General features: G+C 44.5%; 83 protein-coding genes and 2 pseudogenes (1 of these 85 running past the window's edge). 57 read left to right on the top strand and 28 right to left on the bottom strand.

What is annotated here, in order from left to right; all coding sequences use genetic code 11:
* Positions 1–351, top strand: the 3' portion of a protein-coding gene (locus HC752_RS14385) for an ATP-binding cassette domain-containing protein (RefSeq protein ID WP_190335865.1). It extends 582 nt beyond the left edge of the window; the window shows 351 of its 933 coding nt (coding positions 583–933); its start codon lies beyond the left edge, outside the window; the stop codon is at positions 349–351.
* Complete coding sequence (locus tag HC752_RS14380) at positions 348–803, top strand: transcriptional regulator (RefSeq protein WP_190335864.1); 456 nt, start codon at positions 348–350, stop codon at positions 801–803. Before HC752_RS14385 ends, HC752_RS14380 begins: the two co-directional genes overlap by 4 nt.
* Positions 804–1240: 437 nt before the next feature.
* Here HC752_RS14380 and HC752_RS14375 read toward each other — a convergent pair whose 3' ends face one another.
* The gene (locus HC752_RS14375) at positions 1241–3217 is read right to left on the bottom strand and encodes a replication initiator protein RctB domain-containing protein (RefSeq protein ID WP_190335863.1); all 1977 of its coding nucleotides are present in this window, start codon (positions 3215–3217) and stop codon (positions 1241–1243) included.
* Between the two features lie 398 nt (positions 3218–3615).
* On the bottom strand, positions 3616–3765 hold the full coding sequence (locus tag HC752_RS14370) for a hypothetical protein (RefSeq protein ID WP_190335862.1): 150 nt from the start codon (positions 3763–3765) through the stop codon (positions 3616–3618).
* Between the two features lie 955 nt (positions 3766–4720).
* Here HC752_RS14370 and HC752_RS14365 point away from each other — a divergent pair.
* The 16 genes from HC752_RS14365 to HC752_RS14290 all read left to right on the top strand — a co-directional run bounded on the left by HC752_RS14365 (position 4721) and on the right by HC752_RS14290 (position 23922).
* Positions 4721–5941, top strand: a complete 1221-nt coding sequence (locus tag HC752_RS14365) for a ParA family protein (protein WP_190335861.1) — start codon at positions 4721–4723, stop codon at positions 5939–5941.
* Between the two features lie 3 nt (positions 5942–5944).
* A complete protein-coding gene (locus tag HC752_RS14360; protein ID WP_190335860.1) occupies positions 5945–6919 on the top strand; it encodes a ParB/RepB/Spo0J family partition protein in 975 nt (324 codons plus the stop codon).
* A 155-nt stretch (positions 6920–7074) separates the two neighbouring features.
* A complete protein-coding gene (locus tag HC752_RS14355) occupies positions 7075–9123 on the top strand; it encodes a GNAT family N-acetyltransferase (protein ID WP_190335859.1) in 2049 nt (682 codons plus the stop codon).
* A gap of 536 nt (positions 9124–9659) precedes the next feature.
* Positions 9660–9923, top strand: coding sequence for an STAS domain-containing protein (locus HC752_RS14350; protein ID WP_190335858.1), 264 nt, complete (start codon positions 9660–9662; stop codon positions 9921–9923).
* A 19-nt stretch (positions 9924–9942) separates the two neighbouring features.
* Positions 9943–10302, top strand: a complete 360-nt coding sequence (locus HC752_RS14345) for a response regulator (RefSeq protein ID WP_190335857.1) — start codon at positions 9943–9945, stop codon at positions 10300–10302.
* A 50-nt stretch (positions 10303–10352) separates the two neighbouring features.
* Entirely contained in the window at positions 10353–12443 is a 2091-nt protein-coding gene (locus HC752_RS14340; protein ID WP_190335856.1) for a chemotaxis protein CheA, read from the top strand.
* 9 nt (positions 12444–12452) lie between these two features.
* Complete coding sequence (locus tag HC752_RS14335) at positions 12453–12956, top strand: chemotaxis protein CheW (RefSeq protein WP_190335855.1); 504 nt, start codon at positions 12453–12455, stop codon at positions 12954–12956.
* 3 nt (positions 12957–12959) lie between these two features.
* Positions 12960–13424: a chemotaxis protein CheW gene (locus tag HC752_RS14330; protein WP_190335854.1), complete on the top strand. Its 465-nt coding sequence runs from the start codon at positions 12960–12962 to the stop codon at positions 13422–13424.
* Between the two features lie 11 nt (positions 13425–13435).
* Positions 13436–16231, top strand: a complete 2796-nt coding sequence (gene aer2, locus HC752_RS14325) for an aerotaxis transducer Aer2 (protein ID WP_190335853.1) — start codon at positions 13436–13438, stop codon at positions 16229–16231.
* Positions 16216–17076, top strand: coding sequence for a CheR family methyltransferase (locus HC752_RS14320; RefSeq protein ID WP_190335852.1), 861 nt, complete (start codon positions 16216–16218; stop codon positions 17074–17076). Before aer2 ends, HC752_RS14320 begins: the two co-directional genes overlap by 16 nt.
* Before the next feature lie 7 nt (positions 17077–17083).
* Positions 17084–17734, top strand: a complete 651-nt coding sequence (locus tag HC752_RS14315) for a chemotaxis protein CheD (protein ID WP_190335851.1) — start codon at positions 17084–17086, stop codon at positions 17732–17734.
* Positions 17727–18770: a protein-glutamate methylesterase/protein-glutamine glutaminase gene (locus HC752_RS14310; RefSeq protein ID WP_190335850.1), complete on the top strand. Its 1044-nt coding sequence runs from the start codon at positions 17727–17729 to the stop codon at positions 18768–18770. The genes HC752_RS14315 and HC752_RS14310 overlap by 8 nt, the downstream gene beginning before the upstream one ends.
* 29 nt (positions 18771–18799) lie before the next feature.
* Positions 18800–19966, top strand: a complete 1167-nt coding sequence (locus HC752_RS14305) for a methyl-accepting chemotaxis protein (RefSeq protein ID WP_190335849.1) — start codon at positions 18800–18802, stop codon at positions 19964–19966.
* Between the two features lie 11 nt (positions 19967–19977).
* A complete protein-coding gene (locus HC752_RS14300; RefSeq protein ID WP_190335848.1) occupies positions 19978–20277 on the top strand; it encodes an STAS domain-containing protein in 300 nt (99 codons plus the stop codon).
* Positions 20278–20298: 21 nt separating this feature from the next.
* Entirely contained in the window at positions 20299–21969 is a 1671-nt protein-coding gene (locus HC752_RS14295; RefSeq protein WP_190335847.1) for an ATP-binding SpoIIE family protein phosphatase, read from the top strand.
* 288 nt (positions 21970–22257) lie between these two features.
* Positions 22258–23922 (top strand): DUF342 domain-containing protein, encoded by a 1665-nt coding sequence (locus HC752_RS14290; RefSeq protein WP_190335846.1) that lies wholly within the window; start codon positions 22258–22260, stop codon positions 23920–23922.
* Positions 23923–23959: 37 nt separating this feature from the next.
* Here the strand turns inward: HC752_RS14290 and HC752_RS14285 are convergent, their stop codons facing one another.
* Positions 23960–24319 carry a GFA family protein gene (locus tag HC752_RS14285; protein ID WP_190335845.1) on the bottom strand — a complete coding sequence of 120 codons (360 nt, stop codon included), beginning with the start codon at positions 24317–24319 and terminating at the stop codon, positions 23960–23962.
* Between the two features lie 31 nt (positions 24320–24350).
* On the opposite strand from HC752_RS14285, the gene HC752_RS14280 reads away from it, so the two are divergent.
* Positions 24351–24725 (top strand): DUF1294 domain-containing protein, encoded by a 375-nt coding sequence (locus HC752_RS14280; protein WP_342029482.1) that lies wholly within the window; start codon positions 24351–24353, stop codon positions 24723–24725.
* On the opposite strand, the gene HC752_RS14275 is transcribed toward HC752_RS14280, so the two are convergent.
* On the bottom strand, positions 24630–25565 hold the full coding sequence (locus tag HC752_RS14275) for a helix-turn-helix domain-containing protein (RefSeq protein ID WP_190335844.1): 936 nt from the start codon (positions 25563–25565) through the stop codon (positions 24630–24632). The genes HC752_RS14280 and HC752_RS14275 overlap by 96 nt on opposite strands.
* Positions 25566–25732: 167 nt before the next feature.
* On the opposite strand from HC752_RS14275, the gene HC752_RS14270 reads away from it, so the two are divergent.
* A complete protein-coding gene (locus HC752_RS14270; protein WP_190335843.1) occupies positions 25733–26689 on the top strand; it encodes an NAD(P)-dependent alcohol dehydrogenase in 957 nt (318 codons plus the stop codon).
* Positions 26690–26803: 114 nt separating this feature from the next.
* Here HC752_RS14270 and HC752_RS14265 read toward each other — a convergent pair whose 3' ends face one another.
* From HC752_RS14265 to HC752_RS14250, 4 genes are all read right to left on the bottom strand, one after another.
* On the bottom strand, positions 26804–28915 hold the full coding sequence (locus tag HC752_RS14265; RefSeq protein ID WP_190335842.1) for a type I secretion system permease/ATPase: 2112 nt from the start codon (positions 28913–28915) through the stop codon (positions 26804–26806).
* Positions 28916–28934: 19 nt separating this feature from the next.
* Entirely contained in the window at positions 28935–30845 is a 1911-nt protein-coding gene (locus HC752_RS14260) for a bifunctional diguanylate cyclase/phosphodiesterase (protein ID WP_190335841.1), read from the bottom strand.
* A 5-nt stretch (positions 30846–30850) separates the two neighbouring features.
* Positions 30851–31531 (bottom strand): transglutaminase-like cysteine peptidase, encoded by a 681-nt coding sequence (locus HC752_RS14255; RefSeq protein WP_190335840.1) that lies wholly within the window; start codon positions 31529–31531, stop codon positions 30851–30853.
* Between the two features lie 105 nt (positions 31532–31636).
* Positions 31637–33028 carry an HlyD family type I secretion periplasmic adaptor subunit gene (locus tag HC752_RS14250; RefSeq protein ID WP_190335839.1) on the bottom strand — a complete coding sequence of 464 codons (1392 nt, stop codon included), beginning with the start codon at positions 33026–33028 and terminating at the stop codon, positions 31637–31639.
* A 293-nt stretch (positions 33029–33321) separates the two neighbouring features.
* On the opposite strand from HC752_RS14250, the gene pdxH reads away from it, so the two are divergent.
* Positions 33322–33957 carry a pyridoxamine 5'-phosphate oxidase gene (gene pdxH, locus HC752_RS14245; RefSeq protein ID WP_190335838.1) on the top strand — a complete coding sequence of 212 codons (636 nt, stop codon included), beginning with the start codon at positions 33322–33324 and terminating at the stop codon, positions 33955–33957.
* 92 nt (positions 33958–34049) lie between these two features.
* Here pdxH and HC752_RS14240 read toward each other — a convergent pair whose 3' ends face one another.
* On the bottom strand, positions 34050–34811 hold the full coding sequence (locus HC752_RS14240; RefSeq protein WP_190335837.1) for a heparin lyase I family protein: 762 nt from the start codon (positions 34809–34811) through the stop codon (positions 34050–34052).
* A gap of 1068 nt (positions 34812–35879) precedes the next feature.
* Entirely contained in the window at positions 35880–36584 is a 705-nt protein-coding gene (locus HC752_RS14235; RefSeq protein ID WP_342029481.1) for a helix-turn-helix transcriptional regulator, read from the bottom strand.
* Between the two features lie 459 nt (positions 36585–37043).
* Here HC752_RS14235 and HC752_RS14230 point away from each other — a divergent pair, with 459 nt between their 5' ends.
* The 4 genes from HC752_RS14230 to HC752_RS14215 are packed head-to-tail and all read left to right on the top strand — an operon-like array spanning position 37044 to position 40568.
* On the top strand, positions 37044–37925 hold the full coding sequence (locus HC752_RS14230) for a metal ABC transporter substrate-binding protein (protein WP_190335836.1): 882 nt from the start codon (positions 37044–37046) through the stop codon (positions 37923–37925).
* Positions 37922–38821 carry a metal ABC transporter ATP-binding protein gene (locus HC752_RS14225; RefSeq protein WP_190335835.1) on the top strand — a complete coding sequence of 300 codons (900 nt, stop codon included), beginning with the start codon at positions 37922–37924 and terminating at the stop codon, positions 38819–38821. Before HC752_RS14230 ends, HC752_RS14225 begins: the two co-directional genes overlap by 4 nt.
* On the top strand, positions 38821–39699 hold the full coding sequence (locus tag HC752_RS14220; RefSeq protein WP_190335834.1) for a metal ABC transporter permease: 879 nt from the start codon (positions 38821–38823) through the stop codon (positions 39697–39699). Before HC752_RS14225 ends, HC752_RS14220 begins: the two co-directional genes overlap by 1 nt.
* Positions 39699–40568, top strand: coding sequence for a metal ABC transporter permease (locus HC752_RS14215; protein ID WP_190335833.1), 870 nt, complete (start codon positions 39699–39701; stop codon positions 40566–40568). Before HC752_RS14220 ends, HC752_RS14215 begins: the two co-directional genes overlap by 1 nt.
* A 101-nt stretch (positions 40569–40669) precedes the next feature.
* On the opposite strand, the gene HC752_RS14210 is transcribed toward HC752_RS14215, so the two are convergent.
* On the bottom strand, positions 40670–42493 hold the full coding sequence (locus HC752_RS14210; protein WP_190335832.1) for an SUMF1/EgtB/PvdO family nonheme iron enzyme: 1824 nt from the start codon (positions 42491–42493) through the stop codon (positions 40670–40672).
* 130 nt (positions 42494–42623) lie between these two features.
* Positions 42624–43727 carry a PEGA domain-containing protein gene (locus tag HC752_RS14205; protein ID WP_190335831.1) on the bottom strand — a complete coding sequence of 368 codons (1104 nt, stop codon included), beginning with the start codon at positions 43725–43727 and terminating at the stop codon, positions 42624–42626.
* A gap of 417 nt (positions 43728–44144) precedes the next feature.
* Here HC752_RS14205 and HC752_RS14200 point away from each other — a divergent pair, with 417 nt between their 5' ends.
* From HC752_RS14200 to HC752_RS14180, 5 genes are all read left to right on the top strand, one after another.
* Entirely contained in the window at positions 44145–44939 is a 795-nt protein-coding gene (locus HC752_RS14200; protein ID WP_190335830.1) for an AraC family transcriptional regulator, read from the top strand.
* A gap of 346 nt (positions 44940–45285) precedes the next feature.
* A complete protein-coding gene (gene putA / locus HC752_RS14195) occupies positions 45286–48405 on the top strand; it encodes a bifunctional proline dehydrogenase/L-glutamate gamma-semialdehyde dehydrogenase PutA (RefSeq protein ID WP_190335829.1) in 3120 nt (1039 codons plus the stop codon).
* Between the two features lie 11 nt (positions 48406–48416).
* Positions 48417–49115, top strand: coding sequence for a 1-pyrroline-5-carboxylate dehydrogenase (locus HC752_RS14190; protein WP_190335828.1), 699 nt, complete (start codon positions 48417–48419; stop codon positions 49113–49115).
* A gap of 88 nt (positions 49116–49203) precedes the next feature.
* Positions 49204–50694: a sodium/proline symporter PutP gene (putP, locus tag HC752_RS14185; protein ID WP_190335827.1), complete on the top strand. Its 1491-nt coding sequence runs from the start codon at positions 49204–49206 to the stop codon at positions 50692–50694.
* A 488-nt stretch (positions 50695–51182) separates the two neighbouring features.
* Complete coding sequence (locus HC752_RS14180) at positions 51183–51422, top strand: hypothetical protein (RefSeq protein ID WP_190335826.1); 240 nt, start codon at positions 51183–51185, stop codon at positions 51420–51422.
* Positions 51423–51500: 78 nt separating this feature from the next.
* Here HC752_RS14180 and HC752_RS14175 read toward each other — a convergent pair whose 3' ends face one another.
* A complete protein-coding gene (locus HC752_RS14175; RefSeq protein ID WP_190335825.1) occupies positions 51501–53141 on the bottom strand; it encodes a GGDEF domain-containing protein in 1641 nt (546 codons plus the stop codon).
* A 679-nt stretch (positions 53142–53820) separates the two neighbouring features.
* Here HC752_RS14175 and HC752_RS14170 point away from each other — a divergent pair.
* Positions 53821–54306, top strand: a complete 486-nt coding sequence (locus HC752_RS14170) for an Lrp/AsnC family transcriptional regulator (RefSeq protein WP_190335824.1) — start codon at positions 53821–53823, stop codon at positions 54304–54306.
* A gap of 115 nt (positions 54307–54421) precedes the next feature.
* On the opposite strand, the gene HC752_RS14165 is transcribed toward HC752_RS14170, so the two are convergent.
* Positions 54422–55129: a DUF445 family protein gene (locus HC752_RS14165; protein WP_190335950.1), complete on the bottom strand. Its 708-nt coding sequence runs from the start codon at positions 55127–55129 to the stop codon at positions 54422–54424.
* A 396-nt stretch (positions 55130–55525) separates the two neighbouring features.
* Here HC752_RS14165 and HC752_RS14160 point away from each other — a divergent pair, with 396 nt between their 5' ends.
* The 6 genes and pseudogenes from HC752_RS14160 (at position 55526) to HC752_RS14135 (ending at position 66190) form a co-directional block, all read left to right on the top strand.
* Positions 55526–60982 (top strand): glutamate synthase-related protein, encoded by a 5457-nt coding sequence (locus HC752_RS14160; protein ID WP_190335823.1) that lies wholly within the window; start codon positions 55526–55528, stop codon positions 60980–60982.
* Positions 60983–61027: 45 nt separating this feature from the next.
* Positions 61028–62788, top strand: coding sequence for a diflavin oxidoreductase (locus HC752_RS14155; protein WP_190335822.1), 1761 nt, complete (start codon positions 61028–61030; stop codon positions 62786–62788).
* 156 nt (positions 62789–62944) lie between these two features.
* A pseudogene (locus tag HC752_RS14150) lies at positions 62945–63126 on the top strand (IS4 family transposase); the annotation flags it as partial.
* Positions 63127–63138: 12 nt separating this feature from the next.
* Positions 63139–63993, top strand: a complete 855-nt coding sequence (locus HC752_RS14145) for a hypothetical protein (RefSeq protein WP_190335821.1) — start codon at positions 63139–63141, stop codon at positions 63991–63993.
* A 308-nt stretch (positions 63994–64301) separates the two neighbouring features.
* Positions 64302–65171 carry an aspartyl protease family protein gene (locus HC752_RS14140; protein WP_190335820.1) on the top strand — a complete coding sequence of 290 codons (870 nt, stop codon included), beginning with the start codon at positions 64302–64304 and terminating at the stop codon, positions 65169–65171.
* Positions 65172–65554: 383 nt separating this feature from the next.
* Positions 65555–66190 carry an alternative oxidase gene (locus HC752_RS14135; RefSeq protein WP_190335819.1) on the top strand — a complete coding sequence of 212 codons (636 nt, stop codon included), beginning with the start codon at positions 65555–65557 and terminating at the stop codon, positions 66188–66190.
* Between the two features lie 62 nt (positions 66191–66252).
* On the opposite strand, the gene HC752_RS14130 is transcribed toward HC752_RS14135, so the two are convergent.
* Positions 66253–67158: a LysR family transcriptional regulator gene (locus HC752_RS14130; RefSeq protein WP_190335818.1), complete on the bottom strand. Its 906-nt coding sequence runs from the start codon at positions 67156–67158 to the stop codon at positions 66253–66255.
* 110 nt (positions 67159–67268) lie between these two features.
* Between HC752_RS14130 and HC752_RS14125 the strand changes: the two genes are divergently transcribed.
* Together HC752_RS14125 and yghU are read left to right on the top strand one after the other, a co-directional pair.
* Entirely contained in the window at positions 67269–68162 is an 894-nt protein-coding gene (locus HC752_RS14125; protein ID WP_190335817.1) for an alpha/beta hydrolase, read from the top strand.
* A gap of 581 nt (positions 68163–68743) precedes the next feature.
* Complete coding sequence (gene yghU / locus HC752_RS14120) at positions 68744–69604, top strand: glutathione-dependent disulfide-bond oxidoreductase (RefSeq protein ID WP_190335816.1); 861 nt, start codon at positions 68744–68746, stop codon at positions 69602–69604.
* Positions 69605–69753: 149 nt separating this feature from the next.
* Here yghU and HC752_RS14115 read toward each other — a convergent pair whose 3' ends face one another.
* Together HC752_RS14115 and HC752_RS14110 are read right to left on the bottom strand one after the other, a co-directional pair.
* Positions 69754–70098 carry an XRE family transcriptional regulator gene (locus HC752_RS14115; protein ID WP_190335815.1) on the bottom strand — a complete coding sequence of 115 codons (345 nt, stop codon included), beginning with the start codon at positions 70096–70098 and terminating at the stop codon, positions 69754–69756.
* 159 nt (positions 70099–70257) lie between these two features.
* Positions 70258–71451 carry an MFS transporter gene (locus HC752_RS14110; RefSeq protein WP_190335814.1) on the bottom strand — a complete coding sequence of 398 codons (1194 nt, stop codon included), beginning with the start codon at positions 71449–71451 and terminating at the stop codon, positions 70258–70260.
* Between the two features lie 97 nt (positions 71452–71548).
* On the opposite strand from HC752_RS14110, the gene soxR reads away from it, so the two are divergent.
* Entirely contained in the window at positions 71549–71986 is a 438-nt protein-coding gene (gene soxR / locus HC752_RS14105; protein ID WP_190335813.1) for a redox-sensitive transcriptional activator SoxR, read from the top strand.
* Between the two features lie 172 nt (positions 71987–72158).
* Here soxR and HC752_RS14100 read toward each other — a convergent pair whose 3' ends face one another.
* Complete coding sequence (locus HC752_RS14100) at positions 72159–72815, bottom strand: alpha/beta hydrolase (RefSeq protein WP_190335812.1); 657 nt, start codon at positions 72813–72815, stop codon at positions 72159–72161.
* 280 nt (positions 72816–73095) lie between these two features.
* On the opposite strand from HC752_RS14100, the gene HC752_RS14095 reads away from it, so the two are divergent.
* Positions 73096–74691 (top strand): MFS transporter, encoded by a 1596-nt coding sequence (locus HC752_RS14095; RefSeq protein WP_238930524.1) that lies wholly within the window; start codon positions 73096–73098, stop codon positions 74689–74691.
* A gap of 103 nt (positions 74692–74794) precedes the next feature.
* Positions 74795–75517, top strand: a complete 723-nt coding sequence (gene nfsA, locus HC752_RS14090) for an oxygen-insensitive NADPH nitroreductase (protein WP_190335810.1) — start codon at positions 74795–74797, stop codon at positions 75515–75517.
* A 130-nt stretch (positions 75518–75647) separates the two neighbouring features.
* Here the strand turns inward: nfsA and HC752_RS14085 are convergent, their stop codons facing one another.
* The 3 genes from HC752_RS14085 to HC752_RS14075 all read right to left on the bottom strand — a co-directional run bounded on the left by HC752_RS14085 (position 75648) and on the right by HC752_RS14075 (position 78340).
* Complete coding sequence (locus HC752_RS14085; RefSeq protein WP_190335809.1) at positions 75648–76367, bottom strand: hypothetical protein; 720 nt, start codon at positions 76365–76367, stop codon at positions 75648–75650.
* A gap of 262 nt (positions 76368–76629) precedes the next feature.
* Positions 76630–77253 (bottom strand): esterase/lipase family protein, encoded by a 624-nt coding sequence (locus HC752_RS14080; protein ID WP_190335808.1) that lies wholly within the window; start codon positions 77251–77253, stop codon positions 76630–76632.
* Between the two features lie 244 nt (positions 77254–77497).
* The gene (locus HC752_RS14075; RefSeq protein ID WP_190335807.1) at positions 77498–78340 is read right to left on the bottom strand and encodes a mechanosensitive ion channel family protein; all 843 of its coding nucleotides are present in this window, start codon (positions 78338–78340) and stop codon (positions 77498–77500) included.
* Between the two features lie 429 nt (positions 78341–78769).
* Here HC752_RS14075 and HC752_RS14070 point away from each other — a divergent pair, with 429 nt between their 5' ends.
* Positions 78770–79297: an outer membrane beta-barrel protein gene (locus HC752_RS14070; RefSeq protein WP_190335806.1), complete on the top strand. Its 528-nt coding sequence runs from the start codon at positions 78770–78772 to the stop codon at positions 79295–79297.
* A gap of 224 nt (positions 79298–79521) precedes the next feature.
* On the opposite strand, the gene HC752_RS14065 is transcribed toward HC752_RS14070, so the two are convergent.
* The 3 genes from HC752_RS14065 to HC752_RS14055 all read right to left on the bottom strand — a co-directional run bounded on the left by HC752_RS14065 (position 79522) and on the right by HC752_RS14055 (position 85666).
* A complete protein-coding gene (locus HC752_RS14065; protein WP_190335805.1) occupies positions 79522–80964 on the bottom strand; it encodes a catalase in 1443 nt (480 codons plus the stop codon).
* Positions 80965–81266: 302 nt separating this feature from the next.
* Positions 81267–83474, bottom strand: coding sequence for a M4 family metallopeptidase (locus tag HC752_RS14060; protein ID WP_190335804.1), 2208 nt, complete (start codon positions 83472–83474; stop codon positions 81267–81269).
* Between the two features lie 287 nt (positions 83475–83761).
* Positions 83762–85666, bottom strand: a complete 1905-nt coding sequence (locus HC752_RS14055; protein WP_190335803.1) for a M20/M25/M40 family metallo-hydrolase — start codon at positions 85664–85666, stop codon at positions 83762–83764.
* A 1700-nt stretch (positions 85667–87366) separates the two neighbouring features.
* Between HC752_RS14055 and HC752_RS14050 the strand changes: the two genes are divergently transcribed.
* The 7 genes from HC752_RS14050 (at position 87367) to HC752_RS14020 (ending at position 93509) form a co-directional block, all read left to right on the top strand.
* The gene (locus tag HC752_RS14050; RefSeq protein ID WP_190335802.1) at positions 87367–87771 is read left to right on the top strand and encodes a DUF1801 domain-containing protein; all 405 of its coding nucleotides are present in this window, start codon (positions 87367–87369) and stop codon (positions 87769–87771) included.
* Between the two features lie 7 nt (positions 87772–87778).
* Complete coding sequence (locus HC752_RS14045; RefSeq protein WP_190335801.1) at positions 87779–88219, top strand: hypothetical protein; 441 nt, start codon at positions 87779–87781, stop codon at positions 88217–88219.
* 145 nt (positions 88220–88364) lie between these two features.
* Positions 88365–88760 carry a DUF3224 domain-containing protein gene (locus HC752_RS14040; RefSeq protein WP_190335800.1) on the top strand — a complete coding sequence of 132 codons (396 nt, stop codon included), beginning with the start codon at positions 88365–88367 and terminating at the stop codon, positions 88758–88760.
* A gap of 215 nt (positions 88761–88975) precedes the next feature.
* The gene (locus HC752_RS14035) at positions 88976–89998 is read left to right on the top strand and encodes a GGDEF domain-containing protein (RefSeq protein ID WP_190335799.1); all 1023 of its coding nucleotides are present in this window, start codon (positions 88976–88978) and stop codon (positions 89996–89998) included.
* A gap of 313 nt (positions 89999–90311) precedes the next feature.
* The gene (gene aroG / locus HC752_RS14030; RefSeq protein WP_190335798.1) at positions 90312–91364 is read left to right on the top strand and encodes a 3-deoxy-7-phosphoheptulonate synthase AroG; all 1053 of its coding nucleotides are present in this window, start codon (positions 90312–90314) and stop codon (positions 91362–91364) included.
* 425 nt (positions 91365–91789) lie between these two features.
* A complete protein-coding gene (locus HC752_RS14025; protein WP_190335797.1) occupies positions 91790–92728 on the top strand; it encodes a sugar kinase in 939 nt (312 codons plus the stop codon).
* 151 nt (positions 92729–92879) lie between these two features.
* The gene (locus tag HC752_RS14020) at positions 92880–93509 is read left to right on the top strand and encodes a bifunctional 4-hydroxy-2-oxoglutarate aldolase/2-dehydro-3-deoxy-phosphogluconate aldolase (RefSeq protein WP_190335796.1); all 630 of its coding nucleotides are present in this window, start codon (positions 92880–92882) and stop codon (positions 93507–93509) included.
* 141 nt (positions 93510–93650) lie between these two features.
* Here HC752_RS14020 and HC752_RS14015 read toward each other — a convergent pair whose 3' ends face one another.
* Entirely contained in the window at positions 93651–94109 is a 459-nt protein-coding gene (locus HC752_RS14015; protein WP_342029480.1) for a MarR family winged helix-turn-helix transcriptional regulator, read from the bottom strand.
* A gap of 546 nt (positions 94110–94655) precedes the next feature.
* Here HC752_RS14015 and HC752_RS14010 point away from each other — a divergent pair.
* Positions 94656–94964 (top strand): isoamylase early set domain-containing protein, encoded by a 309-nt coding sequence (locus HC752_RS14010; RefSeq protein ID WP_190335795.1) that lies wholly within the window; start codon positions 94656–94658, stop codon positions 94962–94964.
* A gap of 37 nt (positions 94965–95001) precedes the next feature.
* On the opposite strand, the gene HC752_RS14005 is transcribed toward HC752_RS14010, so the two are convergent.
* Together HC752_RS14005 and HC752_RS14000 are read right to left on the bottom strand one after the other, a co-directional pair.
* Complete coding sequence (locus HC752_RS14005) at positions 95002–96822, bottom strand: putative bifunctional diguanylate cyclase/phosphodiesterase (protein ID WP_190335794.1); 1821 nt, start codon at positions 96820–96822, stop codon at positions 95002–95004.
* Positions 96823–97082: 260 nt separating this feature from the next.
* Positions 97083–97970, bottom strand: coding sequence for a LysR family transcriptional regulator (locus HC752_RS14000; protein WP_190335793.1), 888 nt, complete (start codon positions 97968–97970; stop codon positions 97083–97085).
* Between the two features lie 250 nt (positions 97971–98220).
* Between HC752_RS14000 and HC752_RS13995 the strand changes: the two are divergent.
* Together HC752_RS13995 and HC752_RS13990 are read left to right on the top strand one after the other, a co-directional pair.
* A pseudogene (locus HC752_RS13995) lies at positions 98221–99465 on the top strand (multidrug effflux MFS transporter); the annotation flags it as partial.
* Positions 99466–99776: 311 nt separating this feature from the next.
* Positions 99777–101900 (top strand): sensor domain-containing diguanylate cyclase, encoded by a 2124-nt coding sequence (locus HC752_RS13990; protein WP_190335791.1) that lies wholly within the window; start codon positions 99777–99779, stop codon positions 101898–101900.
* Between the two features lie 227 nt (positions 101901–102127).
* Here the strand turns inward: HC752_RS13990 and HC752_RS13985 are convergent, their stop codons facing one another.
* A complete protein-coding gene (locus HC752_RS13985; protein ID WP_190335790.1) occupies positions 102128–105169 on the bottom strand; it encodes a M6 family metalloprotease domain-containing protein in 3042 nt (1013 codons plus the stop codon).
* 393 nt (positions 105170–105562) lie between these two features.
* On the opposite strand from HC752_RS13985, the gene HC752_RS13980 reads away from it, so the two are divergent.
* From HC752_RS13980 to HC752_RS13965, 4 genes are all read left to right on the top strand, one after another.
* A complete protein-coding gene (locus tag HC752_RS13980; protein WP_190335789.1) occupies positions 105563–105964 on the top strand; it encodes a hypothetical protein in 402 nt (133 codons plus the stop codon).
* A gap of 83 nt (positions 105965–106047) precedes the next feature.
* Positions 106048–113277, top strand: a complete 7230-nt coding sequence (locus HC752_RS13975; protein ID WP_190335788.1) for an RHS repeat-associated core domain-containing protein — start codon at positions 106048–106050, stop codon at positions 113275–113277.
* A gap of 11 nt (positions 113278–113288) precedes the next feature.
* The gene (locus tag HC752_RS13970; RefSeq protein ID WP_190335787.1) at positions 113289–113735 is read left to right on the top strand and encodes a hypothetical protein; all 447 of its coding nucleotides are present in this window, start codon (positions 113289–113291) and stop codon (positions 113733–113735) included.
* A gap of 761 nt (positions 113736–114496) precedes the next feature.
* On the top strand, positions 114497–114961 hold the full coding sequence (locus tag HC752_RS13965) for an Imm26 family immunity protein (protein WP_190335786.1): 465 nt from the start codon (positions 114497–114499) through the stop codon (positions 114959–114961).
* The last annotated feature ends 382 nt before the right edge of the window (positions 114962–115343 follow it).

The following is a 115343-nucleotide window of genomic DNA, read 5'->3' as shown; positions in this document are numbered from 1 at the left end:
TTGAACTTAATGAAGCGGATGAAAGAAGAACTGGGCATTGGCTTTTTATACATCACACACGATTTGGCGACAGCGCACTATATCGCCGAAGAAACTGCGGTCATGTACAAAGGTCAAATCGTTGAATGGGGCGACACCAACTCAATCCTGACGAACCCTCAACACCCTTACACTAAGCTGCTCATTTCTGCGGTACCGGATCCTGATCTTCCATTTGGCAACTTAGTCGAATCGGAGCCGAACTACTCTCAAGAGGCGGACAAGATCCGTGCAACCAGCGGTATTTTACAACCCTTGTACGATCAAGTGGGGATTAACCACTTTGTACGACAGTGGACCAGCGCTGCATGATCTCCCTTGAGGCTTGGCAAGCTGAAATCTCTGATTGGTACCAATCTGGGAAGCATGATCAAGTGGGACCTTTGGTTCCACTGATCCTTCAGCCACCGGAAGCCATTTGGGGACCGTTGATCACAGACGCGCAAAGCAAGGCCATTGCCTGCTGGTTGGACGGGTGCTTGAGACTATTTCAGTACTACAAACGAGAAGAATCACCGCAAAAGAGTTACGAATACCTCAATTTTGCTTATGCCAAACTGCAAGCCGTCTCTTGCAACCCTGACGCTGAGATAGATTTAAAATACTGGTGCCTGAAAAGGCTCGATCATTTAATTGTGGTGATGTTGGAGCAATGCAATCAATCGGGGTGGACCGAAGAATCTCGAAGGCAGATTCAATGTCATGTGGAATTTATGTCTCAACAACAGCAAAACTTAAATTTGGCAATCGAAAACGGATCTTAATTTCGAAAGCATGATCAAGGCTGGACTAGAATACTGTGTGATTGTGCGGAACGATGATCAAGCATGACTCTTGATCAATCTATTACCTTGATCATTCTTCCCTAATTTTAGGTCGAAGAAAAAATACGTTTTCTATTTCAATCAATTAGGCTCACCATCTCTCCAAAACGTTCACTCTTCATCAACGTTCTAGTCCCGCTCTCTCTTGTGGTTCCTTTCAATTTCAGACAAAAAAATAGCAGGTCTTTCAACCTGCTAAAGTAAGTCATTGTTTGAATAAACAATTGAGCCGTTTATTAATCCATTGGAAAGAACAACAAGTGTTGCTCTTCTGGGGGAGAATAAACCACTCGCACGCAATCTTGTCAGGGTATTGTCAAATTTATCAAAAACTTAACGCTTTCTGCGACGCGAACATTTCAGTGACACAAGAAGAATTATCCCCCTGCTGAGACTTCATCCAGTGCACGCATGACTAATTCATCAATATGCCCTTCGAAAACCTGCTTACACACCTTTTTGCGCACCGCTAATCCTCTGATGAGTTTTTCAATCGATAGGTGGTTCACTTCGCGCTGACCATTGAATAACTCGATCGTTTTACTCAATACCTCATAGGGGATAACATCCTGACCCACTCTCAGCCAATCGAGCTTCTCTATGAGCTCCTGACACTCCTCTCTGATTGATCCGGGAGAATGTCCGGTCATAGCGGAAAGAGCCGTTATACTGCGTTCTAGAGCCTCTGGGGAGGTATATTTGGACAGAGTGATCGTCAATTCGTCCGCGTTGATTTCGACGAGGTGCTTTCGCAACTTGACTCTGCGCCCAAGCCTGCCCTTCGGCGAAGACGGTTTGCATTGAATCGGTTCAAACTCACCATCAATGATCTCAGCAAGCTCTTCCAGTTTTTGCTTAGACACCATTTCGTGCCGTAATGGGTTAGGCAACGTTGGCGCCATGTTTCGCTTACCTGCGTTGGTGGTACGAGCCCTAGAGTACCGAAGCACCTCTTCAACATCGCATTTGATATCAAGTTGATAATCCACCACTTTGGACTTGTCTTCGATGTTGGTGACCGTAATGTGATAACCCCATAGGTTAACCACAAACATATCTTCGGTGCCCTCCCCTTCCGATAAGCGCTTGAGCTCGCGCATGAGATCCATAGAGAATCTACGCCATTCGATGTTTCTTGCGAGTTTCAAGTTCAACTCACTCAGCAGCATCGTATCGGTAAACCGACGCGACATGCGGCTACGGAAGAAGGAATACAATTGGAAGACGAGCGTATGTTGGCGAAGAATTTCCGGTGGAAAGAGGAAGAAATAATCTCGAGTAAGAAGCTCTTCATAGAACGACGGCTCCCAAACGAGGATGTATAGGTTCGGTTTAATGCGTATTTCGCCCGCAGCGTCCTCTGAAGGGGCTTCTTCCGATGCGGTGATAGTTCTGGCCAAAAAACGAAAACGATCGCTCTTAAAGCCTTCTGGCATGTTTTCGCTCATCCACCGACCCGTTAGTTCATGAAGCTGAAAGTCGGTGTATTCGATCCTATCAATGCTTTCACGGATCGAGTCACGTGCCGGTCCACTGTCTTTCTTGCCACGCAACGCCAAAATATCCGTGATGTACAAAGGCGTCTTGTTTGGCACCTGACGGGCGTTCATCTGATAGTCTTCTTGATGATGCTCGTGGTATTGAACCGTGAGGGTAAACAGCGCAAACAACGTCATCAGATCGTCCACGGTCATGATGTTTTTTGACGATCGTGTCTCGATCACCGCCCGACTTCCTGAAATCGAGACCATCGATTTTTGGTAACTCTTACGAGTGCGTGGTGGTGCAAGTGCCTGATCAATGATCCCTGCCCAATTTGTTGGCGATACCACAAATTGTTCTGATTCATCTTTCATCGCGGGGGGAATATTTAACCCGTGTTCATTGAGTAAACGCCGATTTACTTGCGTCTGAGCCAACGCTTTCGAGCGTTTCTGTTTTTCATTCTGCTTACTTGATTCCGTCATCAAACTGGTGGCGCCTAGAACGGATATCAATTGGCTTGGGTTGACAAAGGAATGGAGCATGGTTTTTCCAGCCAGCCCCTCTTCAAAACGAACTGGGGTTTGTGTGAACAAACCTATACTCACTGCGGCTCTTAGGCGTTGCTGGATAGCGGCTCGTGTCAGTTTCCCATCCGTGGCTTCCACTAACTCTGTTGTTGAGACGTACCCATCTTTGCTGGAGAATCCACGAAGCGAAATTAAGTTCAATAGCTCGATAATGCTTTTGGTGACGCCTTTGAAGTGTTGATACTGTTCAATCCAATCAACGATTTGCTCATTAACTAAAAACAGATGCCCATCTTTATGATTCCGGGGGTGCTTGATTAAGATCTTCTCTTCAGACGTCATTTGTTATCCATGGCCGCTTGACCGTAATTTTGCTATCTTTCCGAAAGAGTAAAGAAAAATTATTCATAAATAAAGAAAAAATTACGGCTCTTAAAAAACTGATCTTTATGATTAATTTGATCTAAATTGATTAAGTGATCATATGATCTAGGCAAGAATTTCTTTGTAAGCTGATGAAAGTAAAAGATTTATTTTTTTGCCGTTCAGAAGCATGATCATGTCAATATCGAAACGATGATCATTAAGTTATTGAAAGCATGATCAAAAAAATCAGAAACCATGATCATCAGTAGATCGAACGGATGATCAAGTGCTACACGAAACCATGATCAAAGCTCTCTAACAAGTTATCCACACTGAGCATCTTATTTTCCTTTCTACATTGTGGAAGATACGGATCAATGATCAAGTTCCAATACCAATATGGTCCGAATTTGTTGTGTCATTCTATTGAAATGCACTGTAAACAAGAAAAGCCCCCTATCTTTTCCACAACCCACGCTTTCTGAAGCATGATCAAGGCTGTCTTGCTCATCATTTGTGTCCATTGGATGATGCTCCGTTTATGGCTCGACAGAGGTTAAAAATAAGCAAGACCTTATTGAATCTACACTCTCTGTAAGTTGGGCGCTAATTTACATGCTTCCGGTGGAAGAAGACAACTTGATCATTGATCCGAATTGGATCTGTGTGAAGTCGGCAGCAATGAAATGCATTTTACGCTGATATTTCCCATGATCATTCTTCCTATGACGTCAATTATGCCTGAAAGCATGATCAAGGAAGCATGACTTGATCATGCTTCTGAATTTGTCGACTTCTTTTTCATATCGGCATCGGAGACGTCATGGCACCTCCTATTTAAAATTCGATTTACACCCCCCGTAATTTGTAGGCGTTCAATAATCGTTCCGTTGTTTTTCATAGGTCAAACGCCAACTTTCAGACCGCGAAGACGTTGTGCCCTCCCCTTTTTCTGTCCTCCTTGTGAGAACGCTTATTCAAACCCCAATCAATACGTTGCCATCTTTTGTTGTCTGTACTTTTCGACCTGAGCTTATCTTTGGCTGATTGACCTGTATTGAAAATCGTACTTTCTCAGAATTAATAAGAATTCATATATAGCTAGTCAATTTAACGTGTTAGTTTGTGGCGTGTTGACATTGTCCTACGAGGAATCGGTTGAAGGTTTTGATGGATTTTCGGTTAGGTCATAAAAGTGACAGCTGACATTCCTACGGGGATCGTTTGGGTTTACAGCTTAGCTAGAGAGATTTCGTTTACAGTGTAAATAAGTGATGCTGTAACACTTTTAATTTAACGCAGTATGTGACCCGAATAGGCGTAGTTTTTAAATCACAAAAGTGTCATTTTTTCAGGGAATTCGACTAAATAGATTTATTTAATGTGATTTCGCTCTAAAGTGGTTGGTCACCTTTTTATTGTCTATTGTAGATAATGCTGTACAATGCGGAAATAGTTAATTCGTTTGGATGCCTAAAGATGAAGCGAGAAAAAACAATAGAAAATCTAATCGAGTTGGCTGAACAGACTCAACAAGTTCAAGCCGACCGAATTGAAATCGTATTAGAAGAACGCAGTGACGATCATTTTCCTCCAATGTCGAAAGCGTTGATGGAGACGCGTTCAGGTTTAACCAGACGCAAACTAGACGATGCTATTGGGAAGCTAGAAGAGAATGGGCATCAATTTACAAAGAATAATGCCAATCACTATTCGATATCCCTTCAAGAAGCGCATATGTTGATGGATGCGGCTGGCATCCCTAAGTTCCATGAACGTAAGAAGAATGGTGATAACAAACCATGGATCATCAACGTGCAAAATCAAAAGGGGGGCACTGGGAAATCGATGTCGGTGGTTCACCTCGCTGCATGTTTAGCACTGAATTTAGATAAGCGTTATCGCATCTGCTTGATTGACCTTGATCCTCAAGGTTCATTACGACTCTTTCTTAACCCACAAATCAGCGTGACAGAGCACGACAACATTTATTCCGCTGTCGATATTATGCTTGATAATGTTCCTGAAGGGGTTGAGGTTGATATCGAGTTTTTGCAAAAGAATGTTTTGCTCTCGACTCAGTATCCCAATTTGAAGACGATTTCGGCGTTCCCAGAAGATGCCATGTTTAATGCTGAAGCGTGGCAGAGCCTATCTCAAGATGCCTCTTTGGATATCGTCCGTTTGTTAAAAGAAAAGCTCATAGACAAAATCGCAGGTGAGTTTGATATCATTATGATTGATACCGGTCCCCATGTGGATCCTTTGGTATGGAATGCGATGTACGCGTCGAATGCACTTTTGATCCCCTGTGCAGCGAAGAGATTAGACTGGGCGTCTACGGTTAACTTTTTTCAGCATCTTCCAACGGTTTATGAAATGTTCCCTGAAGACTGGAAGGGGCTTGAGTTTGTCCGCTTAATGCCGACGATGTTCGAAGATGACAACAAAAAACAAGTCTCTGTATTAACAGAAATGAATTACCTATTAGGTGAGCAAGTGATGATGGCGACGATCCCTCGCAGCCGAGCATTTGAAACCTGTGCTGATACCTACAGTACCGTATTCGACTTAACGGTAGGGGATTTTGAAGGGGGCAAGAAAACCCTTTCTACGGCGCAAGATGCGGTTCAAAAAAGCGCATTGGAATTAGAGCGTGTAATGCACAGTCACTGGTCATCACTCAATCAGGAGTCTTAATTTATGGCACTGAAAACATCCGAATTGAATGCTAAGTTGTTTGGTAAAGCCAATAAGCGCCGAGCAACATCCCCACAAGAAGCGCAAACTGCCGCGAAAGAAAAAGCACAGTTTATCGAACTTGCTGTCGCGGGGCAGGATTTGGTCTCTTTTGAGCTCGTAAAAGTGCCTGCTGACAAAGTGGAATCGGACACGCTGGTGTTTGAACAAAACGCTCGTGAGCAGTCCTTCCTCAATCAGCACGCATTGTCTGATATTTTATCGACCTTGGAAGAAAGAGGGCAGCAGTACCCAGCGGTTGGCCGTCGTACTCATGACGGGAAAATTGAAGTTCTTGATGGTAGCCGACGTCGCATGTCGTGTATTTTGGCTAAAAAAGACTTCTTAATCTATGTGGCTGAAAACATCGAAACCGAGCACGCCAAGTTCTTATCCGATGTTGCGAATGCTCATAAGCCGTTGTCACTGTATGAGCGTGGTCGTGAAATGCAGGCAAAGCTAGACAGCAAAGAAGCCACCGATCAAAAAGCATTAGCAACGTTATTCCAATGCAGTGAAGCCTTAGTGAGTGGGGCATTGAAAGCTGCCGCATTGCCGCTTGAATTGCTCCGTGCTTATCCTAACGTTGGGGATTTAGGTCGACCAACCATTGTTAAACTGCACAAACAATTTTTTCAACTGACGACAGAACAGCAGAAATCGTTATTGAAAAAGTGCCACGGCAAGAACGGATATGTATGGCAAAACACACAAACCCAAGGCGTTAGCCGTATTACGAAAGAAGTGACGGAGCAGCTTGAAGCTTGGATAGAGGAATTGTCGCCAAGTAAGAAAGCCGCAAGTTCAGAAAAAGTCGATTTGGTAAAAGGTCGTGTGAGTTACACCAGAAAAGGCAACGCACTTTCTTTGAACATGAAAAAGGTCGATAACCAAACGATGGATGAGATCTTAGCCTTTTTGCAAGAAAAACTCTCTTAGAGAATCATGGTTTCCCTTTCAATGAAAGGCCGCTTGACTAAGCGGCCTTTTTACTTTTTCTGTTATGGGCGCTGTCTGTTTTTGTCTTCTTGAGCTTGCCGCAGGATCACTGATAACATGCCACCCAATCTTCGATTATTTTATGCAGGTTTTACGTGACCCACTCGGACTACATTACCCAGCTTTTCAATATCGCCGCCCACAATCAGTACCGTTATTTGGTGGAAGTATCCGGTGGTGAAGAGTGGGTTGAGACTACACTCGAATCTGCCATTCAATACGCAATCCCTACGAGTGAACGTGTTTTCAAGCTGGGAGGGAAGCCACTTCGAGGCGCCGACACAAAGCCATTCAAGTATGGGACGAAATTACTCGGCACAGAAATGAAAGCGCTCATCTACGATTGTTCCGATGGGTTCGATGCCAACAGTTTTACGGCTGCTTGCGGTGCTGTTGTGGGAGGCGGAGTGGTCTTTTTGGTTAACCTCCATAAGTTAACGAATCATTTCGGTACGCGTTGGTTGCAAGTACACCTAAAGAGTGCGATACACATTGCACAGTCGAAAAAGGTGCCAGTGCTACCAGAAAAGTTGCTTCAGTACCCTCCGTCTACTTTTGACGACCAGTTATTGGCGATTGATGCTATTCAAAAAGTTCTCACTGGAAAACGAAGGCGACCGCTTGTCATGACGGCCGACAGGGGGCGAGGGAAGTCTGCCGCAATCGGTATTGCTGCGGCGAAGATGATGGTGGATTATAAAGTCGATATTCTTGTTACCGCGCCCTCCACTCTCGCAATAGCCCCTATTTTTGAGCATGCTCAGCAACAGCTTGGTGTAGAAAAGAACAAGCGAGCGCATGTCATCGAGTTGGAAAACGGGAGTCGCTTGCGTTTTATTGCTCCAGATGAATTGCTGTTGACCTTGCCAGTCTGTGATTTACTCATTGTTGATGAAGCATCGGCGGTTCCTATTCCGCTTCTTATTCGCATGACGGAGCGCTATCACCGCATGGTTTTCTCAACTACGGTGCATGGCTATGAAGGCTGTGGACGAGGGTTTACGCTTAAGTTTACTCGATGGTTACAGCAGCATCGTGCTGGTTGGCGTTCCCTGTCCTTAAGTCAGCCCATTCGGTGGGCGAAAAATGATCCAGTTGAAACCTGGTTATTCGATGCCTTTTTGTTGGATGCGGAACTCGAAGAAAATGGCTTTTCATCTGAAATGGATACGGAGCATTTGGCTTTTTCTCGCCTAGATAAAAGCGTTCTTCTTGAAGACAAAGCCCTTCTTAAACGTTGCTTTGGTCTACTCGTTAATGCTCATTATCAGACCACCCCCAATGATCTGTTTCAGATACTCAATGACGACCACGTTGCACTCTGGCTGGCAACGATGGAGGGCAATAAACTTCTTGGCGTTCTCACGACGGTAAGAGAGGGGAATCTTCCTTTGGATGTGATTTCCGACATTGTGAATGGGAAAAGGCGACCAAAAGGGCATTTGGTTCCTGCCAGCATAGCGAACCATCTGGGGTTCGATGAAGCGGCACAACAGCAGAGCGCGCGGGTGATGAGAATTGCGGTTCACCCAGATGCTCAAAGACAAGGTGTGGGGGCTAAAATGTTGTCCGAGCTTCATGCTCATTTAGATGATATTCAGTATTTGTCCACCAGCTTTGGCGCAACCGATGAGCTGCTCCGCTTTTGGCAGGAAAACCAATATCAAGTGATTCGAATTGGCAATACGAGAGACCAAGCCAGTGGTTGCCATTCTGTCATGATGGTGCGTCCAAGCACTCATTTATCTTGGTTTCAAAGCGCCATTCCGTATTGGCAAAATAACTTTATTTCGCAACTACCCAAAGGATTGAGCACACTCGAACCAGCCTTGGTTTCTCAGTTCTTTTTGCAATGGCGATCAGAAGCACCGATATTGTCTGAACACCAAATCCAAATGCTATCTCGCTATGCGCATGGTGGTAATGGCGAGGCATCCATCAGCCATATCTTAAGTGCATGGTTGATATCCACGTTACCTGAATCAAAGAAAGTCACGCTCTACCCATTCATAGCGTTATTTTTGCAGCATCACACTTGGTCTAAGGTTTCGAGCCAGTACGGTTTTACCGGAAAGAAAGCACTCGATGCTTACTTGCGTAAGCAAGTGTTGATTGCGCTTAAGGATTTACAGTGTAAATCGTAAGAAATTTCAAGAGTTACCCATGTCACCATGAGACGGCGGATACAGATCGTTATCTGCCGTTTAGGCGTTAGGCAAGAATAACGTTAAACAAGGAAAAGTTTGTATATTCCTAGTCTGGCGGAGTTTAATGGACGTAGACGGATAAAGTCGACTTTTATACCCCAAAAGATGCCCCACCATAAATCGCTAACGGTCTGAAATTTACAGTGTAAATTTTGTTTTCCCTTCCAATCACATTTACACATTTTTTAGCGAATAACGAAAAAAATAAATTATTTTTTTGGTGATGATTGAGCCCCAAAAATGAGTTCCATTAACGAGATTAGAAAGAATGTCGTTTTATTTATATATTTGTTTATTAATGAAATTTTTACGCGTATCGACAATTAAATGGCTAAATTTTGGTGTGTGCAGTCATTTGCACTTAAGTGTAAATTAAGCCGATTACGTACTTTTATTGTTGATAAACAAAGAATCTCTCCTACACTCAAATCAAACGTCAACTCCGATAATGGATAGGTCGAAGGGATGGGTATATGGAACGTCAACTAGAAGAATCCTTAGAGATTGGTAACGTCCTAAACATCAAGAATGAGTATCAACAATGGCTCGATTGTCACGAAGAGCTAATTATTGATGCTTCCGCCGTTGTTAGAGTTGATGCTGCTGGATTGCAAGCATTGGCGTCTCTTTTCTTTAGTGCCAAGCTGGCAAATACTGATATACGACTTGTCAATGTTCCTATTGATTTACAAGAAAGTATCAAGTTACTCGACTTACAAAGTGTGTTTGAAAATTAAGGAATTGAGAGGGATTTTTATGACCAAGATTCTCGCTGTCGATGACTCTGTATCGATCCGTCAAATGGTTAGTCACACTTTAAGGGACGCTGGTTACGATGTAGAAACCGCGAACGATGGGAGTGATGCACTAAAAAAAGCAAAAATGACCAAGTTTGATATCGTGATATCAGACGTAAACATGCCAATTATGGGAGGGTTTGAGCTTGTAAAAGCCATCCGAGGAAACCCTCATTATAAGTTTATTCCTATTTTGATGCTGACGACAGAAACCAGTATAGAGAAAAAGCAACAAGGCAAATCGGTAGGGGCAACGGGGTGGTTGGTCAAGCCATTCAATCCTGAAACACTCCTAAAAACCATCAAGCGCGTTATATAAAAGCAACGCACATGTAAGAGAGCGCGATGCAAGATTTAGGTAGGTGATCTATGGCTTTAGATATGAACCAACTTCGTAAGATGTTTTACGAGGAATGTCGTGAAAACTTAGAAGTGCTCGAAACCATATTGTTGGACCTCGACCCAGAGGACGTCGAGTTAGAAACCATCAATACCATATTTCGTGCCGCCCACTCAATAAAGGGCGGTGCCGCCACTTTTAATTTGCTCGACATCAGTGAGTTCACCCATAACGTCGAAGCTTACCTAGATGAAGTCCGCAACGGAAAAATGAGCCTCACTCGGCGCAGCGTCGATATATTGCTTAAAAGTTGCGATTGCATTACCGAAATGCTGGAAGGGTATGAAAACGATACACCTGTCGAGTCAGCGTTAAAAGAAGAAGTGAATCAAGCTTTAGCGTTATTGCTTGATTCTCCAGACAGTGCTCCAGCTCAACCCTCTTCATCAACGGAGGAAACTGGGGCACAGTCTGATCATGCTGAAAGCTCACCTGATTGTGCTCCTTGGCATGTCTCTTTTACCCCACATTCTGATTTATTCTTTAGTGGTAATGACCCACTTAGAATTCTGGGTGAAGTTGTTGAATTGGACCCAGATTGCAGCATTGTATGCAATACCTCTGATTTACCCGAGTTAAGTGCACTTGAAGCAGAGCTTTGTTACTTGAGTTGGCAAATGACGCTTTCCGGTAGCATCGCTGAAGGTGATATCCGCGAAATCTTTGAGTGGGTAGAAGATCAGTGTGACTTGGATGTGCAGCGCGAAAATGCCCAAAAAGAGGAAGTTGCGCCGCCAGCGCCTGAGACAGAAACCGAAACAGAAATCATATCCCAAGAACCGCAAGTAGCCGCTCCCCCTGAGCTCAAATCGAAAGAACCTCAAAAGTCAGCAGCTAAACCCGCGAAATCCGAGTCAAGTGTGAGTTCGATTCGCGTGGATATCGACAAGGTGGATAGTTTAATCAATCTCGTTGGCGAGTTGGTGATCACGCAGTCGATGCTTACCGAGATTGGGAATGATTTCACGGTCGATAAATTGGAAAAGTTGAAATCGGGGTTGGATCAACTTCTGCAAAACAGCAAGGACCTCCAAGAAAACGTCCTGAATATTCGTATGCTTCCAATGAGCTTTGCGTTCAGCCGATTTCCAAGGTTGGTACGCGACTTATCCAGCCGTTTGGGGAAACATGTTGACTTACAGATAAAAGGCGAAAATACCGAGTTAGACAAAACCGTGTTGGAACGCATTGTGGACCCGTTGGTTCATTTAGTAAGAAATGGAATCGACCACGGTTTGGAACTTCCAGAGCAAAGGCAAGCGCAAGGAAAACCAGAGATGGGCGTTATTGAGTTGAACGCTTTCCATCAAGGGGGCGCCATTATTGTTGTAGTGAAAGATGATGGCGCTGGCATCGATAGCAACAAGCTTTGGCAGAAAGCGTTCGATAAGGGGGTGTTGCCCCCTGAATCTCGACGTGAAGAAATGACCGACAAACAAGTGGTGAATTTGATATTTGCTCCGGGTTTCTCTACCGCAGATGAAGTGTCGGATATTTCTGGGCGTGGTGTTGGTATGGATGTTGTTAAAAGAAACATCGAAGAGTTAGGGGGGCATATTGAAGTTGAATCCCGACTTGGTATTGGCAGCACGTTTACCATTAGCCTGCCACTCACACTTGCTATTTTAGATGGGCAACTCGTTAAGGTTGCCGGAGAAGTCTACGTTATTCCGTTGCTGACCATTATTGAGTCCATTCAAATTGATACACAGTGTGTGAAACACGCGGCAGGTGGCGTCGAGTTATATCGTCTTCGAGAGGAAAATATCCCTGTGCTGCGTTTGCACGAAGAGTTTGAAATGGGGGAAAGCGGAGAGCTCGAAGGACGGATTCTTTGCTTGGTCGAAGCGGCCGGTAATCGAGTTGGGCTGTTGATAGATGAGTTGCTGGATCAGCAACAAGTTGTGATTAAAAGCCTCGAATCGAACTACAGCAAAGTTGCTGGTATTTCAGGGGCCACCATTCTTGGTGACGGTTCGGTCTCTTTGATCTTGGATATCCAAGGGCTGATTACCTCATTTTTGAACCGTCAGTCAGACAGTAAAGGCGTCGCGGCCTAAGGAGTCACCGTGAATGAAGCTATTCAGGTTGTCGAAAGCGACGCCATTTCCGATAGCGATATCAGCGAAAATGCTGATTTTCTAAGTTTTTGCTTGGCTGGCGAGCTGTACGGCATCGACATTCGAGATGTGGAAGAAATTCGCGTCTGGGAGCGACCCACTCCCATTCCTCGTTCCCCCAATTTTGTTAAAGGGGTCATCAACCTAAGAGGCATGATTGTACCTGTAGTGGATCTTCGAGTCCGTTTTGGTATTGGTGATTGCGTTTACCTTCCGACTACCGTGGTTCTCGTTCTTCGCTGTGCAAATGCGGATACGGATCGATTGATGGGGTTGGTTGTCGATGCGGTTTCCGATGTTGTGAGCCAAGGTAATAAAGAGTTGACCCCAGCTCTGGGGGACTCCGCGGTGACCCCATTTACGGTTGGGCTACTCAATGTGGAAGAGCAAGTGATGTCTCTGTTAGACACCGATGCATTGCTCAACATGGAAACCATACTTGAGGCAGGGTGAAGGATGGCAATACAAGAATTCCTGAGTTTCATCTTAAATGAAGAAGAATATGCAGTCCCCATTTTGGATGTGAGAGAAGTCAGAGGTTGGAGCAACGTACGCTCAGTTCCCAATGCACCTAGCTATTTATATGGTGTCTTAGAAATCCGAGGGGAATATGTTCCCATTGTTGATTTGAGAAAACGCTTCAATCTTGAACCAGCGGTCATTAATGCAACAACAGTGGTCATTGTTTTAAATGATACACATGGTCAGCCATTAGGCATCATTGTCGATGCGGTATCTGAGGTGTATGCCTTGGACACCAACGATATTAAGCCCGCCCCGAATATGTCGTTAACGGTAGATGAAAATTTCATTGTAGGCATCGTTCCGGCGAAAGAAGGGCATGTGATCTTAATTAATTTGGAAGCTCTATTTCATGTTGCAGAGCTCAATAACTTATCAGAAGAAAAAGTGCCCATGTGAGAGGTAATGTTATGCCATTTTGGAACCGGAAAAAAGAACAAGCAGAGCAACAGTTTGTTTCTAATGCCAAAGACAATCTAACGAAGAAGTCCGGCGCGATAAGTAATGAGCAATTACTTTCCGCATTGAATGCAGCGAAAACTGCTCTAATGATGATTGATCGAGACTTCAATATCACTTACGTCAACAGGCGTTCATTAGAGCTCTTAAAGCAGCATGAGAAGACTTTTCAATCAATTTGGTCCGGGTTTCGCGCAGACGAAGAATTTTTGATAGGGAATTGTATTGATGGTTTTCATGCCAATCCTGCTCATCAGCGCCAGTTGCTGTCCAATCCCGATAACATGCCTCATACCGCAACCATTCGAGTAAAAGACGTGCTGTTAGAGCTGAATGTTGGCGCTATTATCGATGCCCAAGGCAATTACAGCGGCAACACGTTGGAATGGGAGGATGTCACGAAGCAAAGGCAGCAGGAATCCAGCATTCTTCAGCTGCAATCGGCTGTCGATCAGGCACAGACGGCCATGGTCATGATTGACCGCAATTTTGAAATTACGTACATCAATCATGAAACGGTTTCTTTGTTTAAAAAGCATGAAGCGAAATTTCGCAGTGTGTGGCCCAATTTTACCGCGTCAGAGGATTGGTTAATGGGGCGATGTATTGATGGCTTCCATAAAGACCCATCCCATCAAAGAAAACTGCTCGATAACCCCAATAATCTACCTTATAGCACCGACATTGAAATTGCCGATTTAAAAATAGAGCTCAATGTTGCGTCCATCATGGATGCCCAAGGCAATTACATTGGGAATACTCTCGAATGGAGTGACGTGACTGAACAGCGTAAGCAGTCGACAGAAGTCGCGCGTTTGAGCGCTGCCGTGCACCAAGCGCAAACCGCTATGGTCATGATTGATCGAGATTTCTTAATTACTTACGCCAATCTCGAAACCATTAACCTGTTTAAAAAGCATGAGCATACGTTAAGAACGGTATGGCGCGATTTTACGGCGACAGAAGAATGGCTAATGGGGCGCTGTATTGATGAGTTCCATCAAAACCCTGCCCACCAGCGTAAAATGCTTGATAACCCCAATAATCTGCCTTTCAAGACCGACATCACCATCGCCGATCTAAAAATTGAGCTGAACGTGGCGGCGATTACTGACGCTGAAGGTAAGTACATAGGCAATACATTGGAATGGAAAGATGTGACGGAAGAAAGAGCAAAAGAGGCTGAAATTGGTCGATTGGCTTCCGCTGTGGAAGGCATGACAACCAACCTGATGATGGCCGATAGCAAAGGCATCATCCAGTATCTTAATCCGTCTCTCATCAAATTGCTCACCAGACGAGAAAACGCTCTTAAAAAAGTGCTGCCCGGATTCGAAGCCAGCAAGCTGGTAGGACAGAACATTGATGTATTCCATAAAAATCCAGCGCATCAACGAGGCATTATTTCTAACCCCGATAACTTGCCGTTTTCATCTAACATTGCTGTCGGAGATCTTGAGTTCAACCTGACATGTATTGCCATGCGAGATTCAGAAGGTAACTACATGGGACCCGCATTGCAATGGGAAGACATCACCGAGCAACAGGATGGTCAACGACAGGTCGAAAACCTGATTCAAAACGCAATAAAGGGCGAGCTCAGAAACCGAATTGATACCAGTACCTATAGTGGCTTTATGTCTGAATTAGGTAACGGCATTAATAACTTATTAGATGCGATTGTCGCGCCACTTGGTCAATGTATTGATGTCATGAGCGAAGTCGCAGACGGTAACCTGAACAAAAATATGTCTGAAGAGAACGAAGGGGAATTCGGTCGATTATCTGAAGCCGTGAATACCTCAATCATCAATCTTCGCAACATGGTTGATCAGATCACCACATCGTCATCAAGAGTTGCCACCGCTTCCACAGAAATAGCAGAAGGCAATAATGATTTAAGTCAGCGTGTTGAAGCACAGGCTTCAAACCTAGAAGAAACCGCAGCCAGTATGGAAGAGATGACGTCTACCGTTAGGCAGAACGCTGAAAATGCTAAAAGTGCAAACGATCTATCGGATGATGCAGCTAAAAAGGCCAGTAAAGGAGGCGAGGTTGTCGGACAAGCCATTGCAGCCATGGCTGAAATCAACAGCGCCAGTAAAAAGATCTCCGATATCATTGGTGTGATTGATGAAATCGCCTTCCAAACCAACCTACTGGCATTGAATGCCGCGGTAGAAGCCGCGAGAGCAGGAGAGCAAGGACGAGGTTTTGCGGTTGTTGCAGGTGAAGTGCGTAATTTGGCGCAGCGCAGTGCCGCCGCAGCGAAAGAGATTAAAGGCTTAATCAACGACAGTGTCGACAAGGTTGATGAAGGATCGAGACTGGTCGATGAATCTGGCGAAACACTCAACGAGATTGTCGACGCCGTAGCAAAAGTATCAGAACTGATTACTCAGATAGCGCAATCCAGTCAGGAACAAGCAACGGGTATCGATGAGATTAGCCGTGCGGTTGCCACTATGGATGAAATGACGCAACAGAATGCTTCCTTGGTGGAAGAAACGTCTGCAGCCAGCCAATCCCTTAAAGATGAAGGTAAAGAATTACTGAACTTAATGAATTTCTTCTCCACCGACAAAGAGGTGAAAACGTTCTCCTCACAGGAAAATGCTGGAGGCACCAGACCACAGGTCAGAAATGTTCCTAAGGTTCGAAATGCCCCTTTATCCAAACCAGCGAACCGGGTTGTTAATTCGGGAATACAGTTGAGTGAGGAAGGAGACGAATGGGAAGAATTCTGAGCCAAACGGAGGCAGAAAGTCCACTGGTCGGTCGAGAGTTTGAACTAACAGAACAGGACTTCAAATATATACAATATTTTGTCCATAAAAGCGTCGGCATCTTCTTATCGGATAAAAAGAAGGCCATGGTCTATGGTCGCATCAGCCGTATTTTGCGAGAACATGGTTTTCAGCGATTCACTGAGTACCGAGAATTGCTAGAAACAAGTGATGCCGAGAGAGTGAATTTTATTAATAACTTGACGACCAATAAAACTCACTTTTTCCGAGAGTTTCATCACTTTGAATATTTAGAACAAGTGATGATTCCTAAGTGGTTCAACGAAAATAAAAAGCAGCTTAGATTTTGGTCAGCAGGGTGTTCAACCGGAGAAGAACCCTACAGTTACCTAGCGATGTTGAAAAAAGCGCACGTGTTTGAGCGGATAATCGATGTACGCATGCTTGCAACGGACTTAGATACCAACGTGTTGGCTAGAGCAAAACAAGGTATCTACAGCGAAGAAGTATTAACAAGCATTCCCAGTGAATACCTTAAAGGGGCATTCGTTAAGGGAAAAGGTCAAATGACCGGAAAAATAAAAATAAAACGTCAGTTACAGCAATACCTTACTTTTAATCAGCTTAACTTGTTAGCTGATTGGCCCATGGATCAGCAATTTGATGTTATCTCGTGTCGAAACGTCATGATTTACTTTGATAAAACGACTCAAGAGACACTTATTCGACGATTTTACAAACATCTTGCCGATGATGGTGTGTTGCTTATCGGTCATTCAGAGAGTGTTGGAAATTGTACTGACATATTCCGTCACCTCGGACACACCATTTACGTTAAACAGTGAGGCAAGAATGAAAGGATTACAGGCGAATTCTTCTATCCAAACGTTACAATTCAGCCGCTTTTACCATCAGCATAAGAAAGTGCATATGGTGAAAGTGATGCCTGGTGGCGTTTATACCAGCCGTGATCCTGAAGTGATTTGCACAGGGTTAGGATCGTGCATTGCCGCGTGCATGTGGGATCCACAAGCTCATATCGGTGGTATGAATCATTTTTTGTTGCCATTTAGCAATAACGCTGAAATTGAACACTGGCACCCGGCAGAAATTGTTTCTACTGCTTCACGATACGGCAATAACGCAATGGAAATTTTGGTAAACCAACTGCTTGCAGGTGGAGCTGTGCGAGAAAGGATTCGATTGAAATTGTTTGGTGGTGCGCAATTGATGGGAATAAGTGCGCTCATTGGTGATAAGAACATCGAATTTGCGCTGAATTACGCGCATGAAGAAAATTTCGAGATTGAAGCACAAGACTTGGGGGGGATCATCCCCAGAAAAGTGATGTTTGATCCCTTAAGTGGTCAGGCTTGGGTAAAACGCATCCGGTTCTCAGAAGTGGTGGCTAAGGTGGAACGAAGTGAAGCGAAATACGCCAAAGAGTTGAGTATAGAAAGCTATCGTTCTCATGATAATGATGCGGAGTTATTTAATGAGTAGCAAATTAAAAGTAATGATCGTTGATGACTCCCCAGTATTTAGAGCGCTGTTAACGGAGATCATCGAATCCGATCCCCAGTTGACCGTGGTCGCCGTAGCCGAAAATCCGTATGAAGCACGGGATCTTATCAAGCAGCATAATCCCGATGTACTGACCTTAGACATCGAAATGCCTAAGATGAACGGTGTGCAATTTCTTAAAAATCTCATGCGCTTACGCCCCATGCCAGTGGTGATGATTTCGACTCTGACTCAGCATGGTGCAGACATCACACTTGAAGCATTGGAAATAGGCGCCGTCGATTATTTCCCTAAACCGACCGTAGAAAGCACGGCAGAGATGATCCACTACAAACAAATGGTCAATGCCAAAGTGAAAATGGCAGCAGGGGCGAACGTAAAACACCACCACCACAGCCATCAGGCTGAAAAGCAAGCCAAAGTAAAACGCAAAAGTCAGCGATTTGATTTGATTGCCATTGGTGCTTCCACGGGAGGGACTGAAGCGGTACGTTCGGTGCTGTCGTCCTTGCCGTCGAACCTTCCCCCCATTGTGATCACTCAGCATATCAGCGCGTTATTCACCTCTTCGTTTGCACAGCGGCTTGATATGGCGAGCGAAATCACGGTGCGTGTTCTTGCCGTAGATTCAGCCCCACTTGTAAACGGTTGCGCGTATGTTGCCCCTGGTGACCAGCACATGGTGATTGTTAAGAGGGGCGGATGCTTGTATTGCGAATTGGATGATCGTCCCCCTGTTAACCGTCATAAGCCGTCTGTGGATGTCATGTTTGATGCCATAGCAGAGACCCTGAAAGACAGAGCCATTGGCGTGATTCTTACGGGAATGGGGCAGGACGGAGCCGCGGGTATGCTGAATATGAACAAAGCCGGTGCATTTACGATAGCACAGGATGAACAATCCTCAGTGGTATGGGGAATGCCTCGTGTCGCTGTAGAAGTAGGGGCAGTAGAAAAAGTCGTGTCACTCAATAAAATCCCAAAACTGATATGTGACTCGTTGTTTTCTTCCTGAATACTTCTGAATATAAGGGGTCTATAACCATGCAAAAAATAACAAATTTCGTAACGAATTGGTGGCTCATATTAGGCTTTCAGATGTTGGGGCTCAGTATCGTAGCAATGGAAGTGTCTTCGGTATGGGTGGTTGGATGGTCCGTGTTTATCGCCGCCACGCCTTGGATACTGATTAAGTCGCCACAAAAAGAAATCGATTCATTTGAGATAAAGCCTGAAAGCTACGTTGAACCTGTTTCGGATCGACGAGTACGACTGGATGACATCAAGCAGCTGATGGATGAAGAGATCCGTCACATTAAAGGAAGCTTATATAAGCAGCGTGGGGTGATTGATGAATCTGTTGTCACATTAAATGACAGCTTTTTTGGTTTACAAGAAGTCTCGCAGCGTCAAAGCCTTGTGTCAGAGACCTTAGTCAATAACCTTCTAGCCAACCAAGACAGTAAATACAGCCTGACTCAGGTACTCCCAAAGACGGAAAAGATATTCGCCCAATATATTGAAATTCTTGTCAGCGTGTCTGAAAAAAGCATCACTGCTGTACACAGCATTCACGACATGTCATCGAAACTGGACAATGTATTTCGCCTATTGGATCAGGTTCAAGGGTTGTCTGAGCAAACCAATTTGTTGGCACTGAATGCAGCCATTGAAGCTGCACGAGCCGGTGATGCAGGACGAGGGTTTGCTGTTGTTGCTCAAGAGGTGAGGAACTTGTCTCTTAAAGCGGAAGAGTTGAATGGGCAGATACAAAAAGAGATCACCGTTGCCCAAGGGACAATCAATGAAGCGAATCAAACGGTTGGAGAGATCGCGTCAATAGACATGACCGTGGCAATCGACTCAAAAGATCAAGTCGAAGACATGTTGCAAGGAGTGCAGCAGGTTAACGTCGAGATTAGGGACGAAATCGACAAATTACAAGGAATGGGGATGGAGCTTTCAGAGCAAGTGAGTAACGGTATTCGAGCGTTGCAATTTGCCGATATCGTTACCCAGCAGGGGCAACATGCAGAGCGTAGCGCCCAGTCGCTGGAAGATATGACCGTTCTAATCGGCAAATTTAATAAGCGAGAAATAGAGCTTTCAGAATTGACTCAAGGTATCGAAGAGCTTGTGGGTTATGCTCAAAACCGCGGAGAAGCCGCACAGCAATCCGGTATTGATGAAGGTGAAGTTGAATTATTTTAGGGAGAACAGCTATGTCAGTATCTGCTGAAATAGATAACAACCAAAGACGCGTCGTCATTTCGGTTGAAGGGGCATTTGGGTTTAATTTGGTTCACGAATTTCGCCAAAGTTACAGTCAGCAAAAAGGGTATCGCTTTGTCGTAGACTTTCGCAAAGTGGATTACATCGACAGTGCTGGTCTAGGCATGCTACTCAATATGCATAAATTCTTGCAACAGCAAGATGGTGATATCGTTATCACTAACAGCATGCCTCAAGTGAAAAGAATTCTACTGATTTCGAGATTTGATAAGAAGTTCTCAATCGAGTAATGGATTCAGGAGGGGTAGGTTATGAGAGTGCTGATTGTTGATGATCAGAAAACCAATAGGGAAATGTTTCGCTACATGCTAGCCAGTATCGCCAAAGAGATCATTCTATTTGAGAATGGCGAAGGGGTGGTGGATGCAATAAAAGAAGCCGATAGCCTTCCCGATGTGATCCTTATGGACGTTATGATGCCAGTGAAAGATGGCTTCTCGACAGCCAAAGAGATCCGTGAAGAATTCCCCAATGTGCACATGCCTATCATCTTCTTAACCGTTCTAGACGATCGTGATTCGTTTGGGCGTTGTCTCTTTTATGGCGATGATTTCATTCTTAAACCCGTAGGAAGAAGCACGCTGCTTGCGAAAGTACAGGCGCATTATCGCATTGCGAAAATGCACAGCGAAGTGAGTAAGCAACGAGATGAGCTGAGTAAATTCCGAGAACAGGTGAAATACGATTACGCCATCTCTGAATCCATTTTCACGAATCTTGCCGAAGACATGTACAAAAACATTGATGGCATAGAGTACATATCCAACCCTTCCACTGTGTTTAATGGTGATCTGATTGTCGTGGCGAATCGTCCTCAGGGTGGGGTTTACGTGATGATCGCTGATGCAACAGGTCATGGTTTGCCGGCGGCTATCTCGACCATTCCTGCCACGAGAGCTTTTTTCTCAATGGCGTCTAAGGGCATGTCACTGGGTGAGATTTTAGAAGAAATCAATACATCTTTAGTGCGGTTTCTACCACTAGGGATGATGGTTGCAGCGAACGTCTTTGAAATTCGTGCGAACGGGCTTGATGTAACGTGGTGGGGTGGGGGATTGCCAGACAGTTATATCCTCGACTCTTCTGGAAAAATCGTTAATAAACTCACCTCCATGCATATGCCGCTCGGCGTATTGAGTGGTGAAGAATTTGAAATCAATCTTGTACACCTTCGTTTAGAGCCCGGGCAACAAATTGTGTGCTATACCGACGGCCTTACGGAAGCTGCGAACTGTTCTGGAGAGCAATTTGGTGAAGACAGGCTTAAACAGGTTTTAAATGAGTGTGAGCCTAATGCGGTCATTCCATCTTTATACGAAGCGGTGAATGTTTTTTCAAACACCCATAAGGACGATGATTTATCCATCCTCACTATGACATTTCCGATTCACAATGAAGCAGGGCAAATCCCTGATTCTGAGTTGCCATTTGTTGGCAAGGTGCCATTAAGTACTCGGTTAAGCTTCTCTAAAGAGATCCTGAGTTGCGTCACGGTTATGGCAGAGGTTCGCCACTACATTTCTGGTATCGTGAGCGGAGGTCCCAATCTTGATTTAGTGTGCTCTGTCTTGTCGGAGCTCTTTGCCAATGCCATTGAGCATGGGTTACTTGGGTTGGATTCGACCCTCAAAAATGATGAAGAAGGCTTTTTTACGTATTACCAGCAGCGAGAAGAAAAACTAAAAGCGCTCAACGAGAATGCCATGCTAACACTGGAGCTTGAATATTTGCCTGAGAAGAATCAGTTGGGGATAACCATTGAGCATACTGGCGAAGGCTTCAATTATCATAATTTAAATATGGTTTCTGATGAAGACAGCTATGGTAGAGGCATTGTTTTGGTTTCGGAGCTATGTGAATCACTTGAGTATTCCAACTGTGGTAAAAAGGTGAAAGCGGTTTATCAGTTTTCTCAGTACTAGGGATTTGATTTGAGCTTGTAATATTTAATTTGAGCTTGTAGTGTAATTGCTTTGATGGATAGACTAGATAAGTTTCAGCTCCTTACCGAATATGTAACTGGAATTTGAGCAATTAACATTTAGAGATGAACAATATTGTGAGCCTAATGTTAAAATTTGACGTTATGGTGACGTTGATGTGCTTGTATTAGTGACCACAGCCGGAAAACGTGCATATTTTAGTTAAATCTCGGGGTGAATTCGTTACACTCATTCCAGATATGAAGTCTTATTTTTGAGTGACGGACTATGTGGAAAGAGTTCATCCGACTTTCAGATGATGATCAAAGTGTTATAGCACAGATGCCCGCCGATATGACTGTCGAGTCTGATTTCGGTGAGCAAGGTCTTAATCACGCCATCGAAAGCTTGGGTGCGGCTTCTTTCTTCTTAGACGGTGGAGCCGTAAAAACGTTTATCAGTGCTGCTCGTAAAACAAAAAAAGAAGCGTTTCAGGGCATCAAAATTGCCTACCGAAAAAACGCAAGTGTGACCGTTGAGCTTGACGATAACGATATGATCGCTCGTATGATTGTTCAAGGCGCACAAGGGGGGAGAGCACTTCGAGGCAGCGAAATTGTGGAAGCGCTGTCCACCGCGAGAGTAACCAAAGGCATTAATAAACTGGCTTTAAAAAAGGTACTGGCTATGAGCCATAAAGTACCGCCGGGGCAGGAGTTCTCTCAGGCAGTCGCCATTGGTCAGCGCCCTATTGACGGTAAAGATGCTGAATTCATTCCACTGTTCCCCGACATAAATAGCCGCGTACTTAGACCACAAGAGGTCAATACCATTACTCACCGCGTAGATATGCGCAACCTCGGTGAAACCATTACCGTTGCTGAAAACGAAGCCCTTTTGCGACGTCAACCCGCCACGAAAGGGACGCCTGGATTTACCGTTTGTGGTAAAACCATTCCCCCTAAGCCCGGAACCGACAAACCGCTGCGTGACGGAAAGGGAACCTATATATGCAAAGACAACCCGAATTTACTTCGAGCCTCTGTGTCTGGAATGCCCGTCATGAAGAAAGGCTCAAACGTTGAAGTGGATAACGCGTTGTGTTTAAGCAAAGTGGATGTGTCAACCGGCCACATTAAATTCAAAGGATGTGTTGTGATTACGGGTGATATCGAACCTGGTATGAAGGTATTGGCGACAGGTTCAATTACCGTGGGTGGTTTTATTGAGTCGGCAGATGTCCAAGCTCATGGAGATATTACGGCGGCAAAAGGTATTATTGGTCGTCCAGTAGGAGAAGGGACAGAACATGCCTGTATTGTCCGTTCTGGTGGCTCTATAACCAGTAAATATGCTCAGTACGCAACAGTACAAGCTCACGATGACATTACGCTTGCCATCCACAGTTTGCAAAACGAAGTCCGTTGTGGAGGCGACTTAAGTGTTTGTGATGCGAATGGCAAGCAGGGCACACTGAGTGGTGGCAACACCCAAGTGGGCGGAAAAATTACTTGTGTGAATTTAGGTGTTGAAGGCGATTCTGTTACTAACGTGGAAGCTTGCGCCCGCTATAAAAAGTACAAAGCCGGTATTGAAAAGCTAAAAGAGAACTATAAACAAGTTCAAGAAGAAACCATGAAAGTGGTTCGGGCGGAATTGGAGCTTTCCAAAACCCCGAAATCAGAGCGGACCCAAGACATGGTAGACCATGTTGCGTCTTTAAAAGAGAAAAACAACGAGCTTCTTAATCGAACCAAGAAAAAGCTCGATGCGGTTGAACTTGAATTTGAGCAGATGCTTGCGGTAAATACCATCACAGTGAAAAACAAAGTGTATTCGAGAGTGACCGTCAGGTTTGGTGACGACACCGTGGTTACACGCCGTGAACACGGCCCTTCCATACTCTCTTACAACCATTATGAAATTAGCTTTGAAGCGATGATAAAGAGCTAAACGTCGTAAGCCGGACGCTTTTTCGTCTATAGCCTCTTCAGTCTAGATACTTCCATGTATCAGCCCCATCAAAGTGACGCACTCGAATAGACTCCACCATTTGTCTTTCAAACAATCGAAAATTCACGCCCACTCGATCCTTCCCTGCTTTATCTGTTGCCGTGTAATGGGTATGCACTTTACATATTGGGCAGTGGTGGAAATGAATCATTCTATCGCCCCATTCATATCCATCGGTCACACCGGAAGTCACTGTCATGTCAACTTCGGACGACGTGTAGTAGCCGTATAAAGGTGCGGCTCTAAAGCAGTGCGAGCAATTGCATTGAGTCAAAGTGTCTGGAAGGGTCTTTACTTGCAGTGTGATGTTGCCACAATGACAGGTTCCGTGTGCCATATTACTTTCCTTATAAAGATGAGGGGATGTCATGAAGTTGTCCGTCTTCTACTGGTTATTCTTATTTATTTTTCTCTTTTATAGCCATTTTCCAATGTATTGGTTGTTTGTATCACAGCTTTTGAGTTTATTAACGCTCTTTGTCTATTGGTGGGACAAACGGCAAGCGTTCAAAGGGAATTGGCGAGTGAAAGAAGCCACCTTGCACGGTTTGGCTTTGTTTGGTGGTTGGCCTGGTGCACTGATTGGCAGAGAAGTGTTTCGCCATAAGACACAAAAGCGGCCATTTTATCTCATCCTCTATGCCATATCAGGGCTGCATTGTGTGCTGACGGTTCTCTTTCTTTACATTGCTCTGGACTTTGGGGCGAATGGGGATAATGTACTTGGATTTCATTTCAGGTAACGTGAAGTTTTTCAGGTTTTCAAACAGTTCGTAATCTTGCCCTGTACCGCGTTCGAACGCCGAATTAGGCAGCCAGTACCCATAAATGTAATCCATGGTTTTTCCAACAGAATCTTCACTGACCTCCTCGACGTCAAAAACGGCAATATCTTGCTCAGGGAGTCGATGAGTTTTCATGCCGCTAGGGATGCCTTGTAGGTCGGAGACTTCCATTGCTGAAAGGTAAGTCACCTCCTCTTCAGCGAAGGTACCAGAGGCACTGATGGTCAGCCCGTAGTAGGTGTCGTCTTTTGCATGCTGGATTTCGTCTTGTCTTTCCAATAATTGCATCCAAGGTTCTTCGAGCAAATCGCAAAAGCTCTCTTCAAACATAAATGGAGAAGGGATCGTGGTTTCAAAGCCGACGAGCAGTAACTCTGGCTGATGGACAATCTTTGGCTCAAGCTTCATACCGTCCCTAAGGTGAGAAAAGAGCGATGGGGTAAGTACGGGCTTTTCTTTCAGGTTTACAGCTAGGCTTTGAAGGCGGAATTGCTTAGGCGTGATGGCAAAATAGTGCTTGAATGAACGTGTAAACGCTTCGTGAGAGCTAAAGCCAACATTCAGTGCAATGTCAATAATGCCCAGTTCGGTATGAATCAGTTGGCGTGCGGCTTGTGTCAGCCTTCTTCCGCGAATGTACCCGCCTAACGTATCGCCAATTAACCCTTTAAACATACGCTGAAAGTGCCACGGTGACATACCAAAGCGCTTCGCCAACAGAGCGATGTCGATGTCTTCATCCAAGTGGGATTCGATGTGTTCAACCAAATCTTGAAGCTGCGAGACCAAATGAGCCATGTTGTCCTTCCAAAGTGATTTGAGCTAAGTAGCGATTTGAGTTAAATCGCGATTCGCGCTAAATGGGTATTTCATTTAAAAAATAACCAGTACCGCACAAACTATCAAGTTATGGTTTCTGTGCCGCTTTAAAGTGAAGGGAAGTGAATCAGCTCGGAAGATAAAGAATGAAAGCGATGGTATATGAGCGTTATGGGAATGCCGACGTTTTGCAGGTAAAGACGTTGGATATTCCAGTCATCGACAAACAGCAGATTTTGATTAAAGTACGGGCAACAACGGTGTCCTCTGCCGATGTTCGTATGCGAAAAGCCGATCCATGGGTTGTGCGTTTGTTTAATGGGCTATTCATACCTAAGAAACAAGTACTCGGGACTGAGTTTTCAGGGGAGATAGCATCTGTCGGAGAATCGGTTACTCAATTTAAGGTTGGAGATCGCGTTTTTGGTGGTACGGGAACCGAAATGGGGGCGCATGCGGAGTATTTGGTGCTTGATGAAACTGCAGCCGTAACGCATATGCCACGCAGTTTAACGTTTGAACAAGCGGCTTCCATCCCTTTTGGTGCGACAGCTTCTTGGTATTTTTTGCATCATCGGACGTCAATACGCCCAAACTTGCGAATACTTATCAACGGTGCGGGTGGCGCACTGGGTAGTTACGGTATTCAGATTGCGGTAAACAAAGGCATGGAAGTGACCGCCGTCTGCCAAATCGCAAAGAAAGCACTTGTGCAATCCCTCGGTGCTCATCATGTGTGGGATTACACAGAAAAGGCGGTTGAAGATCGAACCGGAGAGTTCGACATTATTTATGACACGATTGGTCATCTAAACTATTCAGCGTGCCAGCATCTGCTGACTAAAGAGGGTGTTTGGCTGGCTGCATCGGCTGGTCTTGCCGACTTTTATCGTATGCTGACTACTCGAATTTGGGGGCGAAGAAAAGTGGTGTGTGGTTTAGCCATCGAAACTCAGATCGATATGAATCACATAAGAACGCTGATTGATACCAGTGAATTAAAACCCGTCATTGATTCGATTTATGAATTCGACAAATTGGCGGAAGCCCACCGTCGTGTGGAAGAAGGGCACAAGGCTGGGAGTGTCGTTGTAAGATTGTAAGACGCGCTCGGTTGCACGAGAGGGTCTGGTTGCCGAGGGCAATAAAAAGCCCTCTTAGTTTGAGAGGGCATCCATTACAAATTGATCTTGATGTGTCCGTATCAAAGAGAATGATTAGGAGACTCTAATGCGCCCTCGTTTCAAGTTGTTGAGGACTTGTTCTTTTGGTCCGTCGGCGACCACTGCGCCTTTCTCCATGACAATCACACGGTCTACGACATCAAGCATGGAGGTCTTATGCGTAATCAAAATCAGTGTTTCACTTTTCTTCAAGCTGGTGAGCTGATGTTTGATGTGCATTTCTGAGCGGTTATCCATGGAGCTGGTCGGTTCATCCATCAGTAGAACCGGAGGTCGACCTAGGAACGCTCGCGATATGGCAACGGACTGACGTTGACCGCCAGACAGTAAAAGCCCCCCTTCACCCACCTGCCTTTCAAGCCCTGCGGGATCTTGTTGAGTAAATACCGTCACGCCACCGCGGTTTGCGGCATCCAATACCTCTCTGTCATCCACTAAAGGTTGACCAAGCGTAATGTTGTCTCGAATCGAGCCAAAGAACAGGGTGATATCTTGCGGTACACAACCAATATTTCGGCGTACATCTGCGTGGTGCAGCTGAGCAATGTCCGTATCGTCGATTCGGACATTGCCTTCATTGGGTTGATAAAGCCCCATGATGAGACGTTCTATCGTCGTTTTCCCTGAACCAATTCGGCCAATGATCGCCACTTTCTCACCTGGGTTGATACAAATGCTCACGTCTCGTACCGAGGCGAGTTCGGAACCTGGGTAGTGAAAGGTCACGCGATCAAGTTCGATTTTGCCTTGAATGATTGGGCGATGGATATAACGTTTGCCTTCTTCTTGTTCGTCTGGCATCGACATCACTTGTTCGATGATAGACATGGAAGATTTTGCTTGGTTGTATCGGGTAGAAAGCAGCGACAGTTGCACCAGAGGACCGACGGCGCGACCACTCAGCATCGTGGCGGCGATTAAGCCCCCCATACTCAGTTCACCTTCTGCAATCAGGTATACACCCACAATGATCATACCAATATTTGCTGTTTGCTGGATAAAGCCCGCCGCGTTTTGAATCGAGTCGGTAATGCGGCGGCTCTTGATGTTCCAGTTCGACATATGCGCTACCGCTTCCTCCCAGCGATATTGGAATTGGCTTTGCGCACCGAAGACTTTTACCGTCTCAAGACCAGCAAGGCTTTCAATCAGGTTGGCGTATTTTTGAGAAGCCAGACGTGAACCTTCTTCGATGCTTTTTCTCAAAGGACCTTGGATAAGCATTGCATGAATGATCAGAATCAGGATGCCAACAATAGGGACGATCACGAGATTACCGGCCACTAACCAAATGACCACCAGAAACAGAATCGCAAAGGGGAGATCTATCAATGAAGAGACCGTCGCAGAGGTAAAGAACTCTCTGATCGATTCAAATTCTTGTAGGTGCCTTGCAAATGCGCCGACGGAGGCTGGGCGGGATTCCATTCGAATGCCCATGACTTTGCTGAATAATTTCGATGAAATGAGAACATCGGATTTCTTACCCGCAACATCAATGAAGTAACTCCGTAGCGACTTAAGGAGGAAGTCAAAAAGGAAAACGAGAAAAATACCAGACGCCAACACCCATAGGGATTCAAACGCGAGATTGGGCACCACTTTGTCGTACACTAAGCGAGTAAACATCGGTGCCGCAATGGCAAAGAGATTGATAAGAATGGAAGCAATCAATACGTCACGGTAAATGTGTTTGGATTCGAGCAAGGTGCTCCAAAACCAATGACCGTCACGTGGTTTTAGTACTTCTGGAGAGCGTTCATCGTAGCGAAATTGTTTCTTAACCAGAAAGTAGCGCCCCGTATAAAGCTGTTTCAATTCCTCGAGGGGCAGCGATATTGGCATAAAGTGGGAGTCAGATGTCACCACTTCCGCTTCTTGTGTCTCTCGGTTTATGCTAACCAGTACACAAGCCTCCCCCCCCTTGAGAAGCAATATTGCTGGCAGAATCAGTTCCGGTATCCTTTCAAATTCGGTGTGATTTTCACGAGCGACTAAGCCCGCTCTTTCAGCAGAGCGTGGAAATAAGTATGGCGTTAGCTTACCGTCTGCTAACGGTAAACCACTTACGAGTGCTTCAGGTGAATTCGACATGCCATAATAGCGGCTAATGTACACCAGCGAGTTCAACAACGGATCTTGCATTCTTGATAGACCTTAAAACTTATTTATCAACAATGAAGCCTTGGAATGCTTCAATAAAGTGCTCAGAAAGAAAATCCAGCTGTGCTTGTGTTTCAACACGCGACGCGATGGTTTTTATGCCAAGGTTATGCGCAGTTCGTGAGATTGAAGTGAGCGTATACTTCTGCTTTTCATCATCAATTTGGTGGGTGTACAGGTAATCCAGCTTAACGTAAGCCGGCCTAAATTCATTGATGTACTCCAAAGAGTGGAAATGACGACCGTAATTATCCACACCAAAATCCGCCCCAGCACTACGAATCGCATGACAAATCAAAGCGGTGTGGTGCTGGTGGTTGATGAAGCAAGACTCAGGGATCTCAAAATGCAGTTTGCTTGCCAGCGCACTGCTCTTAGTCAGTGTTTGGGTAAGCCAACGAATAAAGCTTGGTTCTGTGACACTGCTGATGGTTAAGTTAATCGCTAAGGTATCCGTGATTTCTTGGCTGCGAAGCTTATCTAGCATGGTGACGATAACGAATTGGTCAAAGATATGTCCCGCATTTAATTGTTCCAACGCAAACAGATATTGGTTGGCGGTAAAGCGTTCACCGTTTTTCTCAATCGCGGAGAAAACCTCACGGTGATATGTCGCACCCGTTGTGGTGCTTGCATTCTGTAGCTTAAACTCCACCCATTGGTTGCTGATGGCTTCTTCAACCAAAGTACGCCATTGCTGTTTTCCGAGAAGGACATGGTTTTGTTCATCAGTAACGAAACCGTAGGTTTTCTCTGGATGAGCGTGTGCTTTTGATAGGGCGTTATCAACTAAAGACAGAATCTCAGTCGTATTCTTTTGGTTTTCGTTATACACCACGCCTAAGAAAGCGGCGGATGGTGCGGTACCAGTCGGATCTGGGCGGATATCTTGGGTGTAATTCATGATGCTTTCCGACACCATGCGCAGTTCACTTTCTTCTAAGTTAGGCAGAATAAAGCCAAACTCGGCTGTATTAATACGTGCAATGGTGACATTGGGATACGATGTTGTTGCTCTAAGCAAGTCAGCCAACTCTTTCACTAGGTTGTCGCCAATTTCGTAGCCTTCGTCATCGTAGGCTTCTTTTATAAAGGTGGCTTGCAATATGGCGACCCCGCCAATCGCAGATTCACTTAGCCATGTGTTTAGCTGACCAATGAAGAATGAACGGTTACCCAGTTGCGATACCGGATCCATGTACGCTCTTTCTCGTAATTGTTGTGCCTCTCTCGCTTGCGCTTTAAAGCTTTTTTCGACTTGAGCTGACATCGTATTAATGCCATCGACAACGGCAATCAAATCCCGAGTTCGTGGGCGTTCAAGTGGTTCACCAAAGTTGTTGTTGGCGACTTCTTGCATTTTATGAATGATAAGCGTAAGTGGAGTGAGTGCCCGTCTTACCACCGCAGAAATCACCACCGCACCAATGATGAAGATTCCTGTAAAGAGTGTGACTAAGCTAGTGAGTGCTTGCCAAAGTTGGAAGTAGGCATCGCCAGGGTGGCTGATGATTTCTACTTCGGCCAGTTGGAGCCATCCACTGGTAACGACGCGGCGATCATGAATTGTCCTAAACAAATCTAAATTAGTGAACCACCCTGGAACGTTGTGATTTTTAATAGGGTAGGTTCGAACGATTTCCTTGTCGTTACTAAGGAAGATGAGCCTGACTGCTGAATATGAGCTGCCATCAAACAAGGCATTGATGACGGACTCCACAGCCACTTCATCCTGATTTTCAAGATAAGGTGCTAACGCGAGCCCGACGGTGTTGATGGTATTGTTCACCTCAGAGCGTTGTGCTTGCTCCAAGAAATTACGCGTGGTGTTAAACTCAATCGCAAAGACTGAGGTTATTAACAGTAGAAATACTGCCAACATCCAAGCGACTAGCTGTCTATATAGGGTCATGGTGCTTACTCATCATAATTAACAATGGGTTTATTTAATTTCAATTTTTGTTCGCGTGAGCGTAAGTCGTTCCATAAGCTCAAGCGAGAGGATTTTCCTGCTAACTTACCACTGGCTTTTTCTTTCATTAACCATAGATTTTTACCGTTAAAACTGTAAATAGGTAGTAAGTCTTTGCGCTTCGATGCTGGCTTAATGTCTGGAATGAGGTTGTCCAAAATCAAAGGCTGTGAACTTGGTGTTTGGTAATACGCTAAAACCATGTGAAATTGATTTAATTCAATCGCTTTAACGTACACTAAGCGCAGCTTCTTATCTGGGACTCCAAGCTCAATCAATGAGAAATACTTCGCAATTGTGAAATCTTCACAGTCACCAGCTGCACTTCCTAAAAATTCTAGAGGGGTAGCCCAATAGTCTTTTTTCCCCCACAACTTGATATCGTCGACAAAATACAACTGGTTGAAGAACTTATTGACGGCGCCAAGTTGATCTTTTTCTTTCAAACTGTGGAAATCGGCAATGCCATTACGCCAAGCGATAACGCGTTGCGCTGCGCGTTCACCGTATGTGTTTCGAACAGCGTCTACCCAGCCCTGCTCTTTCGTATTGAGAGCGACTGAGGTGAAGGGAAGTGACAACAGGCACGTTAATAATGCGCCTGCTTTTATTCGGTTAATCGCCATCAACAATCAAGACGGTTCACTGGGTTTGTGAGGCAATGCCACGGACCAAGTAGTCGATAAATAACAAATGTTTTCTCCAAATCGTTATTCAATGTATACCCCCATTTATTCTCGTAAGGCTGTTTGTTGGGCGCGTGAGATAGGTTTCAATAGATAGTCCAGAACAGAACGTTTTCCGGTAATGATATCGACCGATGTCGTCATTCCAGGAATGATTGGCAGCTGTTCTGAATGGCCAAATCTGTCTTGCCGAGTGCGCACGCGGACAAGGTAAAAGCTGTTGCCCTCTTCGTCTTGGATGGTGTCGGCACTGATGTGTTCCAAGATGCCTTCCAGCCCACCGTATCGAGTAAAATCATAAGCACTGAATTTAACGATAGCAGGTAGACCCGGTCTTAAAAAGGCAATATCTTGCGGGGCAATTTTGGCTTCAACCAGTAGAGTATCCTCGGTCGGTACAATTTCCACTAAATCCATCCCAGGTTGAATCACGCCGCCTACGGTATTGGTGTACATTTTTTTAATTGTGCCAGTCACGGGAGACACGACAATGGTGCGATTGACTCTGTCTTCAAGTCCGACCGTGGATTCTGTTAACGAAGATAATTTATCCTGCGCTTGGTTGAGCTTTTCTTGTTGCTCAGAACGAAATTTCAGGGCGGCATCTATTCTGCTTAAGATTGCTTCTCGGATGGCAGATGTGAGCACTGGCACTTTGAGCTCAGTCGACATGAGTTCTCGCCCCGTATCGTTGAGTTGGCGTTCTAATTTTAGTAATTCGATTCGAGGGACGATGCCTTCTGTCGCCAATGGCTTGGTAATATCGAGTTCTTTTTTAGCGAAGTCGTAACTTCGTTGTAGGTTGGTTATTCGGGCTTTGATTTCGACAAGATCTTGAAGCTTTTGTTTTACTTGCTGATCGAGTACGGAGACTTGGTTTTTTAAGTTGTTGAGATCTTGTCGATATTCCGCAAATTGGCGCGCGACCAATTGAGGATCATTTTCAGCCAGTGGTTCTGGGAAGATCAGCTTATCGTTTTCTATCACAACACTGTCTTGCCAGTTTTCCAGATCCAGATCGTCTCGGACTTTTATGCTCGAGATGGATGCAGATAATTGCAACACGTTGGCGGTAAGGTTGGTGACTTGTTGCTCTCTTTCACGAAAATCAGAACGAAACCTCGTGTCATCAATCAGAAGAAGTTGTTGCCCTTTTTCGACCATTTCACCTTCGCGAACTAAGATTTTCTTAACCAATCCCCCTTCAAGGTTTTGAACCACTTGTAGCTGTGAAGAAGGGATAACCTTGCCTTGACCTACTGTCACCTTATCAATTTTCGCCCAAGCAGCCCACCCAATGGCAATAACGAAAAACAGCACGATCCCCCAAAGAAGAATTCTAGCACTACTTGGTGTATTCAGAAGTAAAGCGGCTGTTTTATCATCTACGTAGTCCAGCTCTCTTGAGTCTAGTTTTCTCAGGCTCTTGGTGTCCATGTATTTCCCTTGCAACCAATCAGGCGGTTTAACAAAAACTTGTGTGTTTCATCTTGAAGCAATTTTCGTACTAACGCTTGTGAATCTTTAGATTTGATGAGTAAATTGTTAACTTGTTCATTTAATTATACCTCAACTAAATACATTCACATATCAAGGTGGCAGTGAGTCGCCTCAACGTGCTTGTTTTTAGATTCGATGAAGGCATATGGCGGCGAGGAAAACCGGACGAAAAAGGGCTTGAGTTCCCCTATCCTTAGGCGCAAAATCATCGGAAACCAGAAGGAGTCGAAATGGAACTTTCAGATATTCGCCGTGAATACACAAAAGACGGCTTAAGGCGTCGAGATTTGAAATCGGATCCGATTGATCAATTTAATGTGTGGCTTCAGCAAGCGGTAGATGCCAAATTGACCGATCCGACGGCGATGACCGTTGCGACTGTTGATGAAAATGGCATGCCCTTTCAAAGAATTGTGCTACTAAAAAATGTCGATAAAGAGGGGTTCGTCTTTTATACCAATTTAGGTAGCCGTAAGGCCCGCCAGCTCGATAATCACAGTAAGATTAGCCTTCATTTCCCTTGGCACCCACTAGAAAGACAAGTGCATATTACTGGTGTCGCGCAAAAGCTGACGGCTATGGAGAACATGAAGTATTTCAGTTCTCGGCCTAAAGAGAGCCAAATTGCGGCGATTGCCAGTCGACAAAGTAGCCGATTGTCAGCGCGCAGTATGCTCATCAGTAAATATATGGAATTAAAAAAGCAGTTTGAGGACGGAGAAATTCCGGTTCCGACGTTCTGGGGGGGCTTTCGGGTGAAGCCTGAAAGCATGGAATTTTGGCAAGGTGGTGAGCATCGTCTTCATGATCGCTTCTTATTTTCGCGCGATGATGAAGGGTGGTCGATAGATCGATTAGCGCCATAATGTAGTGCAATATACTCAAGTTCATTTGGCGCATAAAACTAAAATAAAACGCCGCACTGATACGAGTGCGGCGTTTTATTTTTCTTGTTCTTTTAGTTTGCGAGTTCGTGGTAACGAATGTTTTTAATACTCAATTCAATTTCTTCATCGTCCGTTTCCCAAGATGTCGGTTTGTAGATACCGAATTTGATGTAAGGCTTTTTAATATCATTGTAGGTATTTGGTCCACATACATCGGATAATATTTCATCGTTCATTTTCACTGTTAAGCACGCATCTTTGTTATGTGAAAGCTCACCGCTGATTTCAATGTTATACCAAGTATTTGGTTCGTAGTGATAGTCGCTAAATATTGTTCTGTATTGAATAGAGTTACCTTTTGCACCACATGACCCATTCTTTGTTACTGAGATTGGATTCTCATCCCAACGGTTGAACATTCTTAGCGTACCATTTACCGACTCAAGAGCCATGATTGGACAGCGCCAAGCTTCACCCTGATCGGGTATTGAATGGAGCTGGAAGTAGCTATGCCATTGGTTGTACTGGGCAAAGTTGTCGTTTGTTTTGAAATCAAAAGAAAACGTAAAAGGGGTATCGCGCTTAACAATATCCTTTATTGCAAATTCACAACGTTTTCGATGCGGGTTTTTATTCATTTTTAGTTTTATAATGTCATCAGCTCTGGTTAAATTGACTGACAATAAATCGAAATGACATTCGATATGCACTTTCTCATTGGGTGTTTTTAGCCCCCCAAGATCAAGTTGTTCGTATACTGTTCTCCACATATTTGCCGCTTGCACACTTACCGAAAATACGCTTCCAATTAATAATAAAGTTAAAGTTTTCATCGTTATTCACCTACTCATAAAAAAAGAAATAAATAAAACTTTTAAATGATTGCCACGCAAGTAGCCTCATTATTCCTAGATAAGAAATAATATTTTAATAGATAAGGCAGATCTCTAGTGTTAAAACTCTGTTGTTTTATAAAATCAAGCCAATAATATTAACGAGTTAGTATTGTTTGATTTGACTAATATCTATCTTCAAGCGTTCATATGTTGCGTTAGCAATCCAGTTGTTAATTATCTCTTAAAAATCAATATATTAAGTTCGGAGTTCCTTTCTCGAACCTCTCCTGTCCATAACGAGAATATTAAAGTTTATTTTTGGGTAAAAAAATTCCTATAAAGCTCATAATAATATTTGTACAAAATCAAAAACAAAGATTTGATCTTCATTCCATAAAACACTTTAATATTGAAAATCAAATCTATCATATAACTATTGATAATATGGGTTTTTAATTTAACTGTATGATATTAATTAATTTTTAATGGGATTCTTATCTGTTTAACATGGAAAGGTTAAAGTACGTTATGTGACCAATCTTATGAGTTTTCGTGAATGAATAGTAAATCTTATTGTTTCTTAATTAGCTTACATAATGGGTTGGTTATGATGTTTAATAGATAGTTAGGTGCGTTTTTTAAACTTCAACCCTTGAGTGTAAAAAAATATTACATTTGAGTGTTTTTAACAAAGCAAGTTGCCAATTACCCATTGTAAATCAATTAAACCATTGAATTGTGCTTAGGTTTTTTTGTGTTCTTGTAAATATTTGTTAAGTAAGAAAACAGTGAGTTTAGGTAGCTTGAGCTAATCATATAGGGAAGCGAGCTTTTAGAGGTGTTATTTTAGAATGTGTAGGTTTGTTTACATTTTTAATACAACGAACGCTATATGTTTCCTTAAAAGCTCTGTTTATTTAGTGGATGACGCTTTATAACAAGTATTATTTAGTTAGCCAATTATTATTTAATTAACTATTCATAGTGCGAATGGAATATTCTGTGTTTTATGTATTGGCTAATATATGACTTACCAAGAAGGGAGGAGTTTCGTACAATCTTCTGCTATTTGCTTCGGCTAAGAACTACGGATATCTGTGTATTCAATAGGCTTTCAGGAATCACAGAGCCAAACCCTTCATCCAAAGCTAGGTCTATAAGCTCGCTTTTGGTTCTAGCACCAAATTTGTTTCTTAGTCGAGCGACGTGTCCTTCTACTGTCTTTACCGAAATGTTCATCGCGTTAGCAATGAATTGCGGTTTCTTTCCGTATAACAAGAAGAAAAGGACCTGAGACTCTCGCTGGTTAATTTTTTTTGGTGTGCTGCAAATGGTACTGATGTAAACATCCCGTTTAAGGTTTTGTCCTGTGGTGCGGCAAATCCAATGCCCAATGTCCAGAATGGCTGTCGCTTCAAGTTCTTGACCGTGGAAAATAACGCCTTGGACTTCTCCTTTGTCGTCTATCCATGGAGATTTAGTAAAGATGTGAGCCCGCCATTTTCCGTCAGGGTAGGGGTGAATATCTAAGATCTTTAAGGTCTGTCGAGTATCCATTACGTGTTTGTCCTGTCGCTGAAAGTCGAGGGCACAGATCGCGGATGGGCAAGGAATTTCAAAGTCCGACAGCCCAATACACTCAGAGTAGCTGTTTAATCCTACAAGCTGGCTGAACGATTCACTGGCGTATACGTAGGTAGAATTTGTATCTTTGCAGCCCCAGCAACCCGGAAATTGATTGAGAATAGACAATAGAGTTGAGTTAGGCACGGATATTTGCTCTGTTTAAGTGCGCCACTTGTTAATAATCATATCAGTCTCAAAATGGAGATTACAGTTTATGTTAACTATTCAAGCGGGCTTGTTAAAAAAAAGCCAGCTTGAGGGAGCTGGCAAAATACAAGATACATCTTGTCGACGTGTAGAAGAGGTTATGATCAGCTTCAGGGTCTAAGCAGTCATAACTGGTATCAATAGGATACCGAGAGTTATATACACTGGACTGTACCTAACTCTATGACACTTAAGATAAATCAGTATTTTTTTCCTTAAAAGGGGGGAATTCCCCCCTTTTAAGGAAAAAACGGTCTAAATACGATAAATATCGTATTATTGTTCACCTGAAGCACGTAATTAGGGGATACTCACATTTTAAATACTTGTGTTTTTGTTGAAGTGATAATGGTTATCATTTACGATTGCATCATCTAATGGATTCAGGATGAAAAAATGAAGAAAATTTTAACCCAGTTAGGGTTGTGTAGCCTTTTACTTGTACCAGGAATAGCGACTGCTAATTTCAAAGTTGTTACTACGTTTACCATCATTCAGGATATGGCGCAGAACGTAGCTGGTGAGGCTGCTGAAGTTGTTTCTATTATCAAGCCTGGAGCAGAAATTCATGACTATCAGCCAACGCCGAAAGACATCGTAAAAGCACAATCGGCTGACTTGGTTATGTGGAACGGAATGAATCTTGAGCGCTGGTTCGAGCGTTTTTTTGGCAACATTGAAGGTGTTCCATCTGTGACGTTAACAGAAGGCATTACACCGCTTTCCATTTACGATGGTCCTTATCAGGGAAAACCCAATCCTCATGCATGGATGTCTACAAGCAATGCCCTTGTCTATATTGAAAACATCCGCAAAGCGCTGGTAAAACATGATCCAGCGAATGCTTCGACCTATAATAGTAATGCTGCGGCGTATTCTGAGAAGGTTAAGAATCTCGATGCGCCGATTCGCCAGCAATTAAGTACGATCCCTGAGGACAAACGTTGGTTAGTCACCAGCGAGGGTGCATTCAGTTACTTAGCGAATGATTATGGTTTAAAAGAAGCGTACTTATGGCCAATCAATGCTGATCAGCAAGGTACGCCAAAGCAAGTTAAATCACTGATCGACAAGGTTCGTGAAAACCAAATCCCGGTAGTGTTTAGTGAAAGTACTATTTCGGACAAACCTGCAAAACAGGTTGTAAGAGAAACCGATGCGAAATATGGTGGCGTGCTATACGTTGATTCTCTGTCTACTCAAAATGGTCCCGTCCCTACCTATCTAGATTTACTGAAAGTAACAACACAAACTGTCGTGGATGGATTTGGATTATGAGTTCGTTGTCGGCCAGCTTAGAAGTAACCAACGTTGGTGTGACATACAACAACGGCTTCACAGCGATTAATGACGTTAATTTCTCTCTTAGCGGGGGCACGATATGCGCCCTGGTTGGGATCAATGGTGGTGGTAAATCGACACTTTTTAAAAGTATCATGGGGCTTGTGAAGCTTTCCTCTGGTGAGATTTGTGTTTCTGGTATGACCATCCGCAAAGCACTCAAAAGTAATCTAGTCGCTTACGTACCTCAAAGTGAAGATATTGACTGGGACTTTCCCGTCCTCGTTAAAGACGTGGTTATGCAAGGTCGATTTGGTTTTATGAATTTTCTTCGTCGACCAAGTAAAACGGACAAAGAAAAAGTCGCTTCAGCCATGGAGCGTATGGGGATTAGCCAATTAGCTGACCGACAAATCGGTGAACTTTCTGGCGGTCAGAAAAAGCGTGTTTTTTTGGCAAGAGCATTGGCTCAAGAGAGTAAAACGATATTACTTGATGAACCTTTCACTGGTGTCGATTTCACTACGGAAAACGCCATTATGCAGTTGTTTCGAGAGCTTAGGGCGGAAGGGCATCTGATTTTAGTGTCCACTCATAATTTGGGTAGCATTCCAGATTACTGCAATGAAGTGGTCTTTATAAACAGAACAGTGATTGCTGCGGGCTCCTTAGATGTCACATTCACTCAGCAAAACCTCGAGGCGACATTTGGTGGGGTGCTGAAACATGTTGGCATTCCCGGTGAAGAACTGCACAACGATGCGGATCGTCGGGCGGTGACGATCATATCTGATCACGAGAAGCCCGCCGTGTTCTACGGAACTAACCGGAATGACTCGACGTTGATCAGCGAATCTCAACATCGTGATCCACAAAACCAGGCGGATCAGTAATGTTGGAATATCTATTAGAGCCGCTTAGTTACGAATACATGCTTAACGCGATATTTGCGAGTGCAATTGTTGGTGCCGTGTGCGCGTTTCTTTCGGCATTCCTTATGCTAAAAGGTTGGTCTCTTATTGGTGATGCACTTTCGCACTCTGTTGTTCCTGGTGTGGCCGGCGCTTACGCATTGGGGCTGCCTTACGCTGTTGGCGCGTTCTTCTCTGGGTTCCTCGCATCTTTGAGCATTGCTGCCCTGAAATCGCTTTCACATTTGAAAGAAGACGCCATTATAGGGTTTATTTTTACAACTTTTTTTGCAGCAGGATTGTTGCTGATTTCGCTTAATCCCACTTCCATCAATGTCCAAGCCATTATTTTTGGCAATATCCTTAGTATTAGTCCGGAAGATCTTTATCAAATTGTGACCATTTCAGTCGTGTCGCTGGTGATCTTAGGGCTGCTATGGAAGGATCTGATGCTTGTGTTTTTTGATGAGACCCAAGCCTCATCCGTTGGCTTATCTCCTGTTAAATTGAAAATCCTTTTCTTCACTCTTTTAAGCGCATGTACTGTTGCATCCTTGCAAACGGTCGGAGCGGTACTGGTTATTGCAATGGTTATCACTCCTGGCGCTACGGCGTATCTGTTGACCGACCGATTTGGCTGGCTGCTCGTTATTGCCACCACTATTGGCTTATTGAGTAGTGGGCTGGGGGCGTATATCAGCTATTTCTTGGATGGCACCACAGGTGGCATCATTGTGTTGATTCAAACCATTTTGTTCATGCTTGCCTTTTTGTTTGCGCCTAAATATGGCCTATTTTCTGATCGCATTGCTGCATTGGGTCGTCTGAGCAGTACGAGAAAAATGGCTAGGAGAGCCTGATGGAAGCGTTGATTAGTTGGCTAATTGAGCCGTTTCAATACCCGTTTATGATGCGCGCACTTTGGGCGGGTTTAGCGGTGGGCAGCGTTTGTGCCATCTTGTCGTGTTATCTGGTACTGAAAGGTTGGTCCTTGATGGGAGATGCCATCTCTCATGCTGTCTTACCTGGTATTGTAGTGGCTTATGTGATGGGGATTGCACTTCCTATCGGCGCGTTTGTTTCTGGTCTGGCTTGCGCACTGCTAACCGGTTACATAAAAGAAAACAGTCGGGTGAAAGAAGATACCGTGATGGGCATAGTCTTTTCGGGTATGTTTGCTCTGGGTTTGGTGATGTTCGCAAAGATAGAAACGGATCAGCACTTGCTACACATCTTGTTTGGCAACATGTTAGGCATTAGCGATTTCGAGTTTTGGCAAACGGTTGTAATTTCTGTCATCGTCTTTTGCGTTATGATTGCATTTCGGCATGATTTCTTACTGTACTGCTTCGATAAGAGCCATGCTCGCGTTGTAGGCCTGCCAGTAACGCTCTTACACTATGGTTTGCTCATTATGCTGGCTTTGACCATTGTTGCCACCATTCAGGCTGTGGGCGTTATTATGGTTGTAGCTATGTTGGTTTCTCCTGGTATCACGGCTTTTGTTTTAACTAAAAAGTTTACCCACATGTTGATCATCGCGCTGTTCGTTTCAATCGGTTCTACATTGGTGGGCACCTTGATCAGTTTCCACATTGATGGCGCGACGAGTGCTTGTATTGTTCTCGTTCAAGCGTTCTGCTTTATCATTGCCTTGTTGTTTGCAAAGGGTCGAATTTACCTTGGCAAGGCGAAAGCGATAGCCGTACACAAGGAATGCAGCGAATAGGTTCAAGCCAATTTGGACTTGAATGAAATGGTTCAGATATACCGAATAAAAAGGGCTTCCATTTGGAAGCCCTTTTTATTCGGTATTATGTCAAACGATTTCTAGCTTTTAGTCAGCATTCGAACGACTCGAAATCCTATGTAATTTGTCGTGGATTCTGGGGCGACTTCTAAGGATTCATACGCGGACGCTTTTGCAGGAGCGAAACTCCACGCCCCGCCTTTCGCACTGCCATATTGGTTGTTTGTCCACTCCCAGACATTACCAACCATGTCGTACAAACCAAGTGCATTTGGACGGAAAGCATTCACAGGAGAGCTGCTTACATTAGACCACTTAGTGCCCCCCCACCCCGTATTCGCTTTGCCTGTACCGAATTCATCTCCCCACCAATAGGCACTGGATGCGCCTGCACGGGCTGCAATTTCCCACTCTTGTTCGGTAGGGAGGCGGTATTGGTAGCCCGTTTTATCACTTAGCCATTGTGTATAGGCATAGGCATCGTTTCTGCTCAGACATACAACAGGGGATTGATCACTTTGTTTAAAGCCTGGTTGACGCCAATTATTACCATCAACCGCAACATCGGCATTGCTCTCTATCGTTGAGCAGGTTTTCTTTTTCTCTGCGACCGTCTTGTATCCCGTGTCATTCACAAACGCGGTAAATTGTTTAACGGTCACGGGGGTTGACGAAATAGAATAGGCCCGTTTTAGCTCGACTTGCTGAGAGCCATTTTTACCCACGTAGTATTTACCTGCCCCAACAACAATCATCTGTGGGGCAGCAGTTGGGTTGCCAATTTGATCAGCAAAGGCTTTCCCTGAGAGAGGTAGGTTTTCGTTCTCTACTAACACCGCGCGCAGGTTCCCATCTTGCTTGAGCGTCATGTCACGGCTAAATGAGCGAAACCCTTCTTTTTTAACGCTCACCGTGTGCGTCCCCGTTGGTAGCATGATGTCAACAGGCGTGGAACCGTAGCTCACACCATTAACCAGCACACTGTCGTCGTATTGATTTGAGCGAACCGTCAATGTTACCCATCTCACTTCTTTTTGTGCGCTCGATTTTTCGAGTTTCTCACTTGGGTCAAAGCAGTAGGCTGAATCAATATTAAGTAATCGACAGGCTGCGTTTAACGAAGGGCGTGATTCGATGGAAACGTCAACTTTCGCTTGATACTGACCGCCGTTCACAAACCCAGTTTTGACCAGTTGGTGGTTTACAACATGAATGTTTAAAGCCGTTTGTTGAATATGCTGCTTAACGATTTCGCTTTCTGTGGTGTTGTTAATCAATGCAGACTGAAATTGATTAACGGCTTTTTGAAGTGCTAGCCCTGTAGTTTGCTCCTTACATTGCGCCAGAGTTGCATCCTGAGCACAGTTATGAAGGTATGAGACTGTTTGGGAAGTTTGAACCGTTAATTCGTTTTGTAGCCGATCCGCGCGCAAACGAAAGTAGTTGTCTTCTAATTCTCGAAGTTCCGCATTGAGCTGTGCACTTTTGGCTTTTGAACTTGATAAGGAAATTTGATGTTCTTGAATTTGGTGCTCAACATCGAGTTGTTTCTGTTGGTTTTGCTTCAGTTTTGCCCACGCATCCTGATAAGCTTTTTGATCCGAGGCAAGGTCTAGCTCAGGCTCATCCAGCATTCGAGCATACTGTCTTTCCAATGCTTGTTTGGCTTTCAGCCTTTTTTTCTCAAGTCGGCTCTCATCCTGTTCCACCTGTAGTAACTCAGTTTGGAGCTTTCGAATGGCTGCCTGAATGTCTGCTTCTTGAGTAGCGACAGACTGGATTTCAGCCTCCTTCGAACTCATAGCCTTTGATACATTGGTGATATCCATAGCCGCAGCAAGAGCTGTTACTGATATCAGGCTCGATGAAAGAGCCAACAAAAGCGCTGGTAATCCTTGTCTCATGTTCAGTTCTAATTCGTGTTGTTTGCTTAACTAAAGCGCCATTTTGTTTCTATCAATGAGGATTGATAGGAACAAAATGGCGGTAAGAAATTACATGTTAATCGGCGATATTTCATGCCGAACTAGGGCTCTACCCATGCTTTTCAGGCCTCAGCTTAACCCAAATAGTGTCATTACCGTTAATTGTAATCTGACGGTTGTATGTTTCAAAACCTTCTTTAGAAACAGTAATCTGATGGCGACCCGCTGGCAGTACTAGCTCTACAGGAGTACTGCCATATTTTACCCCGTTTACGGTGACATCATCATTGTACTGATCGGAGCGTACCGTAATGTTCGCCCATGCCTTATCTACTTTCGACGTAGTGGCAACAGGAGAGTCGGTATAACAGTATCGGTTTGCGACCCCTAGAAGTTTACAAGGGGCATCGGCGTCAGGCTTGGCTTGAAGCTGGGCTTGCATTTTCGTTGCGTAACTGTTGTCGCCTGAGAATCCACTTTTAATAATTTGGCTATCTTGAACGTGGATATTAAGTTGCACACCTTGCAGGTTCTGCTTTACCACGTTTGCTTCAGTTAGCTGACCTATCAATCGAGACTTAAATGTATTGACGGCTTTCTGTTTGGTTAAGAGCTTACCTTGGTTTGCACAATCACGCAGGGTCATGCTTGCAGCGCACGTTGCATTGTAACTGGTTTCAAGAACGGCACTTTCTCGCAGTTCAGCTGCAAGTCTCTTTACTCGCGCTTCAACGCGGGACTCTTGTAAGTTTTGCTGTGTGGCATTTAAGTTAGCCTGTTGCTGCTTGAGTTGAGAAAGGCGCATTTCGCTTTCACTGACCAAGTGTTGTTGGCTAAGTTGTTCTTTTTGATTTTTTTTAACGGCTTCCCAAGACTCTTGGTACTGTTTTTGGAAATTGGAGAGGTCGATGTCAGGTTCTTCAACCAAACGTGTGAACTGCTTATCCAGAGCGTTTTTGGCTCGGTTTCGTTTTGCAACTAATTCCGCATACTCGCGCTGCAGTTGTTCAGTTTGTTGCTTGAGTTGAGAGTTCGTTCTGGCTTCTTCGAAGTGCTTACCATCGACAGAATCAATTTTCTCTTGATTTTGAGTGATTTTCTCATCGATAGCTGCCACTAAATCAACGCTCTGTATATCTTCAGCCTGTACAGAGGAAGGTAGCCAAATTGGGGTAAGCGCAAGAAAAAGCGCTGGGATTCGATGTTTGATCATAAGTCCCTGCATGATATTCATTTCGTAAGTAACCTTACTGCTCTAATAAGGTCATAATTTTGACTGAATTTGACTTAAATTAAGTATGAAATTTTGTATATTCAGTCTCTTCGTTACTTGAGCTAATGAGTAAAACAACTTCATCCAACTTATTGAAGTCTAATAAGTCTACTCTGTCATTGAGAATTTCACAATTTTCTTAGTTTTGATATAAAAAAATGCAATTAAAGTGGATTGAGTAAGCATTGACCGTAATTTATGTGCACTTGATCATTGTTCCGTGAAATGTAACCTTTTTTGACTCAAGTTGAAGCCTACAGGTACACTGCTCAATAGGACTAATTCAATCTTTATGATCTTGTTTCATATTGTTATACCGCCGCATTGCGCGTAAGACTATGAATTTCTGGTGTTACTATGAAAAATAATAACAGTCTTAATGATCCTAAGCCTGCTCTGGTGATGACGCTTCCCAGTGAAATGAATAATCACGATCATGAGTACACTCAAATCGTTATTGGGCTAAATGGGCAGGCAGAATTTGATGTGGCTGGAGTTAGTAACTTTATTGGTCCTGGTCAAGGCTGTGTGGTTACGGCTTCTTCACAGCATGCCTTTGGTGGAATAGGCAAGTCGGATATTCTCGTACTTAATATGCCGAGGATGAATGAATACGACCCTCTGGTATTACAAAAATTAAATGAGCTAGGAAAGAAAGATATCTATTTCCAGCTTGATGGCCAGATACAGCAATTAATTGCTATGCTTGTGGGCGAAATGCGTGACAGTCCAACGGACGAGTTATTGAGCCGAGCATGCAATGATACCGTGATTGCACTTTTACAACGTCATCTAAAATCGTTCCAAGCGATACAAAAAGACGACAGACTGGATATGGATGCAGTCGACCGCTATATCGAACAGCATCTGAGCCACAGAATCACCGTTACCCAGCTTGCAGGCAGTGTTTTTCTAGGAGAAAGTCAGTTTCATCGGCTTTTCAAAGAGCAAACGGGCGTCACTCCGCACCAATATGTACTCGGAAAGCGTGTCGACATGTCGAAAAAACTCATCGAACAAGGCAGCCTAAGTTTAGGGCATATCGCTGAACTGGCAGGGTTTTCGGGGCAAAGTACATTTACTCACACATTTTCACGTCTTCAGGGCATTTCCCCTTCTGTTTATAAAAAACGTCTTTTGAATAAGCACTGAAGCCATTCGTCCCTGTTTTCGATGTGTTTATCATCCTCACATGTTTATTATCCCCACACGCTGATAAACCTCGTGTATCGATAGACTTCCTGTATCAATCAACCTAATGCGATATTTCCGATTGGAAGACGGTGTTGGATGCGTTAAACCTATGCAAATTTGTTTGCACTATATTGCATAAACTGTCGCGAAATCCCTGTGATCATGTTTTTACTTTGTTAAAAATCCGACTTTTTGCCAAAAAATTCGGAGTTTTTGGCAAGTATCTCTTTCAAGCTCAAAATACACTGCTAGCCATTGTAGATGCCCCCCGATACTGTATTCGGGACTGAGATTGAGGAAACGCATGTTTACAGCGACTGATGTGTTGACAAAACAGTTTGTTGAGCAACCGCTTGATCAACTTTGGTCATTGATCTCGCCATTGTATATGGTTGATGAAACCCAATGGTTAGAACAACTGATTCCGTTAGCTAACCCTTCTGATAATGAAAAGCGTGCTACGAAGGAAAAAACCACAGCACTGATAAATGCTATCCGTGCCGATAAAAATGCCGTGCAGATGATTGATGCACTTCTATTGGAATACAGCTTAGATACACAAGAGGGCATTCTTTTGATGTGTTTGGCTGAAGCATTGATGCGTATTCCCGATTCCGCAACAGCAGACGCACTGATTCGCGATAAGTTGAGTGTTGCCGATTGGAAGTCTCACCTGAAAAACTCAGATTCGGTTTTTGTTAATGCCTCCACTTGGGGCTTAATGCTGACAGGTAAAGTGGTGGGGTTGAAAGAAACGGAATCCAAATCCCCAACTCAAGCCGTCAATAGTTTAGTCAATAAGCTTTCTGAGCCCGTCATTCGTAAGGCGATGCATCAGGCGATGAAGATCATGGGCTACCAATTCGTTCTTGGGCGCACGATTTCTGAAGCGCAAAAGAACGGCAAAAAGATGCGCGATAAAGGCTATACGTACTCTTTTGATATGTTGGGTGAAGCCGCGCTGACAGAGGCAGATGCCGACAAATATTTTAAAGACTACATCATGGCCATTGAAGCCGTGGGACGTGATGGGTACGGATTGGACACGAGCCCAGCTCCGTCTGTTTCTATTAAGCTATCCGCCCTGCATCCTCGCTACGAAGTCGCGAACTACGAGCGCGTGATGGATGAGATGTATTCCACAGTGCTTAAATTGCTTGAAAGAGCGCGTGCGTTGGATGTCGCAATAACGATTGACGCGGAAGAAGCGGATCGCTTAGAGCTGTCACTGAAGCTGTTCGAAAAGCTTTACCGAAGTGAAAGTATTAAAGGTTGGGGAAAGTTTGGGTTGGTTGTCCAAGCCTACTCAAAGCGTGCTCTACCTGTATTGGTTTGGCTAAACGGTCTGGCAAAAGATCAGGGTGATTTAATCCCATTACGCTTAGTGAAGGGCGCGTACTGGGACAGCGAAATTAAGTGGTCGCAGCAAGGCGGATACGAAAACTATCCCGTGTATACCCGTAAAGAAGCGACGGACGTATCTTATTTAGCGTGCGCACGCTTTTTGTTGAGTGCAGAAGTGCGCGGCAATATTTTCCCACAATTCGCTAGCCATAATGCGCATACGGTTACTGCGATTGCAGTGATGACCGATCATGACGACTATGAATTTCAGCGTCTGCATGGGATGGGGGATGCGTTGTACGAACATGCGATGTCTGCGTTTAGGCAATCGGTTCGTATTTATGCACCAGTTGGAAGCCACAAAGACTTACTCCCATACCTTGTTCGTCGCCTGCTTGAAAATGGTGCCAACAGCTCGTTCGTCCACCGGTTAGTGGATGCTCGTTGCCCTGTCGAGACCTTGACTCATCATCCCGTCAACTCGCTGCTGGCCTTTGATACGTTGAACAATACTCAAATTCCTTTGCCGGGTGACATTTTTGGCGACCGTAAAAACTCAATCGGTGTCAATGTCGATATTGACAGCGAAGCGGAAGCGTTTGAAAAAGCCGTTCACGCCTTTAGCGAGCGTCAATGGCAAGGTGCGCCAATCATTGATGGTGTGAACCTTTTTGAAAGCATGATCAAGGAAGGGATCCAACCAACCAAGGTTACTGCCCCTTATGATCGCAACAAGTATGTAGGTAGCGTGGCATTTGCAAGCCTTGATCATGTTTCCGAAGCATTGAACATTGCTGCTTCCAACGTTGATGAATGGCGCAGCCAAACCACCGAAACTCGGGGTGCCTATTTAAATACGCTTGCCGATCTTATGGAGCGTGATTTAGCCGAGTTAGTGGCGTTGTGTCATCACGAGGCTGGAAAAACCATTCACGACTGTATTGATGAGGTGCGCGAAGCGGTCGATTTCTGTCGTTTTTATGCAAATCAAGCCAACCTGCTGAAAGCTCAGCACATTACTGCATTTGATGGGTCAACTAAGCAGGTAACGCGTGAAGGGCGTGGTGTGTTTGTTTGCATTAGCCCATGGAACTTCCCACTCGCTATTTTCCTTGGTCAAGTAACAGCAGCATTGGTCGCGGGTAACACGGTTGTGGCAAAACCCGCGGAGCAAACCAGCCTTATCGCCGTTAAAGCGATTGAGTTGATGCTAGAAGCGGGCGTACCTGCGGGTGTTATTCAGTTATTGCCGGGTATTGGTCGTGAAATTGGTCACGCATTAACTTCTCACTCTGCCATCGCGGGAGTGGCGTTTACAGGGTCGACGGAAACGGCTCAGCGAATCAATGCAACCTTGGCAAGCCGAGAAGCCGCACCGGTTCCGTTTATTGCGGAAACGGGAGGGCAGAATGCCATGATTGTTGACAGTACTGCCTTACCAGAGCAGGTGGTTCGCGACGTGATACGTTCGGCTTTTGCTTCAGCTGGTCAACGTTGTTCTGCACTTCGAGTTCTGTTTGTTCAAGAAGACATCGCCGATCGAATTACGTCGCTCATTCAAGGGGCAATGGCGCAATTAGACGTGGGCTTACCTTACTTACATAAAACCGATGTGGGACCGGTTATCGATCAAACGGCTAAGACCCATTTGCTCGCACACATTGACAAAATGTCGAGTACACAAAAATTGGTCGCGCAAGCCGAGCTTTCTCACGCCTGCGCAAATGGTGATTATGTGGCTCCCTCAGCATTCGAAATTGACAATATTTCGGTGTTAGAGAAAGAACATTTTGGACCGATTCTTCATATTGTGCGTTTTAAAGCGAATCAGATTGCCGATGTGGTGCAACAAATTAACGACACAGGCTTCGGTTTGACCATGGGGGTGCACAGCCGAAATGAAACCACCTACCGTTGGATCGAGAAACATGCCCGCGTGGGTAACTGCTATATCAATCGCGACCAAGTTGGTGCGGTTGTCGGCGTTCAACCTTTTGGTGGTCAAGGGCTGTCGGGTACGGGACCAAAAGCCGGCGGTCCACATTATCTGATCCGATTCACTCAAGCTGTTTACGCATAAGGAGAACCGTTATGGTACATCAAGTCACTTGTTTTTCAGATGCATACACAGCATGGGAAAATTGGAATCTGACGGGCTACGAACAACGCAGCGCGGTCATGACCTCTTTCAGTCAGGCACTGAGCCAACAGGTTCTTGCGATCGGCTCGGTTTGTTCCTATCACCGAGAGAAAAGTGAAGCATTGCTGGCGACCCCCCATTTAATGCCTGGCCCCACTGGTGAGACAAACGAACTTTACACAGCGGGCAGAGGGGTTTGTCTATTGCTTCAAGATGAGTTGTCCGATGCTGGGCGACAGGCCATTACCGCTCAGCTGATCTGTGCTCTATTGGCTGGAAATACCGTTATCTTGAGCTCGGATGATGAAGTGTTAACACAGGCTATCGCTCAGGCGGTTTCAAGTGCCTCATTACCTGCTCATCTTTTACAAACCATTCCGAGAGAGTCTTGGCAGGAAATACTGGAGTGTGACGTTCGCTCTTTAGGTTTCGTGGGCTCCTCGGAACAGGAAATTCTTCTTAACCGAAGTTTATCTAATCGAAACGGCGCCATCGTTTCGTTTATCAGTGAAACGGATCTTGTCGGTCTTCCGACAGCATTAGATCCTTTCCTGGCTTTGCGCTTCGTGACTGAACGAACGCGCACTATCAATATAACGGCAGTCGGTGGAAACGCGACCTTGCTTGAGCTCGGGAGTGATGACCACTAGCCAATTCATGCCAGTTTCTCCTCTAATTGGTTGAGCCAGCTGGGGGAGAATCTACATGGAAGAGAAAAAATAAAACAAGGAGTTTTATATGATTGAGAATAGCTTTGCTATTACTGGCACCTTTATCGCGTATCTTATTTTGATGCTTGCAATCGGTATTATTGCTTATAAGCGTACTTCAAATTCAAGTGATTACTTTTTAGGTGGACGTTCACTAGGACCATGGCCAGCGGCACTTTCCGCGGGGGCATCGGATATGAGTGGATGGTTATTACTGGGTTTACCAGGTTACGCTTATGCTGCGGGTATTGAAGCATTTTGGCTAGCGGGTGGTCTGCTGTTAGGGACATGGGCAAACTGGCTAATTAACGCCAAGCGTCTACGTACTTACAGTATTACGACCGATGCGTTAACGTTACCCGAATTCTTATCGCGTCGATTCCAAGATAAATCGAAATTGATTCAGACAATCTCTGCTTTCTTTATCCTTTTGTTCTTCCTTTTTTATACCAGCTCAGGCTTGGTTGCAGGAGGCAAACTGTTTGAAACGGTATTTGGATTGGACTACACCACAGCGGTTATCATCGGTACAGTTTGTGTGGTGTCTTACACCTTATTTGGTGGCTTCTTAGCGGTGTCTTGGACGGATCTTGTTCAAGGCTTGTTAATGGCGGCGGCGCTTCTGATTGTCCCTATTGCTGCAATGGATGGGGGGCTTGGCCAATTGACGGCGGATCTGAAGAGCATTAACCCAGAGCTTCTGACGTTGTGGAATGACTCCAAAGGTGAACCACTGACCGCCATCGCGATCATTTCCTTGGTTGCATGGGGCTTGGGTTACTTTGGTCAGCCGCATATTTTGGCTCGCTTCAAAGCTTCAAGAAGCAATCGAGATCTCGTTAAAGCACGACGTATTGCGGTTATTTGGTCGGCGCTGTCCATGGTTGGCGCTATGTTAGTGGGTTTGGTTGGTTTGGTTTACCTGAATGGTCAAGGCAGTGATCTGGCGGATGGCGAGAAAATCTTCATGCTGCTTGTTAATGCGATTTTCCATCCTATTATCGCGGGCATTCTTTTGGCTGCCATTCTTGCGGCGATCATGAGTACAGCGGATTCGCAGTTGCTAGTATCGTCATCGGCTTTGGCAGAAGACTTTTACAAGCAAGTGTTTAATAACGAAGCGTCACCTGAGCAAGTTGTCACCGTTGGTCGAATTGCGGTTATTCTGTTGTCACTGATTGCTTTGTTCCTTGCGATGAACCCAGACAGCTCAGTCCTTGGATTAGTTTCTTATGCTTGGGCGGGTTTTGGTGCCGCGTTTGGTCCTGCCATCGTATTAAGCCTATTTTGGGTCGGTATGAATCGCAACGGCGCGCTTGCGGGTATTCTAGTGGGAGGCATCACGATTGTGGTATGGAAGCAGCTTTCAGGTGGCTGGTTCGATGTATACGAAATTGTGCCGGGGATTATATTGTCAACAATCTCTATTATTGCGTTCAGCTTAGTGACCGACGCGCCTTCTGACGAAGTGAAAGCGCAACATGCCGAATTTGAAAAGCAGTTGCAGGAACTTGACTAAGTTTGGTAGCACAGAAGTCTTTGTTTTTAGGAGTGGATAGTCCTTAGGCATTTTAATAGTCCTTAGACATTAATGGCTCTTTGGTGTTGAGTGCTCTTTAGTGTCTAGCGCTTAGGAACAGGTTTTCTTATACAGCAAAAATGCCTTCGTTTATCCGAGGGCATTTTTATTGAACCATATACCCAAGTGACCTCTAGCTGAACCAAGCTTCTTGAGGGAGGGTGCTTGAGCATATCGAGTTGGACAAGAATTCATTAGCCTTTAATTGCTGTTGTCTTTATTAGTGATAAATAAAGGACTAGATATCGTATTTTTCTTAAGCAAAATACTTTTATTATGACACCAAGCACAATAATCGTGTTAGGTGAGTATAAAGTTCGGAAAATATGTTACGCCCGCCACAAATATTAGTATCAGAATTAATAATAGTGAACAGGTTTGCTCTAATTAGGTCTACTTAGTTCAAAAGCGCTAAAAGGAAACCAGTAATGCCTAAGGTATATTGTGAAGCGTGTGGGAAGAAGACCCACCATAAAGCCATTATGTGCAAAACCACACCGCAATGTACAACGCTGTTGGAAAAGGCTAATCAAATGATGTTCCATATTTTTAATGGTGACAACAACCATAAAATGGAACAAAGGCTTTACTGCCGAATATGCAATCATGAACACACTAGTTCGGTAAAAACAGAAATAAAAGAAATAAAAGAAACCAGCATTGCCTAAAGTCGCTGACTTTTTACGAGTTGGTCACAAGCTGAGAGACCGCACTTTCAGCTTGTATTTCTCTTCAAGTGATACGAATTAGGATTCAATGGGGTCCAGTATTTTTTCTGTATGGTCACGATAGGTACAAATTTTATCTCTTCCGCTTCTCTTAGCTTTGTAGAGGGCGTCGTCCGCTCGTGAGATAAGCTCATCGAGACTCATTGTAAGGTTCCATTCCACGACACCAAACGAGCACGTCACCTTAAAAGTATGATCATCATCAGAATAAAAGGGTTGATGATTGACTCTTTCGCGCAGCCTTGAGGCAAAAGAGGTGGCGCCGAGTAAATCAGTATCTGGTAATAGAATAATAAACTCTTCACCACCAAAGCGGGCACAGACGTCGCAACTTCTCGCCACATTTTTTATCGTATCCGCAACGCCCACGATCACCTTGTCGCCTGTGTTATGCCCGTGTTGGTCATTGATTGCTTTGAATAGATCAATATCGAGAATAACCAAGCTATAAGGGATTTGTGTTCTACGAGCCGTGTTCGAGGCTTTTTCCATCAAACTCGCAAACATTCTTCGATTGTATAGGCTCGTGAGAGGGTCAACAGAAGCGAGGTGGCGGAGTTGTTCTTCAACTTTTTTTCGGCTGACCATTTCTTGCTTTAAGCGTCGCATAAGAAGCATCAGGATGGTGCATACGCCAGTCAGAGAAATTAATATGAGTGACAGCCAGAACACCTTTTGCCTAGCGTCAGCAATTTGTTCTTTTTCAGCGTGATACACCAGCCCGTCAAGATGGTAGAGATCATCGACTAAATTCTCTTGGATCAATATCGCGGCCATTTTTTCAATTCGGCTTTCATTGATGTAGCCAATATCAACCAGATCCGAACGAACGAGATTGGAAATCGCGAGTGCTTCATAGCGTAATTCGTCGAGTGTTTTGGTGTTGTTATATTTATTTTGGATGATCTGAATGATTTCTTCAGGGTTATCGAGAGCGTAGCGCCACCCTCGAAGTGTCGCTTCCCGAAATTGGTCGACGAGTTGTGGATTTTCTTTGACCAATGATTCACGTGTAAAAATAAAATCACTATAAAAATCGACGCCATACGCTCCAGGATCGAGGGTATTGAAATTGATGTTTTGTTTTTTGAGTAGATAGGGCTCGTAGGGTAAGTAAGCATTGAAGGCATCGACTTTGCCTTCAATGAGGTCTTGCACATTAAACGATGATTTTTGAATTGTTATGGAAGAAACATCCGCATCAACAGACGTTAACATGGAGAGATAAGAAGGAGGCATCTGACCATTGAAGGTCATGATTCGTTTACCTTCTAAATCTTTGGGTGTTTTTATCCCAGAAGCCTCAAGAGTCAGTAATACATAGGGCGAATATTGAAAAGTCGCGGCAATGGCAACCAGTGGTTTACCTTTTAAACGCTGAAGTACAAGCTCATCATTTCCGACGCCAAAATCCAATGTTCCAGACAGCACTTCTTCAGTGATATTTAATGTGGGCGATCCTTCCACCAAATTAATGTGTAGCCCTTTTTCTGCATAATAGCCTTGATCGATTGCGGCATAATAACCAGCAAACTGAAATTGGTGAACCCACTGCAAACCCACGTTAATGGTTTGCTGTGAGGCGGCTATTTCCTTTGAGCTGAGTGAGCACACTGCAGCGAGAAGGTAAGCGAAAAAATGATACGTAGTACGACTCATCAAAGAAGGTTTGTGATATTAATTCAAAAGTTATCCAATTGTAATCGGTTGTGACAATGCGAACCATGATGACTATGCAACTCTGCTTAGTTAAATCGGAGTTTCCTTAAATACAGATCAAACTTTGAGAAGATAATCACATTTTCGAGGAGGGCAAGGTGGATTTATAAAATGGCGAATGGATTTTTAATTCTTGAATGGATTCAATTCGTTAAATATGGTCTCAAAAAATGCCTTTACGGTTTGTCTTATGCGTTCCCTTTCCATTATTGATGCCCTTTCATTTTCACTATGCAATTGCATTTTCGCAATTTGCAAATCAATGCCATTAAAAAAAACAAAAAAGAGAGTTTTTTATCCAAAATCGTACTGGTTTTCGTTAGAAAAAGTTGGCATTACTTTTGCTTTATTAATAGTGACCCTTTTAAAGCCGAGGGTCACCTAGCCAACTGACGTTGTTAGTGAATATGATTTGTTCACACTATCTATCAGCCAATCGCACAGTTTTGCGGTTGGCTTTTTTTTCCTTCTCTCTTTACATCCCACATGAGTCATACCATTGTCGAAAAGTGATACCGTATAGTTATTTTGGTACCACCAAGTGAATTCCACTTGGATGCAGCTGAAAACTCAGTGATACTTACTGTTAATGGATTGTAACTATTGCTAGGGAGTTGTTATGCCTCACTCGTCATTGGACAAAATTGATCTCGAAATACTTCGTCTTCTTCATCTTAAGGGGCGCATTTCTATGGTGGAGCTGGCTAAGCAAGTGCACCTGACAACCTCCCCGTGTTCAGACCGCGTAAAAAGACTCGAAAAAGAAGGGTATATCAAAGGGTATCATGCGGAGCTGTGTCCTGAGCGCTTAGGGTTGGATGTTCAAGTTTTTATTCATATCCGTTTGGATCAGACGAGCTTTTCTATCTTCGAAAAATTTGCGAAAGCGGTAGAATTAATGCCGGAAATTGAGGAATGTTATTCTTTATCAGGCGATTTCGACACCATGATCAAGGTGCGTGTGAAAGACATGAAATCGTATCAAGACTTCATGTCGACCAAGTTAGGCACATTACCCGGTGTGATCCAAACGCGAAGTGAAGTGGTGATTGAAGAGCATAAAACGGGATTTGGAGTGAACCCAGATTTGATCACCATGCTTTAGGGGACTTGTACTTTCAGAACGATAAATTAGGGTCATTGACCCTAATTACCATTTCTAAACTCGGTCATGTTCTAAACTTTGCCATGCCAAAGGCAGTGAGAGCCAAGGACGCGGTTTAGGCACTCACAAAAGCCGAAACGACACCAATCAGTCCACCCAACACGCCGCCCCAGACGACTAACCAGCCTAGGTGCTTTTTGATCATATCTTGAACCATGCTTTTGACTAATTGAGGTGTGAGCTCGTTTAAACGTTGGTCAATGATGTTTTCGATGTTGTTCTGGATTTCGTTCATCATTCCGGGTTGTTCGAGCTGTGTTTTTAATGCTGCTTTCACGGCATCACTCTGGCTAATTTGCACAACAGATTGCTGCATTTTCTCGACAAAAGGTTGCTTTAAAGGCTGCAAAGCATCGGTTCCACCAAACATCGCAAGCATGCCACCAAATTGAGAGTGAGCGATCACTTCTACCAAAGACTCAAAAGTAGGCTCGAAGTCAATGGACTCTATTACTGGTTGTAGGTCCAATGACTGGGTTCCGGACATTTCGTTGCTTAAGAAGCGCTCGATGTTTTCATTGGTAAAGAATTCCGCCATCATCAATGTCTTAATAGCGGATTTAAACTCTTCGAATCTCGCTGGAATAACGCCGGAACCGTACAGTCCAGGGACTTTTTCAAACAACATATGCACGGCTAACCAGTTAGTGATGGCACCTGAAAAAGCAAACACGCCAGCGTACAACGCTATTTGATTATCTAAAGTGTACCCGGCTGCCAGTAAACCCAGCGCCAGCAAATTAGTGACAAAACTTTTATTCATCATTCTCTTATCTTATGAAAAATTTTTGTGATTTTATCAATATCATAATGTGACTTGAATACCTAAGTAATCTCTTTCTGCTCATCTTTTTCATACTTACCCGTACACCCTAAACACGTTTTATGACTGGCTCAAATAGAAAATCGCTTAAAATTCAATCAAAACGCATACTCATTCAACTATCACTAAGAAACAAACGAATAATTTTTAGCGATCTCAATCACAGAAAACTTGCCTTAAAGAATCACGCATGATAATTATTATCATTTCTATTTGTGTGATTTGAACCGGATGGGTTTACTTACAGCACACTGGATAAAGGCTTCGGTACTGTAGCGATACATGCCAAAGGATCTGCAGAGTTAATAGCTTGCAAGCAATCAAGGAAATGATCGAATGAATCAGGAATCTCGCTCGCTGTATGATCGCGAGCATGAACACTCAAGTTGTGGGGTGGGTTTCATCACGGATAAAACGGGGGAGCAGACTCATCAGCTCCTTACCCTTGCCCATGAAGCTTTATGCACCATTCCACATCGTGGCGGTATGAATGCCGAGGGTATTGGTGATGGTGCTGGTGTCAATATCGACTTGTCCGTTAACTTCTACCGCTTTCTGTTAAACGAGCCAACGCTTGAAAAAGGCGAATTTGGTGTCGCAAACTTTTTTTTCCCATTTGACTCCGCGCAATTTGAGTCTGCCAAATCTCTTATCCTAGAGACGCTACACCAGTATTCATTGAAGGTTGAATTGTGGCGTGAAGTGCCTGTTAACCCAGAGGTTTTGAATGAAGCGTCTCAAAAAGTTCAGCAAGCCATTCAGCAGGTCGTTTTTTTGCGAGGCGACGATCACCCAGATGCCCAATCGTTTGAAGACCAGATTAACGCCGCGCTTTCAAAACTGGAATCGATGGGTTTTACGGATCCTGAACTAGAAGGGTTTTATCCGCTCTCGATGAGCTCACGTACTCAGGTGTACAAAGGGCGTTTGAATTCGGGTGAGGTTGTGCCTTATTTTGCGGATCTTACGCACCCAGAGCACCACGTCACCACGTTGTTTTTTCACACTCGTTTTTCAACGAATACCGCCCCCGCCACCATGATGGCTCAGCCATTTCGCCGTATGGCGCACAATGGTGAATTGAATACCGATAAGAAAAACCGCCTCAGTGAAGATGCGATTGCTCGTCAACAACACAAAAAAGTGATTTTCCCGAAAGGGCAGTCGGATTCCGCCCGCCTTGACCAAACATTGGCAAGACGTGTTGTTGAAGATCGCATGGACATTGTTACTGCGGTGTTGGCTATGATGCCGCCTGCGTGGGAAAACGACGAGTCGATGTCTCAAGAAGTGCGCGACATGCTGGAATATTTCAGTTTATCGGAAGAGAAAAATGATGGACCCGCCGCGTTGATTTTCTCTGATGGAGAGAAAGTGGGCGCTCGCTTAGATCGATTGGGTCTGCGTCCGCTTCGTAGCGTTGAAACTGACCGCTATCTTGCGGTGATGAGTGAATCGGGTCAAATTGATTTCCCACCAGAAGACGTAATTCGTTATGGACGCATTCAAGCTGGTGGCATGATTTATTTCGATCATGCCACTGGCAACCGCTATGAAACCAAAGAAATTTTAGAAACGTTGGCGAAAGAGCGGGATTACTCGGCTCTGTTAGCGTCGGCAAGGATCACGCTGAACGATCTTGGCTCTGTTTCCCTTGACGCGGTTAAAGAAAACAACAATTTCAGCACCTACAGCCGTCATGTTGCGTACTCATTAAACCAAGAGAGCTTCAAGTATTTCCTTGATCCGATGATCGAAACTGGGGCAGAGAAAATCTCTGCCATGGGTTTTGGCTTGGCACCAAACGTTCTGACCGACGAAGAAGGCGGCATGTCCAAATACTTCAGTCAGCGCTTTGCTCAGGTCACCAACCCGCCTTTGGATTCACTGCGTGAGTCAGATGGCATGACTTTGCGTGTGGCTCTAGGCGCTAAGCCAGGTTTCAGCCCGCAAGATACGGTTCAGCTTGTGCTGCAATCACCAGTGTTACAGCCACAACAACTGGAACAACTTCTCGAACAAGATCGTATCGAAGTCGCAACGTTCGATACGGTGTACACGCCGACGCTTAATAGCCGAGAAGACAACGCCAAGCGAGTAGAAGAAGCCATTCATGCGCTTTGCGATCAAGTTGAAGAAGCGGCGCGTCGCCGATGCGGAATTGTGCTACTGAGCGATAAGAACATCGGCAAAGACAAAGCCGCGTTGCCAGCCATCTTAATGGTCGCAGCGGCCAACCAAAGGTTGATCAAGCAAGGTCTGAGATTCAACACCAGTCTTGTTTATCTCACTGGGCAAGCCGCCAGTAGCCACGATATTGCCTGCCTTCTTGGTTTTGGTGCGTCGGCTGTGTGTCCAATATCTGTTTTTTACCGAGCGCAGACCTTATCGAACAATCAAACCGTTGAAGCGGGTTTGAAAAACTTCCAGAAAGCGGTCGAAAAATCACTCATGAAGACCATGGGTAAGTTTGGTCTGTGTACCGCTGAAAGTTACATCGGTGGTGAATTTTTCGAATCTAACTTCTTAGATTCCGATTCCGATTGTTTGAAGCATTACTTCCCAAACATCAGCTCGCCTGTGGGTGGGGCAAGGTTTGAAGACTTGGCTTGGAGTTCCGCCAAGTGGCATTTTAAAGCGCTTGCCATTAACGAAGAGAATCAGATTCCCCTGCTGGGTTTGTTTAAAGAACGTCAAGATGGTGCGGGTCACAGCTTTGGTAACACAGCGGTTCGTGAGTACATCAACATGACTCAAGAGCCCGTCAGTTACGCCGGCCAAGCTGAACTGGCCATGGACAAGACCAATCAATTTGCAAGCGAGGATGTTGCTTACAAAGACAAAGGTTACGAAAAGCGCAGCCCAGAGCAGATTGATGAGTTTGATATTACGCCGTCTTACCGAGCGTTCATCGACAATCTGTATCAAGAGCGCAGTAAGCGCCCTGCGGCTTTGCGTGACATCTTATTACTGCCTCTGGACTTTTCCAAAGCCAACACCGTAGAAGCGTTTTCGCATCTGCTCGACCGTTTCCATTTGGACGGCAACGTCAATTACCTTTGGGGTGGCATTTCTATTGAGAGCGTGTCGCGTCAAGACCGTGCATTTTGCCTTCGCTTGGACAACACAGACAGCCTGCCAACTTTTGCAGAGGCGCTGCAAACCTGTTGGGCAGATCATGTTGAGCAATTATCCCTTCACCAAGACAAAGTGGAGGTGGTGCTTGTACCTAAGTACGCTGAGTTCATCGGGAACATTCAAAAAGCCAAATCACCAATAACCTTGGATGACGTTGAACCAGCACATTGCATTACACCCACTTTTGCGTCCGGTGCGATGAGCCACGGAGCGCTTAACGCCAATGCCCACATGGCCGTCGCGCAAGGGACCAATATTGCTGGAGCCATGAGTAACTCGGGAGAAGGCGGTGAGCATTCCAGCCGTTTCAACAGCATTAAGTCGAGCAAGATCAAGCAGTTTGCATCGGGTCGCTTTGGTGTTTGGGTGGGCTACCTTGCGGATCCACAGCTTGAAGAAATTGAAATTAAAATTGCGCAGGGCGCAAAGCCCGGCGAAGGTGGTCAGCTTCCATCACCTAAAGTCACCGTAGACATCGCAGCGGCTCGCGGTGGTACGCCGGGGGTGGAATTGGTGAGTCCACCGCCGCACCATGACACGTATTCCATCGAAGATCTTGGTCAGCTTATTCACGACGCAAAAGCGGCGCGTGTTCGCGTTGTTGTAAAGCTGGTGTCGTCCGAAGGCATCGGTACGATTGCAGTTGGTGTGGCGAAAGCGGGGGCGGATGTCATCAACGTTGCGGGTAACACGGGAGGAACGGGGGCCGCCGCAGTAACCAGTTTGAAAAATACGGGTCGCGCTGCGGAAATCGGCATTGCAGAAGTGCATCAAGCGCTCAGCGAAAACGGTTTACGAGACAAAGTGACGCTTCGCTGCTCCAACGCACACCAAACGGGTGCGGACGTCATCAAGTCCGCGATCATGGGGGGCGACTCGTTCGAGTTTGGGACTACGGCACTGATGATGCTGAAATGCGTCATGGCAAAGAACTGTAACATCAAGTGCCCAGCCGGTCTGACAACCAACCCAGAGCTGTATCAGGGCGATCCACGAGCATTGGCGCAGTATTTCTTAAACGTTGCCCACGAAGTTCGCGAGATTCTGGCGAGCCTCGGCTACCGAAGCCTGCGTGAAATCCGAGGTAAGACGGATCTTCTGCATCTGGCGAATCACCACAGCATTGTCGGTCGATTGGATGTCACAGGGCTACTTCGCGAAGTGGAGCAGGTCAAAGTGCCTCGCCCTGTTTACTTGGAAGCGGACTTCACGCCAGATGATGCTTACATCGAAACACTGCTCAGCGAGTACTTCAATTCAGAGCGTCTGAACATTGAACTGGCAGGCACAAAACTCAATAACCGCAACAAATCGACGGGGGGCCAGCTTTCTATCGATATTGAGCGCGCACTGAACTACGAAAATGTAGGCGAAAAGCACCCTGCGGTCTTCACGGCGGGCAATGGCCGTCGTTACCTTGATGCGGAATCCATTGTGGTTCGCACTCATGGCAGTGCAGGGCAAAGTTACGGCGCGTTCAACAATTCCGGTTTGGTGATGGAGCATGTCGGCACATGTAACGATGGCGTCGGTAAAGGATCGAGTGGCGGTCATATTGTGGTGCGTTCTCCGGGCGGCAACGATATGTCGGCGGGCAATAACGTGCTGATTGGTAACTTTGCCTTGTTTGGTGCAACCGGTGGTCAAGTGTTTATTCAGGGGGAAGCGGGCGACCGATTTGCCGTGCGTAACTCTGGAGCGATTGCGGTTGTCGAAGGTGTGGGCGATTTTTGTTGTGAGTACATGACCAATGGTTCCGTCATTAACCTTGGGGAGTACGGTAAAGGTTTTGGTAACGGCATGTCGGGTGGGCTTGCGTATCAATACGATGTTGATGGTGCGTTTACGCAGCGTTGCAGTAAAGATTCCGTCTTAGCCTTGCCACTCATTGAACACGATGAAGGCTATGAAGAGGCGCTGAAATGGCATTTAGAGCAGCATGTGCGATTGACGCAATCTGAAAAAGCACAAGCCATTTTGGACGATTGGGCCACCAGCCGAACGTTGTTTACGTTGGTTCTTCCCCTTGCGCTCACACAAAGTCATCACCCTGAGAGCATTCTTGCGACCCATTCGCGCAAGAAAATGCTGGAAGAACTGATTCAGGGGGAGGCGAATCGCTTAATTGAACAAGTGCACTTTGCTTATCAAGGCAATGAAGCACTGTCGCGTGGTTTCTGCCCACAGTATGGCGATATGGATACGCCCCTGATTTGTGACTTATTGACGCAAAGTGGTGTGCTTCACCGAGCGCATCAATTGGTGAAAGGTCAGTTTGAAGGTGAAGTTGAGCAGTCTCGCGCAGTGAGACGCTTGTTCGAGCTGCGTGACAAAAAACTGCTGGATGCGTTGCTGAAAGACATCAAAGAAGCCATTTCGAACTATCGCGATGAAGAATTGGCGGTCTTATTGGCGGCGAAACGCGTGCAAGACTACAAAACGTCACTGGCACGTCGTGATGTCTGGGATACCCACTCACGTGGTACGTCCGTTTGGATATTGGCGCGAGAGAAAGACATTCGCAAGCAAATGGTCGAGATTGAAGCGGTGTCATTACGTACAGCGACGCTTTACTGCCACGTGTTTGCCGATGTGATTCGAGCCAACACGGAAGAACAAAAAACTCAGCACGTTTTAGAAGCCCAAACAGCTTAGGTCGACAGATCCTAGGGAAGGCTAGATTTCATAGTAGGAAGAAAAATGAAAGTACCTTATTTGCCTCAAGACATTCCGTTTAACGACGATCAGAAGACCTGGTTGGCGGGCTTCTTTTCTGGGTTGCACTCGCGCCTGTTGGTCAAGGAAGAATCCGTGGTACACGCGGAATCCAAGCCTCAAGTAAAGGCGCTCACCATTCTTTATGGTTCTCAAACGGGCAACGCTGAAGCGGTCGCTTACGACACAGCAGAAAAAGCCAAAGAATATGGCATGACCGCCTCGGTTTACGACATGGATGACGTCGATGCACAAATCTTTGTGAAATCTTCTCGTATCCTGATAGTAACCAGTACCTATGGTGAGGGTGAAATGCCCGACAACGCCGAGTCACTTTGGCAAACCATGTCGGATGAACACGCCCCTCAATTGGACGGCACCTTTTTCTCCATACTGGCACTTGGCGACACCAGTTACGATGAGTTCTGCTTAGCGGGTAAGCTTTGGGATGAGCGTCTTGAAGAACTTGGTGCAACGCGGGTGACGGCGCGGGTGGATTGCGACATCGATTTTGAACAACCTGCCGAAGAGTGGATGATCGCCACTCTACCGGGCATTGCCGACAAGGGGGATGACGGTGAAGCCACCGTAGCTCAAGGAGGCAGCGCCCCAAAGGCTAAGTCGAAGTACAGCCGTAAACAACCACTGCAAGCCACGCTAAAACATAAGCGTGTGCTGAACAAAGCAGGTTCCAGCAAAGAAATCGTACATTACGAAATCTCGTTGGAAGGCAGCGGTGAGTGCTATAAAGCTGGTGACGCCCTCAACGTAATCGCTCAAAACCGCCCTGAACTGGTTCAAGCATTCCTAGAGCACTTTCAGTTCAGTGGCGATGAAAAGCCATCTTGGAATGGTGACAACTTCAGTTTGCGCGAAATTTTCACCTCGCATTTGGATATTCGTACCCCATCCAAAGAATTTGTCAAAGCCTTGGCGGAAAGCGCCAGCGATCACACATTGATCGCACTCATTGGTAATGAAGACAATAAAGGCTTAAATGATTTTCTTTGGGGGAAAGACATTCTCGATTTGTTGCGGCAATACCCAAGCGTGACGTTATCGCTGGCAGAAATATTATCGCTGCTTAAGCCTATTGCACCGCGTGCTTACTCGATTTCATCGAGCTTGAACAAGCACGCAGACGAAGTTCACTTGACCATTGGCAGTGTGCGTTACCAAAACGGCGACCGCGACTACAATGGTACGTGCTCTACGTGGTTGGCCGACTTGGTGGAAGAAGGGGACGTCGTGCCTTGTTACTTTGCCCCTAACAAGAATTTCGCGGTGCCAGAAGACGACAAAGCGCCGATGATCATGGTGGGGCCGGGAACGGGTATTGCGCCATTCCGAGCGTTCCTTGAAGAGCGCGAAGTTCAAGCTTCCCCTGGTGATAACTGGCTAATCTTTGGTGATAGAAACAGTGCGACGGATTTTATTTACCAAGAAGAACTGGAAGCGTTACAAAGTAAGGGAGTGCTTACTAAACTGGATTTGGCTTTTTCGCGTGACCAAGCAGAAAAAGTCTATGTGCAAGACAAAATGCGTGAGAGTGGCGCGGAACTGTATGAATGGTTAGAGCGCGGTGGTTACTTCTTCGTGTGTGGTGATGCGTACTACATGGCAAAAGATGTAGACAAAGCCTTGCATGACGTTATCGAAGTTCACGGTAACAAATCCAAAGAAGAAGCAGAAGCCTATGTTAACCAGCTCAAAAAGCAGAAGCGTTATGTGCGTGACGTGTATTAAGCTTTTCTAAGCTTGCATGTCATTCAAAGCCATGGTTCGCCATGGCTTTATGCCATTCTCATAGACAGGATCTTAAGCTCTAAGCGGTTATTTAGATAGTCATTTATGATCAGATAATCGTCGCCAAACAAACCACCAACATCAACCGTGAAGCTGATGACGATTATCTCCCTACAAAAGCAGTTTAAGCAATTCTATAATGCGGAAAGCGTTCAAAAAATGGCGAAAAGTACAGGTTTATGAAACGGTATCGGGTGTTCTTATCCGACCAGCTAGTAATAAGCCTCGTGACCACCTTGAGCAAAGGGAACTGGTTCTCTATTGCTGATTTACTTCGGTAATTCAATGGCATGTGTTTAAGTGCTGAAGATTGGATACAAAATTTTGAACAATATAATATTTCTGTTGGTGCTAGCTTAGATGGGCTTGAGGTTTATAATGATGAACAAAGAATATTGACTAATGGGCAAGGATCATATGGTAGTGAAAAACAAGGTATTATAAAACTAAGAGATGCTCACAAAAATGGAAGAATTCCATCTTTTGGTCTTCTGTGCGTTATTAATCCAAAATCTGACGGTAGAGAGGTTTATAATCACTTCGTCAATGATCTTGAAGTTAAAAATATGGATTTCTTGTTTCCTGCAATGAATCATGATGACTTTGTATATGATCATGGATACGAGAAATTCATGGGAAGCGCATTAGATGCATGGATTGATGGTGGATTCAAAGATGTTTCTATTCGGAAATTTTCAACTGCGCTTTTGAAATTCTCAGGAATAAATAAATTTTCATTAGGTGGATATAGTGATTTAGATATGGTAACTATTTCTTTTACTATACAATCTAATGGAGATCTTGGTCCTGATGATCTTTTATTCCAAAGCCCAATTTGGAATGCGTTCCCAAAATGTAATGTTGTGAGCACATCACTGTATGATTACTTGTTAATTGAACAATTTGAAAAACTAGATAAAGAATTGAGAACAATACCAGAACAATGTACTGACTGTTGTTGGTCAAAAATTTGTGGTGGTGGTACAAATGCTGTTCATTTGAAATATAGTAGCAAGAATAATAGTTGTATTAATCCAACTGTTTATTGTGATTCAATGAAAGAGCTTTATTCAAGAATGTCTGCTAAGCTTCTGGATGAAGGAGTTCCATATAAAAAAATATCAGAAGTTCTTTGTTTAGAATAACTTCAAATCATAATTATTTATCAGCATCCTGATTTCCTATATAGAGTTTATAATTTATTATTTCAAAGGCCGTTTCTATATTTAAAATGGTCTCTTATTTTTTATGAGGAGTGAAAATTAATTTCAATTTAATATCTCCAAAAAACTATTTTAAAATAGTGTGTAGATGGAATGTGGACCCAGACGCATTTTACTAAGAATATTAGATTCGTAAGTTTAAGTTAAGTTATTGAAAGATTAGTATGGCTCACTCTATGGATTTATTGTGAACAATGAATCTGACTTACTTTATTTAAGGTTATCTACCAATGCATGTTATTTTCCGTCTTTTCGGTCGCCTCCCGCTTCTTCTTTTCTTACTTACTTTCAGTGCGGCTTCATTTTCCAAGAGTTGCGACTCGCTCAGTACTCCTATTTCTTTCACTCCTAAAGGTATGCCAGTGGTGACGCTGGAGATCGGTGGACAAGAGATAGACTTCCTTCTGGATACGGGGTCAAGCGCAGGGTTACATTTGCCCAAGTCAATGATGATTAACCTAAAGGGAATAACGGATTTACCCGAAAAACGCAAAAGCATGAATGCCGCAGGGAAAGAGTTCAACAATTCTGTTTATCACTTAAAAATGCTGAAATTAGGATGCTTGGAATTTGAAGATCTTGAAGTGGTCGCGCTCCAATCGTGGGGAGTATCTGTTGGAGGAGAAAAAGCAGACACGGATGATTTACCCGTTATAGGGTTAGGGCTGTTTTCAGGAAGAACGGTACAAATCAGCTTTAAAGACAAAGAACTGTCTATTGTAAATTCAGACCAATCGGTATCCAAACAATGGTCTGATCTTGGTGTTTCCAAGGAAGGGATTGGTGTCGCCGTTGAGACTAAAAATCAGCTCTACACGTTGGTTTTGGATACTGGGGCATCCAACACTCTGTTTGTGAGCAACAAAGTGAATCCGAAGGAATCGTTAGAAGCGTGCCAATACAGCTTAGGAAACATTCCTTGCCAACTTCTCAACGAGCCAATGACCACGTATGGGCATTCTTTTACCAGCAAGGCGCTACTGTTTCCTATTGACCCTCGATTTCAACTGGATGGCTTACTTGGTGCAGACTTTTTTCATCAATTTGACGTACGAATTGATTTTGATAACCATAAAATCCTCGTGAAACCTGTTAGCTAATAAATAGGGGGAGTTTCTTTTAACCGAGCAAAAAGACCTAATGTATGTGGTAGGGGTTGCTGATCTCAGGCTCAGAGATATCCCCCTCCTCACACAGATAAGGAATTGAGATGGCAAACGAATATACACCACCAAAAGTTTGGAAGAACTGGAAGCGTTATGTGCGTGATGTTTATTAAGGCAACCCGTATTAGGTTTTTCGACGTTTGAATGCGATAAAAGTCATGATATGCCATGGCTTTTTTTATGTTTCTTGCCTATCTTCCTATTTATATATGCTCGGATGGCGTATAAAAAATAGTTTAAAGATCTAAAAACTATTGAAGGTTGCATTTTAAAGGTGTATTTTAAATACATATTTTAAGTTGAAGGAAGTAAAGCTCATGTCAGACTTTAAATTAACGCATCGCTCTGCGAGTAAGTTTTCCGAACGTGTTGCGTATCGTATTACGCAATTTTTGAAATTTACTCTCAATATTTTCTATGGGAAGAAGTACGCAAAACGCGCCGTGATCTTAGAAACCATCGCTGCGGTGCCTGGCATGGTTGCGGGCATGTTTAACCACATGAAGGCTCTTAGGCGCATGAAAGACGATGAAGGCTGGATCAGAGAGTTGCTAGACGAAGCCGAGAATGAGCGAATGCACCTTATGATTTTTTTGGATATTGCAAAACCCAGTTGGGTTGAGCGCGCTTTAGTGCTGCTTGGGCAAGGAGTCTTTATTGTCGTTTACGGTTTGATTTATCTGCTTTCGTCTAAGATTGCACATCGAGTGGTCGGGTATTTTGAGGAAGAAGCCTGTAAAAGTTATACCGAGTATCTTGGTAAAATTGATGGTGGTGAAGTAGAGAACGTTCCTGCACCGAAAATCGCGATTAGTTACTATCAACTGCCCAGCGATGCGATGCTAAGAGACGTGATTTTGCAAATTCGTAACGACGAAGCCAAGCATCGAGATCGTAACCATTCATTCGCTGATGCTTACGAAACACAAAACTTACCAGCCCACCAGAACTGATGGTTCTCACTCGCCAGCTTTCTTCTTAAAGTTGGCGAGAACCTCGGTCTTTTTCTTATCTCTTACTCAGAACTGTATTTTCCATTTTGAAACCATGCACAAAGAAACTGAATCAGCGTTTTAAGCTTTTCTGGTTGGTAGCGGTTTTTGTTGTAAATAAGGTGAATAGGGATAGAGGCAACAGACCAATCTTCAATGGCGTGGACCAATTTACCGTTTCTTAAATGGGTTTCTGCGTATCGGCTAGGCAGGCGACAAATACCCATTCCGTTGATCGCGTAAGTCAATAATACCCGGCTATTTGAACAGCTTGCAGACGGGCTGACTTGGATGGTTTGTGATTCACCATTTGAGTGAGTGAATGTCCACTTGTCTATTGTACCAGTTAAGCAGCGATGTTCTTTAAATTGGCTTGGGTGGCTCGGGAGCGATTTACCTTTTAAATAGTCCTGAGAGCAAAATACGCCCACATCCATATCCATTAAGTGTCGAGCAACCATACGAGAATCAGGCAGGTTTCCTGAGCGGATCACAAGATCAAACTCATCCTCCATTAAGCTGACTTGTTTGCTGTCGAAGGAAATATCAATGCGAATCTCTGGGTAACACATAGAAAACTCGGCGATGGCTTGCGACAAGTATTCTTCGCCAAATGCCCCTCCTAGGCTGTTGATGCGGATCAACCCAGACATCGATGCGCTTTGCTCCAATGCATCAAAAGCCGCTTGTTCGATTTCCATTAGGGCGGCTTGGGATTTTGAATAAAAACGCTCCCCTTGTTCAGTCAACTTGAGGGAGCGAGTTGTGCGTATCAATAACTGCACGCCTAACGCTCTTTCTAGTTGGCTCAATTGGCGTGAGAGATGTGCCTTAGATGCCCCTAGTGCCTCAGCAGCATTGGTAAAGCTGCCATACGATACGATGGCGACAAACGCTTTTACATCGAGCAAGGAAATATTGTTGTTCATTATGTAACAGTCAGTATAGTGTTGATGTATATATCATAAATCAAACTGTTCCTATGATGTAGTCATCATTCAAAAATCGCGAATCATTCATCATTAGAGGCAGAACTTTTATGACTTACACTCAACAAAACACCTCCTTTTATAGCAACGGTCACCGAATTGCCGCACACCTTTTTATTCCAGTTCAAGGAAATCACCCTTTTCCTGCGGTAGTGATTGCAGGGCCTCAAGCGGGCGTTAAAGAGCAAACGGTCGATCACTACGCTACTCGATTAGCCGCTAAAGGTTTTGTGACTCTGACCTTTGACCACGCAACGTTTGGGGCGAGTGAAGGGCAGCCGAGATTTCATGAGAACCCTTACCTAAAAGCGGAAGACATTTCTAACGCAGTGACGTTTCTTCGGTTACATCACCATGTTCAGCCCGATCGTGTTTATGGCTTAGGCGTGTGTTCAGGAGGAGGATACTTAAGCTTTGCGGCTGCAACGGATAGACGAATTAAATCCGTAGCCACAGTCAGTGCTTACTTTGATCACCGAGGTTTTTATCAAACCATTATGGGAAGAGAAGGTGTGTTGGATGTGCTAGAGCTGGGCAACAAAGCAAGAGAAACCTATCAACAGACAGGTGAAATCAGCTATTTACCTCATGCACCTGAATCGGACAGTGAAGACATGCCAAGACTATTCAGAGAGTTTTACGATTACTACATGACGCCCCGAGGGCAAAAAGGGCGTTATGAGAGCAAGTTTCTGCCTTGGTCGTTTGCCAGCTTAGCCAACTTTTCGGCATTGGATATCGCTGAAAATCTGTCGCCGACCCCTTTGCTGATGATTGTTGGCTCTGAAGCGGATTCGGCATACGAAAGTGAGCAAATGTTACGAGCAACCGCTGGCGCTGGAAAGCTCGAAGTGATTCAGGGTTCCAATCATGTTGGGCTTTACGATGTTGCGGAATATGTTGACCAAGCCGTCGACAAGATTGCCGCGCACTTTACTGACTAAGTGGTTTACGGTTAGCAAATTGGAGACCAGCAGATCCAGCTGCTGGTCTTCCACTTCTTCTTTTCTTACTTACTTTCAGTGTCTCTTCTTAACTGAATGCGATGCAAGAGAGGTGTATCTCCTCAGGTTTTTTCATCTCCACTACCAAAACTATGGTCCATGCTCTAGCGTGAGAAAGCCCTTATCCTTTCTGATAACCCTAGCATCGTGTTCAATAATAAAAGTTTACCAAGCGTGTTTGCAGGGGAGCGTCTAGTCTTGAGGAGTAATCGACGTTTTTCAGCGTAATTAAGCGGCTCGATGCGGAAATTCTTCAAACCTATGGATGTGCTTGTTTCATTGAGATTATTTGCTCGCCAGAGCACAAAATAGCGATGTGCTTTTCGGGGTTAAGCGCATGCTTTAAAGATTGCGTTAATGAGTTAGCTTTATTCTAAACAATGAGTTATAAATAACCGATCGTTCTAATAAAAATATCAGATAGGGGTTTTAACTGAGAAAAAAGACCTAATGTATGTGGTAGGGTCTGCTGATCTCAGGCTCAGAGATATCCCCCCTCCTCACACAGATAAGGAATTGAGATGGCAAACGAATATACACCACCAAAAGTTTGGACGATGGAAGATGAAAATGGCGGTCAGTGGGCAAGCATTAACAGACCAGATTCGGGTGCACGGCATGAACAAGCACTGCCAGTAGGGAACCACCCGCTACAGCTCTACTCCATGGGCACCCCAAATGGGCAGAAAGTCACCATTATGTTGGAAGAACTTTTGGCACTTGGCGTGACCGAAGCGGAATACGATGCGTATTTAATCAAAATTGGCGATGGTGACCAGTTTGGTTCAGGTTTTGTGAGTGTTAACCCTAACTCGAAAATCCCAGCGCTGGTGGATCGCTCAGGCAGTGAGCCAGTAAATGTATTTGAATCGGGCGGTATTTTGCTTTATTTGGCAGACAAGTTTGGGCAGTTATTGCCTAAAGAGCCGAAAGCACGCACAGAAGTGTTGAATTGGCTGTTTTGGCTGCAAGGGTCGGCACCGTATTTAGGCGGTGGCTTTGGTCATTTTTATTCCTACGCGCCAGAGAAGTTTGAGTACCCGATCAATCGCTTTTCTATGGAAGCTAAGCGTCAGCTCGATGTCTTGGATAAGCGCCTTGCGAATAACAAATACTTAGGTGGCGATGAATACAGCATTGCGGATATCGCAACGTGGCCGTGGTATGGCAACCTTGTGCTTGGCGTTCTTTATGATGCTGCTGAGTTTTTAGGTGTAGAGAGCTACCCCAACCTGATGCGCTGGGCAAAAGACATTGCTCAGCGTCCCGCCGTGCAACGTGGTCGAATAGTTAACCGTGCATGGGGAGAAGAGTGGGAGCAAGTACCAGAACGTCACTCGGCTGCCGATATTGATGAAGTGTTGGCGAAAAAGCCGTCTTAAGTATTGATTGTCTTAAACGTTGATTGTCTTAAACGTTGGTCGTTTTAATTATTGAGAGCACGTTATGAACCCTTTCAATTTTGGAAGGGTTTTTAATGCATTGGTATTTCCTCTTTTCTTTCAACAGATTTGAACCCTCTGTATCGGCATTAGCTTAGCGTGTGTGCATACTCCACAACGACTTGATTTCCTTCAACGTAGGTTTTTTGGATCTCCCCATCAACGGTGATGCGACTTTTTAAGTAGATCACTTGCCCTGCGTTCTCGCTGTTTTTCAATGAAGGGATAACCGATTTTGGGTCGACATGTAATTGGTTGCAAAACTGTTCAACAAAAGCAGGCTCCAACCGCGCACTCCCTCTTAAAAGCTCGGAAAAATCGATTTGGCTGATCCCAAGTCGTTTGGTGATTTCCATTTGAGTCATGCGCATTTTTGCCTTTTGCGACATCCAGACCTGATAAAGTGCTTCGCGATCTTGTTGGGTAAACTCCATAGCCATTCCTGAATTGGTTTATTGATTTTTAGTGAAATGAAGGTAAGCGCGATGGAGTTTGCCGTGCCGATGAGTGCATATGTCAACACTCGGTTAGAAATTGTCAGTGTTATTCATAGTGTTGTTATACCGTGATTTTCTTCCATTAAAGACAGAAATTTAGGTAACCGGTTGCTCGGTAAACTGGCGGCTTTTGGTTAAGAAGGTCATGATGATAGCGGCAGCGATAACAATGACGGCTGCAATGACGAATCCATACCGAGTTATCTCATAATGACTAAGAAAAGCGATGAGTACATAACTCAGTGATTGCACCAAAGTTGAAAACAAAGCCAATCCGCCTTCGACCCGGCCACGTTCAGACACCTTCACACTGTGGTGCATCCAATTGGTTCTCGCAATGCGGTTAAGCGCATTAAAGAACCCAAAGCCCACTGTAAACGCCATTAAGTAAACTGGGTGCTGATAAATCGACATTCCGACCAACATTACGCCCACTACAAACATGGAGTATTGCATGGTCTTTTGGTGTGATGCTTCCGCCAGAATTTTGCGAACCAACAGCCCTGTAATTAACGAGCCCAAGCCGAAACTGATGTTGTACCCCGCGAGCCATTCTCCTGAAATCCCCGCTTCAGAAAACCAAATGGGGACGAGTTTTCCTAAAAACGTCAGTATTGGGTACGACAAGCAAGACAACAGAATGAAAGCATAGAAACGCGGCGCGTTGGCGAAGAGGCTCTTGCTCTCTTTTAACTGAGCAAAGAAAGGTACAGCTTGGGTTTTTCTTAGCTTTCTACGATACGGGGTAAGCCAGTAAGCAATAGAGGCTATGCCCGATGCGATCGCCGCGAACAACGCAAATTCCCACATGCTCCATAGCTCCAAAAGCATCACACCTAACGCGCCAGCCCCCAAAGTGGTGCCCTGCATGACCACCTCTTGGTAACCAGAAATGGACGCATATTCATGTGAGTCGTAGTTTTCTTGAGTGAACGCGTTGTTGGTCGACCATGCTAGGTTACTGGATACCCATATCACCAGCTGAGCTCCAGCCAGTAACCAATGTGATCCTGCATCGAGTGAATACGCGATAACCACAATGGCAGCGGTTAAGGCTTGTATGACTTGATTGATCACCAATAAATTCTTACGAGAATGGCGATCAATCAACGTCGAAAAGAACGGTGTTGCCACAAATGAAACGGCGGTACATAAGAGCGCGACCATGGCAACGAACGTGCCCATATTGGGTTGAGAGAGAATCACCCAAGGCAGCGCCATCATGAAAAGCCCCGATGAAATACCATCAAAAAAGCGGCCAACTAAGTAGGGAAAGGTTTTGTTTTTCATTCTTTTTCCTTCGTGAATTCTTTAGGTTTGCGTGCTACTCTAAAACCTCAAGTTAAGTTGAGGTAAAGGTCTTTTTTGATCTTTTTGTAGGTGATATATGGACATAGGTGTTGGCGAAGTCGCTAAACGAGCTGGGGTGAAAGTGTCAGCAATTCACTTCTATGAACAAAAAGGGCTGATATCCAGTTGGCGGAACGCTGGCAATCAGCGGCGGTTTCACCGCAGTGTCTTGCGTAGAATTGCGGTGATCAAAGCTGCCCAGCAAGTTGGCTTGTCGTTAGAGGAGATTTCTCAGGCATTGTCGCACTTACCTAAACACCAAGCACCAAACAAAAAAGAATGGGATACACTGGCGAGCCGTTGGCACGCGATGTTAGAAGACAGAATCCGTCGTTTGCAGGCGCTTCAGAATGATTTGGGTGGGTGCATTGGTTGCGGTTGTTTGTCTTTGGACAATTGCGCGCTTCGCAACCCCCAAGATCAGTATGGTGACGCTCACAAAGGGGAAAACTGGCTTGGTTGCACGGGGGAGTAGGCGAACCTCTTATCCGTTTGCCGTCGCTATTCGAATGGGGCGGGTCGCTCCTTCTAGTGGCGTACAATAGCCCATTCTTTCGTGATAGCCGTGTAGGGGAAGAGCCGCATTCCGTTAGGTAAGTCGTGCGGGTTGGGATCCCGCACGTGGAATGACATGGTTTAACGCCGATTTAAAGGTTGAGTAGGCGGTGCAACCACTCAGAAATGTCTTTAATTTGCGGCATGCATACCTGATGTTCCATTGGGTAAGTGCGCCAATTGGGTGTGTACCCTGCGGCTTCTAAATCGGTTTTGGCTTCTTCGCCCATGGCTGGGAAAACAACGGGATCATAGCTGCCATGCATGATCTCTATGGGTAACGCTTTGTTTGCTTCTGAGTATTCGATGGCGTCAGAGGTAGGAAAATACGTGGAAAGCGCTAGCAAGCCAGCCAATGGCTGGTCGTAGCTTAATGCTGCATGGTATGCCACCGCGCCACCTTGAGAAAACCCTGCAAGTATGATGCGGTTTGACGCAATTCCACGCTTTTGTTCTTGCTTAATCAATTCCACCACTTGATGGGCGGAGTCGATGAGCTGCTGCGAATTCAATTTTCTCCCTGCGCCCATTTCAATAATGTCGTACCACGCTGGCATCACCATTCCGCCGTTAACAGTGACAGGAATGGAAGGGGAGTGCGGGAAAATAAAGCGCACAGGGGCATCGGTGGGTAATTTCAGTTCAGGAAGAATGGCTTCAAAATCGTGACCATTTGAGCCAAGACCGTGCAGCCAAATTACACTGGCCGTGGCTTCTGTAGTCGGTTCAACTTCGACGTAGCTAAGCATCTTGATATTCCGTATTGGTTTTAAGTTTGGCTCACCTTACCGTGAATTTTGGGTGAATGCGATCTTCAATTTTCGCCATGCATATTGCGCTCTCGCACTTGAGATTGTGCACAACTTCACCGGATTGTCTGATATTTATCCTTTTTAATGGGCTGGCTGGCTTTTAACCTGTGCTATGTTGTAGTTGATGCTTTAATCAGCAATTCTTGCCATCAATTGATTGTCTAAAAAGTCCATAATGCCTATGAGAAGCAACATATTCATCCGTATAAGACCTATTTTGTTCGCTATTTTTGCGTTTGCGATCAGCCATAACTTGCTTTATGTCATGTTGCCGATTCGCTTAAAAGACGGCGGGTTTGATTCTTCTGAAATCGGTTTAGCGATGAGTATGTTTGCCGTAGGGGCCATTTGTGCGGGTTTATTTGGTTCAAAAGTGGTGTTGCGTGTTGGGCATATTCGAGCGTTTGCCTCGATGGCGGCTATGTTGGCTATCGTGTCGGTTTTGCACAGTTATTCAAGCGACATCTATGTCACGTCGGTGCTAAGAATGATCGCGGGTGTGTGTTATGTCACCAGTTTTATTACCTTAGAAAGCTGGCTTAATGTATTGAGTGATCGCAGTAACCGCGGCAGAGTGTATGGCACCTATCAAATTTGCTTCGCGATTGGCTTTGGTACCGCTCCTTTTTTGATCGCATTTTCGGGCGCGCAAGATCCCCGAATTTTTGGGGTTATTTCCGTGTTTTTGTGCATTGCTCTCATCATTATGTCGATGAGTCGATTACCAATGCCTGAATTACCGGAAAAAAGTGCGCCTCTTACCATCAAAAAACTTTGGAACTATTCCCCTTCTGGCACCCTTTCTTGTTTTTGTGCTGGGTTGATTAACGCCGCGAGCGTATCCTTAATTTCGTTGTACGCCTACGGTAAGGGCATATCTGGAATCTGGCTATCGCTGATTTTGGGTTCATACCAAATGGGCGGGTTGTTGACTCAGTTTCCGACAGGATGGCTAGCAGATAGGTACGACAAGCGCGTTATTGCGTCGGGGCTCATGTTTATGGGGATGATCAGCAATTCGTTGATCATTTTAGAGAATTATGTGCCAATGCCGATTGAAATGCTCGCTGTCCTATTTTGGGTGTCGGGTGGCTCTGGCGTTGCGCTGTTCCCACTTGCCGTGACTCAGGTGTTTGACCACATCCAGCCCAAAGAGGCAATGCCAGCGACAAGTACCATGCAAGTATTGGTGGGGATTGGTGGAGTAACTGGTCCCATCATTGCTGGCTATCTTATGAATGAGTTTTCCATTGTTTGGCTTTACTACTATCTCATTGTGGTTCACTTATTTGTGTTTGGTTTCTTGTTGTTCCGCAAACTCTTTGTGCGGACCGACACATTAGAAGCGGTCAGCCACTATCAAGTGAATGTGCAGCCCATTCCCACGGGAACCGCCGAGTTAGATCCTATGTTGGATTTCAAATACACCGACATTGCAGACCCAGAGCTCAAGTTGTTGGTAGCGGCTCTGGGTCAAAACCCAACCGACCCAGGCGTGCTGTTCCGCACTGCGCTGCAAGGGTCATCGCTAAATGCTAGCGATGTGGCCATTAATATTACGCTGGCGTACCCTAAGCAATCCGGTGCGCTTTTGGGTGAGCTGATCAATCAATATCCTCAACGAAGGCTAGAAATCGCTTATTCATTACACGATTTCTTCTTACTGCGAAAAGCCAGGATCAATGCTCGGATTTATGAGGCGTTATTGGACGGTGCAGATGAAGAGGAAACGCTAGAAATAGAGCGCATTATTCAAGAATCGAATGAGAGAAAACTCGAAAGTGGCGTCGTTGAATCGCAACCTCGCTTGTAATTATTGGCTTTGCGATCGCGGTATTCGACATCGTTTTGGAATTTATTTATAAAAGGTTGTTGTGAATGTTACTCACGCTCATCTCCCTTAATATGGAATGCTTATGAACTCAACTATCGACACCATTCTTTCTCATCGTTCGATTCGTGCATTTACTCAAGAAGCCGTGACCAAAGAACAGCTGGATACCATTATTCGAGCGGGTATTGCGGCATCGTCTTCCAGTTTGTTACAGGTCAACACCATCATTCGCGTAACCGATCCAGTGAAACGTGACGCTTTGGTGACGTTTTCAGGTGGTCAAAAATACGTAGGCACCGCCCCAGAGTTTTTGGTGTTTTGCATCGACTTGCAACGTCATGTTGAAATGAACGAGAACGTTAAACCCGAATTTACCGAACTGACGTTGATTGGCGCCGTGGACGCGGGGATCATGGCTCAAAACTGCCTATTGGCTGCGGAATCAATGGGGTTAGGGGGGGTGTACATTGGTGGGTTAAGAAACTGTGCTCAAGAAGTGGATGAACTGCTGGAGTTGCCCCCACATACTGCGGTTTTGTTTGGTATGTGTTTAGGGCACCCAGACCAAAACCCCGAAGTCAAACCAAGGCTAAGCCCTGGGGTGATTGTGCATGAAAACACGTACCAGCCCTTAGATAAAAACAAGGTTAGGGAGTACGACCAAACCATGTTGCAATACTACTCAAGCCGGAGCGGTAACAACAAAAACGTTACATGGTCGGAGCAAATCACAGGCAAACTTTCGGAAGAATCTAGGCCTCATATCAAAGGCTACTTGAATGGAAAAGGGCTGGCGATTAAGTGAGTTCAAAAATCAGGGGATTTACATTGTAAATCCCCTGATTGATTTAAAGGTTTGTGCTAAAAGCTGATTGAGTTCACTCAGTTTTTTTAGCGGATTAGATTTGGCGATGTAGTGCCAAACGAATCAAACGTTAGAATGTGCTACAAGCATCGCTTGAGGAAAAGCTAAGATTTGAGCTTTGTGTCAGTTTGCAGCTTAACCTGTCTGATGATGTGGTTTGATCGATTTGGAACCACGTTCCTTCTGCTCCATCAACTTTTATGCTTGTTGTAGACATTACGTTGTCGCTATCAGTGGAATGCTTGATGGTTATTCCATGTGTCTCACCGTCTGCTGAGATAATCGAATGGAAAGTTAAGCTTGGAGCGGCATACTTAAGGTCGATATTTTTGAACGATACCAACTCTTCAGCTCTATTTTCGTCTCTAATGCTAAAGAATCCAGTGAGAGAATAAGCACTTCCAGCCTTAGAGTAGTCCAGCTTGCCGTTTACTTTAATATTTAGATCGTACGATAAGCTACAGCTATTAATGGATAGAGTGCCATTATTAGCCATTTCATTGCCGTTAGTGGTTAACACCACTTCTCCAGAATGGTTAAAACATGCTGTCGTTTTAGAAAGATCACTTGTTGTGGGAGACGCACTTTGATGGCTGTTGTTGAGAACATCATTCGCAACACTAAGCACAGTATTAAAATCAATGGCGTTAATGCTGTTAGACATTTTGGTTATGCTATTGGTAGTGATTTTTGTTTTGCTATTATCAGACGTTGAAGATACACCATCATCACCTCCACCACACGCGGTTACGAGAAGAGTCGAAGAAATGAGGAAAGCCAGTTTTTTCATTTTTAAGTCCTTTGTTATGGGGGCTTAATGATAAAACATGTTATTTCTTTATAGTGAATGTGTTTAAGAAATTTGCGAGTTACACGACAGACTATAAACTTCTTTTTAATCAGAATGTTATATCTATTATTTGTGCGTATCTGCACTGCTCTTTATGGTTGGGTTCGCCATCGAATAGAATGGCAGACAGACGAACAATATAGGTATTAGACATTCACTACCTGAGCGCTCTCGTATTAAGGGACAAAGTGGTCGACTTCCTCTAATGAGTGTGACGGAAGTGGTTTTGCCGAATAAAGTGATCGATCTGATTCGGAAGGTAGTGATTGTATATCATGCTGGTGTGGCTAGATTGGGTTTTTAGGTGATCGGTCATGCCTTCTATTTGTGTTTCTTCTACCGTTACCGTGCCATCTGACAGGGTGTTGTTATCCATCAACAATAAAGTTCGCATGCCCAGTGGGAGCGTTCCGGCAATGCTGCCCAGTTTTTGCGGGTAGCGCCATACGTCGTCGTGTTTTTCTAGTCCAAATTCCGGTGTATTACCTAACATGGCTCCCAAGCCTAACTCTTGAATTTTGCCAATAATAGACGCCCCTTTAAGTGGAGAACCAATAGCGATGACATGGGAGACAAGCGATGGGGAGGGGGAACGCGAGGCAAGGTAGTTTTTAATTACAACGCCACCCAGGCTGTGCCCGACCAGTATGTTTTTTTGCGTTCGATCTAGGGCAGAATCAATGGTGCGGAACAGCTTATCTTCATCGATAGTGACAGAGTTATAGCTGATCACTTGCGTTTCATACCCGAGTTTGCGAAGGCGTTGGCTTAAAGGCTGCATGACCAAACCGTGCATGTATAAGCCATGTAAAATGAGGATTTTCATTGTGGTCTCCTGTACGCCTGCTTGCTCGACCTCATTGGGTATTGATAGCAAACCAACAAGGAATGAGTTAATACATGTGACGATATCATTATGTTTCAAATAGGGTATCAAGTCTGTGATGTGGTAGGTAAGTTATCCGCTTAACTGAGCCTTCTATTTGAATGTGATTTTGCAGTATGAACAAACACGCCAGCAAAATGCTGGCGTGTTTTGGGTTAGGGATTAAGTCAACAGACCTTAATCATTAAGAGGCTTGTTTGCCTGGGAATTGATGAATATGCACATCGCGCTGAGGGAACGGGATCGTAATGCCTTGTTCGTCGAAGGCGATTTTCACACGTTCATACAGGCTGAAATACACCGGCCAGTAGTCGTCCGATTTCACCCAAGCCCAAACTAACATACCGACATGGCTGTCACCGTGTTGGCTAACGTGAACAAGCGGTTCGGGGTCATTCAATACGAGTTCGTAGTCGGCTAACACCTTCATGAGCACTTCGCGTGCTTTACGTACATCGTCGCGATAGCTGATACCAAATTCGATATCGACGCGGCGATTTTCTTCACAGAACAGGTTCTTAACGGTGCCGTTAGACAGCATGCCATTGGGAATAATGATTCTTTGATTATCGTAAGTGATCAATACGGTCACAAAAATCTGGATATCAACCACTTTACCCGTATGACCTTGTGCTTCAATCACATCGCCGATTTTGAATGGCTTAAAGAACAGAATGAGAACGCCGCCAGCAAAGTTAGACAGGCTTCCTTGCAGTGCCATCCCTACGGCGAGACCAGCAGCACCTAACATCGCAATGAAGGAAGTGGTTTCGACTCCTATCATCGAGGCGACAGAGATGATCAGCAGTATTTTTAGAATGACCGATGCCAGTGAGCAAAGGAAGCTTCTTAACCCTTGTTCTAGGCGAACACGTTCTAACGCAACGTCGACGCCTTTGGTCACTTTGCCTATTAACCACCAACCAATGACCAAGACCAAAAATGCCAGAATGAGCTTAGGTCCGAATGTCAGAACAAGTTCTAACGCTTTTTCGTAGATTTGTTCTAACGAAATATTATCCAGCATGAATATGTCTCCTTATTAAAATCACCTGAATTATAGGTTAGACCATCCACGTAAGTACTTCCCATTGTTGAGAAAATAACGGGATCAAAGGTTACTTATCGTTTATCGAAAGAGGTTGCGACCTGAGATTAGCCTTTGGGAAGAGCTCTGCCTTTAGTTCCAATCCAATCTATAAAATGGGAGAGGGGAATCAGGATTGCCAAGACCTTCTTGGCGTCTAGGTGGCGGTGGAGTGAAGTAACTAACTGAACCTTAAGGACTTAACTTATATCAACCCGATGTGGTTGCAATGATCGCTTGCATTTATAGTGGTAGAGGTGTGTCACAATATTATCAGTTGTACATAAAAACTTGTGAGATAGGGTTAGGAATTTAGTAAGGTTACTCGAGTATAAACCGTATTCTAAAAGAAAAATTGGTAGTGGAATTATGAAGAAATCGTATTGTGGTTTGGTGTTGATCGTGGGCTTGATGTCTGGTTTTGCGAGTGCTCAAGGTGTTAATCGGTTAGAAGGGTGGAGCCTAGGTGCGGGATATTCCGATACTGAGTATTCAGGCTCTCTTGGCGGTTCCTCTATTTCAGGCGATGCGGGATCTGGGCTTAGATTGGAAACCACATACAATTTTAATGGGGTAGCAGCGTTAAAAGGGTCTTATGAACGCAATTCAAGAGACGAACTGAAAGGGCACACGTTAAAGATCGGGGGAGAGCTTGGCCATTCTTATGTGTTTTCCGATGGTTCTTTTATCAAGCCTTACATTGAATTGGGGTATGCGAACCATCGAATTGAAGGCACGACGACGAGGCAAAAAGTGAACGAGTCTGCTGCGTTCGGTGGCGCAGGTATAAGACTTTCGACCAATTATGGTTTTTACGTCGATTTCGGTGCCGATAGAAGTAAAATGAACGGTGTTAATGTTACGCAGATGAGTGCCACATTTGGTATGAAGTTTTGATGGTATGAAGTGTTAATGGTGTAACGTTTTAATTCAGTGAAATTGCACGTTATCCATCATCAAAAAAACAGCCTGACTTGGTCAGGCTGTTTGCGTTTTAGTGGCTTATTTGGGATGGCTATTCACCGATACGGCTCAGTAAAAAATAAAGAAATCCGTGGTGTTAAATAGATCCATGACATCTTGTTCGTTCATGGTTTTCTCCTTTCTGATTTCCGACTTCATTATGATTCGTTTGCCTTTTTAATGGCTTTTTCTAACCCTTCTCCGTACGCCTTGTCTGCCTGATACGCATGGTCAATATGGCGTTGTTGTATGAATTCGGGGACGCCTTTGATGGAGCGAGCAGTATTGTCAAACAGACGTTGGCGCTCCTGATCATCCATTAGGCGGAATAGATCGCCCGCTTGGCTGAAGTAATCTTCGTCAACACGGTGGTCGTAATGATCCGCGTGACCAGAAATACGCAAGGGTGGCTCGGAATAATCGGGTTGCTCTTCCCACTCTTGTTGTGAATTGGGTTGATACCCAATGGTTGAACCGTAGTTGCCATCGACTCGCATTGCGCCATCACGATGGTAGCTGTGTACTGGGCACCTTGGCGCATTCACAGGAATTTGATGGTGGTTGACCCCTAAGCGGTAACGTTGTGCGTCACCGTAAGAGAACAAACGCCCCTGAAGCATTTTGTCTGGGGAAAAACCGATGCCCGGAACAATAGAGGCTGGGTTAAATGCCGATTGTTCCACTTCTGCGTGGAAGTTTTCGGGGTTGCGGTTGAGTTCCAGCTCGCCGACTTCGATCAACGGGTAATCTTTCTGAGACCACACGCGAGTCAGATCAAATGGGTTGAAGTTTACTTCATCGGCTTCGAGTTCCGGCATGATCTGAACGTACATGGTCCATTTGGGGGCGTTGCCGTTTTCGATATTGTCATAAAGGTCGCGGTGGTGGCTTTCTCTGTCTTGTCCACACAAAATGGTGGCTTCTTCATCGGTCAGATTTTTAATGCCTTGGTGTGTTTTAAAATGGAATTTCACCCAGTAACGCTCACTGTTCGCATTGATGAAACTGAAGGTATGACTCCCAAAACCATGCATGTGACGATAACTGGCAGGGATGCCTCGGTCGCTCATGACAATAGTGATCTGATGAAACGCTTCGGGCAAAGACGTCCAAAAATCCCAATTATTTACCGCACTTCGCATATTGGTTCTTGGATCGCGTTTAACAGCGTGATTCAAATCGGGAAACTTTAAAGGGTCGCGTAAAAAGAACACTGGGGTGTTGTTGCCAACCAAATCCCAGTTGCCTTCTTCGGTATAAAATTTGAGGGCGAAACCGCGAATATCACGCTCTGCATCCGCGGCACCTCGTTCACCCGCAACCGTCGTAAATCGTGCAAACAAGTCGGTCTTTTTTCCGACTTCGGAAAAGATTTTTGCCCTGGTGTATTGAGTAATGTCATGAGTTACCGTGAATGTGCCATAAGCACCGGATCCTTTGGCGTGCATACGCCTTTCAGGGATCACTTCTCGGTCAAAATGCGCCAGTTTCTCCAAAAACCAAACATCTTGCAGCAGTTGCGGCCCTCTCGGACCCGCGGTCATCACATTCTGGTTATGTGCAACAGGGCAACCTGCTGCCGTTGTTAGCTTCTTACTCATATTCTATTCCTTCCAATTGTTGGGGGGATCCACTCGTTCACACGGGCAACCCAGAAGCAAAGCAAAATGGGCATCGTTACGTTCACGCTTTTGCGTTTTTATAACCCGATAGGCTGCTTTGGTTATTTAGGCATAGATTAAGAATAGCAAGATATTTTTGTTAGGTTAATTCGATTGTATTTATATTATTGATAGGTATTTTTGATTTATTGTGTGGGCAGAGTGAAATGGAACGTAACATAAAAAGAGGGGCTCTATAGCCCCTCATGATTTCTTTTTCGGATTATTGTGGATACATCAACTTACTCTGCGGTGAGCGTTAACGTGACACCAGAGCTGCTGTAGTAACCGTAGATATCAATGTACCAAGTGCCTGATCCAGGGTTAGTGATCGTACAAGATTCATTATTGCCATCTTCCCAAGGGCGGCAGTCGTATTGGTAGAGAGTTGAAGGCGAACCTTTTCTGATATACAAATCGACGTCACCGTACCCACCAGACGTTGTAACCGTCATGGTTGAGTAGCCTGTACCTAGCTCTTGAGTAAAGCGTTGCCATTGACCACTGCCTACAGAGATGTTGCTCAGCGTGTCATAGATAGGCGTTGGGCCACTCGGTGGCGGTGGGGTTACACTGCCATCATAGCTCGCGGTGAGGCTCACTCCACTGATCTGATTCCATGCCTCAACCATGACATGATAAGTACCCGTTTGGATGTTGCTGATCGTACAGGTTTCATTACTGGAGCTGGTGGTGCTCTTACAGTCGTAAGTGCTAAGTGACGGTTTGGAACCGAATTTCACATAAAGATCCGCATCACCAGAGCCGCCTGTCGTTACGAAACGCAAGTTTGTTGCACCAGAAGGGACTTGGAATGTGTAGAATTTTTGATCTTTCGCTGCGCCTGAAATACCAGTAACGGGTACGCCATTTTGCAGTTCGTTGCCACCAGTGGGTGGTGGTGGTGTCGGGGTTGTTGTTGGACAACTGCCCACACCAACGGCACACCAAGCCGTTTCTACGGCGTTTTTCTCTGTAGCACCATACAGGTCTTGTGCAGCCTGAGCCGTTGCCGTTCTAGCGCCTGAGAAGTTGGTGTTTTGGTTCATGTAGGTGACCAATGCACGGTAGAAGATTTTCTCTGCTTTTAGCATGCCAATGCTTGGCACTTGTGCATTGGATTTGCCACGAGGGTGTGTGCCGCCGTCGACAAGCAATACGTACGCTAAGTTTGCAATACCGGAGTTGCCATGCACACCGCCATAGTCATTGTCTCTGCTCGGGTTGCTGGAGAATGGTATACGTTCTGGGTACCAGTCTTTAGAGTAGTTATCTTTCGTCGGGTTATTCATGTAACGGAAAGCTTTACCCTGTTGGTTGTACAATCCATCACCGAGCAACCAACTGGACGTTGTTGTGCCATTTTTGAATGCTTCAGCCGATAGTCCAAGAATATCTGACCACGCTTCATTCAAGGCACCAGATGCATTTTGATAGACAAGACGTGCGGAGAAATTGGTCACACCGTGCGTAAATTCGTGGCCAATGATGTCGAAATCGGATGTGAAATCGTAGTCGACCCCACCACCTGCTTGACCATAAAGCATTTGCGTACCCGTCCAGTACGCGTTTTGCTCACCAAGATCGACACTGGATACCAATGTCATTCCGCTATTATTAAGGCTGTCACGACCATGTCGTTGTTGGTAATAGTCGTATACTGTTGATGCACCATCATGAGCACGTTGTGCCGCAGCGTTACCGCCACACGTTTGGTTGTTCGTACACAGCAGTTGCCCAGGTGCCGAGTTTTGAGAGCCGCCGTTTAGGGTGTGCGTCTTCCAGCTCTTTGCTGAGTGCACCTGTGCGTGGCGAGCGAGGATTTCATTGGTTGACGCATCAACATAAACAATGTCGCGTCCAAACGGTCCAGCTCCCGCAAAGTACACCACTTCCATTCGCCAAGAAAGTTTCGTTTCATCTTGATCAGGCAAGTAGATGTAGGCCAGCTCAGGCTTTGTTTGAACTGAGCCAATGCTTTCTCCAACAGAGCGCGCTTGTTTACCGTTATCATGACTTTGTATTGTTGCAAGTACCGATGAAGCGGGCGTCGATGATACAGCCAGTGCTCCTGTTATCGCATAAACTGACGAATTATTCGGCAAGTTGTCGGTGCTGTCGCTTACTTCTGTGTGTAAAGCAATACTGTTGCCATAGACTTTGATTCCATTTATTTTTTGATCAAAAAATGTGTGTTTTCTTCCTAGTTCATCGACCCATTGGCGTGCGACTTCAAATTCTTCATTCCCCGTCGATTTATAAGATGGATTATTGACTAAGATTTTCTTTAGCGCTTGAATTTCCGCGCCAACCTTTGCATTACCTAAGTTCCCTGTCACAAATGAAGGTCGACCTGTCTGTGTCTCTGTTTTTATTTCTGTCTGTGCGACAGTAGAGGTTGGTAATGCCATACCAACCAATAAGGGGATAATTCCAATTTTATACTTCATGATTATTTTCCTGTATTTAAAAGGATCGATGGATTTGTCCATCACTCCATCCACCATGAATATTCATGGCTTGTTTTTTACGTGCTCTTTTCATTTTTAAGAGACGTTATTTAATTAAAACCAACGGTCTTAATATCTATTTCGGTATTAAATGGATGTGTTTATTCATGCCGTTTCATTAACTGAAACAGCAAAGAAAATAGTTTATGCAACGACAAGCTTATTAAGTTTGGTTGTGTTTAATTTGCCCTTCTCTTTTTAGAAAAGGGCAGTAAAGAACCACTATTTTATGGTGTAGCTTTTATATTGAGCGTGAGCCCTGATGTTGTTGAATATCCGTATAAGTCGATATACCAAACGCCAGATTGAGGTGACGTGAATGGGCAGGTCTCATTGTTCCCATTCAGGTAAGGTCGGCAGTCGTGCTGATCAAATGTAGATTGTGCACCTCGGCGAACATACAAGTCTGCATCACCAAATCCGCCTGAAATTGTCACGGTTAGGTTTGAATACCCTTCATCAAGTGTTTGGGTGTAGCGTTGCCATTGTCCACGTGACACAGAGATGTTAGAGATGGTTTCATTAATCGGTTCCGTACCCGTTGGGGGCGGGGGTGGGTTGCCACCACCGGTATAGCTTGCTGTGAGCGTGACACCAGATATGGCTGACCATGCTTCGACCATCACGTGGTAAGTCCCAGTTTGTGCACTTGAGATCTGACATTGTTCGATATTCGAGCTGTTGGTGCTTTTGCAGTCATAACTGTAAAGTGAAGGCTTAGAGCCAAATTTTACGTACAGATCGGCGTCGCCAGTTCCCCCTGAAGTGGTGAATTTCAGGTTGGTTGCGCCGGCTGGAACATTAAATGTGTAGAATTGTTGTGCTTTCGCTCCCCCAGATATGTTGGTTTTTGGCACGCCATTTTGCAGTTCATTGTCATCAGTAGGCGGCGGTGGCGGTGTGCCTCCAATCGTACCTTTGGCAAGCTCAGAAATGAACGCGACTGAGAGCTTGGCAAACTTGATGGCATGGCTAGAATCGAATTGGGTGTCATTAGCCGTATGGATAAGCGGGTTCAAATCATGGAAACTCGCTTCGGCTGGCATAGAAGCGGGGAAGCCTTCATTGTACCAAGACGCGTGATCGGAACACGCGTAGCCACATTGAGAATCGCCGTGTGTCATATTCGGTAGGTATTTAGCGATCAAATCTCGAATAAACTGGTTTTGCGCTGAATTGGTGAAGTCTGTGATAAGTACGATGTCGCGATTAAATGTGCCTTTATTGCCTGTCATATCAAACTGGGCGACACCCACCACGTTCTTGCCGGAGTTTTTGTAAGATTGTGCTATCGCTTTTGAGCCGCGCAGCCCGACTTCTTCTGCCGCATAACCAATGATTTTTACGGTGCGCTTTGGTTTAAACCCGCTTTTCACAATCGCATTAAGTGTTTCAGTAAGAACAGAAATGCCAGACGCATTATCGTCAGCGCCTGGAGCCGATTCGTTGCCCGGGTTGCTAGAGTTAATGGAGTCCAAGTGCCCACCAATAACGACGATTTCATCTGCTAGAGTCGTGCCGTTGATCGTTGCAATAACGGAAGGCTGTTTCCAGCTGTGATTAAAGAATTCAACATTGATGTCACTGCGCGATTGCGCCAGTTGAGCCCAGTGATTCCTTATCCAATTTGCCGCATTGTATCCAGATTGGGAGGTGTAATAGCGATCATAATAATTGGATAGCGTATTGACCGTATTGGTTAGGTTCTGTTGTGAGGTTTCTGACATCATCGCATTGGTAACGGATTCGTTATCGATGGTGTAGTTAACGGCCGCAAAATTGGCAAAGCTCTGATTGGCACTTGCTGCCTGTTTAGCGTATGCCTGAGCTTCTTCAAATGAATCATGATAAAAGAATCCACCACAGCGTTTGAATTCATGGTGCATTAACTTACTCAAGTTATTTATATCATCGGCATTAATCTCCGATACAGTAATGCCATCGGTTCCTTGAACAATTTGAGGTGATAAAGCCAACCCTTTGTGTTCTTGCGTGGTTGTAAAGTGCTGAATTGCATCGCTACCAATCGTTATCCAAGCTTTTTTTTCTTCATTTGGATTAATATTATTTTGGCTAGCGATTGAATCAGTTGCGCTAATTGCTGTGACGAGTAAAAGATACTTAACTTTCATTTCTTATTCCTGAAATTATTAAAGTTAAAGCAAATAAAAAAGCCTATACCCACAAAAAATTCATTCCTCATATAACGAGATATTATATTTATGGTTGATGTGTTTATAGCTACTATTTAGCTTATTTAGTTTCTGCTGAAATATGATTTTTCCTCAAGCATCAAAGAAAACAGAAATAGAGCCAAACTCTATTTCACTTTGGAAGGTTTGAATTAATCAAATACACAGTCGTATTAGTGACTGGGCATCGAGATTGTCATCAAAGGTGAAAGAAAAAACAAATGCCAGAAAAAATCAGAAAACATTATTGTGTTGACACATGTTACTTAATATGTGCATTGATTTTCTTTTACAGTATGGGTGCAAGTGAAAGTGCTTTATGCATGGGGGATACGGTAAAAAGCGTAAAAGAAATTGACCACGTTCGATCCAACCATTTCGGTCAGAAATGAGGTGAACAGAGGATGAATATGGGAAAAAAATCTGAGAAGAAATGAGATCAATGTTGCTTTGGACGGACGTATAATTTTTAACTTTTGATTTATAAGGGTTTATAGTTGAATTAATTTTCTCTGCGAATTAATTCAGTTACCGTATGGTTGTGCCTATAAATAGCATAAGAAGTTGAAAACATTACACTTTATTTTTTTAGTGAATTAATTGTTTGAGCTGATTTGTAAAGTTTTAATTTCATCAATTTCACTTACATAATGTGATATTAATTCAGTAAATATTATTCTCAATGTCAAATTTATGTCATGCCACTAATGAGAATGAAAATACATGTTTCATTGTTAAACGTTTGCTTTCTTGTAAACAGCGAAAACGCTATTGTTATGTTATATAGTAACACAAAGATAAGTTCAAATATTTCACTCACGGTTTCCCTCTTTTTATTGGACGTTGTTGCCTAATTTAAAAAAAAGAAAGATGAGTGCCACAATAAAAATGTTCACGCAACATGACGAATTTCAGGCATGCCAAGCTCTGTAAACTGATTTAATGCTTTGAGCATGGTGTTGAGAAAAACCATTTCACCCTCCGCGCGGTAGTATTCTCTAACTCGTTGAATTGACGGGCTCTATCACGCTTGTTTTGTTTGTTTTTCACTCACCTTATGGTTGTTTTTCGACCACTCTCTGATTATTTCTTCATCAACCCAGAAAGTCATGAGCGCGGTTAATGAGGATCTGAATTCACGGCTTCGAGTGAGTAGTTTGATAACCCAATATTTGAACACCGTACTAATGCTTCCTTATACTGGTTGGTTTGGCGTCATTCAGCGCTTTTTCTGTCCATTTAAGCGTGAAATAGCGTAAGTGAATCAGGAGCAGTGAAATCATCAACATCGATTCACCTGTGAGCCTTCATGGCAATACCCTCAGCCAAGAAAGACAAAAGGGCCTATGAACCATCTGTAGGATCGGTCAATTGACCGCACGCTTAACGGATTTGTGCTCGCGACAAAGAGTGGCGATGAGAGAAATGAAAAAGAGGAGTTGTTTGTAGAGTTTTTATGATGCAGTTTGCTACGTTGATTGCATCATTAATTTGAGCGTGTGTAAGAGCATCAGATAAGTTCTGCTTTAGGTTGGATTAAGGTCATGTTTGTCAGGATCAATTAGGTTGTGTTTGGTGATTGACTCTGTTTACAGGGTCGCACGAAGAAGAAGCGAAGAAAGGCTGAGCAGGAGAAAGTCATGAATAACGATGTGAGTGACGTTTTTCAACAATACCCTGAAACCATTCGGCAACGCCTAATGCAGGTAAGAGCGTTGTTGTATGACGTAGCAAAAGAGCAAACATTGGGAGAGGTAGAAGAAACGCTTAAGTGGGGAGAACCCAGTTATCTATCACGAAATGGCAGTACAGTGAGGCTGGGCTGGAAACAAAGCGCCCCAGATCTTTACTGCGTTTACTTTCATTGCCAAACCCGATTAGTGGAAACCTTTAGAGCGCTTTATGGCGATGACTTGGCTTTTCAGGGCAATCGCGCCATCGCATTTCACATAGATAAACCACTCGCAGAAAGCGAACTGAAGCATTGCCTCTACCTTGCACTGAATTACCATAAACTCAAAAACCAACCTTTGTTAGGAGCCTGACTGCCCCATGAATCCTCTTTTCATTACGGCAGCTTGTATGAGCTTCTGTGCGGCCTTTATTCACGGTTGCATCGTGCTCGGTGGGCCTGAATGGTATCGATTTTTTGGTGCGGGAGAAGGCATGGCGCAAATGGCCGAACAAGGGCGCTGGTATCCTCATCTTATAACGGCCGGCATCGCAGCCGTGTTATCGGTTTGGGGAATGTATGCGCTGTCGGCTGCGGGGCTTATTATCCCTTTGCCCTTTACCAAATGGATCTTGGTCGGCATTTCAAGCATCTATTTAGCCCGAGGTATCTTTGGCATTGTTGCCGTCAATATGGTTAATCACCCGTATTTTATTGAGCTACGAGGGCAGCAAACCTTTATGTGGGTGAGTTCGCTTATTTGTACTGTGGTTGGCATCACGCACGCCATTGGTCTTTATCAAGCGTGGTCAAAACTTTAATGGAGCCAGATAGAAAAACGGTGAGTTGTCCTATTTGTAAGAATTGGATTCTTTTTTTAACTATTTCTTATAGATGCACTCGCCAGTGAAAAGAGGCAAGGATAAATTGGACTTAAAAAAATACCCCAATGACAAGGAGTGTCATATGAAATCTTTTTCGGGTGAATTCCATATTACGGCATGGGATGAAAGCACCTACGTACAACGTGAAGGCGGATTCAAGCAGTCACTTGCCACGGTCACCCAAAACTATCGGGGCGGCATTGAAGGTGCTGGCGAAATTCAGTATCTCATGTGCCATCAAACCGCTGATCATGCTGTGTTTGTTGGTTACGAAATTATAACCGGAACCATTGATGGTAAAGCCGGTTGTATTGTGGTCCAGCACAATGGGAAGTTTGAAAAAGGTGTCGCCAGTAGCCAAATGGTGGTCGTGCGTGACTCTGGTACGGGCGAACTAAAAGGGGTAGAAGGCAACGGGCATTTTCATGCAGAAAAGTCTGGCAAAGCCTTGTATCAATTTACTTTAAAGTTCAATTGAATCCATCATTCATACATTCTGCTATTGTTATTTATTACCCTTGTCTTCTTTCCTTATCGCGCATTTTGCGCTGCTTGGAGACACGTTTTTGACTTTTTTTTCTTGAGTTTATTGTCAAAATGGTTTGATGTTAGCTATTGGACGATCAATGAATTGCGCCTAGAATGATCTATACGTGTTCCGCCAATGAAGGTGCTCTACAGCAGTGATAACGCATGAGTAAAGAAGACATCCAAAAAGCATCGGAAAACTTAAAAAAAGCCGTTCCTCTGATGATCAAAAACCAGGTTCCGACTACACCGACTAACTATGCCTTGTGGTATACGTATGTTGATAATTCCTTGCCGGAGCTCAACAAAGAGCTGGATAAAGTGGTGTCTGATTGTGGGCTTTGCCCGCCAGCAGCAAGCGAAGCTCTGTACAGAAACTATGTCGCTAGCAAGCAAGAAACCGACGTGCAGCAGTTGCGTACTAGCCTAGAAAAGTTGATCACAGAAGTGTCTCATTCCATGAATGACACGTTGGCAAACACCAGTACCTTCCAAAAGCAAATAGACAGAAGTTTTGACAACCTTTCAAGAGTGGAAGATGAAGGTTTGTCGTTCGAAGAGGTCATGGGGCTGGTGCGAAATTTGATCACGGAATCAAAAGATATTCGCTCTACCACGCAGTTTTTGAATAGTCAGCTTAACATCGCCAGTAAAGAGATTGGTGAGCTAAAGTCTCAGCTTGCCGAATTCCAAAGAGATGCGCTTTATGATGGTTTGACCAATTTATTGAATCGTAGAGCATTTGATAAAGATCTTTCTACCTTTTGTCGAAGCAACAGTGTGTTCAGCTTGATCATTCTCGACATCGATCATTTCAAATCTTTTAATGATCAGTATGGTCATATTTTTGGCGACGCAGTGATTCGCTCTATTGCCAAGCGATTAACAGGGGTGTGCCGAGATGGCATTACAGCATACCGTTATGGCGGTGAAGAGTTTGCCTTGATCGTCCCAGATAAGAATCTGAGGCTGGCAATACGCTTTGCCGAATCGGTACGGTCGAGCTTTGAGAAAATCAGCGTGAAAGACAAGCGCAGCGGTCAGCAGGTCGACAGTATTACGTCTTCATTTGGTGTGGCTGAATTCCAAGAAGGTGAATCGCCAGATGGTTTGATAGAACGTGCGGATACTCTGCTGTACGAAGCGAAGCGACTTGGGCGAAACCGAGTCATGCCTATCCCTAAATAACCTTCGCCTCGGATAACAGAATACCTTTCTCATTTTTATCGCAATGCATGGTAAAGAAAGATGGCTTCTTCAAAACACTCGCCTACGTGCGAGTGTTTTTTTATGGTTAAGTCATCACAGCCTGCGATGACATCACCACAATTCATATTATGTCGTAGAGCGAAAAGGAAAAGTGATAAAAAATCCAGCTTGAGAGAAATTAATCGTTGAAGTTCGTATTTTTAGCAGATAAGTTAACATTACTAAGGATTTTGTAACAAAGTGTACTGTGCCGTTCTACAGTATCAATAAGACAAAGACAGGAAGATGTAGTATGTACCAAACCGACGATGTTCGAATTAATAAAGTCAAAGAGCTGTTGCCTCCTGTAGCAGTATTAGAGAAGTATCCGACCACAGAAGTTGCATCTTCAACCACTTTTGAAGCGCGTGCGGCGATTCACAACATTTTAGAAGATAAAGACGACCGACTTTTAGTCATCATCGGACCCTGCTCGATCCACGATACCGAAGCGGCATTGGAATACGGAAAACGGCTAAAAACATTGCGTGATGAACTCAAAGGCAACCTCGAAATTGTCATGCGAGTGTATTTCGAAAAACCACGTACTACGGTTGGGTGGAAAGGTTTAATTAATGACCCATACCTTAACGACACATTCAAATTGAATGATGGATTGCGTATTGGACGTAAGCTTTTGTTAGACCTTACGGACATGGGGATGCCTACTGCGAGTGAGTTCCTTGATATGATCACTCCTCAATACGTGGCGGATTTAATCAGTTGGGGGGCGATCGGTGCTCGTACAACGGAATCTCAGGTTCACCGCGAGCTCTCTTCTGGTCTTTCTTGCCCTGTTGGGTTTAAAAATGGCACGGACGGCAATATTAAAATTGCTACAGATGCTATCCGCAGTGCAAGTGCATCGCACCACTTCTTGTCAGTAACAAAATACGGTCATTCTGCGATTGTCGAAACCGCAGGTAACCCAGATTGTCATATCATCCTACGAGGTGGTAAAGAGCCAAATTACAGTGCTGAGCACGTTGCGAAAATAAAAGAGGAGTTAGCCGCGTCAGGTTTACCACAAAAAGTGATGATTGACTTCAGCCATGCTAACAGTTCAAAACAATATCAACGCCAAATGAATGTGGCGGATGATGTTTGTGCACAGGTTGCAGGCGGTGAAAATGCCGTATTTGGTGTGATGATTGAGTCGCATTTGGTTGAAGGTCGTCAAGATTTGGTTGATGGTAAAGCCACAACATACGGGCAATCCATTACGGATGCATGTATTGGTTGGGACGACACAGAAAAAGTGCTTCGCCAACTTTCTGATGCAGTAGAAGCACGTCGTAAGGTCTAGTGCGAGCGTAAAAGCGTGATTAAACATCCGACGAACATTAAGAGCCAGCATTATGCTGGCTTTTTTCTGCGCGTTTACTGAGATTATCTTGTGCTAAAACGTGTTAATCCCGTTTCTTTCAGATCATGAGTGGGAACGCTTCAGTACTGTCAGTAAGGTAATCATCAATTTTAGTACGTTATACATTGAAGTCGTTTGTTTCTCTGACAAGATCGTAAAATCTAATGAGAAGTAAATTGAATATCCCCATAGCCACTCTGGTTTATGGCAAGAATAGTGAATGGTGCTTGGGATCAAATTTTAAGACATTTTCGGTACCAAAAACGAAACACAGATCTTTGAAATAGCGATTGCGTATTCTTTTGGATTTTATTTATCTGTAAAATGAAATGATGGTTTAAAAATAATACATAGACTGTTCTGGAATGGAAGTAAAACGAATTTCAATCATAGGTGAATGCATGATTGAGCTGAATGGCGAACCATTTGGTGCAATGTGGCAAACCTATGGGGGCGATACGCTTAATGCCGCGGTTTATTTGTGTCGTCATCGAGAAAAGTACCCAAATACCGTTGATGTCACCTACCTTACTGCGTTAGGTTCCGATGCGTTAAGTGATGGGCTAAAGAAGCGCTGGCAAGAAGAAGGGATTAACACCGATTGGGTGTTAGAAGATTCGAACCGAGTCCCTGGCGCTTATCTTATTCAGCTGGACAGTGAAGGTGAGCGAACTTTCCTGTATTGGCGTAATGAGTCTGCAGCAAGGTATCTCCTTCAGCACCCCGATTTTTCGGGTTTGAAAGCCGCATCTATGGGGACAGATGTCACGTTTTTAAGTGGGATCAGCCTCGCCATTTTGCCGGATGAGGATAAACCCACCTTGTATCAATGGTTACAAGAACTTCGTCAATCGGGGACAGAAGTGGCGTTTGACAGTAACTATCGCCCAGCACTTTGGAAAGATACAGAAAGCGTAAAGCAAGCTTACCTTAGCGTATATGAAGCCACGGATATTGCATTGGTAACTTTCGATGACGAGCAATTGCTTTGGGGAGACACTACCCCTGAGGAGACGTTCCAGCGGTTGAAAGCGCTAGGTGTTCGTATTGCCGTGGTGCGATTAGGCGAGAAAGGCTGCGTAGCACAGAATTTTTCTACCATGCAGCCCGCTGTAGAAGTTCCGACATGCCCCGTTGAGAAGGTGGTCGATACCACATCCGCAGGGGATTCATTTAATGGTGCCTTCTTTGCTGCGTACTTAAATGGTGAGAGTTTAGCCGAATGCTGTAAGCAAGGTAACGCTCTTGCAGGCAAAGTGATTCAGCACAAAGGGGCAATAGTGCCCAAGAGTGCGACACAATAGCGAGTATCTAGAACGAAAGGCTATCTAGAGAGAAAGACTATCTAGAGAGAAAGGCTATCTAGAGAGAAAGACTATACCCAAATTTTTAAACCCAATGAACGGCAATATTGCCATTAGGGAAGATAACCCCAAGAAGAATTAAGGAGACACCGTGAGCACCATTAGTGAACAGTTAAAAGCGTTAAAAGTGGTACCTGTCATTGCGATTGATAAGGCTGAAGACATTATCGAACTCGGTAAAGTGTTGGTAGAAAATGGCTTACCTGTGGCTGAAATCACATTTCGTTCAGACGCCGCTGTAGAAGCAATTCGTTTGTTGAAAGAAACGCAACCAGACATGCTGATTGGAGCGGGAACGGTGTTGAATGCAGAGCAGGTCAAAGCCGCAAAAGCCGCTGGTGCCTCTTTTATTGTTTCGCCGGGTTTTAACCCAAATACAGTAAAAGCGTGCCAAGAAGAAGGCATTGAAATCGTACCTGGTGTCAACAATCCAAGTGCGATTGAAGCGGCATTGGAATTGGGCTTGAAAACGCTGAAATTTTTCCCAGCAGAAGCATCAGGGGGTATTGATATGGTGAAATCCCTTCTTGCGCCCTATACCGACATTGAATTGATGCCAACAGGTGGGATCAATACGAAGAACGTAAACGACTATCTGGCGATCCCTCGTGTTATTGCGTGTGGTGGCACTTGGATGGTAGACAAAAAATTGATTGAAGCAGGTAAATGGGAAGAGCTAGCGAAGCTAACTCGTGAAGCGGTTGAGCTCGTTAATAAATAACACACCCTTGCCACGTGCTTTATTCGTTCGATCTTGAACTCTGAAGCGAGAAATAAGAAATGCCAGTACATTACTGGCATTTGACATGTTTTGATGCGCGCTTTTCCACGTTATTTGGTGGGTATCGATCATAGGATCTTACTAGTCAATCATACTCGGGTTGTAGCGTGTGATCATGCCTTTCATTGCGTCGTGAATGATTTGCTGATGCTCTTCACTCACATGCGCCACCGCTTCTTGCAGTTCATGATTGATGATTTTTGAAAGTTCGTCGTGAACCTTTTTTCCCTTAAGCGTCAGAAAGATCTTCTTGGCATTTTTATGCGTTGGATCTGGGGTTGAGGCAATGTATTCATTTTTTTCTGCGTGGCGGATTAAGCTGGTCATTGTGCCTTTACTCCGCTGCAGTCTTTCGGCTAACACGCTTGGTCGAAGACCATCTTCATGATCCAACTCCATTAATACAAGGAGTTGCTCAACATTGATTTCTTTGTAGAGTTTTTGAATTTCCAGTTGAATTCGGTTTTGCATTTGTCGCGTTGCAATCCAACTCATTCCAGCAGTCGTTTCGTAAGGTTTAGGGTTTCTATTGTCTGCCACTTTGTCGGCCCTCGACTTATTTATAAGATTTATCGCGACATCTTAAGCATATCAAGGTTCGAAGTAAAAGGTATTTACTCAGTAAACTATTTTTTTGCGATCGAAAAACGTTTGGTTTTAGAAAAATTCCATCAGATTTCAAAACAATTAGGATCAATTTAATGTAATTGATTGAATATATTCATGTCAGTCAATGACATGAAAATGATTTGAGATAAAAACGTTTTTCTAACGGCATTGGTTTTACGTAAGATCTGCAGCGAATTGAGAGGCGAATGTTGTACCCAATTTCAAATTGGTCCCACTTCAAGTGACAGGCTATCAATGCAATGTCATTGATGAAATGTGTTTGAAATGTCGTTCCTCTGTTTCCGTTTTTCGCCTCGGCATTTACGCTCAAATTTGATGGCTTATTGAGCGAGTTCTTATTCGAATGACGCCATTCCACAGAATGCCATCACATCGACAAAAAAGGCATGTTACCTTGCGTTATGAAACTGGTTGAGTTATTAAAATGAGAAAACACGAAATAGTAGGGAGTGGGTAGTGATTAACAAAAAATTTTTTAAGACGAAGAATGAGGTGGAAGTCACCTTTGAGCTGGACGAGAAAGAAGCCAGTTCCGTGGCGATAGTCGCGGATTTTCTTGACTGGAAAGCGGCACCGATGACGCGCAATAAAAAAGATAAAATTTTTAAATTCAAAACGCGTTTACCAAAAGACCAAGAATTTGAGTTTCGGTATCTCGTGAATGAATCTAACTGGGTTAACGATGCGAATGCAGACCAATATGTCCCTAACGCATTTGGTCAGGATAATTGCTTGGTGTCCACAAGAGAACGAGCCGTGGAGTGATTCTCTTTTAATACGTTGATTAACGCCCCGAATGGGTTCACCTTCGGGGTCTTAAGTATTTAATCTTCTGTATCAACTGCGGCGGAGAGAGCGGGCAGGAAAAAAGATACCCTTGAATCGATGAACATCCCATTTCTACCAATTTATTCAATTCTGATTCGGTTTCCACACCCTCAGCAATGATATTGACTTGTAATTGTTTTGCTAGCTCAATAATCAACTTGACGATGCGCTCAGATTTCAAGTTGGTGAGCATATTTTGTACAAATGTTTTGTCTATCTTGATGCAGTCAATGTCGTATCGATGAATGTAGTTCAAGCTAGAGTAGCCCGTACCAAAATCATCCAAAGCAATTTTAAAGCCTTGCTCGTGTAACCCTCTCATTGCCAGCCGAATATCACCAGATTGAGTCATGAGTACCGTTTCTGTTAGCTCAATGGTGAACTCATGGGCACTGAATTGATAGCGTTGTAAGCTTCTAGAGAGCTGAGAGAGATATTGCTTGGGTTGAGCGAGTTCTTTGGCAGAACAGTTAACGCTAAGTTCAATGGAATACCCCAACGCATTTTCCAGAAAGACTTTTGCTTCACAAGCGAGCTCGAAGACTCTTTCACCCAATTTACTGATCATGCCTGTGTGCTCTGCGGCTTCGATAAACTCATCGGGGGCAATGACGCCTAGCTTAGGATCGTTCCAGCGAGCCAGCACTTCAAACTTACGCCACGGTTCTCCGTTTAACAATACGATAGGTTGTAAGGCCACGCTTAATGCACTATTTCCAACCGTTGAAGTGAGATCGTGTTTCAATGCTTCGACCACTTGGGAGCGTCGAAGGTGCATGGCACTTAGGCGGCTATCGTAAAATTGAAGATTGCACAGTGGGTCTTGTTTACACAGTTTTAAGGCGAGATTGGCTTTAAGCAGCAAGTCGTCACCATTTTCAGCATCTTCAAAGCTAACGATGCCAATGCTAATCGAGAAGTTAAGTGCAAACGCTTCGTAAGTGAATCCAATATTGAGCAAATCGATCAGTGCTTTGGTAAATATTTCCACCTGTTCACTGCTGCATATCGCGGCGAATTCATCCCCATCGATACGATAAAGGGTATCGACTGGGTTAAAGCAGCGTTGAATAGATTGGGTTGTATGCAACAAAACGCGATCAGCGACGTGAGTACCGTATAGGTCGTTGATTTCTTTAAATCCATCAATATCAATCAAAGCAAGGCTAGCTGTGTTGCCTTCACTTATCATCAAATGTTCCAAATGATGCGACAAAGAAAAACGATTGTAGAGCTTAGTGAGGTTGTCTCGTTTGGTTTGCTCGCTTAGCTGATTCAGTAATGTATCTGCTTTTTCGACCAGCCATTTGGCACGCAATTGGTGAATAATTATTTTAGAGAACAATTTATGGTAATGAATGATGGGTTGCGAGTCGCCGATTGGGAGTTTAAACGTGGATATGAGAATGCCCAGTGTTTTCCCTTCTTGATTTTTTAAAGGGTAACCCAAATAAGATTCGAGTTTGAAATCGACCAAAAAAGGATCGTTAGGGTAGTGCCTGTACGCTCGTTCAGGATAGAAACAAAACTCTGTGTCAGCTTCAGCGGCTTGTTCACAGGGCGTATTTTTAATGTCGTATTCCAAATCGCCCACGAGATTGCCTTCTTGAACATAGACCAACGTTGCAGCAACGCGATTGAGCTCGTTCAACTCAACAATACAGGTACAAAACGAATGCAGCTTTTCATGGAGTAACATGCATGTTTTCTCCAAAAGCTCATTTCCATCCAGTAAGAGTATGGTATTGATGTCACTCATACTGATGGTTGTATCATTGAAGTTATTTCTTTCCATGATTTATTAAAACCCAGCATTGACGCGACTACTTATTCATCTTGCGTGAACATGCAAACCGCACGTTATTTTATAAAATGTGAATATAAAATTCTTATAGAACAGAAGTATAAGATGGAAAAAGTAGGGAGAGAGAGAAAAATCCCGATCTGACTCTTTATTGAGAATAGTATGAAGTGGGGGTCATATCTGACCCTATTGATAAGGGAGAGGCTTAAGAAAAAGCGAAGCGCATTTATGTTGTAGCTCATCAATCTATCCTATTGCCCTTTTTCTTGATCGAGTCTTTGCTTTAGGTGCTGGATAAACAGTTGGGTTCGAGTGTGTTCGTAATCGAGTTTTGGGTAGTAGGCGTAGATGGTGGTGGTTTCGGTTTTTAAACCAGGCAGTACTTGCACCACTTCGCCCGAATCCAGCATATCCCGAATCATCATTTTGCTTGAAATCAGAATACCCATGCCGACTTTGACGGCGTGGTATAGCGCCTCTGGGTTCGTTGTGGCGAAGTTACCTCTGAAGGTGACTTTTTTCTTATTTTCAAAGAAAAACTCCCGCTCCAATTGCTCCCCCCAGATCAGCATATTGTGGTTTTTTAAATCCTCAACCTCCTCTGGTGTACCAAATTGTGCCAAGTAATGCGGAGAGGCAAAAAACTCAAATGGGTACTCAAACAGCGGGGTGGCAATAAAGCTGAGTGAGTTCATTTGTTCGAGCTTTCGGCTAATGTATACATCAAGATCCAACTCAGGCAACTGACCGGGCACGGTGGTGGTGAGCTGAACTTTGATGTCTGGGTATTTGGTGAGAAAGTCATCCAAATATCGAACAATAAATCGCGAACCCACCGCGACGGTCGCCCCGATTTTTAACCGACCAACGGGAGCTTGGGTGACAGAGCGGGTTTCATCGACAATGGACTGCCATTGTTCCATTTGAGAGGCCGAGCGTTCAAAAAACAGCGCCCCCGCTTCCGTTAAACTGATGGATCGTGTTGTGCGCTTGAGCAATTGTGCGCCAACACGGTCTTCAAGCCATAGTACGCGCTTACTTATGGCTGAGCTGGTGGTATTTAACCGCCGAGCTGCCCCATTGAAACTGCCTTCTTCGACCACTCTGATGTAACTTTTTACGCATTGCATCCAGTCCATAGTTTGCTCACATTCATTCCTAATGGGACGTAATCACTTTCCTAGATACCTGATTATCATTCATTGATAACAAAGTAAACTGATTATACCCAAGTCACCTTCTGTGCGTATTTTTGGTGAGTTCCATGCGCATTTGAGTGAGCCAATCCCTAGAGCCCTGTGCCTAGGTACGTTTATGCCGCACCCAATGTCCGTAGCCAATATGAATGCCTAAAGCCCAAATGAGTGCTCATCGCCAAAACCAAGGCCCAAAGCTAAAACCAATGTGAGTCCCCAAACGAGAATGAGAAAAGAGCCGTTCAGTAAACTTCCGCTTATGCTCGCGATGCTAGTGATCGCGACGGGTCAGGTTGGTGTCAGCATTTACTTACCCGCATTGCCTGAAATGAGGCAACAATTTGCCGACTCCCCCCTTGATATTCAATGGTTAGTGACGATCTACATGGTCGGGTTAGGGGCGGCGCAATTGGTGTATGGCCCTGTCGCCGATTCATTAGGAAGACGACCTATATTTATATTTGGTCAGGGTGTGTACCTTATTGGCACGGTGATCTGTGTGTTGTTACAACACGATTTGAGTTGGATTGTATTTGGTCGTTTATTGCAAGGTCTTGGAGCTGGCAGTACTGCCGTGATTGCAAACAGTATTCTCAGAGACTGCTACAGCGGCAATACGCTAGCTAAAGCGCTTTCTTATGTCTCGATCATGGCGTCCGTCATGCCAATGGTGTCCCCCGTTTTAGGAGGCTGGCTAACGTGGCAGTTTGGTTGGGATTCGGTCTTTATGTTTGTTTTTGTTTACGTTGCATTAATTTACATTACGGGGCTGCTTATATTGCCTGAAACGTTGCCTTACCCTCCCCAAGTACCCCAGCTGTATACCGCCTTTCAGTCGTATGCGGAACTCATTAGAACCCCGCAAGTCATTGCAACCACGACTTACGGATGGGTTAACTTTTTAATGATTATGATGTCGTTGTCGGTTATGCCCTACTTAGTACAAGAACAGTTAACAATCAGTGCAGCACACTACGGTGTCGTTATGATTGTGCCCTCCTTCGGCTTGATGATTGGGAGTGTTTTGCAAAACATCCTTAACCGTCGATTGGTACCTAAATCCATACTAGGGACCGGTTTAGTCATGGCATTAGTAGCGGCTTTATGGATGTACTTCGCGCCCGTGAGTGTCTTCCATTTGATTGGTGCGCTTACAGGGTTGGCGATTGCTCAAGGTTTGATGTTCCCCGTGATCAGTCGAATGCTATTAGAACCCTATAAAGAGAAAGCCGGCACCGTCACGGCGTTGTCAGGGGCGCTTCAAATGTTGATAACCGGGCTGTGTGGTGGCGTCGTCGCATCGATGATTACCTCTAAAACATTACTTGGTGCATTTTTATTGGTGGGGACGCTGAGCTTAATTGCGCTCTTTTTACTGCAATGGCGAAAGAAGCACTTAGATTTCGAATTGCCGACAAGCAAAGTATTATCTGGCTAGCTCAGTTTTTCGATAAGCGATACCCATATTATTGAATGGATAACATTGATTTTTCTACGATGAGAGTATTTTAATTCCATGATGTAACGCCAATTGAGATGTTGTGCGAAAAACTTGCTTTGAATCGCGAATTACTGATTTCATGTGCCGAAAAATGTGGATTTTGTAACAAGCGACTGTTCATGCTGTTGCATACGATCTACCCTCTCGCTAACGTCATAGACCTAAGTGATCCCAAGGTGCTTAATCCAGTATCCTGAGGTCACTTAGGTCTATGGTAAACATAAAAATATGGCTGGTTGGGTGAAATTTTGGATAAACAAGCATTCCTTAGAGTTGTCTCTTCAGCTCGTGATCATAAAGTGATCGCAGAGGAACTATTCCGTTTCCTATCCGAACAGTTTTCCCCTCATGCCATGTATTTTGTTCAGGCGCCTTCTACCGATCCCCCCCCAAAACCTGGCTTTTCAAAAGGCAACTTTGTTGCCCCTTCAAGTTTTCCGCCTTCGTTTTGGGCATGGGCCGCCCAATTTGATACATCCGATGGTCTCATTCCTTTAGAAATCAACACGTGCTCATGGGATTACAAAGAATCACTTCATGGGGAGTGTTTTCTCATGATGTTTGATAACCACCCAGAGTGGCGAACCTATCTTTTTGTCGAAGCGGTGGATCCAGAAAAATACCAGACGAACACCACCAAAGAGTTTCTTGATATTCTGAACATCACCGCTGCCCGCTGGCAGTGTTTGAGAGCAGAGCGAAACGCATCGTTAGAATTTAAGAACCGCGATATGCGTGAAGCAAAATATCTGGATGAGATTCGTCAACGTGAAACCTTCATCCAAAAGATGAAATTGGTGCAGCAAGTGGCGTTAGAGCTCTCCAACCCCGCTTCTCTGGACGACTTGTACAAAGGAGCAGTGGAAGCGGTTCGTGACCGTTTGGGGTTTGATCGCAGTGTATTTATGCTGTTGGATATGAAAAAGCGCTGTTTTACCAGCACTTATGGCACCGACGAGCAAGGTGAAACGAAAGAAGAACACCAATCCGTTTACGATCTCCATCAGCTTGAAGAAGACTATATTGAGGCTCTGCATAACCATGAAGAATCGTTGGTGATCATGGAAAACGCACCGCTCTATACGACGGGGAGTGTCGTTGGGCAGGGGTGGAATGGCATGCTCATTTTAAGAGACGAAAATGAGCCGATTGGTTGGTTAGCAATTGATAACTATATTCATCGTGAACCCATTACCGCCTATCAAAAAGAGATGCTGAAATCGTTTGGCTCTCTCCTTTCACAGATCTACATTCGAAAGAAACAAGAACAAAACATTCGATTGCTGCACGCCAGCATGGTGGCGTTATCTCGATGCACTACCGTCAATGAGGTGTGCAAATCCGCAGTGAACTTTGCCATCAATAACCTTGGCATTGACCGGATGGCGGTTTTTTTGACCGATCCAGAACTCACTTACCTTCGAGGTACATGGGGAACCGACATTCAAGGAAACGTAGTGGATGAAAGCTACTACGAAACCAAAATACAGCGCGACAGACCCCTTGTCTCGATGGCAATCAGTAGCCCTAATACACTTTCGCTGGAAGAGTCTGTCCCCATTTACCACGACAGGCGAATTGTCGGTTTTGGTTGGACAGCCATGATCATGCTAAAAAGCAGTTCAGAAGGCCCCATTGCATTTCTTGCTGCCGATAACTTGTTAACTCGCAAGCCCATGACAAGCCAGCTTCAAGAAATGATGTTGTTGTTTGCTTCTAACCTTGCGGAAGTCTTGCAGCGTACACGTGCACAGGAAGCCATTCGAACATTGAATGAAAACTTAGAACAGGAAGTGCGAAATCGAACCTTAGAGTTGGAGCTTGCAAACCAGCAGCTTGAAGCGTTATCCAGTATTGACCCGCTCACTCGCCTTGGGAACCGAAGGCAGCTAAGTAAACACATGGATGATATTGGCCGTCGACAATCCAACCGGCCACAAAGTATCGGTTTAATATTGCTCGACATTGACCATTTTGGGTTGTTTAACCAGGAATATGGGCATATGGAAGGGGACATTGCGCTGATTCGACTAGGAAACATTCTGAGCACCTTTTGCAGCAGCAGTGACGAAATGTTTTGTCGTATTGGGGGGGAAGAATTCGCTTTATTGCTCTCTGACACGACCGAAAGCAGAACACGAAAAACAGCCGAAAAAATTCGACAATGCATTGAGACCGATGGCATTCCGCATGCAAAAAGCGGCAGCTCATCGGTACTCACCGTATCCATCGGTTACCTGACCGAGTCCGTTTTGCCCTCCAAATTCGATTTCGATTCCATGTACTCCAAAGCCGATAAGGCGCTGTATCAAGCCAAAGATCAAGGAAGAAACCGAATCGTCGATGCGTCGGACGTTGCCATAGCAATGTAGTGCCACCCATAGCGAGTGCCTGCTCATCGCGGAGTACTTATTTATAGCGGAGTGAGCGCTACCTTTGCTCGCAACGTTTCTTTTGTTCGTTGTGTTCAACCGTCTAAACGCAAAAAAGCCCCAACCTCTTTCAAGGATGGGGCTTTTCATGACTTGATATCTAGTTCACTGACTATCTGGTTTACTGACTATCAGGTGTACTGAAGTATCAATCAGGCATAAATGCGTTATTTAACCTTTCGGTGTGTTCGTACCGTTCGGAATGCGCCCATCAGTAGTAGCATCAGCATGCCCAACACACTCGTAGAACCACCCGATGACGAGCTGGTAGAGCTGGTAGAGGTTACGGTTGTCGTGGTTTTGGGCTGCACGGTGACGGTAATGTTACCGGTGGCAGTACCACCGTTGCCATCATCGGCTTGATAAGTGAAGGTTTCAACCCATTGGGCTTGCCCAGATGCATCTGATGCCGTGTACCTGATCTCATTCCCTTGAATGGAGAGGTTTCCTCTTTGAGGCAACGATGTCATCGTCAGGCTCAGTGTATCGCCATCGGCATCGGTGTCGTTATCAAGAGGCCGAATGGTCACTGTATCGCCGTATGTGACAGTAACAGTGTCGTTCACTGCAACAGGGACGGCGTTCCTTTTCGCGATGTTTACGGTAATGTTTTGAGAGGCTTGAGCTCCCTGTTCATCACTTACTGTCAACGTGATTTCAACAGTCGTATCAAGTTCGCTGTCCGGGATTGTAACCGCGACTTCAGCAGTATACTCACCTGTCATTGAGTAGCCATTTGAGTTACGCCATTCGTAAGAAAGAACCGAGTTGTCGATGTCGCTGCTGTTTAACCCAGAAAGTTGAATCGTATTCCCCGCGACGGCATCGATAGGCGCCCCTGAAATAACCGCCGTCGGTAGGTCATTGATAGAGTTTACCGTGATATCAACAGTAGCAATATTCGAGGTTAACCCTTCCGTTGTCTTTAATCGGTACGTAAAGGAATCCTTGCCGTGGAAATTGGCATTTGGTGTGTAAATACCATTTGTATACGTCCCGTGTAACGGCTGAGATAGCAACTCAATATCTGCTTGGTGAGAAAAATCGACAAAGTCATTCATTCGCGTATCGATGGATAATGAAGAATCCTCATCGACAGTAACCGCATCGTCGACCGCAGTTAAGAAGCTGCTTGTGTCTGTGCGTAGCAAAGCTCCAAAGCTAATTTGATTGAAGCCAGAGCTAGAGAACAGCTTTCCGTCAATATTATAATCGACACTGTTACCCCACCACGATTCCACATCTTTAAAATCTATGTAGGTATCTAAGAATGTGTACTCATATTCAAGAGAGCCATCGATAATCTCTAACACCAGAGTGCTTTTACCAGAAGGAATCTCGATACTGTTATCGAACATAATTCTGTTGTTTGAAGATATATAACCTTCAGAGATCACTTGACCGCTTTCGGGGGTAACCCTTAAAACATAGGGTGCTGTTTCGTAAGTGTGTAATCTAAGTTTGAATTGAGGCGTTGCGATGCTAGTTGGGTGTGCAAAGAACTGGATGCCGTCTAGCAATGTGGTGTTATCACGAGGTTCAATCGCAAACCCACCAACAGTTAGATCGCTTATCAAACCTTTTGAACGCTCAAAGGAGGTTGCCCAAGCATATTTATTACCATCGGTCGTGTTGTCCAACGTAAATGTTGCCGAGTTTGCATCACTGGCGATATTACTGAGTGAAACGTCTGATCGACTCCCTACGAAGTCAGAGAGTGTTGGCTCTGTCGTATCGGATAGGGTGGTTTGGTGATTGCTCCCGGGAAACAAATCACCACTGTCAGCGAGCCCACCATACCCAAGCTCATTGAGTCCATCGGCTTGTAAAATTTGCACCTGCATCGGTCCAAATTCTCGAGCTTCGTTATTAATGTTAACAGAGGTGATAAGTAAGCCTTCACCGGGAAGAGAACGGTCGTAATCGAGGTTTCGGCGATTTTCCAGATAAATCCGGCTGCCAAGTTCTTTTAGATAATGATCTACATAGACAACAGCGGCATCGCCATTTGTTTGAACAACGTGATCGCCAGCATCAGTCAGTAGTCTTGGTGTGATAAACCCAGCCGCTTCCTTAGACCATGCCAACATATTGGAAGGCGTTTGCCCCGCGTAAAGGTCACCAGGCTTCATCGCCCAAGAGCCTCCGCCCATAAGCCCCCAGTGATCTATGCTGCCCTGAAAATCGTTGTGACTGCTAGGGTAGAGATCGGGCAATGCAAGCATAAGGTGACCGAGTTCATGTGCGATCACGCCCATCGTGGACTGATTATTGTCTTGATAATCTGCAAATAGACAGTATGTGTGGATACTTACCCCATCTAATGTAATAGGATCGTGATTCCATTTGTGTGGCCAAATGACGGGAGTTTGTAACGTGCCACTGGATTTATCATTTCCAGCAAAGATGAACATGACAGAGAGTTCATCTGGAGAAATCGTTCTATCGCCATTCGCATCATAACTCGCAAGATCGATCTGTGGAGCGACTTGAGTATAGATGGCATCAAAAATAGGCTTAAACTTACTTTTGCAGTTATCAACACAGTTTGGATGAGCGATATCTAGCGCTACATCAATAACGCCATCATTTGCGGTTCCATTGGTTTCATTGGCGGGGGTAATAGCGTATTTGTTAAAGGAGTTTTTAAGAAAGTAATCTTTAACACTTTGCTGGGTTGTCGAGAAAATCAGATCGGTAAAATCATTTTCCATTGCAATATCTGAAAATGAAACTTGAACGACCAGTAAAGGTTGGAAGGTTACGGTGCCTTCAGAAGCTTTGGCTTTCTGACGTAAAGCGTAGAGCTCACTTTGTTGAGAGCGCTCAAAAAAAGTACTTGCACTGCTTTGGATTGTTTTTTTAATACCGCTCGTTTCTTTTTTTTGTTGCCCTCCGCTTAACTGTAAGGATTGATGCGGGGGAGTTGAGAATGAAGTAGCGGTAACACCAGTAGAAATGAGCTGTGGAATAGTACTATCCTTATTCATTTCGGCGTAATGCCACTCACTTCCTTGCTGGATTAAGGCATAGCCCAGCCTATTCTCATACCAATGAAATTCTTTTGTCCCCTTTAATCTCACCTCCATCGAGCTCCCATCCGATAACATGATCTGATGAATCTGAGGAGAGGGCATTACCGTTGCGAAAGACGCAAAAGAACACAACCCAAGCAAGCTTGCAAGAGCACTTTGTTTCAAAATTCTCATAAAAAATTCCATTTAATCATATACCTAGCGATGCGTATTTTTATATAAAAAGACATCGATAGCGTATTTGTGATTAAAGTGTCAGTTTTTGAGACAACATTTACAAAACTTAGTACTTTATGTTTGTGTCAATATGTAAGATTCTGATTTTAAATGTTAATTATGAGCTTTGCGATGGTTTTGTAAGGCAGTTCTGGTGTGCAACACTCTCAGTAAGTATCAGTGTTGGTAATCATTGATAACGTTCACATTTGTAAAGCTATGCAAATGCGCTTGTATGGTGAAACGTGTACATTATGACCAGTTCCTTAACTGGGAAGGGCGGTAGCGTATGAATGTTATGGCTTTTATGCTCCCTCCTTTCAGCATTCACTCTAAAGAACAATGAATATAATGACGAAATCCGTGGTGACGCTTCTCATGGCATTAATTGGCGTGATTGGAGCCTATTTTATCTACTCTCAGGGTAACTCCATTCCAGAACTATCCCTTACTCCCGTCGATACAAAAGAGCTCGATGCTCAAGGTGAAAAGAAAGAACCTGAGGCCACTTTGTCTGAGTCCGAAGGCACGAAATCGAGTGAGAATATAAATTACCCCTCGCCCGTTATCGAACTCCAACAAACACTAACGCATGGCATCCAACATTTGGACGACCCCGAATTGCCACTCGTTCAGGGCGACTTAAAAGACTTCTCTGAACACACTATGCCCCAAGATATTGCCATGCCTGATGAACTGATCGAACTGAACCAAGAACTTGAACGGCTTCAGGCTAAGGTCAAAAAAGAGTAAAAAGTTGACCCAGTGTCCTCGATTGCACTCGAAGCAGAACACCAAATTTCCCAACCCCAGAGTAAGAATTGGTCCATTAAATTATGAATAATCACCCCACCTCTAAAACAGTGAACAGAAGCCTTAGCTTGTCTTTACTTTCTTTCTTGGCTTTCACTTCGATTTCATACAGCCACTGCGCATTTTCAACGCAGAGACCGCCAAGCCCTTTGGATGAATATAACCAAGCTACGACCACTACTTTTGTTTCAGGAGCGCCCACTATTCGGGGCGATTTTAATGTCTCCGGTGGTCAGGCAACTTATTCATTGCCAATCGATGTGGTACCGGGAAGGAATGGGCACCAGCCTTCACTGGCCATCAGCTACGCCAGTGATTCCCCCAACGGGTACCTCGGAATGGGTTGGAACCTCTCTGGGCTCTCGTCCATTACCCGTTGTGGAAAGAACTTAGCCAAAGACAAACTCTGGGGTGGGGTTCGTTTAAATGATGATGATCGCTACTGTTTAGATGGTCAAAGATTGGTGGCGATTTCAGGAAAAGATGGTGGGCATTTAACGGAATATCGGTTAGAGAACAACGGCTACTCAAAAATCGTGTCGTTTAAAAGCAATTACAACGGTCATGGACCTTCCCATTTTAAGGTGTGGAAAAAAGACGGCTCGGTATATGAGTATGGGATGGAAGATACAGCGCAAGTTAACTTGCCAGGGCAAACCCATATTTACAAATGGGCGTTAAATAAAATCACCGATCATACAAAAAACAACCACATTACCTTCAAATACAATGAAGACGAGGTCGCGGGCACTCATAACATCGATGAGATTTTGTATGTGGGGGGCTCGGTTAAATTTGACTATGAAGCAAGAACGGATTCGACGTTTCAGTACTTGGTAGGTTCAAAGTTAACAAGATCACAGCGACTATCCAAAATTTACGTTAAAAACCAGTCCACGCAAACGGTTAGAAATTATAGCTTAAAGTATCGCCAGTCTGCTGCTACATCCCGTAGTTTATTGACGTCTGTGCAAATGTGTTCTGGTGGGGGAACTTCTGAGTGTTCAAATGCAATTAATTTTGAATGGCGAGATGCACTAAATCAAGAAGTTTCAACTGTGACCAATACTGGGATATTGAAACCGCGATTTTTTGATGTTCAAAGAGATGGGGTGAAAGAAACTTATGGTTTAATTTATCAACCAAAAGGCTTTGGTTGCGCTAGTTATAAAACTCCAAATGGAGATACAATAATAGGGCAAAATGAGAACCCAATGCTTAAGGGCTCTATCAACTCTCCGTCCTTTTCTGGTCCCTGTAATGGCGATATTGGCTCTGGCTCTTATGATAGGGATGGCGTTGGTTGGATGCACCCTCATGCTTCAAAGGACATTCCAATTGATAGAGATGGAGATGGTAAGAAAAGTTTAGAGAATAAAATAGTTAGTTGGTTTGATGTCACAACAAAAAGTGTTTTAGATATAGACAATGACGGTAAAGATGATTGGGTAACCTACGACAATAAATTATTTAAATATTATTTGTCTTCAAAAGGGCATCGTGAGTCGTCCTTAAGAGTGTTTGATAACACGAGATCATATCGCTTAGTGGATGTAAATAATGATGGCTATAAGGATTTTGTTACATTAGAAGTTTCATCAACTGGGCATGTTCTTATCTATCTATTTAATGGTAACGGTTATACAACTAACAGAGGCCATTACAACCAATTAATTGATACCAATACCAGTACAGATTCAGTTGCGTTTGTAGATTACAATAGTGATGGCTATCCAGATCTCTACACCAACAAGAACATTCACAAAAACCACTTTGGACGAATCAGTTGGGGTACCCACTTACGTACAGGCATAGAGAACTTCTCTGGCGTTACCGATTTAAACTCCGACGGCAGAACAGATTTAATTCTAGGTGAGTCGGACAAACATAAATCTGTTCACGTATCCACCCCCTACGCCCAAGACAAAATCCAGACCATTACCGAAGAAGGGCTGGTTTACACCATAGAGTACAAACCTGCATCCGACACCAGTGTTCATACCCAACAGCGCTATTTTGATTACCCTGTCGTTAACTCAACACCAACTCGCTATCTTGTTTCTAAAGTCAGTAAAAAGCCAGACGGCTACAGTGAAACCACGTACGATTATCAATACGAAGGCGCAAAATCTCACCGCAAAGGGTTGGGTTTTTTAGGTTTTGATAAGATCACGGTTACTGAAAATTCAGAGATAAAAACAACTACGATTTCTGAATTTACCCCGCGTGTTTATGACGCGGAGGAAGAAAAATACCTCGTTAAAGATTTGCGACTCGCGGGTAAGCCAACCCGAATTACGGTGAAAAAGAACGATAAAACCGTAAAAGAGACCGTTTTCCAAAACTACCAAGCGGTTACCCGAACAGGTATCAATGAGGTTGAGTATTACGAAACTTACGCTCAAAAAGTGGAAGTCAAACAGTACGACAACGACGGCATTCATCTAAAAACCACCACCACCACCGAAAAAGATACCAACGGCTTTGGTAATGTGGTTGAAAAGACCACCACAGTAAAAGGCATTGCAGCCAACTCAGGTACATTCACAACAACCGATAAATTTAGCTACGTTTCGACAGGGGAAAAACACACCTCAAACGTGCTATTTATTGATAGCTCGAACGTGACGGATTTAAACGCCGAGTTCAGCCAGTTCGTGTATGGCATCACTCAATACTGCGGCAGCGACGGAAACCTATACGTTAAACCCAATGACCAATTTGTGTTGATCCATGGCGATGTGGATGTACCGCTTATTGTTCAAAAAATGGAGCACTACTATCGGTTTGATAGTGCCAGCGCAAGTACAGAACGCTATTATTCTGCCAAGCAAGGCGAATTGGTTTCCATCACTCAATCCGAGTTTAACGCAGCAAGCCCAAGTGCTTGTGGCAGCGTCTCTTATTTCGATTTCAATGGCGACGGCACCAAAGAGCTGGTCAACCGAACGCTGACGCAAACCGAAGTGATCACCGAATCCGGAGAGAACTACTGGCAAATCGGAGCCGTTAAACAGTCCGAACAAAGCATCACCGACAACACCAGTGGTGACGTAAAAACCACTGTTTCCAACTTTGAATACACCACAACAGGTCTGCTAAGGAGACAAACCATTACGCCAACGGCGTACCAAGCTGGTGGTTTGTCAGGGCGTAAACTGGTGACCGAATATGGCTACGATGTATACGGAAACGTCACCTCTCAAAGTGTGTCGGGTTCCGATCTCGCTAGCCGTACCACGCGCACTGCGTATGATGGGAGTGGCTTATACATCGATTTCGCCACTAACGCCAAAGGTCATAAAACCGAATACACGTTCGATGCATCGGGCAGGCTTGTCGATGAAACCGCCCCGAATGGCAGAAAAGTCTCGTACCAATACGATGACTTTGGTCGCGTGATCAAAGAAACGCATGGCAACCCTAATAACTTCGTTACCTACGACTACCTAGGTACAGAAGGGTGTGGGATAGCCGATACCGAAACCCTTCGCTGTGTGAAAACCACACCCAATCAAGGGGGAGAAAGTTGGGTACAACTCGACTTTGCGGGGCGAGAAGTACGAAGTGGCGTTAAGAGTTTTAACGACAGAATTGCGTACACCGATACCCAGTGGGACAGAAACGGCAGAAAGACCAGCGTTACCCGCCCATACTTCATTAACGATCCGGTGTTCCACGTCGAATTCGAATACGACAGCCTAAACCGCGAGGAACTCAAAAAAGAGCCGAGCGCCACAGGAGGCGTTACGTTATGGAAAACCGAGTACAACGGCTTTAGTACCACACTTACCGATGCGCGTGGCTTTAAACATAAAACCACCACCAACGTGTTGGGTCATATTGTTAAAAAAGAAGAAGCGATAGATAAACCGGATTACAGCTACCAAACCTACACCTACTTCCCCGATGGCAAGCTGAAAACATCGATAGACAGCAAAGGGAACACAACCAAAGTTGAGTACGATAACTTAGGCTATCGCTCTAAACTGGATGATCCAGACTTAGGCAAATGGACATACCAATACAACGCCGTAGGTGAACTGCTTGAAAAGCAAGACGCCAACGGTGTCACCACAACTTATCGCTACGATTCGCTAGGGCGTAAGGTATACCAGAAAGACGGCAGCAGTGCCGCCTCAACATGGGTGTACGACGGGCGAGGCACAGCTTCACTGGGTGCCCTGACGGCTATGTCGGGTCACGGCAGCAACAGCGATTTCTACTACCATGCGAATGGGCTGTTGGCAGAAAAAGCCACGTTTGTGGATGGCGACAAGTTCAGCACACTGTATTTCTACGACGATTTTGAGCGGCTAACCCGTGAAGTTCGCCCGAACGGTGCAGACAACTCGGCGGCAAGCGCACCCATCAATTTAAGCCGTGCAACGAACGCCAGTAACCGATTGGCGTTGGATTACGTGTACAACCCACAAGGCTATCTGTCGCAAATTCAAAGCCCCTACACCTATGCGGACAAGGCATTTACCGATCCAAGTTTTCAAGAAGCCATTAGTCAGCTTATAGAGCAAACTTTGAATGTAGCTAGGGAATACCTGAACAAAGCGCAGCGCTACGCTCAGCAACAAACCTTTTTCCAAAACAAAGCGAATGAATACAACGCCAAAACCATTGGGCTGCACCATTTAGATTCGGCTTCCCTGCAAATCTTAGGCTCGGAGAACATCTTCAGGCTGAAGCGCTGGTGCGATGCCAATGGCAACTGTTACCTTCGCCCTGCTACATGGGTGATCTTGCACGATGACGTGTCTATCCCGTTAGACATTACCCTAGATGGTGCCATCTACGAGCTTCAACAGCACTTGACCAGCACTCAAAATGGGATGCGCAATTATCAATCCAGCATCATCAATACTGGGATGAGTGATAGCGACTTTAAACAGATGGGGCTGACACCCGCGGGCGATTTCCGTGTGGTCGATTACGACAAAAACGGCACGCTGAATTTGATAGCCGCAAAGGACGCCTACGGTGCCAATACCGATTCTGCCACCCAGCAAGAACTGGTGTTCAGTGCAGACGATTTGCAGCAAGCGGCGGACATTTCCAACAGACACTATCGCTACTACACCGACTTAGCCAGGGATTTGTTGACCTTGGTGGATAAGGTACAACAACTCAGTGAAGTGTATTGTAAAGCCACCAACTACCTCGTGGGGGACAGCTCAGAAGTCACAAGGCCAACCACGTGCCAAGGTGAAATAAAGGACGAGGAAAACCAGCTTGATCACCTCAAATCCATCAAAACCAATGCTGAATTAGCGGCGGCGAACAACTCTGGTGCGTACCAAGTTTACTGGCAACGCCGCGAAACCGATGCCTACGGTCATACGCTGTCGGAAACCTTGGGTAATGGGTTAGTCAACACCTACTATCACAGCGCATCGACGGGCAAACCAATGATGATCACCACCCACAAAACGGGGCAGGTGCTCAGCCATCATTACAAGGACATCACCGGCAAGCAAAATGCCTTTGTAGGTTCATCCGATTCGACTCGTTGGTTGGAATATAAGTACGATGATCACAACAACGTGACCCAACGTTACGACCAATCGTTAGGCATTCGCGACTACTACACCTACGATGGGCTGGATCGCGTTAAAACCAACAACATCGTCTTCGATAACGGCAGCAACCACGCAAACGTCACCAAAAACAGCGCGTTCAGCTACGATTCCATTGGTAATATCCTAAGCAAAACAGGGGTATCGGGTACCTATGAATACAGCAGCATTGGGGCAGGTCCACACGCCGTAACCAAAGCAAATGGGCTAACGTACCAATACGACGCTGTGGGTAACATGGTGAGCGCCAAACGCAGCAACAACAGCACCGAGCGCACACTAAGCTGGACGGCATTCAACAAGCCAAGCGAAATCACGCGTAACGGCAAAACCGTTTCGTTCAGCTACGATGCCAACCACAATCGCTATAAGAAGGTATCTGGCACTCAAACCACGGTTTACATCGACAAAACCTACGAGCGGGTGACCGATGTCGCCACAGGCGAGGTTCAGCACCAACACTTTGTGTACGCCGAAGGCAAGCTGATTGCCCTAAACAGTCAATCTGAAAACGCGGATGGCTCCATTACCAACAAGCAAGTGCGCTTTTTACACTACGACGCGCTGAACTCCGTGGATATGATCACCGATTTGTACGGTTACGTGGTCGAGCGCCGCAGTTACGATGCCTTTGGTAAGCAGCGCGATATCACATCGCAGCGTGAAACCAACACCAAGTACAATTACGTCGAGCAAATGGTGCTCACCAATCGAGGCTACACTGGCCACGAGGAAATCGAAGAAGTCGGGCTGATCCACATGAACGGGCGGGTGTACGACCAAACCCTAGGGCGATTTGTGAGTGCGGATCCGGTGATTCAAGCACCGTTTGTAACGAATAGCTTTAACCGCTATGCGTATGTGTGGAATAACCCGCTGAAGTATATTGATCCGACAGGGTTTAGGTTGGTTGAATTTGGTGGAGGTTCTGAGGGGACAGGACGATCTGTTCATACAAGTGATTCTGGCAATAAGACACACTTTGATCGAAATGGTCGGAATACGGGTGACAAGCCTAGATGGTATGCAGATACGGATAGTCTTCCTAGCGAGAGGCTAACTGGTGATGAAGCAAGAGAGTCGTTTAAAGGGAATGATCGAATTCAACTTGACGCTATTGATTATCTTATCGATATCGGGGTGGGTTATGAGGATGGCCCAGATGTCTATAATTATCTTAGTAACTTTAATGACCCATCTTTTCGCCATCAAGAACCTCTTTCTGCTAATGACGATTGCAATGGATGCGTATATCCTTCGATGGGACCAGCGGATATAGTATTAGGAGTATATAGTGCAGGTGTTGGGCTTGTGCATGGTGTTCGAGGTGCATTGGCTTGGAGCGTAAGTAGATTTGGACTTGGGCTAAGGCAGCAATATGTAAGTAAGGTCAACGCTTTAGCCATTAAGGCTGCTGAAATGCGTAAAGCTGGAGTTTCTAGCGAAGACATTGCTAGAGCACTTCATGGTGAAAGGCGAGCATTAGGTGTTGAGTATAAAAACTTAACTCCGTCTAATATGCTCGAAAAAATCTACTCTCGAAACATCGAGAAATATGGAGACAAACTTGGTCCTTCAATTGATTACCTTAGAGGGCGTGGTAAATCGTGGGACGATATAATCGAGAGTGCAACTAGAACTGGCGGCAAAGATTTGGGGCTTTAAGAGGAGGAAATGTGATGATTTGGTTACAGTCCAATGATAAGTACGATGAGTTGGCAAAGTATGATCATGACAGTGGTAGGTTTACGATTGCATCACGGAATGATTTAGGTGGCAATACTCCTTCCAGTACGGAAGGGATATATGCGATTATGTCGACTGTTTTTGTAGCGCTATACAAATTTGGTCAAGGGCTGTTTTTTCGAATTGGAGAGCAGTGTTTTCCTTTAACAGATGATGTGATTGTCACTGTTAGTGGAGAAGATTTTAATAAAAGACAACTTATAGTCAAAAAGGCTGGAAAAGAAATCGCCCACTTTAACTACGTGTTGGATAGTTCTAAAAAATTCTCTGGTGACCCAACACCATTTGTTCAAAATGAAGATTTTGATTTTGGGTTGTTTGTATCGAATATTTCAGCTAATGAAAAACGTAAGCGAGTTCTTCTTGGGTTGGATTAAAAAATAAAAGGGACAGACACTTTTAGAAAAGTCTTGAAGTGTCTTCTTAATTAAGTGGGACATGAAATTAAGTAGGAAGAAATTCAAGTGGAATTAAGTGGGACAGGCACTTTTAGAAATCTTGAAGTGTCGTCTTGCCGCTTGTACCAAGCACTACTCGTATCGTCGAAATTGAGTTCAATACTTGGGGTATTTGCCTAAAAAGGGCTTTGTTTCCTAAATTCAGGGAACTAAATCATTAACCCACGATCTGATCAGCTAAGTTCACTCAAACACTGAGACCAATGGAATTAAGTGGGACAGGTGGAATTAAGTGGGACAGGCACTTTTAGAAATCTTGAAGTGTCGTCTTGCCGCTTGTACCAAGCACTACTCGTATCGTCGAAATTGAGTTCAATACTTGGGGTATTTGCCTAAAAAGGGCTTTGTTTCCTAAATTCAGGGAACTAAATCATTAACCCACGATCTGATCAGCTAAGTTCACTCAAACACTGAGACCAATGATCAAGCCTTGCTACAAAACAGCAAATAAGTGGGACAGACACTTTTAGAAAAGTTGAAGTCAAAGTTACGTTAGAAGTTCCTGCTGGAAAATTTTCGCCTCCTTCCAAAGTTGAGCCTACAATAAAAGTGACTGTCCTTTTATGTTCTTTAGAAGAGCTTTTCATGAGGCTGCGAATAGAGAATTTCGCGAAGAAAAGCATGAATACACAGGAAATGAGTATTTTGGTCGATAATCTAATTACGTATAAAGGAATGTGATGGGTAGGAAATATATTAATCCGGGCACGGTAATTTTGATTAAACTTGAGGGAGGTAAGTTTGCTTATGGTTTGGTTCGACATTACTCACAAGTATCCTACTTTAAACTTCTTACTGATACTCCTATTTCAGATCTGAGATTTATAACAGAAAGCGAAGTACTTTTTTCGGTAACAACTTGTGATACTGCTTTTAAAAAATGGGAGAAAATTGGGCGTGTTCAATTGTCTTGTGAAATGAATAAATTAGTCGCTTACTTCATGCAAAATGAGAGTAACTTAGATAAATGTTTCATAAGTGATGAAGATGGGCGTGAGTATCATGCTAGACCAGAAGATTGTATTGGGCTTGAGCGAGCTTCTGTATGGAAATCCGAGCATATAGAAGAGAGAATACTTGATGAGATTGCAGGTAGAAAAAATAAGATAGCTGAAAGATTTAAAGTGAAAATAACTGATAATTAAAAGAATGGGAATTAAAATTAATTAGAGCAAAATAACAGGGACACACACTTTAAGAAAAATCTAGAAGTGTTTTTCTGTCGCTCATCCAAGCGCTACTCGTATCAATGGAATTGAGTTCAATACATGGGGTATATGCCTAGAAAATGAAGAATACCTCTTATTTTCATGATGTTGAGGTATGCAAAACCACCAGTGTGGATATTGGTTTAATAGTTTGAGGTATGTGGTTTGGCTTGAAGGAAGTGTTAGCTATCCGGTAACCGAAAACCGGATATGCGCTTTCTGTTTAGTTTCGGCATCGCGTGTTTGATGGTGGTTTCACAGCCAACGACCGTACCTTTTTCCAGTTGAGTACAAGCGCTCATCCAAGTGGCTTGGTCAA

The organism is Vibrio sp. S9_S30 (assembly GCF_014694455.1).
Lineage (GTDB): Bacteria > Pseudomonadota > Gammaproteobacteria > Enterobacterales > Vibrionaceae > Vibrio.
The sequence above is the reverse complement of the archived record's forward strand: the minus strand, read 5'-3'. Positions and strand labels throughout refer to the sequence as shown.

Excerpts from the sequence above, each read along its gene's own strand:
- HC752_RS14380 (WP_190335864.1), top strand. The coding sequence starts at position 348 with ATGATCTCCCTTGAGGCTTGGCAAGCTGAAATCTCTGATTGGTACCAA.
- HC752_RS14375 (WP_190335863.1), bottom strand. The coding sequence starts at position 3,217 with ATGACGTCTGAAGAGAAGATCTTAATCAAGCACCCCCGGAATCATAAA.
- HC752_RS14370 (WP_190335862.1), bottom strand. The coding sequence starts at position 3,765 with ATGGACACAAATGATGAGCAAGACAGCCTTGATCATGCTTCAGAAAGC.
- HC752_RS14365 (WP_190335861.1), top strand. The coding sequence starts at position 4,721 with ATGAAGCGAGAAAAAACAATAGAAAATCTAATCGAGTTGGCTGAACAG.
- HC752_RS14360 (WP_190335860.1), top strand. The coding sequence starts at position 5,945 with ATGGCACTGAAAACATCCGAATTGAATGCTAAGTTGTTTGGTAAAGCC.
- HC752_RS14350 (WP_190335858.1), top strand. The coding sequence starts at position 9,660 with ATGGAACGTCAACTAGAAGAATCCTTAGAGATTGGTAACGTCCTAAAC.
- HC752_RS14345 (WP_190335857.1), top strand. The coding sequence starts at position 9,943 with ATGACCAAGATTCTCGCTGTCGATGACTCTGTATCGATCCGTCAAATG.
- HC752_RS14340 (WP_190335856.1), top strand. The coding sequence starts at position 10,353 with ATGGCTTTAGATATGAACCAACTTCGTAAGATGTTTTACGAGGAATGT.
- HC752_RS14330 (WP_190335854.1), top strand. The coding sequence starts at position 12,960 with ATGGCAATACAAGAATTCCTGAGTTTCATCTTAAATGAAGAAGAATAT.
- aer2 (WP_190335853.1), top strand. The coding sequence starts at position 13,436 with ATGCCATTTTGGAACCGGAAAAAAGAACAAGCAGAGCAACAGTTTGTT.
- HC752_RS14320 (WP_190335852.1), top strand. The coding sequence starts at position 16,216 with ATGGGAAGAATTCTGAGCCAAACGGAGGCAGAAAGTCCACTGGTCGGT.
- HC752_RS14315 (WP_190335851.1), top strand. The coding sequence starts at position 17,084 with ATGAAAGGATTACAGGCGAATTCTTCTATCCAAACGTTACAATTCAGC.
- HC752_RS14310 (WP_190335850.1), top strand. The coding sequence starts at position 17,727 with ATGAGTAGCAAATTAAAAGTAATGATCGTTGATGACTCCCCAGTATTT.
- HC752_RS14305 (WP_190335849.1), top strand. The coding sequence starts at position 18,800 with ATGCAAAAAATAACAAATTTCGTAACGAATTGGTGGCTCATATTAGGC.
- HC752_RS14300 (WP_190335848.1), top strand. The coding sequence starts at position 19,978 with ATGTCAGTATCTGCTGAAATAGATAACAACCAAAGACGCGTCGTCATT.
- HC752_RS14295 (WP_190335847.1), top strand. The coding sequence starts at position 20,299 with ATGAGAGTGCTGATTGTTGATGATCAGAAAACCAATAGGGAAATGTTT.
- HC752_RS14290 (WP_190335846.1), top strand. The coding sequence starts at position 22,258 with ATGTGGAAAGAGTTCATCCGACTTTCAGATGATGATCAAAGTGTTATA.
- HC752_RS14285 (WP_190335845.1), bottom strand. The coding sequence starts at position 24,319 with ATGGCACACGGAACCTGTCATTGTGGCAACATCACACTGCAAGTAAAG.
- HC752_RS14280 (WP_342029482.1), top strand. The coding sequence starts at position 24,351 with ATGAAGTTGTCCGTCTTCTACTGGTTATTCTTATTTATTTTTCTCTTT.
- HC752_RS14275 (WP_190335844.1), bottom strand. The coding sequence starts at position 25,565 with ATGGCTCATTTGGTCTCGCAGCTTCAAGATTTGGTTGAACACATCGAA.
- HC752_RS14270 (WP_190335843.1), top strand. The coding sequence starts at position 25,733 with ATGAAAGCGATGGTATATGAGCGTTATGGGAATGCCGACGTTTTGCAG.
- HC752_RS14265 (WP_190335842.1), bottom strand. The coding sequence starts at position 28,915 with ATGCAAGATCCGTTGTTGAACTCGCTGGTGTACATTAGCCGCTATTAT.
- HC752_RS14260 (WP_190335841.1), bottom strand. The coding sequence starts at position 30,845 with ATGACCCTATATAGACAGCTAGTCGCTTGGATGTTGGCAGTATTTCTA.
- HC752_RS14255 (WP_190335840.1), bottom strand. The coding sequence starts at position 31,531 with ATGGCGATTAACCGAATAAAAGCAGGCGCATTATTAACGTGCCTGTTG.
- HC752_RS14250 (WP_190335839.1), bottom strand. The coding sequence starts at position 33,028 with ATGGACACCAAGAGCCTGAGAAAACTAGACTCAAGAGAGCTGGACTAC.
- pdxH (WP_190335838.1), top strand. The coding sequence starts at position 33,322 with ATGGAACTTTCAGATATTCGCCGTGAATACACAAAAGACGGCTTAAGG.
- HC752_RS14240 (WP_190335837.1), bottom strand. The coding sequence starts at position 34,811 with ATGAAAACTTTAACTTTATTATTAATTGGAAGCGTATTTTCGGTAAGT.
- HC752_RS14230 (WP_190335836.1), top strand. The coding sequence starts at position 37,044 with ATGAAGAAAATTTTAACCCAGTTAGGGTTGTGTAGCCTTTTACTTGTA.
- HC752_RS14225 (WP_190335835.1), top strand. The coding sequence starts at position 37,922 with ATGAGTTCGTTGTCGGCCAGCTTAGAAGTAACCAACGTTGGTGTGACA.
- HC752_RS14220 (WP_190335834.1), top strand. The coding sequence starts at position 38,821 with ATGTTGGAATATCTATTAGAGCCGCTTAGTTACGAATACATGCTTAAC.
- HC752_RS14215 (WP_190335833.1), top strand. The coding sequence starts at position 39,699 with ATGGAAGCGTTGATTAGTTGGCTAATTGAGCCGTTTCAATACCCGTTT.
- HC752_RS14210 (WP_190335832.1), bottom strand. The coding sequence starts at position 42,493 with ATGAGACAAGGATTACCAGCGCTTTTGTTGGCTCTTTCATCGAGCCTG.
- HC752_RS14205 (WP_190335831.1), bottom strand. The coding sequence starts at position 43,727 with ATGATCAAACATCGAATCCCAGCGCTTTTTCTTGCGCTTACCCCAATT.
- HC752_RS14200 (WP_190335830.1), top strand. The coding sequence starts at position 44,145 with ATGAAAAATAATAACAGTCTTAATGATCCTAAGCCTGCTCTGGTGATG.
- putA (WP_190335829.1), top strand. The coding sequence starts at position 45,286 with ATGTTTACAGCGACTGATGTGTTGACAAAACAGTTTGTTGAGCAACCG.
- HC752_RS14190 (WP_190335828.1), top strand. The coding sequence starts at position 48,417 with ATGGTACATCAAGTCACTTGTTTTTCAGATGCATACACAGCATGGGAA.
- putP (WP_190335827.1), top strand. The coding sequence starts at position 49,204 with ATGATTGAGAATAGCTTTGCTATTACTGGCACCTTTATCGCGTATCTT.
- HC752_RS14180 (WP_190335826.1), top strand. The coding sequence starts at position 51,183 with ATGCCTAAGGTATATTGTGAAGCGTGTGGGAAGAAGACCCACCATAAA.
- HC752_RS14175 (WP_190335825.1), bottom strand. The coding sequence starts at position 53,141 with ATGAGTCGTACTACGTATCATTTTTTCGCTTACCTTCTCGCTGCAGTG.
- HC752_RS14170 (WP_190335824.1), top strand. The coding sequence starts at position 53,821 with ATGCCTCACTCGTCATTGGACAAAATTGATCTCGAAATACTTCGTCTT.
- HC752_RS14165 (WP_190335950.1), bottom strand. The coding sequence starts at position 55,129 with ATGAATAAAAGTTTTGTCACTAATTTGCTGGCGCTGGGTTTACTGGCA.
- HC752_RS14160 (WP_190335823.1), top strand. The coding sequence starts at position 55,526 with ATGAATCAGGAATCTCGCTCGCTGTATGATCGCGAGCATGAACACTCA.
- HC752_RS14155 (WP_190335822.1), top strand. The coding sequence starts at position 61,028 with ATGAAAGTACCTTATTTGCCTCAAGACATTCCGTTTAACGACGATCAG.
- HC752_RS14145 (WP_190335821.1), top strand. The coding sequence starts at position 63,139 with ATGTGTTTAAGTGCTGAAGATTGGATACAAAATTTTGAACAATATAAT.
- HC752_RS14140 (WP_190335820.1), top strand. The coding sequence starts at position 64,302 with ATGCATGTTATTTTCCGTCTTTTCGGTCGCCTCCCGCTTCTTCTTTTC.
- HC752_RS14135 (WP_190335819.1), top strand. The coding sequence starts at position 65,555 with ATGTCAGACTTTAAATTAACGCATCGCTCTGCGAGTAAGTTTTCCGAA.
- HC752_RS14130 (WP_190335818.1), bottom strand. The coding sequence starts at position 67,158 with ATGAACAACAATATTTCCTTGCTCGATGTAAAAGCGTTTGTCGCCATC.
- HC752_RS14125 (WP_190335817.1), top strand. The coding sequence starts at position 67,269 with ATGACTTACACTCAACAAAACACCTCCTTTTATAGCAACGGTCACCGA.
- yghU (WP_190335816.1), top strand. The coding sequence starts at position 68,744 with ATGGCAAACGAATATACACCACCAAAAGTTTGGACGATGGAAGATGAA.
- HC752_RS14115 (WP_190335815.1), bottom strand. The coding sequence starts at position 70,098 with ATGGAGTTTACCCAACAAGATCGCGAAGCACTTTATCAGGTCTGGATG.
- HC752_RS14110 (WP_190335814.1), bottom strand. The coding sequence starts at position 71,451 with ATGAAAAACAAAACCTTTCCCTACTTAGTTGGCCGCTTTTTTGATGGT.
- soxR (WP_190335813.1), top strand. The coding sequence starts at position 71,549 with ATGGACATAGGTGTTGGCGAAGTCGCTAAACGAGCTGGGGTGAAAGTG.
- HC752_RS14100 (WP_190335812.1), bottom strand. The coding sequence starts at position 72,815 with ATGCTTAGCTACGTCGAAGTTGAACCGACTACAGAAGCCACGGCCAGT.
- nfsA (WP_190335810.1), top strand. The coding sequence starts at position 74,795 with ATGAACTCAACTATCGACACCATTCTTTCTCATCGTTCGATTCGTGCA.
- HC752_RS14085 (WP_190335809.1), bottom strand. The coding sequence starts at position 76,367 with ATGAAAAAACTGGCTTTCCTCATTTCTTCGACTCTTCTCGTAACCGCG.
- HC752_RS14080 (WP_190335808.1), bottom strand. The coding sequence starts at position 77,253 with ATGAAAATCCTCATTTTACATGGCTTATACATGCACGGTTTGGTCATG.
- HC752_RS14075 (WP_190335807.1), bottom strand. The coding sequence starts at position 78,340 with ATGCTGGATAATATTTCGTTAGAACAAATCTACGAAAAAGCGTTAGAA.
- HC752_RS14070 (WP_190335806.1), top strand. The coding sequence starts at position 78,770 with ATGAAGAAATCGTATTGTGGTTTGGTGTTGATCGTGGGCTTGATGTCT.
- HC752_RS14065 (WP_190335805.1), bottom strand. The coding sequence starts at position 80,964 with ATGAGTAAGAAGCTAACAACGGCAGCAGGTTGCCCTGTTGCACATAAC.
- HC752_RS14060 (WP_190335804.1), bottom strand. The coding sequence starts at position 83,474 with ATGAAGTATAAAATTGGAATTATCCCCTTATTGGTTGGTATGGCATTA.
- HC752_RS14055 (WP_190335803.1), bottom strand. The coding sequence starts at position 85,666 with ATGAAAGTTAAGTATCTTTTACTCGTCACAGCAATTAGCGCAACTGAT.
- HC752_RS14050 (WP_190335802.1), top strand. The coding sequence starts at position 87,367 with ATGAATAACGATGTGAGTGACGTTTTTCAACAATACCCTGAAACCATT.
- HC752_RS14045 (WP_190335801.1), top strand. The coding sequence starts at position 87,779 with ATGAATCCTCTTTTCATTACGGCAGCTTGTATGAGCTTCTGTGCGGCC.
- HC752_RS14040 (WP_190335800.1), top strand. The coding sequence starts at position 88,365 with ATGAAATCTTTTTCGGGTGAATTCCATATTACGGCATGGGATGAAAGC.
- HC752_RS14035 (WP_190335799.1), top strand. The coding sequence starts at position 88,976 with ATGAGTAAAGAAGACATCCAAAAAGCATCGGAAAACTTAAAAAAAGCC.
- aroG (WP_190335798.1), top strand. The coding sequence starts at position 90,312 with ATGTACCAAACCGACGATGTTCGAATTAATAAAGTCAAAGAGCTGTTG.
- HC752_RS14025 (WP_190335797.1), top strand. The coding sequence starts at position 91,790 with ATGGAAGTAAAACGAATTTCAATCATAGGTGAATGCATGATTGAGCTG.
- HC752_RS14005 (WP_190335794.1), bottom strand. The coding sequence starts at position 96,822 with ATGGAAAGAAATAACTTCAATGATACAACCATCAGTATGAGTGACATC.
- HC752_RS14000 (WP_190335793.1), bottom strand. The coding sequence starts at position 97,970 with ATGGACTGGATGCAATGCGTAAAAAGTTACATCAGAGTGGTCGAAGAA.
- HC752_RS13985 (WP_190335790.1), bottom strand. The coding sequence starts at position 105,169 with ATGAGAATTTTGAAACAAAGTGCTCTTGCAAGCTTGCTTGGGTTGTGT.
- HC752_RS13980 (WP_190335789.1), top strand. The coding sequence starts at position 105,563 with ATGACGAAATCCGTGGTGACGCTTCTCATGGCATTAATTGGCGTGATT.
- HC752_RS13975 (WP_190335788.1), top strand. The coding sequence starts at position 106,048 with ATGAATAATCACCCCACCTCTAAAACAGTGAACAGAAGCCTTAGCTTG.
- HC752_RS13965 (WP_190335786.1), top strand. The coding sequence starts at position 114,497 with ATGGGTAGGAAATATATTAATCCGGGCACGGTAATTTTGATTAAACTT.